Here is a 115343-nt window from a genome sequence, read left to right on the forward strand (position 1 = left end):
CGCTTCAATAAGAAATACGGTATCAAGTAATAAAAACATAAAACAGGCAAGTGTATGTATTCGCTTGTCTGTTTTTTTTGTGAAAATATTATACCTTTACCCTACTTTTAACTAAAAAGTAGATGAAAGGAGAGCTTCATGTACTTAATAAATCAAAATGGCTGGATTGAAGTGATTTGCGGTAGTATGTTTTCTGGTAAATCAGAAGAGTTAATCCGCCGTGTGCGCCGTACGCAATTTGCGAAACAACATGCAATTGTATTTAAACCATGTATTGATAATCGCTATAGTGAAGAAGACGTTGTATCACATAACGGATTAAAGGTAAAAGCAGTTCCTGTTTCAGCTTCAAAAGATATATTTGAACATATCACTGAAGATATGGATGTAATTGCAATCGATGAGGTACAATTCTTTGATGGGGACATTGTGGAAGTGGTGCAAGTATTGGCAAATCGTGGCTATCGTGTCATTGTAGCTGGTTTAGACCAAGATTTCCGTGGTCTACCATTTGGACAAGTTCCTCAGCTGATGGCGATTGCTGAACATGTAACAAAGCTACAAGCAGTATGTTCTGCATGTGGATCTCCGGCAAGTCGTACACAACGATTAATTGATGGAGAACCAGCGGCATTTGATGATCCGATTATTTTAGTTGGGGCTTCAGAATCGTATGAGCCACGCTGTCGTCATTGTCATGCAGTTCCTACAAACAAAGATAAGTAAAACTCGCTGCGCAAGGCGGGTTTTTTTCAGAATAGAGAGTGTGGTTGGTGTGAGCCGCTTACGCTTTTAAATATATCTAGTTCTGGTGGCTAGCTCTTCGCATCTAAGAACCTTCCGCCCAAAAGGTAAAAAGCACCTTTAGGTCGAAAGAACCTTAGCTGGTCAGAGCTGAAAGAGCCACCGCCACTTTTAAATATAATTTGCGTTTTTTTGAGTAAGTACCATATACTATTTGTATTAGATACTAGGATGTAGAGGTGAATGATGTGTTAGATCGTTTGCAAGCTGTAGAAAATCGTTATGAGAAGTTAAATGAATTGTTAAGTGACCCAGAGGTTATTAGCGATACAAATAAACTTCGTGAATATTCAAAGGAACAGTCTGATATACAGGAAACGGTAGAGGTGTATCGTGAGTATAAGGATGTTCGTGAGCAATTAAAAGATGCGAAAGCAATGTTAGAAGAGAAGTTAGACGCAGAAATGCGTGACATGGTAAAAGAAGAGGTTTCTGAGTTAGAATCACAAGAAAAAACGTTATCAGAACGTCTGAAAATTTTACTAGTTCCAAAGGACCCTAATGATGATAAGAACGTTATCGTTGAGGTTCGTGGGGCTGCTGGTGGCGACGAGGCGGCTTTATTTGCTGGTGACTTATACCGTATGTATAGCCGTTACGCTGAGGTACAGGGCTGGAAAACGGAGATTATCGAGGCTAGCTATACAGAGTTAGGTGGATATAAAGAGATTATCTTTATGATTAACGGTAAAGGTGCTTTCGCGAAGCTGAAATTCGAGAATGGTGCTCACCGTGTACAACGTGTTCCTGAAACGGAATCTGGTGGACGTATTCATACATCTACAGCAACTGTAGCTGTATTACCAGAGGCAGAGGAAGTAGAAATCGACATTCACGAGAAAGATGTTCGTGTTGATACATTCGCTTCTAGTGGTCCTGGTGGACAAAGTGTTAATACAACGATGTCAGCGGTACGTTTAACGCATTTACCGACTGGTGTAGTTGTATCTTGTCAGGATGAGAAATCACAAATTAAGAATAAAGAAAAAGCGATGAAAGTATTACGCGCACGTGTTTATGATAAGTTTAGACAAGAAGCACAAGCTGAATATGATCAAAACCGTAAACAAGCTGTTGGTACGGGTGATCGTTCAGAGCGTATTCGTACGTATAACTTCCCGCAAAACCGTGTTACAGACCATCGAATCGGTTTAACGATTCAAAAGCTAGATCAAATCTTACAAGGTAAGTTAGATGATTTCATCAATGCCTTAGTGATGGAAGATCAGGCTCAAAGGATGGAGGCAGCTGAGTAATGCGTGTCTATGAAGCCCTGAAATGGGCTTCTTCTTTTTTACAGGAAAATGGACGAGATGAAAATGCGGGAGAAATTGTCCTTTGTCATGTATTAAAGATGAACAGAACAGGATTACTTATGAATATGCGTGAAGAAATAAATGAGGAACAAGAGGCAAGCTTTACGGAGTTTATCCACAAGCATGTAGAAGGTATTCCTATTCAATATATGATTGGTTATGAAATGTTTTATGGCCGATCGTTCTTTGTGAATGAAGAAGTATTAATACCAAGACCGGAAACAGAAGAGCTTATAGTAGGAGTATTAGAAAGAATTGAGCGCCATTTTGGCGACAAGGAACTACATGTAGCAGATATAGGCACAGGTAGTGGAGCGATTTCTATTACGCTTGCTTTAGAAAATAAAAATCTCCACGTGTATACAGTAGATATTGCGCAAGAGTCGATTGAAGTTGCAAAAGAAAATGCAAAAGCTTTAGGTGCAGAAGTAACGTTCTATCACGGTGATTTATTGTCACCATTTGATAAAACGGGTCAAAAGCTAGATGTTGTTGTTTCAAATCCTCCATATATACCGGAAGAGGATTGGCGTGGTCTTTCTCCTGTTGTGAAAGAGCATGAGCCGAAGAGAGCGCTTGTTGGTGGAGAAGACGGATTAGATTTTTATCGCCGTTTTATGGAAGAATTGCCGAATGTGTTGCAGGGGAAAGCAATTGTAGCGTTTGAAATTGGAGTAGGACAAGGTGAGGATGTAAAAAGATTGTTACAACAAGCTTTTCCACATGCCCATGTTGAGGTTGTTTTTGATATTAACGGAAAAGACCGTATGGTATTTGCAGAGATGGAGTAAGGTTCACACCTTACTCCATTTTTTTGTGGGAAAATTCATATAGATTTTGAATTTAATAGTTTAGAAATATGAAAGTCTGTCCACACTGTTTGTAGAGGGGACGGTGGAGGAAATGAAAAAACAAGTTATTGCTTATCTTCTTATATTATTAATTGGTGCACAGTTACTTGTGCAGTTTGGATATATGAAAGCTGATGCAAAAGGGCCTTCAGTTATTCCGAAAGAGGCCGTTCGATTACGAATTTTAGCAAATAGTGATTCAGATAAAGACCAGGCATTAAAGCGTAAAGTGCGTGATGAAGTAAAAGCACAAATTGATGGATGGGTAGCGGATTTAACTTCATTTGAAGAGGCGCGCAAAGTAATTCAAAGTCATATTCCAGAAATCGAGAAAACGGTGGAAAATACGTTAAAAAGAGAAGGAAGTAAAGAATCATTTCAAGTGAAATTTAGTAAGAATGTAAAGTTTCCTACAAAGGTATATGGGAATTTTATTTATCCAGCAGGAGAATATGAAGCGGTATTGATTACAATTGGAGAAGGTGAAGGGGCGAACTGGTGGTGTGTATTATTTCCACCAATGTGTTTCTTAGATTTTTCGAGTGGGACAGCTGTAAGAAAAGAAGAGCACGTTGTGAAGGCGGAATCTCCTGAAGAGGGGCAGGTGAAACAACTAGATGAGGAAGTAGTAAATACAGAAGAGAAGAAAGTGGATAAGGTAAAAGAAACGAAAGTTGTAAAACAGGAAGTAGTAAAAAAAGTAACATCTTCTGAAAAGAAAGTAGTAAAAAATGAAACAAAAGTCGAAGAGCAGCCTGTAAGTAAAGAAGAAACAAAAACTGTGGAAAAAGTGGAGAAACCTGTGGAGAAAAAACAAGAAAAGCAAAATGAGTATGTAAAAGTAGAAGAGGAAGAAGAAAAGCCAGAAGTTAAATTGTTTATTGTAGAAGCTTTTACATCTTTATTCTCTAAATAGTACTATTAATAAATCCCTCCTCATATATAAAAATGAGGAGGGATTTATTATGAAGAAAGTGTATTTTGCTACGAAGGCAGATGTGGAAAGATTACATTCTTTTTTCGGACAAGCTAATAAAAAAGATGATAAAATAAATGAGTTGTACGCACAATTTATGATTTTGGAAGAGGCGGAAGAAATACGAGCTGTAATTGGTTATGAACAAAGTGGGGAAGATGTACTTATTCGTTCTTGTTTATTCACACCTCATGTGGATAAACAGACTTTCTTATATTTTTTTGAAATGTTTTTGCAGTATATGAAAGAAAAAAGTGTTCAACAATTGTACTTACTAACAAACCATCCACAATCTGTACCAATCTTTCAGTTCTTTGACTTTTTTACTATAGAAAAGGATGAGGTTCCAGAGGGAATTCAACAGTTAGAACATTTTTGTAAAAATATAAAAGAGCAGAATGCAATAATACTAAATTGTCAGCTATTCACAAAGTTATCCACGGATTAATTAGGTTTATCCACATTTTGTGGATAAACCTTGTTTGTCTTTTGGATAAATCTCATAGTAAACTAAAAATAGACAAGTATTTAAGGGTAGAAAAGGACGTGGAAAAAAATGCATACAAATATGTGGGTTGTGGATAATGTTGTGGAAAGAAAAAAATATTATCCACAGTTACAAGAAGCAGCAAAATTATTAAGAGAAAATGAGGCGGTTGCTTTCCCTACGGAAACAGTATATGGGTTAGGTGCAAACGCGATGGATGATGAAGCAATCGCAAAAATTTTCGAAGCGAAAGGAAGACCGAGTGATAATCCACTCATTGTCCACATAGGTACAAAATCTCAGTTAGATGGCATTGTGAAAGAAATTCCACCAGTTGCAGAGAAGTTAATGGCGCATTTTTGGCCAGGGCCATTAACAATTATTTTGCCGAGAAAAGAAGGGATTTCAGAGAAGGTGACCGCAGGACTTAATACGGTTGGAGTAAGAATGCCTGATCATCCAATTGCACTTGCTCTTATTGAAGAGGCGAATGTACCTGTTGCGGCACCAAGTGCGAATCGTTCAGGGCGTCCAAGTCCAACACTAGCTTCTCACGTATATGAAGATTTGAACGGGAAGATCGCAGGTATTGTTGATGGTGGTGCAACTGGAGTAGGCGTTGAATCAACTGTAATTGATTGTACAAGCACGGTTCCAACAATATTACGTCCAGGTGGGATTACGAAAGAACAATTAGAAGCAGTGATAGGTACCGTTTCTTTAGATCCAGCTTTAAAGGATGAGAAGGAAAAACCGAAATCACCTGGAATGAAATACACACATTATGCGCCGAAAGCACCACTTAGTATTGTTGAGGGCTCACGTGAGTTTATTCAGCATCTTGTAGATGAGAAAAAGGAAGAAGGATTTAAAGTAGGCGTATTAACGACGGAAGAGTATCAGCATGTATATAGCGCAGATGTTATATTATCTTGTGGTGTTCGAAGTGACTTAGCTAGCGTTGCGACTAAATTATATGATGTACTTAGAACATTTGATGCAAGTGAAGTGGATGTTATTTTTAGTGAGTCGTTCCCTAATGAAGGAATAGGAAATGCTATTATGAATCGTTTAACAAAAGCGGCAGGACATCATATTATTATTGAATGATAAGGTACGATTAGCAAACAGAATATTTCTCCTTGGATAAGCATATTGTGAAGTAGCACGTCCAAGGAGGGGCATGAATGACGTTTGAACAGCTAATACCTTTAATAATTATGGCATTCGCCTTAGGGATGGATGCGTTCTCGGTGAGTCTTGGTATGGGGATGATGCCCCTAAAGTTAAGACAAATCCTGTATATTGGTATGACGATAGGGATATTTCATATTATTATGCCGTTTATAGGAATGGTACTAGGTCGTTTTTTATCAGAGAAGTATGGAGAGATTGCACATTTTGCGGGTGCTATTTTATTAATCGGACTAGGTTTTTATATCGTATATTCGACCATTTTACAAAATGAAGAGACTAGAACTGCCCCTATTGGAATTAGCTTATTCGTATTTGCATTTGGCGTTAGTATAGATAGTTTCTCAGTAGGGCTTAGTCTTGGTATTTATGGGGCACAAACAATCATTACAATATTACTTTTTGGATTTGTTAGCATGTTATTAGCGTGGATTGGTTTATTAATTGGTAGACATGCGAAAGATATGCTCGGTACATATGGCGAGATAGTAGGTGGCATCATTTTGGTTGGATTTGGATTATATATCCTTTTTCCTATATAATTTTATGTAGGAGGGAATTATGAACAAGCTATTGGAATGGTAGGTTAAGTTTTTAACCTTCTTTCCTCGATGGCTAAGAATACTTATAATTTGGGGTATTATTTTGCAAATTTCGATGTTAGGTTGGATTAAGTTAATTAGTGAATGGTGAGACGGTTCCTTTCTGTGAATATTTTGTTGGTACTATATTTATTGCACTAAAAATTACAGATATAGAAAGGATGAGATGAATGACGAGATTGAAGCAAGTTTTCGGTATTATTATTAGTTTTTTTGTTTTTTGGTTTAGTATGCTCGGTGTACAAATGTTTGCTGAGTTTTTAGATATTGAGTCATTGAAATTTGTTGCAGGAAAGACTGAGGCGGCGCGTGCCTTTTACTCTCCGTACCCGTTTTTAATTGTTTTTCTTATTACACTGCTTTCCCTATACTTCTTCGTAATGAAGCTAGGGAAACCGAAAAAAGAAAAACTGCCTACTTTAGAGGAAAAGAAGGAAGAATTACAATGATAAAAATCCCCTGCTAAAAAGCAGGGGATTTTTATGTTTGAGTGATGGCAGGAATCGATTCTGAGCGAGCCGCTTTCGCTTTTAAACTGGCCTAACTAATTCAAATTGTTCTCCTAATTTTGCATAGTTGTGTCCTGCTAGGCGGCTTATTGGTTTGAGTCCTTCTGCGTGAATGCGCCCTTTTTCATATAGATGTTCGGCAACGTGGAAACGAACGACGCGTCCAATTAGTAGATCACAAGCTGGTGAGTCTTCTGTTCCACCAAGTGGAATTGCACGTTCTAATACGCATTCCATTCGAATATTTGCTTCTTTTACACCTGGAACGGAGATGACTTCACTTTCAATTGGTGTTAGTTTTGCTAGTTCAATTTCACTTTCATTTGGCGGGAGATTAGCTGCTGTTTCATTAATTGCTGCTACATATGATTCGTCAGAAATATGTACGACAAATTCACCTTTTTCAATTGCGTTTCGGGAAGTGTCCTTTCTTTCTCCGGCTTTTCGTTGTACAGATACTGAGATAAGTGGTGGATTAGCAGCGACAATATTAAAATAACTATATGGTGCGCCGTTTAATACACCGTCTTTTGTTAAAGAAGTAACGAATGCGACAGGGCGAGGGATGATACTTCCAGTAAGTAATTTGTAATTATCTTTTTCAGTTTGTTCATTTGGATTAATGGATAACATGCTTGTAATCCCCTTTCTAAATATGAATACTTATTGTTTGTTTACAAGATAACGATGAGAAAATCCTGCTGGAAATAATATTTTGTTTCATAAAAAGAACTTACTTCAATTGTAATGAAGTAAGTTCTTTTTCAAGAATCTCAAATCTGAGATAAAAATTAAAGTAAAACGTATGCGCCAGGTCCGATTAAAGCTACACCAACAGCAACAGCGATTAACATTAAGTTATATTCATATCCATTTTGTGTTACCCAGTAACCATTTTTTCCGTGAACAGTGAAGATAGCCATTAACATTGTTCCAACGATAAATAATGAACCAACTACAATGAAAATACCTGATGCGAATAAGAAACCACCTAGTAATTCAGTTGCGCCAGCCATAAATGCCATAAATACACCAGGGCGTAAACCGATTGACTCCATCCAGCCACCTGTTCCTTTTAAACCGTAACCGCCGAACCAACCAAATAATTTTTGAGCGCCATGACCCATGAATGTAATTCCTATAATAAGACGAATAATAAGTAGACCGAAATCCATCATTTTTAAAAACCTCCTAAAAGTTATTAACTTACCTTACATAAGTAATAATAAAATAGTTACTTACTTTAGTCAAGTGGATTTTGAAAAAAGTTTGAATTAAATTTTACAAATTAACAACAAAAAATAAAATGTAGTAAAGACCTCTAGACAAGTTGGGCAAAAAAAGAGAAAATATAAATAGAAGTTAACTTCTTATTGTTATTCAGACAATCAGAATTGACTGGAATTTTGTGAAGCGCTACAATAAGAGTCTATTAGTAATGACGTAATTTATTTCGAAAGCGTTTTTACAGTATAATATTCGAAGTATGAAGTCTTACATGTATCCCGAGCTTTACTAGGGATTGCCCTATAAACTTTTAGGTAAATTATAAGGAGGACTATCCTATGTTTAAAAAATTATTCGGTCTTGGTTCAAAAACAAATGAAGAAACAATCGTAGCTCCATTAACTGGAGCAGTGAAAAATATTGAAGAAGTACCAGATCCAGTATTCGCTGGTCGTATGATGGGTGACGGTGTTGCAATCGATCCTACTGAAGGTGTAGTTGTATCTCCAGTTGATGGTGAAATCGTACAATTATTCCACACAAAACATGCTATCGGAATTAAAGCGAAAAATGGCACAGAAATTTTAATCCACGTTGGATTAGAAACTGTAAAAATGGAAGGCGAAGGTTTCGAAGCTCACGTTTCTGAAGGCCAAGCTGTAAAAGCTGGAGATAAATTAATCTCATTCGACTTAGAATTAATCCGTGAAAAAGCGAAAAGCACAATTACTCCAATCGTTATTACAAACACAGATGCAGCTGAGTCTATTAAGACAACTGTAGGCGTAACAGCTACAAAAGGTTCAACAGAAGTAATGAAAGTTACAATGAAATAATTGCTGTATAAGAGGAATCCGTTTCGTATGAAATGGATTCCTTATTTTTGTTGCATATTCAGTAGGTATGTTAAAATACTCTGGGCACTTGGAAATAGGGTTTCACATATATGTGGATAAGGCGCATTTTTCTTAGAAAAAATATAAGAGAAATGCGCCTTTTGTATATTCACATTTCTTTTGTTCTATTCTAATGTAAGTTATGATGAGTGGTAAGAAATCGAATATAGGGGTGGGTTTGGATGAAACGAGTATTATTTGTTTGTACTGGCAATACATGTCGTAGTCCAATGGCTGAGGCGTTGCTTCGTCATCACGGAGGAGATAGGTTTGAAGTACAATCTGCCGGTGTTTTCGCCTATCCTGGGAGCGATGCATCGGTACATGCGAAGGAAGCTTTAGCTGAAAAAGGGATTTCAATTGACCATACCGCGCAGCAAGTAAACGAAACTTTGCTTGATTGGGCTGATATTGTCGTAACGATGACAGAAAATCATAAACAAATTGTACTTGGGCATTATCCGAGTGTTGAAAAGAAATTGAATACGTTATATGGATTAACTGAAGGTATAGGCAAGGACATTTCAGATCCATTTGGAGGCTCGCTTTCTATTTATAAAGAAACGTTAGATGAGATGGAAAAACTTGTACAAACTTTACTGAAAAAACATTCGGTAGGTTGATGTTTCGTGTATAATACGATATTGGAGATCACTTCGTCCTATTGAGGTAGCGAGTGTGAAATGAAGATAATTGATTGAAACTTTGGAGGGGTAAAAATGAAAGTAGTAATAGCATCTGATCACGGCGGTATGAATATCCGCAAAGAACTTGTAAATTTATTAGAAGAGTTAAATATTGAATATGTTGATTTAGGTTGTGAATGTGAAGCTGGTTCTGTTGATTACCCTGACTTTGCGTTTCCAGCAGCTGAAATGGTAGCGAATGGTGAAGTGGATCGTGGTATTTTAGTTTGTGGGACAGGCATTGGTATGTCAATCGCAGCAAACAAAGTAAATGGTATCCGTTGTGCGTTAGTTCATGATACTTTCAGCGCGAAAGCAACGAGAGAGCATAATGACACTAACATGCTAGCAATGGGCGAGCGTGTAATTGGTGCTGGTCTAGCGCGTGATATCGCGAAAATCTGGTTAACAACTGACTATGAAGGTGGTCGTCACGAAAACCGCGTAGGAAAAATTAAAACATACGAAACAAAGTAATACATTCTAACTATCAGTAGTGTGAAATATAATTTGGTGAACCAACCTGTGAAAGGAAGAGGCGTAATGACAGAAATCGTAAAGGTAAGAGAACAGCTACAAATGTCGCTTTCTGATTTCCAAGAACAAGCTTCATTACAAAGCGGTCAAATTTTTGTAGTGGGTTGTAGCACGAGTGAAGTGCTAGGCGAAAGAATTGGAACATCAGGAACGATGGAAGTAGCAGAGGCGATTTTTTCTGAGTTAAAACAATTTCAAGAGCAAACAGGTATTGAATTAGCGTTTCAATGTTGTGAGCATTTAAACCGTGCTTTAGTGGTTGAGAGAGAATTAGCGATAAAATATCAATTTGAAATTGTAACAGTTACGCCTGTTAGATCAGCAGGTGGTGCATTGGGGACATATGCGTATCACAATTTGAAAGATCCGGTAGTAGTTGAGTTTATTAAAGCAGATGCAGGAATGGATATTGGTGATACGTTTATTGGTATGCATTTAAAACATGTAGCTGTTCCGGTTCGTACAAGTGTGAAGGCAATTGGAAGTGCACATGTAACGATGGCCAAAACACGTGGAAAACTAATAGGTGGAGCACGTGCTGTTTACGCGGTGGCGGAAGAGACTACCACTTGCAGTTAAATATGAGAAATTAGGAAGTCATATAGTAGCTGTTTATCATAAGATAAAAGGTATGTTGTCTGACTTTATAGTAGAAGAAAGAAAAGACCGATTTTCGGTCTTTTTTTTCTTTTATGATATAGAAAGTCATGTTAGAATGTAGTTGAAAACATGAAGGTTCGAAAGGATTACAACCTGAATTTTCGTTTTTTCTGAATAAATAAGAAAAAACTGTTGGGAATTGATGTAATTCGTTCAGAAAAGGGGGATTTTGGTGGATCATTTAAAACGTCAAGATAAAAAGGTATTTGCTGCAATTGAGGCAGAACTAGGAAGACAGCGTTCGAAGATTGAGTTAATTGCTTCGGAAAACTTCGTAAGTGAAGCAGTAATGGAGGCGCAAGGTTCTGTTTTAACGAATAAGTATGCTGAAGGATATCCTGGAAAACGTTATTATGGTGGCTGTGAACACGTAGACGTAGTAGAAGATATCGCACGTGATCGCGTGAAAGAAATTTTCGGCGCAGAGCACGTAAATGTTCAACCACACTCTGGTGCACAAGCGAACATGGCAGTATACTTCACGATTTTAGAGCAAGGCGATACAGTACTTGGTATGAATTTATCTCATGGTGGTCACTTAACACACGGAAGCCCTGTTAACTTCAGTGGAGTACAATATAATTTCGTAGAATATGGCGTGGATGCTGACTCTCACCGTATTAATTACGATGATGTATTAGCAAAAGCGAAAGAACATAAACCAAAATTAATCGTTGCAGGTGCAAGTGCATACCCTCGTGTTATCGATTTCAAGCGATTCCGTGAGATTGCAGATGAAGTGGGCGCTTATTTAATGGTTGATATGGCACATATCGCTGGTTTAGTAGCTGCTGGTTTACATCCAAATCCAGTACCACATGCACATTTCGTTACAACGACAACACATAAAACGTTACGTGGCCCGCGTGGTGGTATGATTTTATGTGAAGAGCAATTTGCAAAACAAATTGATAAATCAATCTTCCCTGGTATTCAAGGTGGTCCACTTATGCACGTAATCGCTGCAAAAGCTGTTGCGTTTGGTGAAGCACTTCAAGATGATTTCAAAACATATGCACAAAATATCATTAACAATGCGAACCGCTTAGCTGAAGGTCTTCAAAAAGAAGGACTTACACTTGTTTCTGGCGGAACAGACAATCACTTAATCTTGATTGATGTTCGTAACTTAGAAATCACAGGTAAAGTAGCAGAGCACGTATTAGATGAAGTTGGTATTACAGTGAACAAAAATACAATTCCATTTGAAACAGCAAGCCCATTTGTAACAAGTGGTGTACGTATCGGTACAGCAGCTGTAACATCTCGTGGTTTCGGTTTAGAAGAAATGGATGAAATTGCGTCACTTATTGCTTATACATTAAAAAATCATGAAAATGAAGCTGCATTAGAAGAAGTACGTAAGCGTGTAGAAGCGTTAACTAGCAAATTCCCAATGTATCCAAATCTATAATAGATTGAAGAAGACTGCCGAGACTTAATTGTTTTGGCGGTCTTTTTTGTGGACATATATTATTTTTAAAGTATGTATACAAATGATGAATAAATTTTGGCGATATAATGAAGGATACAGCTCCCATAATTGGTAAAGATACTAGATAGATTCATCGTAAAATCATGATTTTGCCAAATTTGCCCTTGAATATTAGTAGCGTTTTCTTTACAATCGTAAATAGTGTAAAAAAGCGTGCAAACGCATGAATATCATCTAAAGGAGAGATTCACATGGGAAAACTGTATGTATTTGATCACCCGTTAATTCAACATAAGATTACATATATTCGCGATAAGAATACAGGTACGAAAGATTTTCGTGAATTAGTGGACGAAGTAGCAAGCTTAATGGCTTTCGAAATTACTCGCGACCTTCCGCTTAAGGACATCGAAATTGAAACGCCTGTAAGCAAAGCGACAACAAAAGTGATCGCTGGTAAAAAACTTGGTTTAATTCCGATTTTACGTGCAGGTTTAGGAATGGTTGATGGAATTCTGAAATTAATTCCAGCAGCAAAAGTGGGACACGTTGGTTTATACCGTGACCCTAAAACATTGCAACCGGTAGAATACTATGTGAAACTTCCAACGGATGTAGAAGAGCGCGACTTTATCGTACTAGATCCGATGCTAGCAACAGGTGGTTCTGCGGCTGAAGCAATTAACTCTCTGAAAAAGCGCGGTGCGAAACAAATTAAATTAATGTGTATCGTTGCAGCTCCAGAAGGGGTAAAAGTAGTACAAGAAGAACATCCTGATGTTGATATTTATGTAGCAGCATTAGATGAGAAATTAAATGACCACGGATATGTAGTGCCAGGTCTTGGTGATGCTGGTGACCGTTTATTCGGAACGAAGTAAGACAACTGACGAGCAGGGGAGATTCCCCAGCTCGTCTTTTTTGTTGTAAGCAAGTAGGGGAGGGGGAGAGGATAAATATACATCGTATATACAACATAAGTTGCATACACCTCACATATAATATAGAAGTCTTACGTCTGAGGAACACTATATTATGGAAGAAAAGCGTTATATCTCGAAAATATAATAGTGACAAACTTGTGAACATTTCCTTCTATTATAAAGAGAAAACTGTTAGAAATTGCATATATGTAACCAGTATTTAGAAGGGGAACGTTTTCATTTTTGGGAGGAAATGCCTAATACTCAAATTTTTAGATTTTTTACGATTTCTCGTTGACACTGTTAATACCCTATTGTATGCTAACAACGGGGATAGATGGTAGGGCTTTCAGTGACAAAATTACATCTATTCCGTGACGAAAATGTAAACTTTTTGTTTTGTATAGGATTTATGCAAAAAAATGAGTTATTATTAACACATCGTGAATGAGGGTTACATATTGGAGGGATGAATCCTTGCAAAAAAACGATCGCAGCCATATAAAAGCATATGCTTTAATGTCAGGAATTCTTGCTCAGTTAGTCGGTTCTATACTTGTTGGAATCTTTGGTGGGCAGTGGATTGATAATAAGGTTGGAACGTTTCCATTGTTTCTTATTATAGGGTTATTACTCGGGTTAGGAACAGGGGTATACGCAATGATTCGACTCATTCGACATTACTATTCGGGAGAGCAATGATGATAGACGTACATGGACTTGTCCAAAGACAAAAGAAATATATGTACTACTTGCTTGCGCTTCTAGTGCTAGGATGGGGATTTACCTCTTACAAGGATGTATTTCTTGGGCTGATTATCGGAACGATTTTCAGTTTTCTTAGTTTGCGCATCATTGCACGTAGAACAGACAAGCTGTTAGATCGCGTAACAAATGGAGAAAACGTGAAGTTTAAGGCGACAGCTGTAAGTACATATTCAAGATTCGCCACGATTGGGTTATTAATTTTATTTGCAGCCAAATATCAAGAGTTAATTGCGATGTGGGGCTTAGGTGTAGGATTGCTGACAGGATACCTTGTCATGATCATAGATTTTCTTTATTTAGAGTATAAGAGCAGGGAAGAGAGGTGAATTACTAGTGGAACACGGTAAATTAGTTGAATTTCTAGGTTTAACGTTCGATTTGTCATCAGTTATGATGGTTACTGTAGCAGCAGTTATTGTTTTCTTAATCGCTGTTATCGGAACTCGCAGCTTAGCCCTTCGCCCAACCGGGATGCAAAACTTCATGGAATGGGTGTTTGACTTCGTGAAAGGGATTATCAATAGTACGATGGACTGGAAAACAGGTGGACGTTTCTTAACGCTTGGCGTTACGCTTATCATGTTTATCATCGTATCGAACTTCCTTGGTTTACCATTCATGTATTCAGCAACTGAAGCTGGCGAACATATTGCATGGTGGAGGTCACCAACGTCTGATCCAGCAGTTACATTAACATTAGCCGTGATGGTAGTTACCCTCACCCATTATTATGGAATTAAGATGAAGGGTACGAAAGAGTATGTTAAAGGTTATTTCCAACCTATGAAATTCTTATTCCCATTAAAGGTTATTGAGGAGTTTGCTAACACATTAACGTTAGGTCTTCGTTTATTCGGTAACATTTATGCAGGTGAGATCTTATTAGGATTACTTGCTAAGTTAGGCGGGGCATCATTCCTTGGAGCATTAGGTGCGCTTGTACCAATGTTAGCATGGATGGGATTCAGTGTATTCGTTGGATCAATCCAAGCATTTATTTTCGTTATGTTAACGATGGTTTATATGGCTCATAAAGTAAGTCATGACCATTAATATAATTTAAGTAAGAAAAAATTTATTTTTTTATAATACAAAGGAGGACAAATTAAATGAGTTTAGGTGTAATCGCAGCTGCAATTGCAATTGGTTTATCAGCATTAGGTGCAGGTATTGGTAACGGTCTTATCGTATCACGTACAATCGAAGGTGTTGCTCGTCAACCAGAATTAAAAGGCGCACTTCAAACAATTATGTTCATCGGGGTTGCTTTAGTTGAGGCACTTCCAATCATCGGTGTAGTTATTGCATTCATCGTAATGAACAAATAAGGGAGACTCCCCCTTACATAGATGGCGAAGAGTGTTTTTCCGAACTTTCTTCGCCATTGCTTTATGAACGAAACGTATGTCTTTTTTTTTCATATGATCAATTTAGATATTTTGAAGGGAGTGAATCCTTGTGCCAACTTTATTATTAGGAGCTGCCATTCCATTTGGAACGATTGCTTATACATTGTTCATTTTCTTAATTCTATTAGTAATGCTACGCAAATTTGCGTGGGGTCCTTTAATGGGAATTATGAAAGAACGTGAAGAGCATGTTACTAATGAAATCGACGCTGCAGAAAGAAGTAACGCTGAAGCGAAGAAGTTAGTAGAAGAACAACGTGAAATGTTAAAACAATCACGTGTTGAAGCACAAGAGTTAATCGAAAGAGCGAAAAAACAAGCTGTAGATCAAAAGGATGTTATTGTTGCTGCTGCGAAAGAAGAAGCAGAATCAATTAAAGCATCTGCTGTACAAGAAATTCAACGCGAAAAAGAGCAAGCGATTGCTGCTTTACAAGAACAAGTCGCTTCTTTATCTGTTCAAATTGCTTCTAAAGTAATTGAAAAAGAATTAAAAGAAGAAGATCAAGTTAAGTTAATTCGCGATTATATTAAAGAAGTAGGAGAAGCGCGATGAGCAATGGGATTGTAGCAAAACGTTATGCTGTCGCTCTTTTTAAAATTGCAAAAGAAAAACACGTATTAGAAATGTTTGAAGAAGAATTACGCCTTGTACAAAACGTTTATGTAAAGAACGGAGAACTACATAGCTTTTTAACGCAACCGAACATTTCAAAAGAGCAGAAGAAAACGTTTCTTGCAAACGTATTCGGATCTGTTTCTGAATCAATTTTAAATACGTTATATATTTTAATTGATAACAAGCGTATTGATATCTTACCTGAAATTGCAGATGAATATGTTGTTCTTGCTAATGAAGAACGTAACGTAGCGGATGCAACTGTATATTCTATTCGTCTTCTATCTGAAGAAGAGAAGCTTAACATTGCAGAAGCATTTGCAAAGAGAACGGGAAAAGATGCAATTCGCGTGAAAAATGTTGTAGATGAAGATTTACTAGGCGGAATTAAAGTACGCATTGGAAATCGCATTTATGACGGAAGTTTACAAGGAAAATTAGCACGTATTCAGCGTGAATTAATGAAGAATAGATAGGGGTGAAGCACATGAGCATCAGAGCTGAAGAAATTAGCGCACTGATAAAGCAACAAATCGAGAACTATCAGTCTGAAATCGAAGTTAGTGATGTTGGTACAGTTATCCAAGTTGGTGACGGTATTGCGCGTGCTCATGGTCTTGATAACGTTATGGCTGGTGAGCTTGTAGAGTTCTCTAACGGCGTTATGGGACTAGCACAAAACTTAGAGGAAAACAACGTAGGTATTATCATTTTAGGACCTTACACAGAAATCCGTGAAGGTGACGAAGTTCGTCGTACTGGTCGCATCATGCAAGTACCAGTAGGAAAAGAACTAATTGGTCGTGTTGTAAACCCATTAGGTCAACCAGTTGATGGTTTAGGCCCAATCAATACAACAAACACTCGTCCAATCGAAAGTCCAGCACCAGGTGTAATGGATCGTAAATCTGTTCATGAGCCACTTCAAACAGGTATTAAAGCGATCGACGCTCTTGTACCAATTGGCCGTGGTCAACGTGAGTTAATCATCGGTGACCGTCAAACTGGTAAAACAGCAGTTGCACTTGATACAATCATTAACCAAAAAGATGAAGATATGATTTGTATCTATGTAGCTATCGGACAAAAAGAATCAACTGTACGTAACGTAGTAGAAACACTACGTAAGCACGGTGCATTAGAGTACACAATCGTTGTAACTGCATCTGCTTCTCAACCAGCTCCATTATTATACTTAGCTCCTTATGCTGGTGTAACAATGGGTGAAGAGTTCATGTACAATGGTAAACACGTATTAGTAGTATATGATGACTTATCAAAACAAGCAGCGGCTTACCGTGAGCTGTCATTACTATTACGTCGTCCTCCAGGTCGTGAAGCTTATCCAGGGGATGTATTCTACTTACATTCTCGCTTATTAGAGCGTGCAGCAAAATTAAGTGATGCAAGAGGCGGCGGTTCTTTAACTGCACTACCTTTCATCGAAACACAAGCAGGGGACGTATCAGCATACATCCCAACAAACGTAATTTCTATTACGGATGGACAAATCTTCTTACAATCTGACCTATTCTTCTCTGGCGTACGTCCAGCGATCGATGCGGGTACTTCTGTATCTCGTGTAGGTGGATCTGCTCAGATTAAAGCAATGAGTAAAGTATCAGGTACACTTCGTCTTGACCTTGCATCTTACCGTGAGTTAGAAGCGTTCGCTCAGTTCGGTTCTGACCTTGATAAAGCAACTCAAGCGAAATTAAACCGTGGTGCTCGTACTGTTGAGGTATTAAAACAAGGATTACACAAACCGTTACGTGTAGAGAAACAAGTTATCATTCTTTACGCTTTAACACGTGGATTCCTAGATGATATCCCGGTAGTAGATATCACTCGTTTCGAAGAAGAATTCCATGCTTGGTTAGATTCTAATGCGACTGACTTATTAGAAGAAATCCGCACAACTAAGAAACTTGCGGATGACGACAAATTTGCAGCAGCAATTAACGGATTTAAAAAAGTATTCGTAGCTTCTGAATAATAATAAAAGTGAAGCCGACTGTTCAGCCTCATCGGCTAAGAGGCGGAACTAGATTAATAAAAGCGGAAGCGGCTCGTACAAGCCGCCGACGCTAGATAATATATAAGGCATCTCAGACTCTGAGATTGCTGACGGTTATGTAAAGGAAAAGAGTAGGTGCACCTATTCTTTTCCTTCAATCATGAGCAAGAATATCTTGCAACGTAGATTAGGAAGAGGATTCTTACTAATCGTGCCAACTTCCGGAAAAAAGGTGGTGAAAACCTGTGGCATCTTTACGCGATATAAAAGCGAAGATTACCTCGACAAAGAAAACGAGTCAAATTACGAAGGCGATGGAGATGGTATCTGCATCTAAGTTAAACCGTGCAGAGCAAAATGCTAAATCTTTCGTTCCGTATATGGAAAAGATTCAAGAAGTAGTAGCGAGCATTGCGCAAGGAAGTAAAGGAATTAATCATCCAATGCTAAATGCGCGTCCTGTAAAGCGTACAGGATACATCGTTATTACATCTGATCGCGGACTAGCAGGTGGTTATAACAGTAACGTATTACGTACAGTAAGTAACGTAATTCGTGAACGTCATAATATGGATTCAAATCAATATTCAATTATTGTACTTGGACGACTAGGACGTGATTATTTAAAACGTCGCGGCTTTAACATCATTGATGAAGTAGTTGGATTATCTGACCACCCATCATTTACTGATATTAAAGATCTTGCTTCTCGAGCAATTGCGATGTTCGCAGATGGTGCTTATGATGAGCTGTATATTTACTACAACCATTACGTAAGTAAAATTTCACAAGAAGTAACGGAAAATAAAATTTTACCGCTTACTGATGTGGCGTCTGACAAACCGACGACAGCTTATGAATTTGAACCTTCTGAAGAAGAAATTTTAAAAGTATTATTGCCACAATACGCAGAAAGCTTAGTGTACGGTGCATTACTAGATGGTAAAGCAAGTGAGCACGCAGCGCGTATGACAGCAATGAAGAGTGCTACAGACAACGCAATGGAAGTTATCGATTCACTTACACTTTCATTCAACCGTGCGCGTCAGGCAGCGATTACGCAAGAAATTACGGAAATCGTTGGTGGAGCAGCAGCGTTAGAATAGTAATAAAAAGTGGAAGCGGCTCTTTCAAAAGAGTCGCGTAAGCTAAACTAATAAAAAATTAAAAGCCGACTTCGCTTAGAGAGCTGGCTAATTAAAAGAAAGCTAGGAGGGAACCCGATGAATAAAGGGCGCGTTACGCAAATCATGGGTCCGGTTGTAGACGTTAAGTTTGATGGCGGAAAGCTACCAGAAATCTACAACGCCCTTACGGTAAAACAAAGCAACGAAAACGGAAGCATGAACTTAACATTTGAAGTTGCACTTCATTTAGGTGATGATACAGTTCGTACAGTTGCGATGTCTTCCACAGATGGACTTGTTCGTGGCACAGAAGTAGAAGATACTGGTAAAGCAATCTCTGTACCAGTTGGTGATGCAACACTTGGTCGTGTATTCAACGTATTAGGTGATGCAATTGACTTAGATGGTGAACTTCCTGCGGATGTACACCGTGATCCAATTCACCGTCAAGCACCTGCATTCGAAGAATTATCTACTAAAGTAGAAATTCTTGAAACTGGTATTAAAGTAGTAGACTTACTTGCTCCTTACATTAAGGGTGGTAAGATCGGCCTATTCGGTGGTGCCGGCGTAGGTAAAACAGTATTAATTCAGGAATTAATTAACAACATCGCACAAGAGCACGGTGGTATCTCTGTATTCGCTGGTGTAGGTGAGCGTACTCGTGAGGGTAATGACTTATACCATGAAATGAGCGATTCTGGCGTAATCAAGAAAACTGCGATGGTATTCGGACAAATGAATGAGCCACCTGGAGCACGTCAACGTGTTGCATTAACAGGTTTAACAATGGCTGAGCATTTCCGTGATGAGCAAGGACAAGACGTACTTCTGTTCATCGATAACATATTCCGTTTCACGCAAGCGGGTTCTGAAGTATCTGCCCTTCTTGGTCGTATGCCATCTGCGGTAGGTTACCAACCAACACTTGCAACAGAAATGGGTCAATTACAAGAGCGTATTACATCTACAAATAAAGGGTCTATCACGTCTATCCAAGCGGTATATGTACCAGCCGATGACTATACTGACCCAGCACCAGCTACAACATTCGCTCACTTAGATGCAACAACAAACTTAGAGCGTCGTTTAACACAAATGGGTATTTACCCAGCCGTAGATCCATTAGCATCTACATCTCGTGCACTTTCTCCAGAAATCGTAGGAGAAGAGCATTATGAAGTAGCACGTCAAGTGCAGCAAACTTTACAACGTTACAAAGAACTTCAAGATATCATCGCTATCTTAGGTATGGATGAGTTATCTGAAGAAGATAAGTTAGTTGTACATCGTGCTCGTCGTATTCAATTCTTCTTATCTCAAAACTTCCACGTAGCTGAGCAGTTTACAGGTCAAAAAGGTTCTTACGTACCTGTAAAAAATACAGTTAGTGGCTTCAAAGAAATTCTAGAAGGAAAATATGATGACCTTCCAGAAGATGCATTCCGCCTTGTTGGTAGCATTGAAGAAGTTATTGAGAACGCGAAGAAAATGATGGCGTAAGGCCTTAGGAGGGACGAAGTATGAAGACATTTCCAGTCAGTATTGTAACTCCTGATGGACCGGTTTACGAAAAAGAAGTAGAAATGGTAAGTGTAAAAGCAGAGAGTGGGGAAATGGGGATCTTACCAGGTCACATTCCAACTGTTGCACCATTAAAAATTAGTGCAGTTCGTCTGAAAAATGGTGGACACACTGATTATGTAGCAGTAAGCGGTGGCTTTATCGAAGTTCGTCCAGATAAAGTAACTGTATTATCATCATCTGCTGAAGAAGCAAACCATATCGATATCCATCGTGCAAATGAAGCGAAGCGTCGCGCTGAGCAACGTATGCAAGACAAACAAGCACATGTTGACTTTAGACGTGCAGAAATGGCATTACAACGTGCTGTGAACCGTTTAAATGTTTCTGATATGAAGTAAAAAAATCCGTAAAGGCCCTGCCTTTACGGATTTTTTTTTTTGTGTATTTTATGGATAATTTTACAAAACTGGTATAATTATATTGATGCTTGTATAAGTAGAAGTGTACAACAATTTATATTTTATGAAGGGGATGAATCAATGATTGGTGAAATGAAACGAGAAGCATTGTACTCTTTAAAGGGAAAATGGGGACTAGGTGTTGGATCAACAATTTTATATTTTATTTTAAGTTATGTCGTTTCGATGGCTGCAATGCTTATACTTTTAATTCCAGGAATTATTATATTTTTCTTAGTTGTTAGCTTAGCTGGGTCAGTTGAGGCGGAAACGATGTCAATTGGAGCAGCTATTACATTTGGGATTTTCTATTGCATAATGATTATTTTGAGTAATGCATCTTATGGTATTACCTCATACGGTTACACGAATGTGTTTCTACAAATTAGTAAACGAGAAGATGCTAAAGTAGATTACTTGTTTGAAGGATTCCGTGGTTTTAAAAGAATGATGAAAACAATGTGGGCAATGCTTGCGATTTTGTTATATACAGGTACATGGATTCCGATGTTGTTAACAGGTTTATTCATATTCTTAGGTGAAGAAGGAAATTTGTCGTTTACAATAGCTTTCTTCGTACTATTAGCAATTTCAATTGTTGGTATGATTGTGATGTATTTTTCTTATGCACTGACGTACTATGTGATGATTGAAAATCCAGAATATAGTGTTTTGCAGGCGATGAAGGAAAGTAAGAATCTTATGAGGGGTCATAAGTTAGATTTGTTTCTTTTATGGCTGAGCTTCATAGGCTGGGTTGTTTTAGCGCTTCTTACTTTTGGAATAGGATTTCTTTGGCTTAGTCCGTATATGAGTACAACGACAGCACACTTTTATCGCTACATTTCAAAAGGTGAATTTCAATAGGAACATGCTATACTAATAGAATTATTGTGTATAGGAGGCGAGGCTACGCATGATTAGTGATCTAAAAGGAGAAGCACTAGATTCATTAGAAGGGAAATGGGGATTAGCTGTTGGAGCTACACTGCTCATTTCAATTCTTATCACGGCTTTTAGTTTTAGTGTTGATTGGGGATTTTCTTTAATTTTCGGTTGGCAAAAAACAAATGGTTCACTTTCAACGAATATTCTTACATTTTTTGTTACTGGACCGTTAACTTTAGGTGGATATTACCTTGGTTTAAATATCCTTCGTGAAAATCAAGCTAGTATCGGTAATGTATTCATTTGGTTTTCAGAGGGAAAGAGATTTCTAAAATCATTTTTATTATATTTATTAGTAAATCTTTATCTTTTCTTATGGACGTTATTGTTCATTATTCCAGGTATTATTAAATCATTTTCTTATGCGATGACATACTTTATTATAAATGATCATCCTGAGTATTCACTGAACCAAGCTATTACAGAAAGTCGTCGTATGATGGATGGACATAAGATGGAGTATTTCATTTTATGTTTAAGCTTTATCGGTTGGTTTATATTAAGTTGTATTACGTTAGGGATTGGATTCTTATGGTTAATTCCATATTTCTACACAACATCTGCGGCTTTTTACGAAGAGATCGCAGAAGAATATTATGAGAAAAATATTTAGCACTATAAAACCCCCAGTATGAATTATTTGTTCATACTGGGGGTTTTTTGTAGAAACTTTATAAATTGATTGCTAGTAAGTGGTTTACTGAAATAGTAACCTTGCATATATTTACATTTATGTTTTTGCAGAAACTTAAGCTGTTTTTCGGTTTCAATTCCTTCGGCAACGACTGAAAGATTTAAAGTATTTGCGAGGGAAAGGATTGTAGAAACGATGGCTCGTTCTTCAGGACGATGATCAGCTAATTGTGTAAATTCTCTCGGTACTTTTAATGTGTCGATTGGAAAAATTGATAAATAAGCAAGAGAAGAATACCCAGTACCGAAGTCATCAATGGAAGTTTGGATACCGTATTCTTTTAATTGCTTCAGTCTTAATAACGTTTCTTTCTCGTCAATCATTGCAATTCTTTCTGTTAACTCAAGGGTTACATATTTTGGGTCGACTTGCACGTCGTTTAATATTTGTGAAATGTTTTCGATTAATTGATCTTGCCGGAACTCTTTTGCAGATAAATTAACACTTATTTTTAAATTTTGGTAGCCAAAGGTATGCCATATTTTTAATTGGAGACAAGCTTCTTGTAATACCCAATGTCCAAGTGGGACTACTTGTGGCGTCTCTTCTACAATTGGAATAAACTCACATGGTGAAATGTCACCTAATAGCGGGTGTTTCCACCGTATTAAAGCTTCAGCACCGATAATTTTATTTGTTGTCGTATCAATTTGTGGTTGATAAACGAGATAAAATTCTTTGTTTACTAAAGCGATTGGCAAATCTTTTTCAATTCGAGCTTTTCGCTCCATTTTTTTATATAGTTCTTTCGTGTAAAGAGAGCTACCGTTTTTTCCTTTATTCTTTGCTTCGTACATGGCCATATCAGCATGCTGCAAAATGGATAGTGGATCTTCACCTGCTTCAGGATATATTGCAATTCCGATACTCGGTGAGATTTGTAAATGTTGATTTTCGATTTCAAATGGCTCATTCATGGCCACTACAATCATATCAGCTATTTTTTGGACATCTGGCTTTTTTTTGTAATTCTCGATAAGGATTGTGAATTCATCTCCAGCTAGTCGTGCGAGTTTCATATTTGATGTTGATATTCTTTCGAGCCTTTTTGCTACTGCGATAAGCAATAGGTCTCCTACTCGATGACCGAGGGTATCATTAATAACTTTAAAACGGTCTAGGTCGAGAAACATAACAGCAAAAGACTTTTTCGATACTTTTGCTCGTGCAATTGCCTGTTCTAAATGTTTATGAAATGCACGACGATTTGCAAGCTCTGTTAAAGTATCATGGTATGCTAGGAAATTAATTTGTTCTTGTTGTTGTTTGCTTTCCGTAATATCTTTAATCATTAAATAAACCCCAGAAATTTTCTCTTTTAAAAAGATCGGTACGGCGGTAACGTGCAAGTAGTAAATATCTCTGTTTTTATGGTACGCCCGTATTTCTAAAGAGATAGAATATCCCTTTTTTACACGATGAAAGGCGTTAATCATTTCTTCTAAATCTTCTTCGTATATGAGTGAATAGTAAGGCTGATTTAATAATTCATTCGTTTGATAACCAAGTAAAGTAGTACCAGCGTTATTTACTTTGAGAAAATTACCGTACAAATCTAATGTGAAGATTGGATCTGGATGATGCTCGTATAAAGATTTAAACATTTGTTGATTATGATAGAGTTCATTTTTCTGTTCTACTAAATCTTCTGTACGTAGTTCAATTTGTTTCTCGAGTTCTGAGTTGAATTGCATTTGAGCTAGCAATAATTTTTTATTTTGTTTTCGAACTAAACTATGACGTATGAGAACGAAAGAGAAAGTTATTATAAGTCCGATTACTATAATAGGCGCAAAAACGTATTCGACTAATATAAAAACAATAAGCATTACTACCGAAATATACGGTAATGATAATCGGATTGCTTCACCAATTTTAAGTGTTAGTAGTACTTGTTCTTGTTTTTCAGGTTCTTTTGTATGGAGAATACAGGCAATTGCTACTAGTACTAAGGTTACTTGATAGAAAGGAGTAACTGTAAACATAGAATACTCTGGTATGAAGTATTTTATATAAGCATAAATCGCATCGGTAGTAGCATATAAAATTAAAGCACTGCCAAGAAGCGCACCAACCTTTTTAGGTAATAAGGATAGTGGTTTGAATAAAAGATTGATTCCTATTAAGAGAAAGAGTAAATCAGCCATTGGATAGGTAAGTTGAACAAATATGTCGATATAGGATGTTGTAAAGATGTGAATGGTTCGTTCAATAAGTAAGTAGTAACTTAAAGTAAATTGGGCTGTAACGATAATACAAATATCACATAGCATAAAAAGTTTTTCTAATAAATCTCGGTTGTAAATGATTTCGTATAGAAAGGCAAATGCAAAACTAACTAAAAAAAGTAAGTAAAAAAAATCAGACGGATCAACGAACGTATAGAAGTCCTTTACAATTAAACGTTGATAGGCAACGACTATATCACCGATAAAATAAGAGAGAGCTCCAACAGATAATATGATCCAAAATAAACGAGGTAGCCCTTCTTTCATGTTTGAAAAGTAAAGAATATAACTACAAGCGATAATATCAATTAATAGGGTACTCGTTCCGATTAATAGCTGAAAAGGAAATGAGTATTCATATAGAAAAGGCATCGCTACGTAGTGAAGCGTTATGGACAGCAATACAATGCTTATAAGAATACTTACATGTGTTTGTTTTTTCATTTATATCACCTACGATTCCTTGAAAAGCATATATAAGTTTTATATTTATTTTGCACAATTATAGCAAGTTGTAAAGATAGATTTTAATAATTCTTGTTTCTGTCTCCCAACATATCGACATAGGAATTTGAAGTTTGCTATAATGATTAGAATAGTTGCATTATTTAGAAAAATTTAAAAATAATAATTACTGCAACTAGGACATATTGTTTACTATGTGAACTTGTTCTTAATTTAGGGGGGAGGGTTTCACAATGGCAAGTGTATATGAAAATAGTTATATGATCGTTTTGATTTTCTTGCTATTAGGTATATTGCTGCCGGTAGTGGCTCTTACATTAGGAAGGATGCTGCGCCCAAATAAACCAAGTGCAGCAAAGGCGACGACGTATGAGAGTGGAATTGAGCCTTTTCATGATGCAAATATTCGGTTTCATGCTCGTTATTATATTTTTGCTTTATTGTTTGTGATCTTTGATGTAGAAACTTTATTTTTATATCCTTGGGCTGTTGCGTATGACAAGCTAGGTTTATTTGCATTAATTGAAATGCTCATCTTTGTTGTAATGTTGCTAGTTGGATTAGCGTATGCTTGGAAAAAGAAGGTGTTACAATGGTTATAAATTTTGAGGAATTACATCCAAATGAGCGAGCAGAATTAGAACGAAATATCTTTTTTTCTACATTGGAACAGTTGAAAGGATGGGCGAGGAGCAATTCTTTATGGCCGATGACATTCGGACTGGCGTGCTGTGCAATTGAAATGATGGGAGTAGGCTCATCACATTATGATTTAGATCGATTTGGGTCATTTTTTCGAACTTCACCAAGGCAATCGGACGTCATGATTGTATCGGGAACAGTAACGAAGAAGATGGCTCCTATTGTTCGGCGTTTATATGATCAAATGCCTGAACCGAAATGGGTTATTGCGATGGGATCTTGTGCGACAGCAGGTGGTCCGTATGTAAATTCATATGCTGTTGTGAAAGGTGTAGACCAAATCGTACCAGTTGATGTGTATATTCCTGGTTGTCCCCCAAATCCGGCTGCTTTAATTTATGGAATTAATAAATTAAAAGAAAAAATTCGTTACGAAGCAAAGACCGGGAAGCAGGTGACGAATAAATGAGTAATCCAAACAAAGATTTAGAGGATCTGAAAAAAGAAGCAGCTAGGCGTGCAAAAGAAGAAGCGAGAAAACGCCTTGTAGCGAAACACGAGGCGGAAATAAGTGAGCTTGAGGCAGAAGATCAAGAAAAAGAGAAAGCGCTACCAAAAAATGATGATATTACTATAGAAGAAGCAAAACGACGTGCAGCAGCGGCAGCAAAAGCAAAAGCGGCAGCATTAGCGAAGCAGAAAAGAGAAGGAACAGAAGAAGTAACGGAAGAAGAAAAAGCGAAAGCCAAGGCGAAGGCAGCAGCGGCAGCAAAAGCAAAAGCGGCAGCGTTAGCGAAGCAGAAAAGAGAAGGAACAGAAGAAGTAACGGAAGAAGAAAAAGAGAAAGTGAAGGCAAAGGCAGCAGCGGCAGCAAAAGCAAAAGCGGCGGCGTTAGCGAAGCAAAAAAGAGAAGGAACAGAAGAAGTAACGGAAGAAGTAACGGAAGAAGAAAAAGCGAAAGCCAAGGCGAAGGCGGTGGCGGCGGCCAAGGCAAAAGCGGCAGCATTAGCGAAGCAGAAAGCCTCGCAAGGTGATGGGGATTCGGGAGATGAAAAGGCCAAGGCAATTGCAGCTGCAAAAGCGAAAGCAGCAGCGGCTGCAAGAGCGAAGACAAAGGGAGCTGAAGGTAAGAAAGAGGATGAGCCGAAGCAGGAAGAACCGTCCGTAAATCAACCGCATTTAAATCAGTATGTTGAGGCTATTAGGGAGAAGTTAGGAGAGGGTGCATTAGTAGATTCCTATATTAATAAATTGTCAAAGGATGTGCCAACTCTTGTGGTGGATCCCGAAAAATATTATGAAGTGATGGAGTCACTGCGATTCCATGAGGGACTTGCTTTTGATTATATGTCAGAGCTACATGCGACGGATTTTGTGACACATATGGAAGTGTATGTTCATTTGTTTTCATATGGCAAGAAACAATCGGTAGCGGTGAAGGTAAAACTAGACCGGGAAGCGCCGCAAGTCGAGTCTGTGACAGCGCTTTGGAAAGGGGCTGACTGGCCGGAGAGAGAAGCGTACGATTTGCTAGGCATTGTATTTAAAGGGCATCCGAATTTAACGCGTATTTTAATGCCAGATGATTGGGTAGGATATCCGCTTAGAAAAGACTATGAACCGTATGATGTGGAGGTGTAGCTATGATCCGTACGGAAGAGATGCTTTTGAATGTAGGACCTCAGCATCCGAGTACACATGGTGTGTTCAGGCTCGTAATTAAGATTGACGGGGAAATTATTAAAGAAGCTACACCGGTTATTGGGTATTTGCATCGCGGGACGGAAAAGATTGCTGAGAGCTTACAGTATACGCAAATTATTCCTTATACAGATCGAATGGACTATTTATCAGCCATGACGAATAATTACGTCATTTGCCATGCTGTAGAGACGATGATGGGGCTTGAAATTCCAGAGCGTGCCGAATACTTGCGAGTACTTGCGATGGAGCTAGGAAGAATTGCAAGCCATCTCGTTTGGTGGGGGACAAATCTTCTTGATATAGGAGCGGTCAGCCCGTTTTTGTACGCGTTTCGTGAACGAGAGATGATTATAAATTTATTAAATGAATTATGCGGTGCCCGGCTTACTTTTAACTATATGAGAGTTGGCGGTGTGAAGTGGGATGCGCCAGATGGTTGGATTGAAAAGGTGGAAGAGTTTGTTCCGTATATGAGAGAGCAATTGGCAGGTTATCATGATCTTGTTAGCGGTAATGAGATTTTCTTAAATCGTGTGAAAGGCGTTGGTATATATAGCGCGGAAGAAGCGATTTCGTATTCTTTAAGCGGAGCAAATTTGCGGTGCACTGGAGTAAACTGGGATCTTCGCAAAGATGAGCCGTATTCAATTTATGATCGTTTTGATTTTGATATTCCTGTTGGAAGCGTGGGAGATGCTTGGGATCGCTACGTTTGCCGAATGCAAGAAATCGAGGAGTCTTTAAAGATTGTTGAGCAAGCGGTTCAGCAGTTCCCGAAAGATGGAGCTGTGCTGGCAAAAGTACCGAAAATTATTAAGGCACCTAAGGGAGAAGCGTTTGTACGTATTGAATCGCCGCGCGGAGAGATTGGGTGTTATATCGCTAGTGATGGAAAGAAAGAGCCGTACCGTTTGAAGTTTCGCAGGCCATCTTTTTATAACTTGCAAATTTTACCGAAGTTATTAAAAGGTGAAAATATCGCTAATTTAATTACGATTTTAGGTGGAGTTGATATTGTACTTGGGGAGGTTGATGGCTAATGATTGAGACGCTCTTACAATCACCTTCAAGCTGGACGAATTTTTTTATTTTTTTCGGATTAGCGGTGCTTCTACTATTTGCAGTCCTTGGCTTCGTTACATATGGAATTTTGGCAGAACGGAAAGTGATGGGGTTTATGCAAGGGCGGATTGGACCAAACCAGGTTGGAGGCCGATTCGGTTTACTGCAAACGGTAGCTGATGTTTTAAAACTATTATTGAAAGAAGATAGTATTCCGAAAGCAGCAGATAAACCGCTGTTTATATTAGCGCCTGTCATTGCATTTGCACCAGCATTTATGGTGCTTGCAGTTATCCCGTTCACTGATAAATTTCAATTTGCAGATATTGGAGTCGGGCTACTTTATTATATTGCTGTTTCCGGTATTACGACGATAGGTGTTGTAACTGGGGGATGGGCATCGAATAATAAATATTCCCTTTTAGGAGGGATGCGTGCGGCGGCGCAAATGATTTCTTATGAGATTCCGCTCGTAATGAGTGTAATTGGTATCGTTTTGTTAGCTGGTAGCCTGAATTTAAATGAGATTGTAGCGGCGCAGGAGAAGGTTTGGTACATTTTCGTACAGCCAATTGGCTTCGTCGTTTTCTTAATCGCAGCAGTTGCAGAGTTAAATAGGACGCCATTCGATTTGCCAGAAGCGGAGTCAGAACTTGTTTCTGGATACCATACGGAATACTCAGGTTTTCGCTGGGCGTTTTTCATGCTTTCAGAGTACGTATATTTCTTCGGGATGGCATCTTTAATTACAGTGCTCTTTTTAGGAGGATGGAATCCAGTCATGTTTCTTGGATTTATCCCAGGTGCCGTATGGTTTGCTTTGAAATTTAGCAGTGTAGTCTTTCTATTAATTTGGTTCCGCGTCACGTTCCCACGTATAAGAGGTGACCAGTTAATGGAGTTTGGATGGAAAGTATTATTGCCGATTGCACTTGCAAATATTTTCTTAACGGCATTGATTAAGGAGTTATTCTTCTAATCTATGAGGGGGGTGCCAGTAAGAGATGAAAGGACTATTTAAAGGATTAAAATATACATTAAGTAATTTGAGCAAGAAGAAGGTAACGTATGATTATCCAAATCAGCCGTTGCCGTTGCCAGACCGTTTTCGGGGGATTCAAAAATTTTATCCGGAGAAATGTATTGTTTGTAATCAATGCTCTAACATTTGTCCGACAGACTGTATTCAGTTAACAGGAAAGAAACATCCAGATCCTACGAAAAAAGGAAAAATTATCGACACGTATGATATTAATTTTGAAATTTGTATTCTTTGTGATTTATGTACAGAAGTTTGCCCGACAGAGGCAATTGTCATGACAAATAACTTTGAACTCGCGGAATATTCACGTGATGACTTATTTAAAAATTTGCAGTGGCTTGACGAAAACGACGAAAACGTCAGGAAGGAGAATAAGGCATGAATGGCGAGTTTGTAGCATTCTTTATACTATCCTTGTCTGCAATTATCGGCGGTGTTCTTATGTTGAACTTAACGAAAGTTATGCACATGATGCTAGCTCTCGTTCTGACATTTCTCAGCATTGCAGGTTTGTATTTTCTTTTATCAGCTGAATTTATAGGCGTTGCACAAATTTTACTTTACTCTGGTGCAATCACAATTATTATGATTTTCGGCATTATGTTAACGAAACATAACGCGGAAAATGAATCGCGTCTTACTCTTCGAAAATGGATTATCTTCTTTGCAGTTGTAGCATTTGGAGCGGTTATGTATTTCGCTGTTAATAATGTTGATTTTGCAAATGAAAGCACACAAGGAAGTTTACCTCTCCATGAAAACAACACACTTCAAATCGGTACGCTTCTCTATTCAAAATATATTATTCCATTTGAACTAACTTCAGTTATTTTACTTGTAGCACTCGTTGGCGCGATTATACTTGCGAAAAAGGACGAGAAAGAGGAGGATTCCAATGAGTAGCGTTCCGGCTTCTGCATATTTAACACTTGCGATTATTTTGTTTTGCATCGGTCTATTTGGAGCTTTAACAAAGCGGAATACAGTAATCGTATTAGTTTGTATCGAATTAATGCTGAATGCTGCCAATTTAAACTTAGTGGCGTTTAGTAAATTAGGCCTATTTCCGAATTTAACAGGTCAAATTTTCTCACTGTTTACGATGGCTGTAGCGGCAGCAGAAGCGGCGGTAGGACTCGCTATTTTAATTGCTTTGTATCGTAATCGTACGACAGTTCAGGTAGATGAAATGGATACGCTCAAAGGATAGCATTGTGACCGAAAAAGGGGGAAGGAAACAATGATCGATTATGCATGGCTCATACCGCTTTTCCCACTCGTTTCGTTTTTGTTACTTATTATATTCGGGAAGAAAATTAGAGAAGGAAGCAGCGTACTTAGTATTTTTTTCGTCTTTCTCTCCTTTATACTTGCGGTACTTGTGTTAATAGAAAGGTTTTCAGAAGCAAGCGTGAAGCATAAGTGGGTGTGGCTTAGAGCTGGAGATGTGGATATATCATTCGGCTTTGAGGTGACTGCATTAGGAGCTTTAATGTTATTTATCGTGACGCTTGTGAGTCTGCTTGTACATGTGTATTCGAAAGGTTATATGAAAGGTGATGAACGATTACCAACCTTTTACGCATATTTAGGACTCTTTACATTTGCGATGTTAGGGCTTGTTATATCAACGAATTTATTACAGCTTTATATATTTTGGGAATTAGTTGGCCTTGGCTCATTTTTACTTATCGGTTTTTATTTCTTTAAAGAAGAAGCGAAGGCTGCTGCAAAAAAGGCTTTTATTATGACCCGTATTGGGGATGTTGGTTTATTTATCGGGATGATTTTAATTTTTTGGTACGCAGGTAGTTTTGAATATGACGCAATATTTAGGGCGATTTATACAGGGGATTTACCTCCTTACATGATTACGATAACAGCGATATTAATTTTTATCGGGGCGATGGGGAAATCAGGTCAGTTCCCGCTTCATACGTGGTTGCCAGATGCAATGGAGGGGCCAACGCCTGTTTCGGCACTTATTCACGCCGCGACGATGGTTGCAGCAGGCGTATATTTAGTGGCGACGATGTTCCCTCTATTTTCAGCAAGTACAGTGGCGATGCAGACCGTGGCAATCGTTGGAGCTTTCACTGCAATCTTTGCGGCCTCTATCGGTCTCGTGCAAACAGATATAAAGAGAGTACTTGCTTATTCTACAGTTAGCCAGCTTGGATATATGATGCTTGCGTTAGGTTCTGCAGGTTATGTAGCCGGTGTCTTCCATTTAACGACACATGCTTTTTTTAAAGCACTACTATTTTTGGCAGCAGGAAGTGTAATTCATGCAGTGCATACGCAAAACATTAATAAAATGGGCGGTTTACAGAAGAAGATGAAAGTAACTGGTACGCTATTTCTAATAGGTACCCTTGCCATTAGCGGTGTTCCGCTCCTTTCCGGTTTTTTCAGCAAAGATGAAATTTTAGCGGCGACTTGGATGAATGGCAATTACGTTTTATTTACTTTAGCAGTAATTGCGGCGTTTTTGACAGCGTTTTATATGTTCCGCCTATACTTTCTTGTCTTTACCGGAGAAACGAAGACGAAGGAAGATGTGCATGAGTCGCCCCGCGTTATGACGTATCCAATGATTGTTCTCGGCGTTCTCGCAGTAGTGGCAGGATATATAAATACACCATGGTTCGGTACGTTTCTCGGAGATTGGTTGACGAAAGATGTAGGGTTCAAGGTTGAAGAAGCGCATGGGCCAGTTTGGATTATGATTGTTGCGACGCTCGTTTCATTTGCGGGAATCGCTCTTGCATATTTCATATATGGCAAGAAATCAATTTCTAGAGATTGGGCTGGGGGTACGGAAACCTCGCTTTATAATCTTTTGAAAGAAAAATATTATGTGGATGAACTATACAACATGACGGTGATCCCTATTACAAAAGGAATCGCTCATGTGCTTCGCTTATTTGAAGTGTATGTAGTCGAGGGAATTGCAGTTTTAATTGGAAGCGTAGTTAAAGGTACAAGTAATCTTGGATCGAAACTTCAAAACGGGAATGTACAAGTGTACGGTACTGTAACGGCGGTTTCGCTCGCTGTACTCGTCATTATTTTGCTCTATACAGGAGGGGATTTACGATGAATGATTTGTTGTTAACGTTCTTCATTTTTTCCCCGCTTTTAGGAATTTTATTGCTTGTATTAACACCGAAAAAGGAATTGCGTACAGTGCGGGCGCTTGGCTTATTTGGGACGGCACTTCCATTTGGAATCGCTATCGTCCTCGCTTGTACATATGCTTCTGGAAAGAGTTTGTCACTATTTGATGAAAAGGTGAAATGGATTAAGTTCGGAGATTTTACAGCGGTGGATAAAAGGTGGTTTTCTATTTATTACGAGCTCGGTATTGATGGTTTGTCGCTTGTTATGATGGTGCTGACGGCTCTTCTAGCGATGCTTGCAGCAATTGCAGCCTTTTCTATTAAAAGAAATTTAAAAGCATTTTATATGCTGTTACTCATGCTAGAAATAGGGATGCTCGGCGTCTTTGCTGCTCAAAATCTAATATTGTTTTTTATCTTCTTTGAAATTACGTTGCCACCAATGTTCTTATTGATTGGGAAGTGGGGGAAATTATCGAGCGAAAAGGCTGCGTATAGTTATTTAATATATAACGGTATTGGCTCAGCAATTTTGCTCATTGTTTTCTCAATTTTGTTCGCGAAAACAGGTACAACAAATATTGTGGAGCTGAAAGAGATATTAAGAAGCGTAAGTGCAGAAGGAGAACTCATCATCCCAAGTAGCTTGCAGCTTGGTGTATTTATTTCCATAATGATTGCCTTTGCAATTAAACTACCTGTTTTTCCGTTGCACCGTTGGATGGTCAATGTGCACATAGAAGCGCATCCAGCTGTAGTTATGCTTCATGCTGGTGTTTTGCTAAAGATTGGAGCGTACGGTATTATTCGCTTCGGAAAAGGGCTATTCCCGGAATATTTTCACGATGTTGCAACGCTAATTGCGATATTAGGTGTAATTAATTTATTGTACGGTGCCTTTTTAGCACTCATCCAAACGGACTTTAGGAAAGTACTGGCTTACTCTAGTATTTCGCATATGGGAATTGTGTTAATGGGACTTGCGTCACTTAATGCACCGGGTACACAAGGGGCGTTATTCCAGGTTGTATCGCACGGTTTAATTGCAGCCTTGCTGTTTTTCTTACTCGGTGTTATAGAACAACGTTTCGGAACATCAGACATTACAGCACTTGGTGGACTCGCAAAAAGTGTCCCAGTACTTAGCGGCTTCTTCTTAGCAGGAGGAATGGCATCGCTTGGATTACCAGGGATGTCTGGGTTTGTTAGTGAATTTCTTGCCTTTCTCGGTTTATTTCAAGGAGAGCCCGTCATTGCTGCAGTCGGTGTGATTGGCATCATTTTAACTGCTGTATACGTATTAAGAGCGACACTTCAAGTGACATTTGGAAAGAAAGAGTGGGAAGCAAAGTCTGATATACACGGATGGGAGTACGTCCCTGTTTTACTACTTATCTTTTGTATTATTGTAATTGGAGTTATGCCAGAGATACTAGGGGATCCGCTTCAAAATACATTGAAAACATTGGGGGTGAAGTAGGATGGATATGAATACGTTACTTAGCTTATCGTGGCATCTAATGGTGCCAGAATTTATTATTCTCGGGGCCGCCATCCTTCTTTCCATATGTGATTTGTTTTTTAAGCTGAATCATAGATATGTAGCTCTTGGTGCGATCGCTGCCATCGTATTAGCACTTGTGTCATTAATTACGCTATATAGCGAACCAGCTGGAGATATTTTAAACGGATCGTTTGTGTTAGATGGATTTTCAAAAGGGTTTAAAACGTTGTTATTAGGCGCCTCAGCTCTCATTTTATGCATCGCAATGAGCGATGATAAGAAGAATCCGATTGAAGATAAGGGCGAATATTATTACTTATTTTTAATGGCACTTCTTGGTGCGATGTTCATGGCTTCTAGTATTGACTTTATCACCCTTTTCGTTGGTTTAGAGTTACTTTCACTTTCTTCTTATATTTTAGTAGGAATACGAAAAAAGAACCGTGCATCAAATGAAGCGGCAATGAAATATGTCATTAGCGGAGGAATTGGAACGGCAATCACGCTCTTCGGAATGAGTTATTTATACGGTATTACAGGTTCAACTAACATTGTAGATATGCAAAAGGTACTCACTGGGGAGCTCGCTAGTGGTATTCAGTTATTGCTAGCTCTGGCATTTCTTTTATTGCTAGTCGGTCTCTCATTTAAAATTGCCACAGTGCCGTTTCATATGTGGGCACCTGATGTGTATGAAGGCGCGACTACACCTGTTACTGCCTTTCTTGGAACGATTTCTAAAATTGCTGGGTTCCTACTCATTATTCGTTTGTTCCTTATGGTTTTTGCAAGTGTATTAATACAAGGAGATATGCAGTCTTTATATGGGCATATGAGTATATATATTGCGGTGCTAGCAAGTATTACTATGATTGTTGGGAATGTAGTCGCGTTAAAACAATACAACATAAAACGTTTATTTGCTTATTCAGGTATTGCGCATGCTGGGTATTTGCTCGTTCCACTTGTGGCATTATCACCATTTACGCTGGATAGCATGTGGTTTTATATGTTGGCATACATGCTTATGAATATAGGCGCGTTTGCCATTATCCACGGCTTAATCTTACAAAACAATCAGGAAAATATAACGATTTTCACCGGATTATATAAGAAATCACCATTTGCAGCGATCATGATGACAATCTTTATTTTATCGCTGGCCGGGATACCAGGGACGGCTGGCTTCATTGGAAAGATTAACATCTTTTTAGGCGCGCTTCATGTAGAGCCAGCACATTACGTACTAGCTTCGATTATGATGGGTACGACAGTTGTTTCATTCGTATATTATTTCCGTATTTTACAACAAATGTTTTTCCGCACCGGAGAGACAGAAGAGAGAATACGGTTACCATTAAATATAAAGGTTGTTATGAGCCTTTGTGCAATTTCGATTGTAATACTGGGGATTATGCCGATGATTGGGTACAATTTCTTTTATGAATATTTTCCATTAATGAAAGATTTCTTCTTCTTAGGGAACGTGGTACAATAGTGAAAATAAAAGGTGTGGAGTCAGTACTCTGCGCTTTTTATTTTGTGTTAACTTGTAATGTAGATATACGTTTTTTGAAAGAAAATCACGATGTAAAATGTAAGATGTCTATGTGCATTTGAAAAAGTGTGGCTCCTACTTATTATGGTATCGTTTTTATATTCTTTCATAAGTAGTAGCTGAGTAAAAAGGGGTCGATTTTTTGGCACAACTTTTAGGGCAACAAGCACTGATTGCCATTGTTTCGCATTTATTGTTTATTACCATTACGTGGTGGGCTTTGCAAGGCATTCACATTGAGCGTTTAATGAAGTCCGGAAAAGTGCTGCAGACGCGAGTATTACTCATCTTAATTACAATTGCAATTGGGACATCTGTAAGTAACTTTTTCCTTGATTATTTAGGCTATTCGAAGAGTTTAACGTATTTAGTAAAGTAAGTGTATAGAACCTCAAATCTCCGTTAACAATGGGGATAGGAGGGGATGAAATTGAAGCTTAAAGCCATTCTTATTGTTGCACTTAGTGTTGTTTTATTTTTGGTTGGATATAGAGAGATGAAACCGATAAGCGATGAACAGAAAATGGAGAGCATGATTAAGGCTTTAGAGAAAAATGATGCTAAAGTAGAAAAATGGTCATGGTTAGCTAGAGAAACAAAAACAATTTCTAATATACATACGTTTCAAAAGTTGTTAAACGATGTGAAGGACAAGGCAAATATTCAAAAGTGGGAAGTAGAGCAATCTCCAGATGGATATAAAGCTACATCCTATAAAAAGTTTGCTTCTCATGAAGAACGAGTAGTAGTAACTTGGAGTAAAGAAAATACTAAAGAAAACACTTTCATTATCTTTGAAGTAAGTGGGGCGAAATGGGACCCGAAGTATGTTCAAAAAGTGAATAAAATTTTTAATGAAAAACCTATAATTTACACTTGTGTTCAAGGTGTACTGAATGATAAGATTGAAGGTGTTTTGCAAAATAAAACCAATCAGGTTTTGAAAGATCTTTCAGCAAGAGCGATCGAACAAGTAGAAGAAAGAGCATTTGTGTCAGTCTCCGCATACAATAAAAAGTGGGATGACGCTCTTTCAACAAATAGAGAGAAAATAAATGTGCAAATAGCAATACGTTCTACAGACAACAAAGATACAATTGTGGTTGGCACACCGATCATAACTTCTGAGTATTGAGTGAATAGATACTGAAAAAAGGACACGGAGGGGAATAATTTGGAAAAGATCATCGTCCGTGGCGGAAAGCGGTTAAACGGCACAGTGCGTGTTGAGGGCGCAAAAAATGCTGTATTACCTATAATCGCTGCAGCCCTATTAGCGAGTGATGGAAAGAATGTACTATCTGAAGTACCAGTTTTGTCTGATGTATACACAATTAATGAGGTATTACGTCATTTAAATGCTGAAGTCGTATTTGAAAATAATCAAGTAACAATCGATTCTTCTAAAGAACTAAACATTGAAGCACCATTTGAATATGTACGTAAAATGCGTGCATCTGTTCAAGTAATGGGACCATTATTAGCACGTAACGGTCGTGCTCGTATTGCACTTCCTGGTGGATGTGCAATCGGTTCACGTCCAATTGACCAACATTTAAAAGGCTTCGAAGCAATGGGAGCAAAAGTACAGGTTGGTAACGGTTTTGTTGAGGCATATGTTGAGGGAGAACTAAAAGGAGCTAAAATCTACTTAGACTTCCCAAGCGTAGGCGCGACAGAAAACATTATGTCTGCAGCTACATTAGCAAAAGGGACAACAATTCTTGAAAACGCAGCGAAAGAACCAGAAATCGTTGACTTAGCTAACTTCTTAAATGCGATGGGAGCGAAAGTACGCGGAGCTGGAACTGGAACGATTCGTATCGAAGGCGTTGATAAATTATATGGTGCAAACCACTCTATTATTCCTGACCGTATTGAAGCGGGAACATTCATGGTTGCAGCAGCAATTACTGGTGGAGACATCTTAATTGAAAATGCTGTACCTGAACATTTACGCTCAATTACAGCGAAAATGGAAGAAATGGGTGTTAAAATTATTGAGGAAAACGAAGGTGTACGTGTTATCGGCCCAGATAAGTTAAAAGCGGTTGATATTAAAACTATGCCTCACCCAGGTTTCCCAACAGACATGCAATCACAAATGATGGCATTATTACTACAAGCTGATGGAACAAGCATGATTACAGAAACGGTATTCGAAAACCGCTTTATGCACGTTGAAGAATTCCGTCGTATGAATGCTGATATTAAAATTGAAGGTCGTTCTGTTATTATGAACGGTCCAAACAGCTTACAAGGTGCTGAAGTAGGCGCAACTGATTTACGTGCTGCAGCTGCATTAATCTTAGCTGGTTTAGTATCAGAAGGTTATACTCGTGTAACTGAGTTAAAACATCTTGACCGTGGTTATGTAGATTTCCATAAGAAATTAGCTGCATTAGGTGCAACTATTGAACGTGTAAACGAAAAAGTAGAAGAAGTGAAAGAACAAGAAGTTTCTGATCTTCACGCTTAATTGAAATAGTCTCTATGTCTCTTGGCATAGGGGCTATTTTTTTGGGTTATTACTGTTATAGTCAATAAATTCTATACTTATGCACGTACCAGTAAAAATATTTAGAAAATTTCCGTTTTATCTCTTCCCCCTTAAGTATGTTCTAAAAGAAAGAGTTGTTCCATAAGAATGAATGGAGTAAAGCTTTTATATTGGGGGAAAAATAGGATGAAATTTTCAAAGCCACTTTTTATTACAGTAGCGCTCTTAATAGCGCTCGTTATCATTGTACCTGCAGCGCTTGTTATCCCATTTGCGAAAGCGAAAGTAGGGGAAGAAACGGCCTCTAAAACTCCTCCAGCGATAGAAAGTATACCAGCTCCAGGGAAAGTAGATACAGCGGTTCAAGTTGCTGTATATCGTGAGAAACAAAAGAAGGTAGAATCATTACCTATGGAGGAGTATGTGACCGGTGTAGTAGCTTCTGAGATGAATGCCAGTTTTGAAATAGAGGCACTAAAGGCACAGGCATTAGCAGCAAGAACATTTGTAGTACAACGTATGCTAAGCGGAGGAAAGAAAAATAATGCAGACGTGACAGATACGGTGAAAGATCAAGTGTACAAAAGCAAAGATGAATTGAAGAAGCAATGGGGCAATAACTACGAAAATAATTTGAAGAAAATCGAAGAAGCCGTTTCGAAAACCGCAGGACAAGTTTTAACATATGATGGAAAACCAATTTCAGCATCCTTTTTTTCAACTAGTAATGGTCGAACAGAAAATGCAGCTGACTATTGGGGAAATGATTATCCGTACTTAAAGAGTGTAGATAGTCCGTGGGATCAAGCTTCTCCAAAGTTTACGAGCGAGCAAACATTTACAGTAGCTGACTTTCAAAAACGTCTCGGTGTGAAAGTGCTGGCAGACGGGAAGGTTGGAAACATTAAAGACCTTACGGAAGGAAAGCGCGTAAAGGATGTAGCTTTTCAAGGGAAAACATTAACAGGAAAAGAAGTTCGTGAAAAGTTAGATTTACGTTCTTCTGATTTCACGTGGAAACAACAAGGAGATAAAATCATCGTTACGACGAAAGGCTTCGGTCACGGCGTTGGTATGAGTCAATACGGGGCGAACGGCATGGCAGCGGAAGGAAAGAAATATACAGATATCGTCGCTCATTACTATAAAGGCGTTGAAATAAAGACGATGAATGATTATGAAGGAAAATTGATGGTGAAGAAATAGGTGTCAGAACTCTGGCATCTATTTTTTTGTTTGAAATAGGATAATTTTCCATTAATTGTTTGATATAATAGGATAAAAAGGCATTCGGGGGAGATGAAATGGCGTTACTAGAGTTGAAACAGTTAGGGAAGACGAACCAGTTACCAGAAATTGAGCTAAAGGTTGAGAAAGGACAATGTATTGTTTTGCAATGCAATAATCATACAGCTAAAGTGTTACACCGCATTATTATTGGTGAAGAAGAAGCTTCAACTGGCAACGTACTGTTTGAAGGGGAAGCAATTGGAAAGAAAAATTATTCCCGCATCGGCTTTTGTTTTTTGAAGGATGAAGCATATGATCGTTTGAAGGTGAAGGAATACTTTAAGTTTTTAATAGGGCTTTATGAATCAAAGATAAGTATAGAAGAAGTTGTGCAGTCTGTTGGTCTCCTAGATAAGCTAAACGTTAAAATAGAAAAACTATCATTTTCAGAGAAACGTCGTCTTCATATTGGACGAATGATGATTCATAACCCGGATTTAATCATTTTGGAAGAGCCAGAGCAAAATGTAGATACAGAGAGTACGATTATTATTCGAAAAGCGATTATGAAAATGAAAGAACAAGGAAAGGCAATTTTTATTACGTCATCATTTTTATCGGATGCCCTTTCGTTAACAGAGGATGTATACATATTAAACAACGATTGTGTGAAAAAGATAGAAATTGAGCAAGAGGAAGTGGAAGAAGTTGGTGAAGAAAAAGTCATTCAAATGATTCCGCAAATGAAGTTAGAAAGAATACCTGCGAAAGTGAACGATAAAATCATTTTACTTGATCCGATGGAAATCCATTTCATTGAAACGCAAAACGGAGTAACGCATATTCACGTTCGTGAAGGTGATTTCGTATGTGCATTAACATTAAGTGAACTAGAAGCAAGATTAACAGGTTTTGGTTTCTTTAGATGTCATCGCTCGTATCTTGTGAATTTACAAAGAGTACGAGAAGTGATTACTTGGACTCGTAACAGTTTTAGTTTAATTTTGGATGACGAAAGAAAAAGTTCAATTCCGCTTTCAAAAGGACGCATGGATGAATTAAAAGGCGTGATTGGGCTATAAAAAGTGCTCCAATAAGCTTAACATGCGATCCATTCACCGGTAAAAATACTCCTTTTACCGGTATTTTACTGCGTAAACCCTTTGTTTTTCATATGATTGAGTCAAGAAAAGTGAAACAAACGAACGAAAAGCGCTAAAGCGACTTTCATCTATAAAGAAGAAAAACAAAGGGGATGAAGAAATGACATTGGCAATTGAAATGAAAGATGTAATGAAAAGTTTCGACGGAAAAACGGCACTTCGAAATGTAAATATTGAGGTGAAGCGAGGAGAGATTTTTGGATTCCTCGGACCGAGTGGATCTGGTAAGACGACAACAGTAAAAATTTTAACTTCTCAATTGCTTCATAGTGTTGGAACGGTAAGAGTATTAGGGAAAGATATTACAGGACCAAGTAGCATCGATTATAAACGAATTGGTATTTTAACAGATAACAGCGGCTTATATGAAAGACTTAGCATTTATGATAACTTATTATTATTTTGTGACTTATACGATTGCAAAAAAGAACGAATCGATGAAGTACTAGCACAAGTGAATTTATTAGATGATAAAAAAACACCAGTAAAAAAATTATCAAAGGGAATGAAGCAACGCGTCACACTAGCGAGAGCAATCCTTCATAAACCAGATATCCTCTTCTTAGACGAACCAACATCTGCACTTGATCCAGTAAACGTACAAAATATTCATAAAATCTTAAAAGACTTAAATAAAGAAGGAACGACGATTTTCTTAACGACGCACAACATGGACGAAGCAGAAACGCTTTGTAACCGCATTGCCTTCCTTTGTGGCGGAGAAATTGTAGCACTCGATACGCCAGAGAACCTGCGCTTACAATACGCTAAGGATCAAATAGAGGTCGTATTAAAAGATAAACAAAAAGAAGTAGTGCAAAAAGATGAATTAGGCGCAAAACGTATTTCAGAATGGATGAAAAAGGGCGAACTGTTATCTATTCATTCACACGAACCAACTTTAGGCGATATCTTTATTGAAGTTACTGGGAGGGGATTATAATGACATTTTCAATGAGACGATTTTTAGCTATTTTTCGGAAAGAGTTACAAGATTTTAAAACGAATTCACAAACTTTAATTATGTTGTTAATGCCACTTGTCTTTTCGGTATTATTTAGTCGCTCAGATAATATGAGAGAAGTGGGAGCGAATTCATTAACTGCAATGGCGTTAGTTATGGTCGGAGGCTTTGTACAGGCGATGCTTATCGCTGAAGAAAAGGAAAAAAATACGCTTCGTGTTCTTATGCTATCACCAGCATCACCTATTGAAGTATTAATTGGTAAAAGTTCATTAACAGGTCTGATTACAGTTGCAATCTGTTTTATTAATCTACTTATTTTAGGTAAATTAGAAGGTAATTTTGCATTATTATTACTTATCTTTGTTCTCGGGATGCTAATATTTAACCTCATTGGTACTTGTATTGGATTATTAGCTCAAAATGTACCACAAACATCAACAATTGGATTACCAATATTAATGATATTTCTTTTCGGTGATTTAATTGGAATGTTTGTGAAGAATGAAGTCGTTACAAAAATAATCGATTATTTACCAACTCGTCATATCGGTGTGGCAGTTAGCAGTGTTATAAAAGGGGGAGGTTTTAGTGCAATTACTAGTAATTTATTGAACATAATAATTTGGTTAGTTGCAGTACTTGTTATTACTCTCTTCGTGTATAGAAAAAAACAAATGGACTAAAAACTGAGCCGAAACGCTCAGTTTTTTCTTTTTTCTATCATTTCCTCGGAAATTTTACAGTTCTTATACATATTTTTACAGATTTTGTCGAAAAGTAATTAGTTATACGTTGTATAGGATACGTGAATATTGTTCAAAATGATTGCTGAGGTGATGATGGAATGCGAGGAAGAAATAATAAAAAGTCGCAAAAGGTAGTACATTTATTTCAAAAAAGATGGGTGTTTCCGGCACTATACATTGCTTGTGCAGCGGTAATCTTAATGGTTGCGCTATGGTTCCAAGGAGCTAATCCGAAGAAGACTCCAAACCAGGATCAAGCAACACCGTATACACAATCGGAAGATCAAGCAGTACCAGTAACGAAATCTTCAGAAGTAGTGAAAATGCCAGCTGCCGCGAATGCGGAAGTAGTCGTACAGAAGAAATTCTATGAAGATGCAGCAACTGAGGCGGAACAAGAAAAAGCACTTGTCTTTTATAACAACACATATTCCCCAAACAAAGGAATTGACATTGCTGCGAAGAATGGAAAAGAATTCAATGTTGCTGCTGCTTTAAGTGGTACAGTAACAAAAGCTGAAAAAGATTCACTTCTTGGTTATGTTGTAACAGTTGATAGTGGAAATGGTGTAGCGGTATCTTATCAAAGCTTAGGCAGTGTGAAAGTAGAAAAAGGTGCAAGAGTTGCACAAGGTGAAGTATTAGGAACATCCGGTCTAAGTGCAATGAATAAAGAGGCAGGCTCTCACGTTCACTTTGAAGTACGTAAAGACAATGTGGCTGTGAACCCTGAACGTTACTTAAATAAATCAGTAACAGAAATTAAAGCTGATGCAGGTGCTGCAAAGGCTACGAATGCTTCTGGTAAAAAAGCTGATGACAAATCTCAAAAAGAAGAGAAGTCAACGAGCACGAAACCTGAAAGTAAAACAGAAGACAAGTCTCAAAAAGAAGAGAAATCAACAAGCGGTTCAACTAGTGACAAAAAAGAAGAACCGAAGAAAGAAGAAAAATCAACAAATGGTTCTACAGAATCATCTAACGATTCTTCTTCACAAGAATAAGAAAGTGAAAAAATCAGTTCCCACTAGGGGAGCTGATTTTTTTATTTTTATATAAAAATACTCAATTTCGAGAAAAAAGTTGCAATAACAAGGAAAAATGACGAGATTCTCGAATATATATTACAAAAGGGAGGGGATACTGTGTCATTTTTATTTGTTCTGTCGACTGCTATTATTTTATTGTTTGTTTTATTCACTTTATATTATTATATTGCCGGTAAGAAAGAGGTTCCCCACCATCAATTATTAGAAGAAGAGTTTGAAAGAGAAGAATGACGCCTTACATATAAGGTGTCATTTTTTTTCGTCAAAATAGTCACTGTTAACGTATTTCTCACAAAAAAACGTAATTTTTCTTAACTTAGTCCGCAAAAATAGTGAACATGTAGCATATATCAGTAGTGCGGGCAATACAATGGTATAAACCAAAGCAAAGAGAGTGTTTGAGGTGAGAAATCGTGAATCATTTCATTATAAATCCAAGAATGTTTAACGCTTACAAACAGCACTCACACTTACTTCTTAGTCGTATGCAGCGAGGCTCATTTCACCCTTCTCACATCCAAATTAGGGAGGCGAGTGGTGTGCACGATTACATCAAAGAGAGAACTATCAAGATTGGTAAGTATATCGTGGAGACAAGAAAGACAGTGCGTGTCATTGCAAAGGAATTTGGGGTATCAAAGAGTACAGTCCATAAAGATTTAACAGAACGTCTACCAGAAATTAATCCAGAGCTCGCAAATGAAGTGAAAGAAATTCTTGATTATCATAAGTCTATTCGTCATTTAAGAGGTGGAGAAGCAACAAAGCAAAAGTATAGAAAAGAAGATGTAGAGAAGCCTGTACGTCAATAATGTTACAGTAGCAAACATTCCGTTCACATTCGGTAATATTTTTCAGAAGAATTCTTTTTGCGAATATTACGTTTCTGTTAAATTTATGATAAAATCAGAAATTAGGTGAAAAGAATTCGGGTGTAACCTGATTTTGAATATCGAGGAGGAAAAAACGGGAATGTTTGCGCGAGATATCGGAATTGACCTAGGTACGGCTAACGTATTAATTCATGTTAAAGGTAAGGGTATTGTATTAAATGAGCCATCTGTTGTGGCAATTGATCGTAATAGTGGTAAAGTATTAGCAGTCGGTGAAGAAGCGAGAAGTATGGTGGGACGTACGCCTGGTAATATTGTAGCAATTCGTCCACTTAAAGATGGTGTAATCGCAGATTTCGAAATTACAGAAGCAATGTTAAAGTATTTCATTAACAAATTGGACGTAAAGAGCTTCTTTTCAAAACCTCGTATTTTAATTTGTTGTCCAACAAATATTACATCAGTAGAACAAAAAGCAATTCGTGAAGCTGCTGAACGTTCAGGTGGTAAAACAGTATTTTTAGAAGAAGAACCAAAAGTAGCCGCAGTTGGTGCTGGTATGGAAATCTTCCAACCAAGCGGTAACATGGTTGTTGATATTGGTGGAGGTACAACAGATATCGCTGTACTATCTATGGGTGATATTGTTACCTCTTCCTCTATCAAAATGGCTGGCGATAAGTTTGATATGGAGATCTTAAACTATATTAAACGTAAGTATAAGCTATTAATCGGAGAACGTACTTCAGAAGATATTAAAATTAAAGTTGGTACAGTATTCCCAGGTGCACGTAGCGAAGAACTTGAAATTCGCGGACGTGACATGGTAACAGGCTTACCACGTACAATTACAGTATGCTCTGAAGAAATTACAGAAGCATTAAAAGAAAATGCAGCTGTTATTGTACAAGCTGCAAAAGGCGTATTAGAGCGCACACCACCAGAACTATCTGCAGATATCATCGACCGCGGTGTTATTCTAACAGGCGGTGGAGCTTTACTACACGGTATCGACATGCTTCTAGCAGAAGAACTAAAAGTACCAGTATTAATTGCTGAAAACCCAATGCACTGCGTTGCGGTTGGTACAGGTATTATGTTAGAGAATATCGACAGATTACCAAAGCGTGCTTTGAGATAATTTGAAAGAACTAAGGCTAATGCCTTAGTTCTTTTTTTCGTTTTTATATTTTTTTATTTTGATTTTTTGCGAAAATGGAAGGAAAATAGAGAAATATGAAGGAAACAGGTAAAATATTCATATATATGGTTAAATTTAATATTTCCTTAATCGAAAACGTTTATAATATAATGAGTCGAATACGACATTAAGGCAAATAATGTTTCAATACATATTGCCTTTCCCTAATTTGGGCATACACTCCTTTCCACCTCCGTGTCAGTTGCAAAAATGTGCAACTATTTTAATGGAATAGAGTGTGTGCATTTTTTTTTAGGAAGTTGTGCTAAATATAAAATGTTACTTTGTAATGACAAACAATAAACAAAATGGGATAATAGCAATATGTCCAAGTGGTAAGACCAATATTACAAAAGGGGCGATTGTTACATGCTAAATATAGAACAAATTAAAGAAATCATTCCTCACCGCTATCCATTTTTACTTGTTGATAAAATATTAGAAGTAGATGAAGGCAAAAGAGCGGTTGGGATTAAAAATGTATCCGCAAACGAAGAATTCTTTAACGGACACTTCCCTGACTATGCAGTTATGCCTGGTGTACTTATTGTAGAAGCATTAGCACAAGTCGGAGCAGTTGCAGTATTAAAGAAAGAAGAAAACCGTGGAAGACTTGCTTTCTTTGCAGGTATCGACAATTGCCGTTTCAAAAAACAAGTACGCCCAGGTGATCAGCTTCGTCTAGAAGTAGAAATGACACGCGTACGCGGCCCAATTGGAAAAGGAAAAGCAATCGCAACAGTAGATGGTGAAGTTGCATGTGAGGCAGAAATTACATTTGCGATTGGTGATAAAAAAGAATAGATAGTACTAAAAAATCTCCTTGTAAAAAGACAAGGAGATTTTTTTAATTTCTGCTATATAACGATGAAACGATAATATACAAACTAATCAGAAAATTACTTGTAAATAGATGACAATTACCATATACTTACTTTATTGTTTATCTAGAAAACAGGATAAGTGATAAAGGTAATAAAGAAATAAGGGCATTGTCATATTGTTAAGGTACTTAAATAAGACAAAGTAGAATGTTATTGATTATGATGAAATGTGGGGAAATCAGCAAGAATATTAATTAGACGTATGAAATCGAGCATAAGAGAGAGAAAAGGGAAATGTCGCATTTCACAAAAGGAGATTATGAATATGTTCGGGAGAAAGAAAAGAAAACCATTACGACAATTAATTACACATAAAGAGCCTAAATCGCGTATTACAGAACAATACCGTAACATTCGTACAAACATTGAGTTTACATCTGTAGATAATCATGTTCGTTCTATTATTGTTACTTCAGCAGATCCAGGTGATGGGAAAACAACAACAATCGCAAACTTAGCAGTTGTTTTCGGACAACAAGGAAAGAAAGTTTTATTAATTGGAGCTGACTTGCGTAAGCCGACGATACAAAACTTATTTGCCGTTCATAGTTCAAATGGGTTAACGAACTTATTATCAGGACAAGCAAAACTTATGCAATGCATTCAAAAAACAGATATAGAGAACGTATACTTAATGGCAGCAGGTCCAATCCCGCCCAACCCAGCAGAACTATTAGGGAGCCGGGCAATGGACGAGGCGTTGCTAGAAGCATATAACATGTTTGATATTATATTAATCGACACACCACCTGTCCTTGCGGTTACGGATGCACAAATACTTGCGAATAAATGTGATGGAATCGTACTCGTTGTACGAAGTGAAAAGACGGAAAAAGATAAAATCGTAAAAGCGAAACAAATATTAGATAAAGCATCAGGCAAAATACTCGGTGTCGTTTTAAACGATAAAAGAGAAGAAAAAGAGCAGTATGGTTATTACTAAAATATGAAAAAGCCAACAAAAAATGTTGGCTTTTTTGTTTTCTGAAAATTATTTATCAAGTTATACAATGTAAAAAGCATGATATGATAAAATTTTTGGGAAATCATTGGAATGTGTTGTCATATTTAAGATTATTTTGTAAGATTAAACTTGTTTCTTGTGAACAAATACAGAACTGAATTATTAAAAATAAAAAATGTAAGATTTATATGTTATAATTTTTCCTATGTGTAAATTTTAGAAAGTTGGAGGAACTTATGGAAGAAACAATTAGTCTAAAAGAGTTATTTCATACCTTAAAAAAACGTTTAGCAATGATCCTCGTAATCGCATTTGGTGCAGCTATTGTAAGTGCTATCATTAGCTTTTTCTTCATGACACCAATCTATCAATCTTCGACGCAAATTCTTGTTAATCAGAAGAAACAAGAGGGTGCAATGTTCCAAGCTGGTGAAATTCAGACGAATATTCAATTAACGAATACATATAAGGTTATTATTAAAAGTCCAGTAATCTTAGAACAAGTGAATGAAAAGTTAAATTTAAATATGACAGCTCAAGCGCTAACAGGAAAGATTAATGTTGCGAATGAAAAGGATTCACAAGTAATCTCTGTAACAGCTGAGGATAAAGATCCAAAACTAGCTCGTGATATTGCGAATGCAACTGCAGATGTATTTAAAGGTGAAGTTGCAAAAATTATGAACGTCGATAACGTAACAGTGCTATCTAAAGCAGAAGTTGCAGAAAATCAATCTCCAATTAAACCACGTCCAATGTTAAATGTGGCAATTGCTTTCGTTGTTGGTTTAATGGCTTCAGTTGGTCTTGCATTCTTACTAGAATACTTAGATAACACAGTGAAAAAAGAAGAAGATGTAGAAAACTTACTTGGCTTACCAGTATTAGGGATTGTAGCTCGTATGGATGAAGAAACAATGAACGTGAAATCACACGCTCCATCATCAAGAAAAGTGAGGGGACAAACAATTGGCTCTTAATTTATTTAAAAAGAAAAAGAATCATCGTCAACGTCGTCAATTAATTGCTCATCAACAACCGAAATCACCAATTTCAGAACAATATCGTAATATTCGAACGAATATTGAATTTGCAGCTATTGATACGAATTTACATTCATTAATGGTAACATCTGCTAACCCGAGTGAGGGGAAAACGACTACGACAGCGAATATGGCAGTTGTTTTTGCTCAACAAGGAAAAAAAGTATTATTAATTGATGCAGATATGCGTAAACCAGCAATGCATCAAATGTTCCAAGTAGATAACATTTTTGGACTCACGAACGTACTAACACATAGTGAACGCTTAGAAAAATGTGTACAAACGACATCTGTAGACAATTTACACTTTTTAGCTTGTGGTCCAATCCCGCCAAACCCGGCCGAATTGTTAGGTTCAAAATCAATGAAAGAACTTCTTGGACAAGCATATAGTATGTACGATCTAGTTATTTTTGATATGCCGCCAATTTTAGCTGTAACAGATGCGCAAATTATGGCAAATGTATGTGATGCTTCTATTCTTGTTGTTCGTAGTGAATCAACAGAGAAAGAAACAGCGGTAAAAGCAAAAGGATTGTTAGAATCGGCTAAAGGTAAATTGTTGGGCGTTGTTCTGAATGATCGTGAACGTGAAGAAGGCTTATATTATTACTACGGTGCAAACTAATTTTAAAGTGAGATATGGTAAAAACATATCTCCTTTTTTCCCTTGAATATGAGCAATATCTCATATTCAAGGGAAAAAAGATCTTTATAGGAGAGAGGGAGGATGAAACAAATGATAGATTTACATTGTCACATTTTACCTGGTATTGATGATGGTGCACAGACAGTGACCGATAGTTTAGCGATGGCACAACAAGCCGTTTCAGAAGGAATACATACAATTGTCGCAACGCCGCACCATCAAAATGGCAAATATGTAAATGAACGTACCTCAATTATTCATCACGTAAAACAACTAAATGATGAACTACAACAACATAATATTCCTCTTACCATTTTACCTGGGCAAGAAGTCAGATTATATGGTGATTTATTAGAAGACTATGAAGCTGGTAAAATCGTTACTTTAAATGAAACAAATAAATACATATTCATTGAATTTCCATCGAATCACGTACCACGTTATACTGAACAATTATTATACGAATTACGTGTAAAGGGAATGATTCCAATTATCGTTCATCCAGAACGTAATGCCGAGTTAATCGAGCGGCCAGATAAGTTATATAACATTGTAAATAAAGGTGCATTAATACAAGTGACAGCAGGGAGTTTACTAGGGAACTTCGGTAAAAAAATTAAAAAATTCTCACTACAACTTGTGGAACATAACTTAACACATATGGTCGCTTCAGATGCGCATAACACAACGTCAAGAGGATTTCATTTAGCAGAAAGCTATGAACTAATTGAGAAAGAATTTGGAATGAATGTTATGAGTGATTTGAAAGAAAATCCATATTTATTAATTAGCGGCAAAGCAATTTATAAAGAAGATCCAGAGCAAATACGTCGTAAAAAACTATTTGGTATTTTTTAAATAAAGAATTGGTGATGTCTCCTAACCGTTATCAACGGGGGCACTCGGTCGTGCTGTGGGTAGAAATTTTTATTTCGAACCTACCTTAGACGCTTGTCGTCGGGAGTATGACGTGAGGATGGGTTAGATGCCCATAATTTATTTATGTTAGAAACTCTACTTATGGAGTTGTAAAGACGACCCTATAAGTAGGGTTTTTGTTATTGTTACATATGGATATAATAATATGTTTGGGGGACTAGATTTGAAAAAAGTAAGAAAAGCAATTATTCCAGCTGCGGGACTGGGGACAAGGTTTTTACCAGCAACAAAGGCAATGCCTAAAGAAATGCTACCAATTGTTGATAAACCAACAATTCAATACATAGTAGAAGAAGCGATAGAATCAGGAATTGAAGATATTATTATTGTTACTGGAAAAGGTAAACGTGCCATTGAAGACCATTTTGATCATTCCTTTGAATTAGAGCAAAGCTTACTAGAAAAAGGGAAGCATGAAATGCTAGAAAAAGTACAAGCTTCTTCAAAAATTAATATTCATTACATAAGACAAAAAGAACCAAAAGGGCTAGGAAACGCAGTATGGTGTGCGCGTAAGTTTATTGGAAATGAACCATTTGCAGTATTACTTGGTGATGATATTGTTCAAGCAGAAACGCCATGCTTGCGTCAATTAATGGATCAATATGAAGGTACAAAGTCGTCAGTTATTGGTGTACAAACGGTGCCTGAAAACGAAACACATCGTTACGGTATTATTGATTCGGTTGAACAAAATAATCGTCGTTATCAAGTACGTCAATTTGTGGAGAAGCCAGTTCAAGGAACGGCACCATCAAATTTAGCAATTATGGGACGTTACATATTAACGCCAGAAATCTTTATGTTCCTTGAAAATCAACAAACAGGTGCTGGTGGGGAAATTCAATTGACAGATGCAATTCAACGATTAAATGAAGTTCAACGTGTATTTGCTTATGACTTTGAAGGTACGCGTTACGATGTTGGAGAAAAGTTTGGATTTATTAAGACAACGATTGAAATGGCACTACAAAATGAAGAATTAAAAGTTGATTTAATGGAATATATGAAAGAGCTTGTAAAAAAGGAAGAGGTACATTCATAATAGAATGTCCTTTTTTATTATGAATAAGATAAGAATTATGTAAAGAAGGGAACATGTATATTGAGTTATCGAAAAAGGCTCTCATTATTAATTTTATTAGATTCATTTATCGTATTAACTGCCGTGTATTTAAGTTATTGGTTTATACATCCAAATGTACTAAACAAAATCCCAGCGACAGTGATTATTAGTTCTATTACATTATTGTGTAGTCATCATATTTTTGCTGCCATTTATAAGCTATACAATAAGGCATGGGAATATGCAAGTATTGGTGAATTAAAACAAATATTTAAAGCAATTACACTTTCCATTATTGTAACAGCAATTGTTCAACAAATTATAAATCATGATATTTATGTTCGGATTTTAGCAATCGCATGGATGCTACATTTATTATTAATCGGCGGTTCTCGCTTCGTATGGCGTATGTTCCGTGATACATATATTACAAAAGCTACTGATAAAAAACGAACATTAATTATCGGTGCTGGTTCAGCAGGAACGATGGTAGTGCGACAATTACAACATAATAAAGAAGCAGATTTGTATCCGATTGCGTTTGTGGATGATGATAGAAATAAGCAAAAATTGGAGATTTATAATGTGCCGGTTGTTGGTACAACAAATCATATTCAAGAAATTGTAGAAGATAATGATATAGAACATATTATTATCGCAATCCCTTCATTAAGTAGAGGTCAAATAAACGAGATTTTTGAGAAGTGTAGAAAAACGAAGGCCAAAACACAAATTGTGCCGATGCTAGAAGACCTTTTAGATGGTAAACTCTCTGTCAATGAATTCCGTGATGTACAAGTAGAGGATTTATTGGGGAGAGAACCAATAAAGCTAGATGATGCAGGAATTGGAGAGAAGATTACAGGTAAAACAATTTTAGTAACAGGTGCTGGTGGATCAATTGGATCAGAAATATGTCGCCAAGTGATGAAATATAAACCAGCTAAAATTGTTCTTTTAGGACATGGTGAGAACAGTATTTATAATATTGAGATGGAAATGAGAGTCACTTATAAAGATTCTGTGGAAATAACAACAGAAATTGCTGATATTCAAGATCGTCATAAAATCTTTGAAATAATGAAGAAGCATCAACCGTATATTGTGTATCATGCAGCTGCACATAAGCATGTTCCTTTAATGGAGCGTAATCCAGAAGAAGCTGTGAAAAACAATATTTTTGGTACAAAAAATGTAGCTGAAGCGGCAGATACGTTTAAAGTGAATACGTTTGTTATGGTTTCTACAGATAAAGCTGTAAATCCGACAAATGTAATGGGAGCTACAAAACGATTTGCAGAAATGATTGTGCAGCATATGGCATCGGTTAGTACTGGTACACGTTTTGTTGCGGTTAGATTTGGTAATGTTCTTGGAAGTAGGGGAAGTGTCATTCCTCTGTTTAAGAAACAAATTCAAAAAGGTGGACCTGTAACAGTTACTCACCCTGATATGATTCGTTACTTTATGACAATACCAGAAGCTTCAAGATTAGTTATTCAGGCAGGCACACTGGCTAGGGGTGGAGAATTGTTCGTGCTAGATATGGGGGCCCCAGTAAGGATTGTGGATTTAGCTAAAAATTTAATTACCCTTTCAGGTTTTTCTATTGAAGAAATTGGAATTGAATTTACTGGACTAAGACCAGGTGAAAAAATGTATGAAGAGTTATTAAATGAAGGTGAAATTCATCCAGAACAAATTTTCCCTAAAATTCATATAGGAAAGGCTGTTTTAATTGATCAAGGGATTTTAAGGCAGTTTATGAATGACTTTGAAGGAATTAGTAAAGAAGAAATAAGAGAACGACTATTAGATATCGCAAATAATAAAGTAAATCTTAAAAATTAATTCAAGGGAAGGAAGTTTTAAAAATGGGAGATAGAATATTTCTTTCATCACCACATATGAGTGATGAAGGTTATGAAATGCATTATGTGAAGGAAGCTTTCGATACAAATTGGATTGCACCACTTGGGGAAAATGTAAATGGATTTGAAAAAGAATTAGCTATGAAAGTAGGGTCTAATGCAGCGGCAGCACTATCTTCTGGAACAGCTGCAATTCATATGGCATTAAAAGCAGCTGGAGTAGCAGAAGGTGATGTGGTTTTTTGTCAAACACTTACATTCTCAGCCACAGCAAATCCAATCATTTATCAAAATGCTACTCCTGTTTTCATAGATAGTGATTATGAAACTTGGAATATGTGTCCTAAAGCATTGGAAGAGGCTTTTAAAAAATATCCGAATGTAAAGGCGATTATCGTGGTTCACCTTTATGGTCTGTCTGCGGATATGGATAAGATTGTTGAACTTTGTAAAAAATACGATGTTACTTTAATTGAAGATGCTGCTGAATCTTTGGGAACTTATTATAAAGGTAAACATACAGGTAGTTTTGGAGATTATGGTATTTTTTCTTTTAATGGTAATAAAATCATTACTACTTCTGGTGGCGGTATGCTTGTTTCTAATGATGAAGAAAGAGTTTCAAAGGTAAGGTTTTGGGCTACTCAAAGTAGAGACCAGGCAAGACATTATCAACATAGTGAATTAGGATTTAACTATCGTATGAGTAATGTAGTTGCTGGAATTGGTAGAGGACAACTTAAAGTATTAGATCAAAGGGTTCAAAAGAAAAGATACATATTTGATTTTTATAAGAGAGAATTAGGAAATCTTGAAGGAATTGAATTTATGCCTAGTAATGAGTGGAATGAACCAAACTATTGGCTAAGTTCTATGACACTAAACGGTAAGATCCGTCCAATTGATGTGATGGAAGCCCTTGAAAAAGAAAATATTGAATCTAGACCAGTTTGGAAGCCAATGCATATGCAACCGTTCTTTGAGAAATATGATTTTGTTGGTACAGATGTATCAGAAAAACTTTTTGAGAATGGTATATGTTTACCAAGCGATACGAAGATGACAGAAGTAGATCTAGAAAAAGTTGTGAAAATTATTAAAGGGTTGTGGATAGCATAATGAGGAGTTCTAAAGTTGGCATCTATGGTAGGTTTATAAAAAGGCCGATGGATTTTATACTGTCTTTAATTGCTATTATAATGCTTAGTCCAGTATTCCTTATAGTGGCTTTTCTTGTAAAAACAAGATTGGGTAGTCCGGTATTATTTAAGCAAGAGAGACCAGGATTAAATGGAACTATTTTTAAAATGTATAAATTTAGAACGATGACAGATGAAAAAAATGAAAATGGTGAGTTACTACCTGATAGCGTAAGGCTTACTAAGTTCGGTAAATTTTTACGTTCAACATCACTCGATGAATTACCAGGGCTTTTTAATATTTTTAAAGGTGATATGTCAATTATAGGACCTAGACCTTTATTAGTTCAGTATTTACCATTATATAATGAACATCAAAAACGACGTCATGAAGTTAGACCGGGATTATCGGGTTTAGCACAAGTTAATGGTCGCAATACTATTAGTTGGGAAGAAAAGTTTAATTATGATGTAGAGTATGTAGATAATGTAAGTTTCACTACAGATTGGAAGATTATCCTTTTAACAATTAAGAAGGTTTTTATAAGAGAAGGAATCAATTCAGAAACTGCTGTTACGATGGAACCATTTAAGGGAAATCAAAAAGGAAGTATGGAGCTATGAAAACAAAACTTCTTATAATAGGTGCTGGCGGACATGGAAAGGTTATAGCTGATATTGCATTAAAAATGAATAAGTGGGAGTATGTTGCCTTTCTTGATGATAGTGAGAATGTGAAAGTTTCAATGGGTATAGAGATTATTGGAAATTCAACGGACCTTCCGAGATATATAAAGGATTACGATATTTTTGTGGGTGTTGGCAATAATACTATACGCGAAAATATTCAAGAGCAACTTGAGTCTCAGGGAGCGAGTATACCAGTTTTAATTCATCCAAATGCAATTATTGGAGCACAAGTTTCTCTGGAACCGGGTACAGTAGTTATGGCGGGTACAGTAATTAATTGCTGTACTCAAATCGGAAAAGGTTGCATCATTAATACTGCTTCTACAATAGATCATGATAATATTATTGAAGATTATGTGCATATATCTCCAGGTACACATTTAGCGGGTACAATAAAGGTTGGAAAAGGTACTTGGCTAGGTATTGGCACTGTGGTAAGTAATAATATTAATATTGCCAGTGGTTGTAGGATTGGTGCAGGAACCGTTATTGTTAAGGATATAACTGAATTAGGGACTTATGTAGGGGTTCCATCTAGGAGATTATAAAATGAAAAAGGTTTTAATATTAGCGAATAACGATGTTGGATTATATAAATTTAGAAAAGAACTTATACAAGAATTAGTGAAAGAATATAAAGTTTATATCTCACTTCCGGATGGTGAATTTATACATCAATTGAAGGAAATAGGGTGTGAGTTCATTGATACACCAATTAGTAGAAGAGGTACTAATCCAATAACTGATTTAAAGTTATTTATTAATTATAAAAAAATTATTAAAGATGTAAAACCGGATGTAGTTTTAACGTATACGATAAAGCCTAACGTTTATGGTGGTTTAGCTTGTAAGTTAAGTGGCGTTCCATATATAACAAATATTACGGGATTGGGAACCGCTGTAGAAAAAGAGGGGTTCCTGCAAAAAATCACCTTAGCTTTATATAAATTAGCATTAACAGATGCGAAATGTATATTCTTTCAAAATAAAGAAAACAAAGACTTTTTTTTTAGAAAAAAAATTATTGATGGTAGAGGTAGATTGATACCGGGATCAGGGGTTAATCTTAATTACTATTCTATGTTAGAGTATCCATCAGATACAGTAGTAAATTTTTTGTTCATTGCTCGTGTAATGAAAGAAAAAGGTATTGATCAGTATTTAGATGCCGCTAAATATATTAAAGAAAAGTATCCAAATACAATCTTTCATATTTTAGGTTTTTGTGAGGATGCGTATGAAAAAAAAATAATAGAAATGCAAGATGGGGGTATTATCCAATATCATGGAATGCAAAGTGATATAAGAGCGTTCCATAAAATCTCTCATTGTACAATACACCCAACATATTATCCAGAGGGAATGTCAAATGTTTTACTGGAAAGTGCCGCTTGTGGTAGACCTGTTATTACCACTAATCGAAGTGGTTGTCGTGAAATAGTTGAAGCTGGATTTAATGGATATATTGTAAAACAACAAGACAGCCAAGATCTTATAGAGAAAATGGAAGGGTTTTTGGAATTAGACTATATTTCCAAAAAGAAAATGGGAATGAATGGTAGAGTTAAAGTAGAAAGGGAATTTAATAGGGAAATTGTTATTAATGCATATTTAGAAGAAATAAAAAAATGTATATAGAATAATAAATATATTTGGTAGCAATTTTTTGAGTTTAATATAAGGAGATTAGATATGAATAAGATCTTATTTATTACCACAAGAAATGTACTTAATACTTGTGGTGAATTACGATTGATAAAAAATCGGGCAAAGGCCTTATATGAGAAATGGAATATTACAACCGATTTCATTGTAATTTGTGATGAAAAGAAGATTAGGTCAAGAAATGAAGAAATAGGAAATAATAGCAGAGTTATTCCTATTTCATGTAACCAACATAATCCGATTAGTGTTTATAGTGCGTTTAAAAAAAGTAAGAGGTTACTCATGGAACTTATAAAAACAGAGAACTATAAGTGCGTTATTTTATCGGGTATCGGTACATTTTCATTTGCACCGATAATAAAGAAAAATCGAAAGGATCTACCAATAATAGCGGATATTCATGGAGCAAAAGAAGAATTATTAGAATTCAACAGTGGTAATATGATACAAAAAACATATAAATCCTTTTTGTACAATTATGTTAAAAATAGTGAACGTAAGTACTTACATCAATTAGATGGTTCTTTAGTAGTTTCAAATGCATTAGCAGACTACTTAGATAAAGAATATAACCTGAAAAATTTTAAACATTATGTAGTTCCATGTGCGATTGAAAATAAAAGGAATGATCCAGAGATTAAATTAATCAATAGGGAAAAATATCGAAAAAAATATAATGTGAAGGCAGATGAAGTATTATTTATATATTCAGGTGGCTTTTCTCCTTGGCAATGTATTAATGAATCTATCAAGACTTTTTCTAATATAAAATCCAAGTCTAATGCGAAGGTTAAGTTACTAATTTTATCTCATCAAATAGAAAAAATTTCACCTATGATTAAAGGATATTCAGAGATTATTACAGATAGTGTAAATGCCCAAGATGTAGAAAAGGTATTATGCGCGGGTGATTATGCCTTTTTAATCCGGAAAGATTTTATTACAAATAATGTTGCATATCCTAATAAGTTTCTTGAATACGTGCAAAGTGGCATGAAAATTATAACAACTCCTTTTGTATTCGATGTAGCAAATCAAGTAAAAGAATTTAATCTAGGGATTTCTATTGATATTAATAGCGAGTGTGATGAACAAATAATTGAGTATATAAATGATTCTAATAATAAAAAACAATTGAATCATAGAGCAGAAGAACTTTTAAGCAAAATAAGTTTTGATGAAACGTTAGTAGATTTTATTAAGCAGTATAAACTTGATAAATAGGAATCTGAAAAGGAAGAGCTATAAATATGGATAAATCAGAAGAGTATGAAGTAAAGGTATTTAATATAAATTATATACTTATAGCAAGTATAGTTAGTTTATTGAATAGTTTATATTATGCTAATTTCCCTATTATGTGTTTATTGGCTGCTGTACAAATATTTTTGTTAATTAGGTGTTTAATAAAAGGACAAGATGTTAAATATTTATGTCTTTATGTTATATTCCTGAGTACAAGTATGGAATCAGCTTTATTTGTTGGCGTAGATAAATTTTATGGATTTAAAGAATTTAAAATAGCGGGTATTAATTTGGGTGTAATATTCATTTTGCTACCATTTTTAAAATTCATAATAAATGGGTCTATACAAAATCCCTTTAAGACGAAAGGTTATACAGGTGTATTTATAAAAGGAGTATATATATTAACACCTGTAGCTTTCTTCATGGGATTATTTTGCTTACTAATAAATGATAATAATATTTTAAGCAAAATTACAAGTTTTAGTATGTTTATTGATGCTAGTTATATGTTTATACTTGTAGCGATAGAGGTACTAGTTATTTATACAATAGTCAAACATAATTTGAAAGAAATAAATGAAATAAAGCAATGTTTATTAGCGATTATTGTTAGTCTTGCAGTTACTCTTGTAAGCTCACTTTTGTTTGGGAATTATGGGAATAGGGGAGGATTACCTTCTCTACAAGTAAGTAACATTATAATGTTATTAATCTGTACAATCTTGTTACCTTTTTATAAGGATTATAACAAGAAAATGAAGGTTATTTTGGTGTTAATTACAGGTACTGTATTAATATTGGGACTAATCTATAATACAAATGGAAAAATGATTCTTACAGCTATGCTAGTACCTATGGCGATATTAATTATACAATTAAGAAGAAAACGGTATATTGCTACGTTTTTTACCTTAATAATAGGTTTCTTTACTATATATTTATCATTAAAATTTATTGTACCATCTATATCTGGGAATAGTTTTTTATTTTCGACAAAATTAGAACAAGCTTCTTCAATGTTTTTATTTGGAAGTGGTTGGTTAGATAATATGCCTAGTTCTCCTAAAATGAGAATCACACAAATTTTCAACATAACCAGTGAATATTTTGAAAAGCCTTGGTTTGTTTTGACAGGTAAAGGCTATTTAGGGACGATACAAGATAATTTATCTTTGTTTATTGGAGCAGATGAGTTTGCGTACTCAGCGTGGCAACTTAATAATGGCCTTTACTATATGATGCATGAAACATTTAATACTTTATATCTAACCAATGGAGTTATAGGTCTAGTATTTTTTGTATGGATGTTTAAGATTATTATTTCTAAATTTCATAAATCTCCATGGATGATGATTGGTGGTTTTTGGTTTTTACTTTTTTACTCATATTCGGTAACGATATCGATTTTTGGTGTCACAGCTTTAATAATAGGTTTGCTGGATTTAGATAAGGAAAAAATATCCTGTAAAGAGAAAAGTGAATGAAAAGTATAAAATTTAAGTTTTTATATAAAAACGAGAGGGGATTAAAGTGAATATTTTAATACTAGACTATCTTTTTCCGAAAAATCATGTTGCATTATACAATAACATGATCCAATATCTCACACAAGTAGGGCATGTTAAAGTTGTGGCAAAAGATAATTATTACTCAGATTATAAAAGGGATTGGATAGGTATTGAGCTTGAGGAAATACCTATTAAGGATGATGGAAATAATATGGTGACTAGGAAATTACAATCCCTTATTTCTATGATAAAAACTAGAAAAGCAATTACAAATAATAAAGACAGCATTAAAGTTGTTTTGACATTTGATACAATAGCATTTGCATTAGGCTGGTTATGGATAAAATCCAATAATACTTTTATTTTACATCATAAAAATATAGATGAACTAAATAGTAAAATAAAAAGGTTCTTGTTCAAAACTTATATGAACAAGGTGAACCATATAGTATTTGAGGAGTTTTTTAAAGAGTATTTAATAAATGAGATAGGGGTAGAGGAAAAAAGAATTCATGTAATCCCACATCCGATTTTTAGCCCTTCAGTTTCGGACGAGGATAATTTTATATATGACTGTATCGGATTAAGTAACAGTAATGATGAGGGGTTTATAAAACAGATAATTGATGAAGAAATAAAAACAAATTATTTAAAGAATTCGAATTTACATGTTGTATTAAGATCAAAAAAATATAAATTTGATAATGATAACCTAAAGGTGATATCTGGATATCTACCTAAGGAGGAATATGACTATTATACAAAAAAATGTAAAACAGTTTTTGTACCATTGCCTAATACTTTCAAATATAGAGTTAGTGGAGTCATTTACGATGCATTATCTAATTATAAGGTTGTTATAGCAAATAATGTACCTATTGTAAAACACTACGAAGAGAAATATCCAAATTTATGTATAGGGGTTAATGATGTAAGAGGATTTTTTGATAAGTTAGATTGTATTAAATTTAATACAACAGCTAATAAGGATTTTAATGAGTTTATTAAGCATCATGATGAAAAAATGATTATAAAAAAATTTAAGGATGCATTCAATTGTGCATTTAAGGATGCGAATACTAATGAAAGTAAGAAAGAATGATATTATTTGGAATTACATTGGGACCTTTATGACTTTGGGGACTAATTTTATAATACTCCCATTTATGACGTATTTTCTGAGTGGGGAGGAGTTAGGTTTATGGTATGTGTTTTTAAGTATTGGAGCAATAGTTACATTATTTGATTTTGGATTCAATCCGACACTGGCAAGAAATGTTGCATATTGTTGGAGTGGTGCCGAAAAATTAAATAGAACAGATGTTATTTTTGTTAATAACCAAGAACCCAACATAGGATTGTTAAAAAAAGTGATTATCACCTGTGAACAAATTTATTTAATTATTTCTTTACTTGCAGGGCTGATATTATTAACAGTAGGAACAATATATATATTAAATGTATCCCATAATCTCAATGGCTATAACCATATCATGGCATGGTTTATTTATATAGTAGCTGTATTTTTTAATATTTATTATGGATACTACACCGTTTTTTTACGTGGAGTAGGTGCAATTGGAGAAACTAATATTGCTAATATTATATCTAGAACAATACAAATTATAGTTTCTGTTGTACTTTTATTCCAAGGATTTGGTTTGATTGCAGTTTCGATAGCTTATTTAGGTTATGGATTCATATTTAGAATTTTATCTAAAAGAGCATTTTATAACTATGAAGATATAGGAAAACGCATTAAGGATACCTGTATTGAAATTAAATTTTCGGATATAAAAGAAACTTTTAGTATAGTATGGCATAATGCGTGGCGAGATGGTTTAGTCTCAGTATCTAGATATTTTACAAGCCAAGCATCTGTAATCATAGCTTCAATCTATTTTGATTTAACAACGACAGGGATATATTCAATATCAATACAATTAATTACAGCTGTTTCAGCCATATCCGGGGCATTATATACAGCATACCAGCCGGCTTTACAGTCCGCATATATAAATAATAAAATGTATGATTCGAAGAAACTAATGTCAACCGCTATGACGGTGTATTGTTTATTATTTTGGATAGGTATAATTGTTTTGGTGATAATTGGAATACCTTTATTTAAGTTAGTAAATTCAGATCTGTCATTCAATATACCGATATTACTTGGATTGGCAATGTACGATTTTTTACTTAAACATCATTCTTATTACGCATCATTTATATCTAACACAAATCGAGTAACATATATGAAACCCTTTTTAATTTCAAGTTTCTTGGGGGTTATTTTGGCGATACTACTTATTGAATTAACTCCCCTGGGTATATGGGGATTAATTATAGGACAAGGTATCGTTCAAATGTTTTACAATAATTGGATGTGGCCTTATGAAGTAATAACTTTGTTAAGTACGAATCCTTTAGAGATGTTTAAGATAGGAATAAAAGAGATTGGTAGAATGATAGATGTTAAAGGCAAAAAAACACTATGAAAAAATGAACAATTAGAGACTTAACATTGATATTTAAAGTGAACTATAAGTATGTGTTTTAGTTGAGCATTTTTGCTTTAGAATTCGCTATGTCTTATCTTTTTTGGTAAATATTATTACTAATAAATTAGAATAATTTATTAGGTTTGGTATGGATTTTGTATTTAATGTGGTTCGAATTACACATATTTTGATTTTTTTGGAGGGTAAATAATGGAATTAATTTTATTATCAGGTGGTTCTGGGAAGCGTTTATGGCCATTGTCTAATGATTCTAGATCAAAACAATTTTTAAGGGTTTTGGATAATGAAGGAAAGTTAGAATCTATGGTTCAGAGGGTTTGGAGACAATTAGAAAGAGTAAATTTAAATAAATCAACAATAATAGCGACTAGTAAATCACAAGTAGATATGATTAATAGTCAGTTAGGAAATCACGTCCCACTAATTATCGAACCAGAGCGTCGGGATACTTTTCCAGCCATTGCCTTGGCGGCTACCTATCTTTATTCGGTCAAAGGGACGGACCTAAATGAAGTAATAGGGGTTTTACCTGTAGATCCTTATGTTGATGATCAGTTTTTTGAAAGAATAAAAAATTTGGAAAGTACATTACATGATTCAGATGCAGACCTTGCATTGATTGGAGTGCAGCCCACCTACCCATCAGAAAAGTATGGGTACTTAGTGCCAGTAAATAATAATGAAGGTGAGTATATTGAGGTTAGTCATTTTAAAGAAAAACCAACGGCCGATGATGCGAGAAATTTAATTGAGCATAATGCCTTATGGAATTGTGGGGTATTTGCCTTTAGACTAGAATATATCATATCTTTGTTACGAAAAAAGGGTTTACCAGTTCAATATGAAGAATTAATAGGGAAGTATAAAAATATGGAAAAAATCAGCTTTGACTATGAAGTGGTAGAAAAGGCTAGGAAAATAGTTGCACTTTCATATAATGGGGATTGGAAAGATTTAGGTACATGGAATACGTTAACAGAAGAAATGGATACAGAGATTTTAGGTAAAGGAATTATTAGTGAAGACTCAATGAATACTCATTTAATAAATGAGTTAGATATTCCAGTAACCATATTAGGTATTAAAGATGCAGTTGTTGCAGCAAGCCCTGATGGTATATTAGTAACTGATAAAAGCTCTAGTCCAAGAATAAAGGATATATTAAAGGGGTTTAACCAACGCCCGATGTATGAGGAACGTCGTTGGGGTTGGTATAGGGTTCTTGACTATACGCAATTCCATGAAGGAAATGAAGTTTTAACAAAAAGAATTGGTGTTAAGGCAGGATGTAATTTAAGTTACCAAAAGCATTATGCTCGAAGTGAAGTATGGACGATTATAAAAGGAAAAGGGCAATTTGCATTAAATGATGAAATTCGTACTGTAAGTGCTGGGGACGTATTGGTAATTCCTGTTCAGGCTAAACACGGCATTAAGGCTGATACTGATATGGAATTTATTGAAGTACAAACAGGTTCTCAGTTAATTGAGGAGGATATTGTGCGTATATTTATGCAGTGGGAGGAAGTAGAAGAACACTGTGGATCGTTAATAAATAAAAATTAATGGATAATATTAAAATTAGATCGTTTTGTTTGTGTAATCCTTGGAAAATTATGATTTTTAGCTGTCTAAATTTATTTTGGAAAGATAAATTAGGTATGGCTAAAGAGTTACAGAAAGGACAATAGCTATGTATAAAATAGCAGTAGCAGGAACAGGTTATGTAGGCTTAGTAGCAGGTGTATGTTTTGCAGAAGTGGGGCATCAAGTAACTTGTGTTGATATTGATGAAAAAAAAGTAGAGTTAATGAAATCAGGTGTTTCACCAATTTATGAAGCTGATTTAGAGGAATTAATGCAGAAAAATTATGGTGCTGGAAGAATTAATTATACAACAGATTACAAGTCAGCATATAAAGATGCAGATGCTATTTTCATTGGAGTTGGAACTCCAGAGCAGGCTGATGGTTCTGCAAACCTTTCATATATTGCAACTGTGGCAAAACAAATTGCCGAAAGTGTAGAAAAAGATTGTCTTGTTATTGTAAAATCTACTGTTCCAATTGGAACAAATGATAAAGTAGAGCAGTTTATTCAAGACTTTTTAGTTAATAATGTGAAAGTTGAAGTGGCATCAAACCCAGAATTTTTAGCTCAAGGTTCCGCTGTTCATGATACATTATATGCAGAAAGAATTGTTATCGGTACAGAAAGTAAATGGGCAGAAGAGGTATTAACGAATCTTTATAAGCCATTTCATTTACCTGTCGTTTCAGTAAACAGACGTTCAGCTGAAATGATTAAATATGCCTCTAATGATTTCTTAGCCCTTAAAATTTCTTATATGAATGATATTGCAAATCTTTGTGAGCTAGTTGGAGCAGATATCCAAGACGTTGCAAAAGGTATGAGTTTTGATGAGCGTATTGGAAGTAAATTTTTAAATGCTGGTATTGGATTTGGAGGGTCATGCTTCCCTAAAGATACAAAGGCATTAGAATATTTAGCGAGACAAAATGGTTATGAATTAAGAACAGTACAAGCTGCAATAGATGTGAATAAAGATCAAAAGACTTTATTATACAAAAAAGCGAGTCAAAGGCTAATTACTTTTAATGGTCTTAAAGTGGCAGTATTAGGGTTGACATTTAAGCCTGGTACAGACGACTTAAGAGAAGCTGCTTCTCTCGAAAATATCCCTCTACTATTAGAGCAAGGTGCAGATATTTACGCGTTTGATCCAGTGGGTGCAAACAACTTTGCTAAGGTGTATCCAGAGGGTAAAAATAAGAATGGTAATATTACATATGTTGCTAATGTCGAAAAAGCTTTAGAGGGTGCAAACGTTTGCTTTATTTTTACAGAATGGGGAGAGGTAAAAGAATTAACTCCAAAAAGTTATAAGAAATTAATGAGAACCCCCCTAGTATACGATGGAAGAAATATTTATGATGTTCCAGTGATGCAAGAAGCTGGGATAGAGTATCATTCTATAGGGAGAAAGTCTACAAATAGAGAACGTATGAAGGAGTCGGATAATATTGAATTACAAGCCTCTAGATAATAGTAAAGTATACCTTGTTACTGGGGCGGCAGGCTTTGTTGGATATTTCTTATGTAAGGAATTATTAGAAGAAGGTTGCCAAGTAATAGGAGTCGATAATATAAATGACTATTATGATGTAAATCTTAAATATGCTCGTTTAGAACAACTAAAGCCGTATGCAAAATTTACTTTTATTAAAGGTGATATTTCTGATAAAGATATAATTACTCAGATTTTTGAAGAGAACAAACCTAATATTGTTGTAAATTTAGCTGCACAAGCGGGTGTAAGATATTCGATTGAAAATCCAGATGTATATATTCAAAGTAATATTATTGGCTTTTATAATATCCTTGAAGCTTGTAGACATTATCCAGTAGATCACCTTGTATATGCATCATCTAGTTCTGTTTATGGTGCTAATAAAAAAGTTCCGTTTGAGGAAACAGATTTTGTGGACAATCCAGTATCACTTTATGCATCTACTAAGAAATCAAATGAACTAATGGCACATACATATAGTCATTTGTACAAAATCCCTGCAACTGGACTTCGGTTCTTTACAGTATATGGTCCAATGGGGCGCCCAGATATGGCTTACTTTGGTTTTACTGATAAATATTTTGCTGGCGATTCAATTAAAATATTTAATAATGGTGATTTTAAAAACGATCTATATCGTGATTTTACTTATATAGATGATATTGTTGAAGGAATCCAACGTCTTTTGAGTAATCCACCTGAAGGTGATGTTGAACATAAAGTATTCAATATTGGAAATAATAATCCTGAAAAACTAATGGTGTTTATCGAAACGTTAGAGAAAGCATTAGGTCAAGCTTTGGGAAGAGAAGTGGAGTTTGATAAGGTGTTTGAGCCCATAAAACCAGGAGATGTACCAGCTACTTATGCATCAACGGATTTATTGCAAAAAGCTGTTGATTTTAAACCTGAGACATCTATCCAAAAAGGATTACAAGAGTTTGCTAATTGGTATGTAGATTATTATAAAGTAACATGATTAAAGGCTTGGTTACTGAGCAGAGAATATACTAGTTATAGAATTCCATTCTTAGTATAATAGGCTAAATTAGTTTTAGTATTATCTGAGCATTTATTCAGAATAAATGAAAGAAGAGGTCTATAGCAATGAAAAAGAAAATCCTATTATGGATACTAGGGATTATAGGAGTAATGATTATAGGTGGTGGAGTATATGCCTATAATGTGTACTCAAAAGTCTCAAAAACATTAGATGAAGTTCATAAACCATTAAAGCGTGATGAAGGTAATAAACAAGAAGAAAAAATCAGTAAATCAGCACCAGTTTCAATCCTATTATTAGGGGCCGATGAACGTGGTGAAGACAAAGGACGTTCAGATTCTTTAATGGTCATCACATTAAACCCTAAGAATAATTCAATGAAAACAGTAAGTATCCCTCGTGATACATATACAGAGATTATTGGAAAAGGCAAAAGTGATAAAATCAACCATGCTTACGCATTTGGTGGTGTAGATATGTCTGTAGCCACAGTAGAAAAATTCTTAAATATTCCTATCAATTACTATATTGAAGTGAATATGGAAGGGTTTAAAGATATTGTCGATGCAGTAGGTGGAGTAGATGTAAATAATGATTTAGAGTTTACACAAAATGGTCATCACTTTGCTAAAGGTAATGTGCATTTAACAGGTGATCAAGCTCTAGCATTTACACGCATGCGTAAAGAAGACCCGCGTGGTGACTTCGGACGTCAAATGCGTCAACGCCAAGTAATGCAAGCTGTTATTAAGAAGGGCGCAAATTTCTCCTCTTTAGCAAGCTATGGAGATGTACTTACAGCAATTCAAAAGAACGTGAAGACAAACTTAACGCAAGATCAAATGTTTGATATGCAAAAGAACTATAAAGAGTGCTTGAAAAACAGTGAGGATATCCAAATCCCGGGTGACGGACACAAAGCTGCCGATGGTATTTGGTACTATTATGTTCCGGATGCAGCGAAACAAGATTTAACGAATAAGTTAAGAGCGCATCTTGAAGTGACTAAGTAATATGTAATAACCCAACTCCTTTGGAAGGAGTTGGGTTTATTTTTGCATGGATTTATATTAGTATTATATATTGTGAGATTAATAGATGAGGTGAATCGATGAATAAGAAAGCAGTACTTGTCCTTGTTATTTTTGTATTGTTTGTAGCTTCGATTGTGAGCGGTAAACTATACTGGAATAAGAAGATTGCGAATGCAACAGGACAAACTAGTGAAGTAACGAAAACAAAGGCTGAAGTGAAAGATAGCGGAGCAAAGAAAGAAGAGAAAAAAGAAGAGAAAAAGGAAGAGAAAAAACAAGATGCGAAGTCATCTTTTAACGAAGCATACGCGAAGAACTTGCCAGATGCAGTGAAAGAGAAGTTAAAGAAAGCTGCTGAGGATAAAAAGGCAGTAAATCTTGTTATCGTTGGTGATGAAGCTTCTTCATCTGAAAAAAATGCTTGGGCAGCTAAGTTAACAGCTAATTTAGAAACTGCTTACGGTAAAGGTTTATGGAATGTGACTGTAAAGGAATACAAGGGTGAAAGCACAGAAGAGTTAATTAAGAATAAACGTGATAAAGAGATTGCAAAAGAGAATCCAGATGTGATCTTATTTGAGCCACCATTTATTACTGATAACGGTAAAACTGGTAATGGAAACTCTGTCGCGAATACACAGAAGTTCGTTCAAGCACTTTCTACTAGTGCAAAGGGTGCTACGATTATGATTCAACCATCAAATCCAGTGTATGGTGCGAAAAATTATCCGAAATCCATTGAAGCATTAAAACAATTTGCAACACAAAATAATTATACATATATTGATCATTGGGGAGCATGGCCAGATGCTTCAACGAAAGCAATTTTACCATACCTACAAGAAGAATTCGGTTTCCCGAGTGAAAAAGGACATGATATTTGGGCGAAATATGTAACTGATTATTTTGTAGCTAAGTAATGAAGGAGAGATAAAAGGTGTACGAGTTATCGTATACCTTTTCCTTTTATAATTAAGAGGTCTGAAAATAGTAGAAGGAAAACAATAAACTCAATCTTAATCCGCCCATTCTGCCGTGATAAAGATGCAGTACAATCTGTCCTATTTGCATGTGAAGTAGCTGCATACTACAAATCACAAGGGAAAACGTTATATGACGGTCTATTAGAAGTATTTGAGAAGTACGGCTTCTTCTGTGAAGACCTTGTATTGTTAACGTTAAAAGGAAAAGATGGAGCGGAAAAAATCCAAGAGATGATGGCAACGTTCCGTGGGAATCCGCCGAAAGAAGTAGCAGGCTTAACAGTCGTAGCAGTTGAAGACTATAAAGCCAGCATCGTTACATCTTTACAAGATGGACATAAAGAAGAGATTCACTTACCGAAATCAAATGTGTTAAAATATCAATTAGAGGATGGTTCATGGTTCTGCCTACGTCCATCTGGAACTGAGCCGAAGATTAAGTTTTACTTTGGTGTAAAAGATAGTTCTTTACAAAATAGTGAACAAAAGTTACTTACTATTAAAGAAGACATTATGAATCGTTTATAATAAATTTTAGAAGAGTTCGGTTGAATATCGAACCCTTTTTTTATGAACAAATTCCAAACTATAAAACCCACTGATTCACTAATCTACCAATATGCTATGATAAATACACTAAGTTAGTAATATATCGTTTGTAAAGGATAAAAGAAACAGGTGAAATAGATGAATAAAAGACAACAGGAAATTTTACAAGTTTTATTATCTGAGTCTAATGAGTATTTGTTAGTGCAGGAGCTTGCTGATAGGATAGGTTGTTCGGAGAAGACGATTCGTAATGATTTTAAGGTGATTGAGGAATATTTAGAGAAGTATTCAGATGCACTTCTTATTCGGAAACCAGGTTTAGGTGTCTGTTTAGAAATTAAGGATTATGATAGAGCGAGTTTGTTTAATAAATTGTATGCTGTAAAACAGAATGTAAGCTATGCATCAGACGAGGAGAGAGTGTTGCAAATAGCGTATAGTTTGTTGATGAATGTTAAGCCAGTTACGGTGCAGGAGCTTGCTGAGCATTATTTTGTTAATAGAGCTGCAGTTAAGAAAGATTTAGATAGAATTGAAAAGTGGCTTGAGGAACTGGGATTAGAGTTAATTTTAAAGCAGAGGGTAGGCTTAACGGTAGAAGGCGATGAGAGAAATAAGAGAAAAGCATTAGCTAAACTATCAGATTTAATTCATAATCAGGAGTTAATGAATCAATTTATTAAAAAGCAGTTTTTGTATCATGAAATTGAATTTGTAATGACTGAATTGAAAGCGTTACAAAAAAGATACGCTATATTTTTTACAGATGATACGTTAGAAAATCTTTTATTACATACGTTAATTATGGTGCGGAGGATGAAGCTAAAGCAACCAATTTCAATGTCTACAGATGATTTGAACATTGTGCGAGAGACGAAAGAGTATGGGTGGACATTAGATTTTTTAACAAGGTTAGAGTTTGTATTTACTGTTCATTTTACTGAAGAAGAGATAGCGTATTTAGCCATTCATATTTTAGGTGGAAAAATCCGCTATCAAGATGAATGGGAAAGAAATAAGTTAAATATGAGTAGTCCTGTGCTTTCACAAGTTGTATCGCATTTAATAGATCGTATGTCTAAGTTGAATGAAATCGATTTCGATAAGGATACATTTTTAGTAGAGGGACTACAGATGCACTTGTATACGACATTAAATCGTTTGCAATATAATCTTTCTGTCTCGAATCCGATGCTTCATGAAATTAAGCGCATGTATCCGTATATGTTTGATATGTTAATTCATGAGCTGGATGATATGAATCAATCATTAAGTTTACAAATCCCTGAGGAAGAGGCAGCCTATCTTACTTTGCATTTTCAGGCGGCAATGGAGCGCTTGAACGATAAAAAGGTATCAAAAAATGTAATTATTGTTTGTCATATGGGGATAGGGATGTCGCAATTATTACGGACAAAAATTGAAAGGAAATTCCGGCATGTCCATGTGATGGATTGTATCGCAAAGTCCGATTTGGAAGAATACTTAATGAAAAATAAAAAGGTAGAGCTTATTATTTCTACGATAGATCTTCCACAGTTAAAGATTCCTCATTGTGTTGTATCTCCTTTATTAGAGCGGAGGGAAGAAAGTAAGTTAGAGAATTTTATGAAGAAATTAGATGAACTACCATCTAACGAAAATAAGGACTTTGTTTTATTGAATTATACAACTCCTTTTTTAGTTTTTTTACAACAGGAAGTAGAGCATCGTTACGAATTAATTGAAAGATTAGCGAGATCTCTTTATGAAAAGGGATATGTAGAGAAAGAGTATGTTGAAAGTGCGATTGCTAGAGATAGAATGTCAGCAACGACAATTGGTGCAGGAGTCGCCATTCCGCACGGAAGTCCTAAGTTAATTAAACAATCCGCAATTGCAGTGGCTACGCTGAAGGAGCCGCTAGACTGGGGAATAGAGAAAGTATCGCTTGTATTTATGTTAGCAGTTAAGAGTGATGGGAAGGAAGTTACGAAGCAGTTATTTCATGAGTTGTCTTTTATAAGTGAACAACCTGTTTTTGTACAGAAACTTATAAAGGAAACCAATATAATGAAGTTTTTATCTTATTTAAGATATGAATAGGTAAGGCGAGAAGCCTTACTTTTTTGTTTGCTCCGGTAAAATAATGTTTTTTCCGGAGGTTACGGTAAAAAAGAAAACTTTTATGAATCGAATATTGATATATAGTATTTGTAGGCGCTTACATAAGGGTTGAGGAGGATTAAAATGAAAGTACTAGCGATTACATCGTGTCCAAATGGGATTGCCCATACGTATATGGCTGCAGAAAACTTGCAAAAAGCAGCGGATAAATTAGGAATTCAAATGAAAGTTGAAACACAAGGTGGTATAGGTGTTGAAAATGAACTTACTGAGCAAGAGATTCGTGAAGCAGATGGCATCATTATAGCTGCGGATCGAGTAGTAAATAAAGATAGATTTATAGGTAAAAAGTTATTAGTTGTAGGAGTTAAAGATGGTATTCGTAAACCAGAGGAACTCATTCAAAAAGTAGTAGATGGCAATGTTCCTGTGTATCATTCGGATGTGCAAAAAACAGGAAATGATTCGCAAGGAAAAAAACAAAACCCTATATACCGTCATTTAATGAATGGTGTATCATTTATGGTTCCTTTCATTGTTGTTGGTGGATTATTAATCGCAATTGCATTGACACTTGGCGGCGAAAAAACTCCTGGCGGTTTAGTAATACCAGAAGGATCTTTTTGGAAAACAATTGAGCAAATAGGTGGAGCTTCATTTGCATTCATGGTGCCAATTTTAGCTGGTTATATTGCGTATAGTATAGCTGATAAACCTGGACTAGTTCCTGGTATGATTGGCGGATATATCGCAGCAACGGGAAGCTTTTATGGTAGTGAGAGTGGGGCTGGCTTCCTAGGTGGAATTATCGCAGGTTTCTTAGCTGGTTATGTAGCTCTGGGAATTAAAAAGTTAAAAGTGCCAAAAGCAATTCAACCAATTATGCCAATTATTATTATTCCGGTATTTACATCACTTATTGTAGGTTTAGCGTTTGTGTTTATTATTGGTGCTCCTGTAGCGCAAGTGTTTGAAACGTTAACAGCTTGGTTATCTGGTATGCAAGGTTCAAGTTCGATTCTTTTAGCCTTAATTTTAGGTGCAATGATTTCATTTGATATGGGTGGTCCAGTAAATAAGGTGGCATTCTTATTTGGTTCCGCAATGATTGGAGAAGGAAATTATGAAATTATGGGACCGATTGCGGCAGCAATTTGTATTCCGCCAATTGGGATGGGACTTGCTACATTTATAGGAAAGAGAAAGTTCCAAGAGTCGGAAAAGGAAATGGGGAAAGCCTCATTTATGATGGGTTTATTCGGTATTACAGAAGGAGCTATTCCTTTTGCAGCGCAGGATCCATTACGTGTTATTCCAAGTATTATGGCTGGTTCGATGACAGGTGCTGTTATTGCAATGATTGGTAACGTAGGGGATAGAGTAGCACATGGTGGACCAATTGTTGCGGTACTAGGAGCTGTAGATAACGTGTTTATGTTCTTTATTGCTATTATTGCAGGTTCTCTTGTTACAGCGGTTATTGTGAATGTATTAAAGAAAGATATTTCAAAAGCTGAAGAAACACAGGAATTAAAAGAAATGAAGGAAGTGTCAGCAACAAAGGAAGTAGCAGAAGTTCAAGAGCAAGTAATAGAAAAACAAGCTGAAAAGGTTGAAATTCAGAAATTAACAGATATAACGAGTCTGGAGCTAATTGATATTAATTTGGCAGGAGAGACACGTGACGATATTATTGATGAAATGATTGAGAAATTAAATGCTGTAGGTGTTTTACATTCTGATTCAGAGTTTAAGCAAGCTATTATGAGTCGAGAAGCAGAGAGTAGTACAGGGATTGGAATGAATATTGCAATTCCTCATGGAAAGTCGGATGCAGTAAAAAAACCGAGTGTTGCATTTGGAATTAAACAATCGGGGGTAGATTGGAAAAGTTTAGACGGAACGGATGCAAAATTAGTATTTATGATTGCAGTTCCGAAAGAGAGTGAAGGAAATGAGCACTTGAAGATTCTTCAAATGCTTTCACGAAAGCTTATGGATGATAGTTATAGAGAGCGGTTAATATCTGTCCAAACGAAAGAGGAAGCATATAAATTATTAGACGACATCGTATAAAATGGAGGATTTTAATCATGACAGAACCATTATTTTTTGCACCCATTTTTAAAGAAAGAATTTGGGGTGGTACGAAATTAACTTCTTTCGGATATGAAATACCATCAGAACAAACGGGAGAATGTTGGGCGTTTGCTGCGCATCAAAATGGACAAAGCGTAGTTAAAAGTGGAAAGTATAAAGGGCTGTCTTTAGGACAATTGTGGAATAATCATCGAGAGTTATTTGGGGATATTGAGGGAAATCGATTCCCTCTTCTTACAAAAATTTTAGATGCAAATCGTGACTTATCTGTTCAAGTGCATCCAAATGATGAGTATGCACGTATAAATGAAAATGGTGAGCTAGGAAAGACTGAATGCTGGTATATCATTGATTGTAAAGAAGGAGCTGAGATTATTTATGGGCATCACGCAAAGACAAAAGATGAACTAGTAAATATGGTTGAACAAGAAGAATGGGACAAGCTATTAAAACGTGTGAGAGTAAAGCCAGGTGATTTCTTCTTTGTTCCAAGTGGAACGGTTCATGCAATTGGTGAAGGTATTTTAATATTAGAAACACAACAAAACTCTGATACTACTTATCGATTATATGATTATAATAGAACAGATTCAGAGGGGAATTTACGTGAACTTCATCTTGATAAAAGTATGGAAGTAATAGAAACACCATTTATTTCAAGTCAACAAGTTGTTCAATATGAAGAAATAGAAGATTTATGTGTAACCAAGTTTATTGAGTGCTCTTATTTTTCCGTGAATAAATGGAATTTAGATGGAGTGGTTAATTTAACGCAAAAAAGTCCATTTCTTCTCTTAAGTGTAATAGATGGAGAAGGAGAGTTAATACATGGTAATGAAACGTATCGATTTGAAGAAGGGGATCATTTCATATTACCAAGTAACTTTGGGGAATATAAGATTGTAGGGCGTGCTGAAGTTATTGTTGCGAGTGTGTAAGAGAAAATATAACAAGAGAGGGTATCGTCGACAAAATATGTTCGACAATACCCTCTCTTTTTTTGTACGATTTTTGCTATACTAAACTGTACTATAATACATAATGGAAGGAGGAGAATGATGAAAATACTTGTGGTTGATGATGAATCGAGTATTCGTAATTTGATTCGGATGCAGTTGGAGATGGAAGGTTATGAAGTATTGGCAGCGGCTGATGGGAGAGAAGCTTTAGAGCGATGGAATGAAGGGCCGGATGTATTAATTTTGGATGTTATGCTTCCGGATACGGATGGGTATGAGTTGCTTCGTTTGTTCCGTGAGAGGGATAGGGATATTCCGGTGCTTATGTTAACGGCAAAGAGTCAGATGAATGATAAGTTGCTTGGCTTGCAGCTTGGTGCTGATGATTATGTGACGAAGCCGTTTAATTATGCGGAGCTTATTCTTCGGGTTAAGAATATGGCGCGGCGTGTAAAGAAGACGGAGGCGGCTGTAAGTCATGAAGTAATTGAGGCTGGAGAGATCGTGATTTGTCCTAAGGAAAGAAAGGTACATGTGAGTGGACAAGAGATTCAGTTAACGTACCGAGAGTTTAATTTATGTCAGTTATTTGTTTCAAATCCGCAGCGTGTGTTTATGAGGGATGAGTTACTTGAGAAAGTATGGGGATTTGAGTATATCGGAAATACGAGAGCAGTTGATATTATGGTGCAGAGACTTCGCAAGAAGCTTGGGACGAGCGGAGAATATATTAAGACAATTTATGGCGTTGGCTATAAACTGGATTGTTAAGTGGTGATGGTATGTCTTTAAAACGAAATATGGTGTTTGGAATAGTTGGGCTGTTAATTCCGATTTTTGTTCTTTTATATGCAGTTGTTTATATTACGTTAGAAAAGAATATGTATCATAACGCAGCAGATTCTTTAGAAAAGTTAAGTGTAGAAGCACAAATTTATACGATGAATTACTTAGAGAAGGAAGCAGAAGTGGATACGCTTGGTCCGAATTCACTTTTAATTGCGTCGTATTTAGCGAAGCGTATGGATGTCCGTGTGCAGATGATTGGGAAGAATGGCGATGTTGTTGCAGATACACAAAAAGGAGCATTGCTTCACCGTAACATCGACATTGAGAGTTCCTTGAAGGGAAAGAAGTCTTATGTTTTTGAGGAGGCGGATCCAGCTCCCATTCTTTTGTTTTCAAGCCCAGTTTATTATGGAAACGATGTCATTGGAAGTATTCGTTTTATAAATGAGTTAACGGGTGAGAAGGAAGTTTTAACAAATGTGAGCTGGACATTCTTAATGGCGTCCCTTTGCCTAGTAGCTACCGGTATTTTCTTTGCGATTCGTTTGGCGAAGTCTCTTCATAAACCAATTGATCAGTTGAGACAAATGGCACAGCGGCTCGCGAATGGTGATTATAAGAGTAAGATTGAGTTAAATGAGTACGTGGAAATCGCTCAGCTTTCAGCATCTTTTAACGCGATGGCCGATGGAATTGAGCTGCATATTAAGCAATTGCAGGAGGAGAAAGAGAAGCAGAAAGATTTCCTAGACCGCATTACGCATGAGCTAAAAACACCGCTAACGGCGATTATTGGTTATGTTGATTTAATTCCGAAGTTACAATCGAAAGAAGATGTACAGGAAAGTCTTCGTTATGTGGCGGTGGAAAGTGAGCGTTTATTATCACTTGTAGAGGAACTGCTTAAGTCTTCGAAATATGGGACGAGTACGTTTGAGGTGTCTCCTACAGTTGTGAATATAAAGGAATTGGCAGAAGAAGCAGTTTCAATTGTGAAACCTCGTCTAAATCAGTTTGAAATTGAAGTGATAAATGAGTTAACGGATGTACATGTTGTTGCAGATTTTGATAAGACGAAGCAAATTTTCTTAAATGTGCTTGATAATGCAATTAAGTATAGTGATGCTTCGCACATTCGTATGAATGTAATTGTAAATGAGCAGGAGGCGAAGGTTTTTGTTCATGATGATGGGATCGGTATAGATGAAGTGGTGCTTGCAGAGTGGAATGAGTCTCCGAAAGGAAAGGCACTTCCGTCTAGTTACGGGAATGGTTATGGTTTGTATATTTGTCAGGAGATTATGAATAAGCAGGGCGGAAGCATGCGGATTGAGAGTAGTGACGAAATAGGTACTACAATATTCATTACATTTTTGCTTCCGAGAAGGATGGAAGACATAAAAAACTTGAAAGCGGTTAAATGATACATTTATGAAACAATTATGCGGTATTTTCGAAACAACGTTTTTTTATCTTGGAGGTAGGCAGAAATGAAAAGGCTATCATTTCAAATTCTTATGTTTGTCATTTGTATGATTGTTTCTCTTGTTTTGTTTTATGTTATGGAGAAGCAAATCTATAATCGAATTAACATTGTAAATGATAAACAAGCCGTTTTACAAAGGGTGAATGAATCTCTTCCAATTGAAGTGAAAGTAAGACATGAAAAGTGGGGAGAAATTGTTGTAACGGATGAAGTTCGTTTGCATACGATTGTTTCATTCTTTGACCGAATTCGAATAGAGCCTGAGGGCGTTAAGAGCCAAGAACAAGTATTTACTGGAGAAGTAACGTACTTGAATGGACATAAGCGTACTTTTGCAGTAGGTGACTTGTTCCAGTATGGGGAAAATGTATACGGAAAGAATGGCATGGATCCGATGATTTCAGCACTTCAAACGTATTTATTAAGCCTGTATTACACGCCAGAGCGTATTAGTGATTTCTTTGCTTCAGCAAAGGACGTCGTAGTACGTCAAGGCGATGTGGTACGTACTATCAATCTTACGCACATACTTGATTCTATTCGATACGCAAAGCAAATTACAGATTACGGAGAAATTCAGAAGTTATTACAATCACAGAATGAACCGATTGCTTATATTACAGCTTATAAAACAGGTAAGCGTGTAAAGAATGATCGTGAAGATATTCTTACGATTTCTGTGTATCCATCGTACTTTGTTGTGCAATATCTCGGTGATAATAACGGAAATGTCATGTATATGAAAGGCTCTCTAGCAGAGTTATTCGTAAAGGAGAATGCGTCATGAGAAAGATAGCCTTTTTCTTCTTTTTGCTAGTAATTGGAGGAGCGATGTCTAGTTGCTCTCGAGATACAACCTCTATTAAATATAGTAAAAATGGTCTCCCTATTTTGGATGATCGTCATATTGTTGCGTATGTAGCGGCTCGTGAGGAAGTTGGTGAAGCGTTACTTTCATCATTTTGTAAGCCGCGCGGATGTACGTATGAATTTATTCGTCTTTCAACAGAAGAACTTCTTCGTAGAGTGGAAGAAGAAGCTGGAAATCCGAAGGCGGATATTATTATTGGCGGTACAGTAGATGCGCATCAAATGATGAAGCAAAAAAATCTTTCTATTCCTGTGATAAGCCAACATGCAAATCGTATTTCGAAAACCGTTAAAGATAAAGATGGTTATTGGTACGGTTATGAAGTGGAGAAGCTGGCAATTGCGATTAATAAAGAGCGGTGGAACGAGGAAATAGCGCCGCTCGGTCTCTCGTATCCATTAAGATGGAAAGATTTATTGAATCCAGTATATAAGGGAAAGATTGTCATGCCCGATCCAAATGTTTCAGGTACAGCATATACGTTTTTTCAATCACTTATTGATACGTTAGGTGAAGAGGAAGCGAAGGAATATGTGAAGAATCTGGCAGAACAAGTTGGAGAAGTAACAGTGAATGGTTACATCCCAGCAGAACTTGTTGCGAGTGGTGAATATATGATAGGCATCAACTTTATGGGAGATCAGAGAATGCTTCAAAAACAAGGCTTTCCGATTTTAAGTAACGAACCTGAGCAAACAGGGTTATCCGTTAATGCGATTTCTAAACTAAAACGTGCACCGAGTGGTATTATTGCGGATTTATTTATTGATTATTGTTTATCAGAAGAAGCGGGTCACATTTTAGAAAAAGTGTCGTTTGGCGTACCAACGATGTTTGCGAAGAATGAGAAAGAAATAGAAGGACAGCCGGTTAGAAGGACGAATCAAAATATATCAAATAGCGGAATAATCGAGATATGGAATAGACAGCGTCTCTCTCTGAAGTGAGAAAAGGAGACGGAAATATATGTTTAAATGGCTCAAGCCAGCACCTGCAATTGAAAGATTGCCAGCGGATATGATCGACCGTGTATATCGATTACTACGTATTCGTGTGTTAATCGGGATTTCAGTTGGATATGCTGCTTATTATTTAGTTCGTAGTAACTTTAATTTATCTACTACGTATTTAGTAGATGAGTTCGGATTTAGCACTACACAAATTGGATTATTAGGTGCAGTAATGGCTGTTGTTTACGGACTTAGTAAATTCTTTATGGGTAATTTATCGGATAAGGCATTTGCTCAACGATTTATTGCAGTAGGTTTATTTTTATCTGGGCTTGTTAATATTTGTTTCGGTTATGCATCTTCCTTTGGGATGATTTTAACATTACTTGTTCTAAACGGTATTGTACAAGGTATGGGAGCACCACCTTGTAGTATTGTTATGACGAAATGGTTCTCGAAGAAAGAACGTGGGACGAAAACAGGTCTTTGGAATATTTCACATAACGTTGGTGGATTACTTGTTCCACCATTCATTGGAATTGGTGTAGGTATCTTCGGTGAAAGTCATTGGCAAGGTGGCGTATTTATTTTCCCAGCGATTATCGCAATGGTAATTGCAGTTCTTGTTTGGATTAATGCGAAAGATACGCCAGAATCTGAAGGTCTTCCTCCAATTGATGAGTATCGTAATGACTATGAAAATCTTGAAAAAGCAGATAATGCTAACAAGATGTCTCCAAAAGAAATTTTAATGAAATATGTAGTAAAAAATAAATTTGTTTGGTTCTTATGTATTGCAAATGCATTTGTTTATTTAATTCGTTTCGGTGTTATTAACTGGGTACCGATTTACTTAACTACAGTTAAAGGTTTTACGAAAACAGAAGCACATGCAGCATATTCAATATTTGAAGCAGCAGCGATTCCAAGTTCTTTAATTGTCGGTTTTTTAAGTGATAAATTGTTCAAAGGAAAACGTATGCCATTATGTGTTATTAGTATGGCTGGAGTTGTTGTTGGTACAATTGTATATTGGCAAGCAACTAGTATACTTGTTGTAAGTATTGCAGTTTCTGTAATTGGTTGTTTAATTTATGTACCACAGTTCTTAATCGGTTTAAGTGCAATGGAATTAGTACCGAAATTTGCAGTAGGTACAACAGTTGGTATGTGTGGTCTGTTCGGTTATGTTGGAGGTAGTTTCGTAGCAAACGCAGCAATTGGTATTATTGTTGATCGTTCTGGCTGGGATGGTTGCTTCATGTTACTGTTAGCAGGCGGCATATTAGCAACGATATTCTTACTGATTGTTCAAATGGGACATGAGAGAAAAGCTTCTAAGGTAGCATAATATTTTATTTGAAAAGGCTATCCAATTGTGCCTGATTGGATAGCTTTTATATTAGAAAAAACAAACAGTATGTAAAATTGCAATTTAATATATAAATGATTTTTGTTAATTAATATAATTTTTTTAGATTTAATAAACCAATTACGTACATAGTTAGACCGAAAAATCCGCCAGCGCAACCCCAAAGCACAACATCAAATAAAGAAATAGAGATTTCTTCTGAACCTACATAGGGAAGGATATAATTCATAAAAACAAACATTTGAAAGCCCCAAAGCACACCTGCTTTTAAGCCAGCTTTTCTTAATTTTTTCTTGTGTTGTAAATATTCTTCTTTTGTTGCACATTCAGTATCACTTAAACCTTTTTTCTTGAATTTAAAGGCTAAGTAATTAGCATAAATCATATTAGATAGAAAAATGAATATTGTCCCTATAGATATTGTGTGATTCATAGTATCAACAAGTAACATAATAAGCATTACCAACATATTTAACCACCACAAACCAATTCCAGCTACAGATAACTCTTTATTGATTTCTTGTTTTTGGTATTCATCTCTCTCACTTAGTGTTCCAACAAAACTATTATAAACTTTTTCTTTCCATTCAATTTTCATCATTTAATCTCCCTCCCAAAATAGACTATTTAAATCTGTTTTTAGTGCTTTTGCTAATTCGATACATAAGGCTAAAGAGGGATTATATTTATTGTTTTCAATTAAATTTATTGTCTGTCTCGCCACGTTAACTTTTTTAGCTAACTCTAGTTGCGATAGCCCTTCAGATTTTCGATATTGTTTAACGTTATTCAAATATAACCCTCCCATTGATGGTTGTAGACCTCGTGTACCGAAATGTCATTTATATGTGACATTTTATAATTGAATAGATAAAATGTCAAATATATATGACAAAATAGCGATGGTGCAATTAGGAAAATGATTTTAATGATTCATTTTGGTAAGGAATATGTTAATAAAGAATGGCTTCCATTCAATTAAAATTGCTCTTTTTTCCTTTCCTTAAATCTATCTTAAAAGATATAATGTCATATTTCTAATCATTGGAATTTTTGTTACAATATAAATGGATGTGTAAAACTTTGTAAAAAGATTGTAATAATATACAATTTATTTTCAGAAAGTTTTATACAATTATGGTATTTATTAAACTATTAATTTATAAAGGGAGAGAGAATATGTTACCAAATACGGTTCGTACTCCAAACAAGAAGAAGAAATGGATCATTATTGGGGTTATTGCACTAATTGTTATTGTAGCGGCAATTAATATTTTTGTTATGCAAGGTAAGAAGAAGGGTGCATCAACAAATGCTGATGCTGTAAGTTTTGAGAAAGTGACAGAGCGTAAGCTGAATAATACAAAGTTAATTTCTGGTCAGGTGAAGCCTGGTAATATTGAAAGCTTCTATGCAGATCCGACCAAAGGAAAAGTGAAAGATATTGAGGTAAAAGAAGGGCAAGAGGTAGAAAAAGGTACGAAGTTATTCTCTTATGACAATGAAGAGATTAACCTTCAAATGAAGCAAGCTGAGCTTGATCAGAAGATGGCGGATATGCGTTATGATCAAGGGAAAAAGAAGATTGATTCGTTAAAGAAAGAAATTAAGAAGGCGAAAGATAGCGGAGCTGGGAAAGAAGTAACAGATCCGATGGACGAGCAAGTAAACGAGTTAGAGATAGCTCAAAAGACAACTGATCTTGAGAAAGAAAAAGGAAAGTTGCAGAAAGAAGAGTTAAGTAAGAAGCAGAAAGAGCTTACGATCTATAGTAATTTCGCTGGTGTTGTTCAAAAGTTAGATAAAGATGCGGCACAAAGTTCATCTCAAGCGTTAGGTGGTCAAGGAAAATCGTTTTTACAAGTAGCTTCTAAAGACCCATTCCAAGTTCAAGGTACGTTAACTGAGCTTCAGAAGTCACAAATTCAAAAGGATCAAACATTCACTGTAACGGCGAAAGCAAATAATAAGAAGAAGTGGACAGGTAAGATTACAGAGGTAAGTGAGTTCCCTACGAGTGCAGAGATGGCGCAAGCTGGCGGCATGGGTGAAGCAACTCAAAATATGTCCCAATATACATATAAAGCTAGCCTTGATAGTCAAGATGGTTTATCTCCAGGTTATCACGTTTCTCTGCAAGTAAACTTAGAGAATAAGACGATGATTGCTGTTCCAAGTAAGAGCATTGTAGAAAAAGGCGATGATGCATTTGTTTATGTTGAGGATAAAGGGAAGCTTCGTAAACAAAATGTGAAAAAAGGTTCTACTGATGGAGACTGGACAGAGGTTGTAGAAGGCGTAACAGTGGGGCAAAAGGTGGTTAAAAATCCTTCCGACGATGTGTATGACGGAATGGAAGTGAAAGAGAAATGATTACGTTAAATAATATTGCTAAAACGTATTATCAAGGAAAATTGGCGGTGCCGATTTTGCATGGTATTAGTTTAACGATTCAGAGTGGTGAGTTCGTTTCGATTATGGGACCGTCTGGTTCTGGTAAGTCGACGCTTATGAATATTATTGGTTGCTTAGATCGTCCAACAGAAGGCGAATATATGCTGAATGACGTGAATATCTTAACAGCAGACGAATCAAAGCTTGCTTTAATTCGTAATGAATATATTGGCTTTGTATTCCAGCATTTTAATTTACTGCCTCGTCTTTCCGCAGTGGAAAATGTTGAGCTTCCGCTCGTATACGGTGGCGTGAAGAAAGCGGAGCGTCGCAAGCGTGCTTTGGAGGCGTTAGGTAAAGTTGGATTGGCAGACCGCGTGCATCATTTACCAAATGAGTTATCCGGTGGACAGAAGCAGCGTGTAGCGATTGCAAGAGCGATTGCGAATAACCCAACGTTCATTATGGCCGATGAACCGACTGGTGCACTTGATACGAAGTCTGGTGAGCAAGTTATGGATATTTTCACGAAGCTTAATGCAGAAGGTACGACGATTGTTATGGTTACGCATGAAGAGGAAGTAGCAGCGTATTCTTCCCGCCGCATTGTACTACGAGACGGGAAAGTTACAGAAGATAGAAGGTGTGCGGTATGAGTTTACTAGATAGTATAAAAATTGCCCTATCTTCTATTTTAGCTCATAAATTACGTTCAGCTCTTACGATGCTCGGTATTATTATCGGGGTAGGTTCGATTATTACAGTCGTTGCAATTGGGCAAGGCGGGGAAGCGATGCTGAAGTCGAAATTCGCAGGTTCTGGTGGTAATAACCTTATGCCAATTCAATTTAAACCAGATATTAATGATGAGTTTGCTATAGGTGGATTTGAAATGCCGAAGTTAACGGAAGAGGATATTTTGGAAGTAAAACAAGTGAAAGATGTTTCACATGTTATTACGACAAACCAGAATTCAGAGGTGCTTGATGTAAATGATAAAAAAGCAAATTTGAATGTTATTGGTCTTGATAATGAATATTTTGCGGTTAATAAAGTAAAGGTCGTAAAGGGACGTACTTTAAATGAATCAGATATTTCTCATGCAAATAACGTCGTGATGATTAGTACAAAAACAGAAGAGACGTTATTTAAGGGCGTAAATCCAGTAGGACAAATTATTGAGATGAAAGGACAACCGATGCAAATTGTCGGTGTGTATACATCTGATAATGAATTTATGGGATTTGAAATGGAAGAAGCGTTAATCCCTCTTACGTTATGGCCTGTTTTATACGGAACAGATGAAATTCAAAGTATCGCAATTCAAGCTAAAAATGTAGACGATTTAGAAGCAGCAGGGAAACAGGCTGTTGATGTATTAAATAGTCGTAAGCCAAGTGAAATTCCGGGTAAATATGAACTGGTTAATTTAAAAGAATTCCAAGAAAATGTTTCTAAAGTTACTAACATTATGACAATGATCATCGGTGGTATCGCTGGTATTTCATTAGTCGTTGGTGGTATTGGTGTTATGAACATCATGCTCGTATCTGTAACAGAGCGTACGCGCGAAATTGGGATACGTAAAGCACTTGGAGCAACGCGTAGTAAAATTTTATTACAGTTTTTAATTGAAGCCGTTATGTTAACACTTCTAGGTGGTTTAATTGGAATTGGTCTTGGGTATGGCGGAGCATATATCGTTTCTACATTCGCAAAATGGCCACCACTTGTTTCATGGGAAGTTGTCGTTGGAGGCGTACTATTCTCGATGACACTCGGTATTATTTTCGGATTAATTCCAGCAAATAAAGCTGCGAAATTAGATCCAATTGAAGCATTGCGTTATGAGTAATTAATAGTGTAGTAGAACTACACATTACCGTTCTAGTGGGCGGTTCGTAGCCTCTTGCGAGGAAGTGAACCGCCCGTTAGAACGGGTTATATAAATAGAAGGAGGCGTTATAATGGAAGCAAATATTAATACGCAAGATGTAGGTGCGAAGAAGCCATCATTATTAGGAATGATTACTTCTCCAGGTGAGCAATTTGAGAGAATGAAGACGAAAAGTCCGGTATGGGGGGCATTTTTCCTTTTCATTATATTAACAGCTGTAATTGCAGGGATTGGCATGTATCAAGTAGTAAATCATCCTGATGTAATGGGTGAGGTGCCTGATGCCGAAGCGGCTAAAGTTGTTGGTTACTTCGGAATAGGAGCAGGTATTGTTGGTGGGCTATTTGGTACTGCGATTTGGTTCTTCATTGCGGCAGCTATTTATAAAGTGATTATGATGTTTATGAGTAATGATACTTCATACATGAAATTATTATCTATTTATGTCTACACATATACGATTTCAATTTTAGGTGCAATTGTGAACTTTATTATTAGAATGATTATTGGTGGAGATATTGAAACTTCTTATACAAGTTTAGCAACTTTATTTGAGCCAGGTACAGTTGCTCATGGTGCGGCTTCATCATTCGAAGTTTTCAATATTTGGGCATTAGTTGTAATGGGATTAGGATTACATATTACGGCTGGATTAAGTAAAAAACAAGCAACGATTTTAATTGTTATTTTCTTTATTCTTTCAGTTGGATTTAGTAGTTTAAGTGGTCTAGCTCCAAAATTTGGTGCATAATTTATTCTTTTAGAAAAAGGTGACTCTTCAAGAGAGTCACCTTTTTTATTTTTATCCTTACTTCAAATACCACCAACAAAATTTCAAATACTATCTAGTGTAATTTCAAATTCCATCGGTAGTATTTGAAATTACTCACAGTGAAATCTTTCCCTTATTTTTATATTGTGAAGGTACCGCGGAATACTAGAAAGGTATACCTTTTAGAAACGGGTACTGTGTGAAGCCAGCGACTTTTAAAGAGGCAGTTGTTTTGTATGAAGGGATGATTGTAAATCAAATAAAGAAATTAGGTATTCGTAAAGATTATGAAGAGTATTATCAATGTGGTTTAATTGGTCTTTGGCATGCGTATGAAAGATTTGATGCAAAGAAGGGGTATTTCCCTGCATATGCACTTGTAACGGTGCGTGGTTATATATTAGAAAGATTGAAGAAAGAATCTACTGTACAAGAAAGATGTGTATGTGTAGGAGAGTATGAGGACATCTTTCATTTTGAAGATGTTGAAATGAGAGTGAAGGATTTTATGAGTGTGTTAGACGAGAAGGAGAAGTATATTATTTTTGAACGTTTTTTTGTAGGGAAGACGATGGGAGAAATCGCTTTAGAGACGGAAATGACATATTATCAAGTAAGATGGATGTATCGGCAAGCACTCGAGAAAATGCGAGATAGTGTAAGAGGATAAAAATAACAAATAGAATGGAAGGTAAGGAAATACTACCTTCCATTCTATTTGTTATTAAGGTGATGAATCTTGCATGTTCATTTGGGATAATACATATCCAGCTTTCCATAATTGCTGACTTAGCTTATGGGAACTAATTTGTATCGTTACGGTAGCTCCGTTTGAAAAATGAATTTTAGCTCGTTTAGCTTTTTTGAAAAACTCTATTGTATGAACATGTTTGAAGAAAAGCCAAATACAATTTGGAGAAGCAGGAGATTCTGTTGGGAAAGCACAAATATATTCTCTATGATTGATCGGAATTGGAACGTTTTGTTTAAATTTAAATTTTGTTTTTACGGCATTACGTCTCCCTTGATAGGTAGAATGAATATTTGTTAGACAAGATTTCTGTATAAGTTGGAGAGCAGTTTGACAGGAGTAAAGATGGTTTCCGCTACTGTCGATAATTTTTGTACGGTAATAAGGGTGTTTACATGGTTCAAGCATCATTGTAGAACTAGAAATAAAAATGTTGTTTTCATTATCCATAATTCTATATCCTCCCTTATAATTTTCATTCTGAATATAATTATATATAAATTAAGTAAATTGATTGTTAATATTCTATTTCATATTGTAAATTTTGGCTATTCGTTTACAATCAATAGGTGATAGTCTTTCTAATTTGCATCGCTTGTACATATATATGAAAATAGAAAAGAGTAGGCGGTGATATAGTATGAAGAAAAAGTATATTATTATGGCTTTAGTTGTCATTCTCCTAGTATATTTAGCAAACAGCAATCCGAGTAAAGGAGAATATACAGAATGGGCAGCGAAGCAGTTTATGAAGCGTAATGATGTGAGTAAGAAGCTAGATGAAGTTCAAAAAGAGAATGAAGAGGGTCTCCTTGGCGACTTGGCATCGGCCGGTAAAAAGTTAGCGAAAAAGTATGTTGAGCCACAAGTTGGATTATTAATTGATCATTATACGAAGCGAAATGATTATATATTCTTCTCAACATATACGACTGAGTTTGATATAGGTGAAGAGCATTATAAGTACGTATGCGTCGGTTTTTCAAAGATTTTTATTCCGATTGAAATGCCGAAGAAAAAAGACGAATCTGCAAAATGATGCAGATTCGTCTTTTTCATTTTATAGAGTAATTGGAACTTCAGATACATTTTTTTCTACAAGGCGAGCTCCCTTTTTTCTTGTATTTTCATCAATGGATGAAAATACAGATGAGGCAAGGATTGTATCCATTACTTGATTTACGACTTGTGCATCGATTGGTGTGATGGGCGTATCGATAGAAAAAACGACTGTTTTTCCATCTTCTTTCGCGAAAATTAACTCTAGTACTTGCATGTGTTATTCCCTCCTTTGTATTTATCCCGCTATTTACGGGAATCGGGTCTGCTGGTTAAATTGCGGCTAATAATCAGAGGGGATGAATAAAATCCCCACTGATCCGAGTTTTACTTTATAGTTTCGAAAGATCTGATGTGCTTACAAGTTGTACAGCGTGAAGTGGTGATGCTTGTAAGGAAGCGAGAGCATGAGCTACGTTGTGTACTTGATCTAAGCTCGCATTTGTTTTAACACGTTTAAATTGTTTGCTCTTGAAAACTGTTTTGCCGTTCTTATCTAATCCGTTGTTTAAGACAAGACGTAAAGTTAAATCCATTACGATTGTTTCAATTGCCATGTGTATCACCTCCTTTCACTTTATAAATAGGGTACAAATGTCATGTTTTGGCGTGAAATTTTTTCTTTTTTTTGGTACCCTTAAAAGATTAAGAGAGGAGAATTCTGGATAATGAATCGTAAATGGTTATTTTGGATTCCTGTATTACTATGGATGGGGCTGATTTTCTATTCTTCGGCACAACCATATAAAAAGCAGGATATGCGTTCAGATATTGAACAATATGTGAATGTTGAATTTGTGAAAGAGCATTTTTCATGGGTATCTATCGATTATGGTGGAGGAACCCCTGTTAGTATTGCGAATAAAGGTGTAGGCGGATTTATTGAGTTTTTCCTTCGTAAAGGTGCTCATTTTATGGTGTTCTTTATGCTAGGTTCATTGATTTATTACGCTTTTCATCGATCAGGTCATTCGAGGAAAAGATGTTTTATATATGCCCTTCTTTTCGTTGCGGGTTATGCAACATTTGATGAAATTCACCAATGGTATACGGGAGACCGTACACCAATGTGGCAAGATTCATTGCTTGATACGTGTGGCGGATTAACGGGAATTATAATAAGTAATTGGTTTTGGAATAGAAAAAAGCGCTAATCTCATTTCGAGATTAGCGCTTTTTTTGCGGGTAGTAAAATTTCCCGTAACTGGCCTGATTAAAGTTTCACTTTATACACCAAGTAATTCTTTTAGTTCGTCTGTTGATAGTTCAGTCATCCAACTATCGCTTGTGATGACCGCATTGTTTAGAGATTGTTTTCTCTCTAGCATTTCATCAATTTTTTCTTCTAATGTTCCTGTTGTAATGAGTTTGTGAACATGAACAAATCGTTTTTGACCAATGCGATATGCGCGGTCTGTTGCTTGATTTTCCACAGCTGGATTCCACCAACGATCGTAGTGAATGACATGGTTGGCAGCGGTTAAGTTTAGTCCTGTTCCGCCAGCTTTTAAAGATAAGATGAAAATGTCATACGTTCCATTTTGGAATTCCTCAATCATCTTGTCACGATCTTTTTTCGGTACACTACCGTTTAAGAAGAGGACACGCTGGCCGAATTTTTCTTCTAGCACACGTTTTAGCATGTTCCCCATGCCGATGTATTGAGTGAAGATGAGGCAACTTTCATTTTGATCTTTTATATTTTCGATGAGCTCCATTAATATTTTTGTTTTCATGGAGCGTTCAACGACATTTTGTGGCTCTTCTTCTTTTAAATAAAGAGCAGGATGATTACAAATTTGTTTTAGCTTGTTCAACATAAGTAATATAAAGCCGCGTCTTTCAATTCCGCTTAATCCTTCGACATTTTGCAGTGTATCTTGAACAAGTTGTTCATATAAGGAAGCTTGTTCACCAGTAAGAGGACAGTAAGCTTTTTGTTCTTGTTTATCTGGTAAATTTAATGCGACTGTTTGATCTTTCTTCGTTCGGCGCAGTAAAAATGGTGAGATAAACCGTTGAACTTGCTGGATTTTTCCTTCATCACGATCTTTTTCAATCGGTGTGACGAAGCGGCGCTGGAATTGCCCTAAGCTTCCGAGATATCCATGATTAATAAAGTCGAAAATGGACCAAAGTTCAGCGAGGCGATTTTCCATCGGCGTACCAGTTAAAGCGATTTTGTGATTTGCTTGCAAGTTTCGTACTGCTTTCGACTGTTTCGTATGTGGGTTCTTAATATTTTGTGCTTCATCCAAAATAACAGCATCCCAGCATAATGAAGTTAGTTCTTCCTCATCGAGTTGAGCCAATGCATAAGATGTTAATACAACATCTGCTGATTGAAGGAAATCTTCAAATGAATTGCCCTTATCTCTATTACTTCCGTAATGTAATTGAACACGTAAATTCGGTGCGAAACGCTCAAATTCTTTTTGCCAATTTCCAAGAACAGATGTCGGTGCTACGATTAATGCAGGGCCTGTTTTGAGATTGTTTTCTTTTATATATAGTAAGTAAGAGATTGTTTGAATACTTTTCCCGAGTCCCATATCGTCAGCTAGCAATGCTCCAAATCCAAGCTTTCGTAAATATAATAACCATTCAATACCGTGTTGTTGATACGGACGAAGTGTTGCGTTTAGTGAAGTAGGGACATCTACTTTTGGAATATCTCCAATATGAAGCAGCTTCTGGAAGAGTTCTTCATAATATCCATCTAGTTCGATTTCAATATCAGTAAACGGACTATTATCTTCTACAATTTCCGTTTCAGCCGTATTTGATAAATGTTGCTGCAGGACATCTTTCATCTCTAGTCCGTATTTATCGGCACGGTTCATGAGTTTCCTTACCTCTTCGATAAAGGCTGGATCTAGTCGCATCCATTGACCGTTTATATTAAATAGACGTTTGTTTTGTTCAACGAGTTCGAAAAATTCGCTTTCCGATAAATCAATGCCATTCGTCGAAATGCGCCAGTCAAAATTAACGAGCGTATTCATACCGAAGAACGATTGTGTTTGTGCTGTATTTTGCTTCAACTGGACACGTAATTTCGGTTTTGTTGCTTTTAAATTTTGCCACCATGATGGTAGTAAAATTGTAATGCCGGCTGCAAGTAATTCATTGCTTGCTTCTGTTAAGAAGTTCCATGCTTCGGTTTCAAAGAGCTCATTTCGGAACGTATCTCCTTCTTTTAACCACGGTATGAGCTTACTAAAACCTTCTTGTGTCTCTGTAATCCGTTCTTCGTAATCGTGCCATCTTTTCGGTAAGGAATCGATGTTTTCATATACATATATGCGATGCGCCCCGCGCTTTGGTGTCACAATTGTTTCAAGCTTCCACATTTCAAATTCTTCTTGTGGTTCTTGCAGTCTTAGTCCGATTGTAAACGGAAGATCATCTTCAATATAACCAATTTTTCGAAGCCAATCTTCTTCATGTAGTGCTGTTTCCAATTGTCTTTTCGTAAAGTCGTAATGTTCATATAGTCTTTTGGCATCTTCCCAGCCGTCATTTGAGCGATTATCTTGTAATATGCTTTCATTAACTGCTGCTGAGAAAAGAGATGCTAATGTGTCATCTTCAATTGCTGTATTTTGGACTTTCCAAGATGGTTGTTTGGACCAATGATTCATATCTGGTACGAAGTTACCACTCGTAAAGGCATCCCATAATTCATTTGCATCTTTCGTAAGGGCTGTAATAGGTCCGTTTATTTGCATATGTGCAAATGAATTCATCGGTTTGTTTGCAATGTATTCAAATGCTTGTGCGTTTGTTAGCAGCACACCTTGTTTTCCTTCGAAGGTTGCTTCTTTTAGAAACGTACCGTAGAAAGAAGTGGAGTGCCATGTGAATGCATTTCGTTTCCAACTTGTTACGGATAATGGAGTACCGCTGTCATCTTCTCCCCAAAGGAACCAACCTTGACTAACATGCTGGAGCCTAATTGTTACTTCAGTTTGATTGATCATCGATTAATTTTCCTTTCCGTAATTCCTCTTGTAGTGCACGCAGACGTGAATGGAGATTGGCGATGTGAATAATGAAAGCATCCCATTCATCGGTGCGTTTTAATCGTTTATATAATGTGCGTAATTTCTTTAAGTAACGAACTGCGCGTTTATATGATTTACGATTTCGTTCTTCAATCGCCTCTACAGCAGCAAGATGGTAAAGAGGAAGTGCCGCTTCTGGCGCTTCTTTTTCAATATCTTTCAGTGGCTCTTTTAACAGTTCAATTGCTTCAAATCCATATAGGAGATGAAGCTCTGCCCATGTGCGATACTGTTTTTTCGCGAGTACGTACTGTTCATAGTTTGTGAAACTATACGGTAATAGTTCTTGTAAGATCATTTCGAAACCCGCTTGTTCATTTGTATGTGTTGCATATGTTTCATACATGATTACAAATAGGCGAACGACATCTTTTATAAAAATCGTATTTTCGTGATCCTGGATTGTTTTCTTTACTTGTTTATACGTAAAGGAAAGCCAATTTTTCGCACGATCCCACTGCATGGCACTTAATAGTTCTTCTAACCAATAGAAGTATAGACTCACAACAGAAGCAGGCTGTTTTTTTAGTAAGTCCATCGCTAGTAGATCTTCGTCATTCAAAAAGAGAAGATGGGAAGACGCTAACGCTTTGGATAGTGGATTGATTTTCGTATCGATTCGTTTTTCTTCCTCTTGTATTTTCTCTTTATTGTTTAAAAGTTCACTCCATATGTGACGATAAATGAAAAATCGCTCTTGCGTATAAGTGTCGGTAGAGAAGAATACTTCATGAACGAGACGAGCTGTTTCTTGTAAAATTATTTCAGACTCTGAAGGAATCGCTTCTGATTGTAAGTCCCGAACGATGGATTCCACTTTGTCTACAAATAGGCGAATGACATTAACAGGTTGGTGATAAGAGTACGTTTTGTTTGCGTCGAATGCCTGAATTTCTTCTAATAACTTTTGAAAGCAGTAAAGTGCTGCGTGTAACCTGAATAATTCATGTATCGCAATGACACGCGGAGCTTTCCGCTCAAGTTTCGTATAGAAATCTGTAAAGATACTCATAAGAAAATACATTTGTTTATAAGTAAGCCGAGCTTGTTCTTTTTTAAATGAATCATATTCTTTTTCAAAATATGATTCCCAACTTTTATAGTCAGTTTCTTCAAAAGCTGATGATTGCAATACTTGTCTTGCAGTTCGAATAGGAGGAAGGGAAGGTTTCGTATTATTTTTAAATAAAGTTAATACATCTCCTACTTGCCCGAAACTAGACGCTGCAGATAGTAATACAGCAAGCATATGCTCACATTGTGTTGGTGCGAAGCAATCACAATAACTTTCAGCGACGTTACGAATCGGAATATGAACGCTATATACGTTGCCTTCCGCATCTACAGTTCCTGATAGTGTATAACCATCAAAGTCAACATTGTAGACAACACCACTACGATATAGGTGCCGAGCTGTAGCGACATGTTCCTGATCAGCTGTTTGCTGTGGATCTAGTCCTTGAACGAACTCATTCGCAATCATCATAATTTCATCTTTCGTAATTGAGTGTTGCAGCATAATATTCCTCCGTACACATATTTCTTTCCTTTACCATTATAAACAAAAAATGCTCAAAACAGAAAAAATGAAATTTGGATTACATAACTTGAAAATCATGGTAATATACAAAATGTTAATTTCGTATATTACTATATATTTATAGGAGGGGAAGTTGTGTCAGATTTACAAGCGAAGTTTGGTAATGGTATGAACAAGTTGCAAGAGGGAATTGAGCAAGGAAAGATGAAGTTGCAAGTTGCACAAGAGGTTGCACAACTAAAGAAAATTACGCAGGAGAAGTTACAAGCGAAAACTGAAATTTTGTTGGAGCTTGGTCAAACTACATATATGCAACTGCGTAATGATGAAGTTCGAATAGAGGTATTGAAAGGAATTGTAGAACCGGTGCAAGAGCTTGATATTGCTATTTATAACATGCGTAAGCAAATTGCTAATTTGCAGAATCAAGGTCAGAAGGGGCAGTGTAGCTGTGGTGGTTCATTATCATTAAATGATAAATTTTGTGGACAGTGCGGGAAAGAAAATGAGTTACTCCTTCAAACAAACAATGTTGAAAATGAATCATGTTCTTCGTGTGGTGAACAAATCGTAACAGAAGCTATATTCTGTCCAGTTTGTGGTATGAAGCAAAGTAAGGAGTGAGGAATATGTATTGTAAAACTTGTGGTTTAGAACAGTCTGATGTATCAAATTATTGTACGCATGATGGGTCTAGTACAGGTAGTGTAGCGAGTCATATTATATTAGCGCCCAAAGACTCAAAATATTGCCGAACTTGTGGAGTGGAAAGTAAAGAAACTGCTACATATTGTGAAAAATGTGGCGATTCCTTACTAGTAAGTATTACGAAAAAAGAAATGAAAACGAAATTACCAGACCAGGGTGTACAACTAAATGTGGGTTCATCTGGAATTGCTTTGAAAAAAGGCTTACTTGGTAGTGGTCTGGCAATTATATGCATGTTTTTGGCTGGCTGGATTAGTAGTTTAATTATCGATGCAGCGATGAATGACTTAATGAGAACGATGGTTACAAATATGAACGGTATGCTGGATATGACTACTATTAATCAATCTTTCATTGGCATAGCACCATTAATTTTAACGTATCATTTAATGGGTCTTGAAGTCAGTGGAAGTGGTACATACATAATGTCATTTATTCTTCATGTCCCATTGTTCATTTTGTTAACTATTCCAGCACTTATATTAGGTGGAATTGGCTTTTTTGTAGAGAAAAAAAAACCGTCTATTGTTTGGCGTGAGAAGCTAGTAACAGCATGTATTATCGGTATTGTATATGGAATTTTCTTATGTGTTGTAAGTTTTGTAGCAAGTTCTTCTACGACGATTTCTCAATTCTATGAAACAATGACGATTAATGTTAGTTATTCTCATATTATTAGTTTGTTGTACGGTATTATATTTGGTCTATTATTTAGCTTTATTGGCATGAGTATTGCAGCGGGACCACATCGTATGCTTTCCGCGATTAGTCAAAGTGTTCCATATGCAGCATCTATTTATTACAGTGTAGTGACTGTTTTAAAAGGATTAATCATTACATTTGGTATTATACTTATTACGATTTTATTTAGTAGTTCAAAATCAATGGGACCAATTGATTTTCCTGAGAAAACATATAAAGCATTAATTTCATTAGAAGCAACACCGTATATGTGGAACATGGCTCACTTTGCTCCAACTGCAATTAAATGGGCGAACATGGAGAAAGAAATACAGAACTATCCAGGAGGAAAAGGGCCGTTACATTTATCATATACATCAGGCATATCATTAAATGGTACGTCTTTAAAAGATGTGGCAATTGCTAATGGTGCTTCTGTTAAAGAAATTAAATATATGGATGATTTCAATTCCTACATGCATTGGTGGGGGTTATTAATTTTAATACCATGTATCTTACTATTTAGAGCTGGAATGAAATTAGCTCAATATCCAATGAAAAACATATATGTAACGATTGCGATGTTTAGTGCGGTTTATACTGTGATGATGCTTTGTGTAAATGGATTAGCAAAAATCCAAATCGAAGCTTCAGGTAGTAAGGAAATTATGAAGGAATTTACGGGGATTTCTGGTCCGCTATTATCGATTCAAAGTAGCACAATCTATTTAATAGTAGGTAGCTTTATTCTTTCTTACGTATTAGTGTTTGCTGGGATGAAATTGGTAAAAAAATAAGGGGGAGAGTCGCTTGAAGTTGTGTGGAATATGTAATGAAAAAGTTGCAGACCATTTAAATTTTTGTCCAGAGTGTGGAAGTAAGCTAGAAGAAATCACTGATCAAACAGCTTCTTCTCGTTCAGAAATACAAAGGGAAACAAAGCCGGTGAAAAGTAAGAAGAACATATTTTTACTGCTAGGTTTTCTCGTTATTTTTGCTATATTGTTCGGGGCATATAAATTTGGTGCAAGCAAGTTTTCAAAGGAAAAACAAGTAAACGTTATGATTGAGGCATTTCAAAAGAAAGATGCGAATGCAATTGATGAGTTTGTAAAGGTAGATGATCCGAGCTTAAAGATTAAGGCAGAGGATATTAAGGCGTATATCCGTTATTTAAAAGACAACCCTTCATATAATAAAGAGTTGCTGTCTTATTTACAAAGAGAGACAGTGGATCAAAAACTAGCAAGTGATAAAGCATCATTTAAAGATGGACAAATTATAGAAGATGGAAAAGAATGATTTTTATATCCAAAGTATAAATTTAGCATGAAATCTTATTATATGAATGTAAGTACAACTGCAAAGAATGCAGAAATATATGTGAATGACAAAAAAGAAACAGAGCTTTCTAGTGATAAAAATTCGAAAGAGTTGGGGCCATACTTCCCAGGTACATATGTTGTAAAGGCAACGGCGAAGACAGAACTTACTGAATTAGAAACAGAGAAAGAAGTAGATTTAGCGGATGAGCAGAGCGAGAAAGTGAAAATTGATTTATCGCTTGAAGGCAAGTATGTAAGCATTTCTTCTGATGAAAGTGATGCAACTGTATTTGTGAATGGGAAAAAACGTGGAAAATTAAATTATGGAAGTTATAAGCTTGGCCCTGTATCCACAGATGAAACAGTAGAAGTACATTTAGAGAAAACTACTGATTTTGGTGTGATGAAATCTGAAAGTGTTAAAATTGGAGACCAAAGCACGTATTACTTAAAATTCCCGAAAGAAACATCAACTTCAGCAGTGGGCGACTTTGTAAAAAATCATATTTATGATAACGTACGTGCAATTTCATTAAATGATTTTAGTTTAATTGAAAATAATTATGATAAGAGCGGGAAATCGTATAAGGAAGACCGTGATTATATACAGTATTTACACAAAAAAGGAATTACAGAAGACTTGTTAACGATGGAAGTTCGTAATGTAGAGCGTCAAAGTGATACGAAATATAAAGTAACGACATATGAAGAGTATCATATTCGTTATGGTGATGGATCTGTGAAGTTCAAAAGTTTTAATAACGAACATATTGTAACTGTGAATGGAAATGGAAAGATGTTGTATCATTCTCTTGGTGCAAATAATACGTTGAAATCAGAAGATGTATCTGGTCCAACTCGTTAATATGAAAGAGGCTGTTCAATATTTGAACAGCCTCTTTTTGTAGCTAAATCGATATTTCGTGTCAAACCGTTGATATATCGTAAGTTATGATAGATATAATTGAAAAATCGTTGATATATTTTTCTTAAATTGTGTTCACGAAGGGAAAATAAAAAAGATATCACTTAGCCGAAAAATCCGGCGAGGTGATATCTTTTTTTTCAATTATGAGTGCGTTTCTTTTAATATCGCTTGTACATACGGATCATGTAATATTTGCTCTATAATTGGCAACATATTTTGTTCAAATGGAATGTCGATAGGAAATGGTTTTTGAGAGCCTGTTTTTATTCCATATTGCACAATTTTGTAATGTGTATTGTTTTCAGACTTGAGCACAATTAACTTATAGCGATTATCATCGCCAGCGAGTGAGAAATCAATAGAAGTAGCGTTATATGTTACTTCATCTTTATATATGTACGGCTTTGGCGTACCAATCCAGTCTACTTTTGCTTGTACATTCATGGGCATAGCCTCCTTATATGTATTATAAATAAATAAAAGCCAGCTCTCAATAAAGAGAACCGGCTTGTAATTTAGCAGTCATTGGTTATTTTAAAATTTTCACTTTAACAGTTTTGCGTCCCCATTTTTGAGCAGCGCTATCTGATCCAAGTAAGATGTCGATACGGTTACCTTTAATTGCGCCACCAGTATCTCCAGCGATAGCTTCTCCGTAACCTTCTACCCATACTTTAGATCCTAATGGGATTACTTTCGGGTCAACAGCGATCATTTTCATGTTTGGATTCGCAGTTAAATCATGACCCATTGCAGTTAATACACGGCCGCCATATGTGCCCCCGTTTTCGCTCGGGTGAGCTGTATATGCTGTAGCTACAACTGTTAACTCACGACCACCAGATGGTGTGCTAGTTTCAGCAGCTTTCACAGCAGGCTTAGCAGCTGGTTTTGCTTGTGCTGCAGGTGCTTGAGCCTTAGCTGGTGCTTCAGCTTTAGCAGGAACAGTCGTTTCTTGTTTCTCAATTACAGGTGCTGTACCTGTTAAGAAAGGAACATGAACATAAGCTGTTTTCCCGTTATATTCAAATTGTAACCACTCATTTTGTACTTGGTTCGTTGTTTCGATTACATCGTCTTTCTTCAACTTTCCAAGAATTTCTGAGTTTGTGTTCGCTTCAGCACGTACGTTTAATACGTTAGCTGTTACGTAGTAGATGCTTTTTGTGAACTCTGCACTTACGAATGCGTCTTTACCGTCTAAAGTAACTTTTGACCATCCGTTCTCTGTATTTTGAACATCTATCTTATTACCGTTTAGTAATTTACCGACAACTTTTGATTCCGTAGTAGGGTTTTCGCGTACGTTTAGTACGTCTGTTGTTACAACAGTTTCTGCATTAGCAGATGATGTGAAAATCCCAAGACCAAAAACTGCTGCTGTTGCTATACCAATTAATTTTTTCATGATAGCCTCCATTGCGTTTGTTTTCGTGTCCTCATTATAGCAACAGATTTTTTCGGATTTGGGGAAAACACACAATTACAAACCATTCGTAATAAGTCGTTAACATCCTGTAATATAACAAAAAATATAGGAAAGCGTTTTTCATTCTATATGACTCATAGGTTTCTAGTTATATTCAAAATATTTAATACAACATGTTTTTTTCGACGTAAATAAGAATATTACAGGGATGTTACATGATGTTTACTAAACGATTACATTCCTTGAGTATTTTACCGTTTTATGGGTAATATAGTTATATAAACATAAACATTTTGTTTGTGAAGCTATAAACACGTGCTATATACTAGCAAAAAAACCGCATAATTGTTACAAAACGAAAGGGTTGCAAGGAAGAACTTTGCCCTTTTTTACATATGTAACACATCCTTTTTTAGGAAAATACATTCCTATCCGCGTTTTTCTCACACAATTTGACAGCAGTATTTCTAACTTGTAGCTCTTGCAGAGTGAAAAGGTTATACGAAAGGTAAGGCTGTCCATAAGAATTCGAATTGGTGAAGGTGAAAGTAAGAAAATCACCGCAAAATTATAGTTTTCTATCCGATTTTACATATCGGAATTTATGTTATTTACAAAAACGAAACCTACGAAGGGGGATTTGATGAGGAAACTGACAAAAACATTCATCGTTTCATTAACATTATGTATTGCATTTACAATTTGGGGGATTATTCCCGAATCTATTATTGGAAAAGGTAGCTTAGGAAATGTAACAACCGCAATTCAAACTGCATTAGTTAGTAAGTTTGGATGGTTTTATATTATTTCCGTTTCTATTATTTTAGGTGTATCTATCTTTTTAATTGTTTCGAAATACGGTTCTATTCGTTTAGGTAAAGATGATGACGAACCTGATTATAGTTATATGACATGGTTTGCTATGTTATTTAGTGCTGGTATGGGTATTGGCTTAGTTTTCTGGGGCGTTGCCGAACCATTAAACCATTTATACGCACCTCCGTTTGGGGATAGTGCAACTGAGGAAAGTGCGCGCCTTGCACTGCGTTTTTCATTTTTCCATTGGGGATTACATCCTTGGGGACTATATGCGTTTGTAGCGTTATGTATTGCTTACTTTACCTTTAGAAAAGGAAAAGCAAGTACGATTAGTGCGACAGTAGGTCCGTTATTTAAGGGCGGGGAACACGGGCGTATTGCTCATTCATTTGATGTGTTAGCTGTTTTCGCAACTGTGTTTGGTGTTGCAACATCATTAGGTCTCGGTGCAAAACAAATTGCAGGTGGTGTTAGCTATTTAACATCTATTCCGAATTCATTAACGACACAGTTAGTTATTATTGCAATCGTAACAGTTCTTTTCATGTTATCTGCACAAACAGGTCTTGATAAAGGAATTAAATATTTAAGTAATACGAACATTATTTTTGCATTTGCACTTATGATCATTGTATTATTTGCAGGTCCAACAAACTTTATTATGAATTACTTCACTTCAACAATAGGTTCTTATATTCAGGAATTGCCAAGTATGAGTTTCCGTTTAAGTCCATTGGATGAAGGCGGAAATCAATGGATTCAGTCATGGACAATTTTCTATTGGGCATGGTGGATTGCGTGGTCACCATTCGTAGGTACGTTTATTGCTCGTGTTTCACGAGGCCGTACAATTCGTGAGTTTGTTATCGGTGTGTTACTCGTACCGACCGTAATTGGTGCACTTTGGTTCTCCGTTTTCGGCGGAACAGGTATTCATATGGAGCTGTTTGGTGATGCACATATCTTCGACAAAGTGAAAGAGATGGGAACAGAAGTAGGATTATTCGCTATGTTCGATCAGATGGGCAGCTTTGGATCAGCTTTATCAGTTTTAGGTATTTTACTTATTGCAACATTCTTTATTACATCTGCAGACTCTGCAACATTCGTTTTAGGGATGTTAACGACACATGGTAGTTTAAACCCACCAAATCGTATTAAAATGATTTGGGGTATCGTTCTAGCCGCGATAGCTTCTACGCTATTATATATTGGCGGATTAGAAGCCTTACAAACGGCAGCTATCATTGCAGCATTCCCGTTCGTCTTTGTTATTTTCTTTATGATGGCAGCATTATTTAAAGAGTTACAAAAAGAAGGACGTATGAAGCGTCATTAATAATAGAAGGAAAAGAGCTGATTTCATATCAGCTCTTTTTTTATCCCTCTATTTGCTGAGCAGTAAGAACCCCACCTCAAAATTCAGCAAAAGCAAATAAATCGAGCTGCTTGTAAAAGTCCGATTGGTGATGGCTGATTAAAGTTTCACTTTATATAGAAGGAATTTGGAATGCGGGTAAGGGAAATAAAATACTTTACTATATAAGTAGTATGCCTTTTATACGAAGAAAAAACGATAGGTTTCGACAATATTCGATACCTTATGAATTCTATTCGTATTTTTGTCAAAAATATGTCGGAAATGTGTTGTCACGTTTATATATATGTGCTATATTATTTCCTGTAAGCGATTTCAAATAGTTTTAAAGCGCATTCAAGGGGGACATCTAGAATAATGAAACGTTACGAAAGAAAGTGGAAGCATATTTGTTTGAAACGTGTGGCACATCGTAGTGTCCAAGAAAGCACGGAACCTAAGACTGAAACGCGCAAAGAACAGCAAGAGAAGCAATTGGTTCTACAAAAATAGCAATCACTTTTTCGTATATAAATGAAGGTCGATCGTTCGTTGGGGGATGGACGTGAAATTACTTTCAGCTAAGGGGTATTGTCTGATATATAATTTATACGGCAATAAATAAGCACAGAGCATACGGCGCTCTGTGCTTATTTTTATTTATCTTTTTTGAATCGAACTGTCTTATCCCAGCCAATGACTTGTTTCTTGCTCTTCGCACGTAAGTATAAGATTAAGCTGCGAATAAATAAGTACGTAAAGAGCTGTGCGTACGTAAAGTACATAATAACGCTAATAAAAATATTAGTCGGTGTAAAGGTTCGTTCCACACTCTGGGCACTAAATAATTGAGAAACATATGTAATATATGCGACATACCACATAAATAGTAGTGGAATGCTATATTGAATTTGGAATATCCCGAGTAGCCCAATTACAAACCAAACGTTCGAAATGATTAGGAATAGCCAAAATACAACATACACTAGAACTTGTTGTAAGGAATGAACGAGCAGTTTTCCTTTAAAGAAGCTTAATGATGAGAACATTTTTTCTAAAATGTATAAATTCCCTTGGAGCCAACGTGTACGTTGTTTAATAAGAATTTTTAAATGCTCTGGTTCTTGTTCCCAAGTAACTGATTCTGGGACGATTGGTAAGAGATAACCTTTTTGTGTAATTCGTAATGTTAATTCGGCATCTTCTGCAATTGCATAAGGGTCATAGCCACCAAGCTCTTCTAGTGCAGAGCGACGAAGAAGCATGTTTGTTCCTGTCAGTGAGCCTGTTTGGAATAGTAACCAGCGTCCAGATTGCATAAGGAGCTGGAAGATTTGAAATTCTAGCGAAATCATTCGCGTCAGCCAGTTTCTTTTTTCATTTACTGTACGAACATGTCCAACAGCCCCAACAGCATCTTCAGTTGTTTCAGCGTGCTCTACAAGCATTCGCAGTGCGTGTGGCTCAGGCTGGTTATCTGCATCATAAACACAGAAGTATTCACCATCTGAAATACTAAGGCCGTAGTTTAGTACACGTGATTTACCCTTCGGTTCACCGGGTGGAACACGAATGTGACGAATGTGGGCATAAGCTTTGTCGAAATCATCGCCGATTTCAGGTGTTTCATCTTGAGAGTTATCATTTAATAGATAAATGGTTAGCTTTCCTGGATATTCAATCTTCGCCATTGCCTCTAAAGTATCTTTAATAACGACCCCTTCATTATGAGCAGGGATGAAAATATCGACGCTCGGATAATGTTCTAATGTACGATCTTTTCGTTTACTATTTCGGTGAATTAAGCCCGCAATTGTTAAGAAAGAGTAGTAAACGAGTAAGCCAGAGAATAGAAAGGCCGTAAAAATAAGAACATATTTAATTGAAAATGTGATACTGATCCAAAAAACGAGTACGCAAAACAGAAGAAATAAAAGAAGTATAACGAGAGTCATCATAACAATGTCTGTCCTTTGTTTCCAATTTGCTCACGTGAAATTTTTATATCTCGGATTGCTTCAGCTGCAAGCCATTGCTCCATTTTTGGCTTTAGGCGGTTCATTACAATATCAGCACCAGCTTCATTTGTGTTTTGTAATAAAATAACTAGCGTATTATTATCATATTCAGCAGCAAGGTCAAAATCATTCCTTACGGTTTCAACTAATAAGGAAGCTACACGGTCCATAACACTTTCCTTCGTATATTTACTAAAGGAAGTGAAATCAAAGTAAACAATAAAGCCTGTTTCATTACGACGATTCATTGCAGTCGTTAATAACGCTTGGCGTCTCTCGAATTCTTGTCTCGTTAGTAATTTTGATTCTCCAATATATTGTTCCAACGTTCTCACACGCTCAGTTAAAGTTTTATTTTCATGAATCACTTTTTTCAATAGGTGAGTTGTTATGTATACAATGAAGAAGTTAGCTGCCATCAGGAAGTGGGTAATCATATATTGCCATTGAACTGATGTACTCCATAAATGAAGCCATGCTTCATAAAATAAATAAAATACGGAAATGATGGTTCCTAGTATGAAGAAAATAAATGCTGTTTTGTCAGCTAAAAATAAGAATAGTACATTTACGATTACGTATATTATTGTAAAAATGAGCGCATGCTCATAATTCGTCACATGTACAGTAGTAAAATAAAATACAATTTGTAGAATCCACATAGAGAGGATTTTATAGAACTTATCTTTCACAAAACTTTCCTCCTTAAAGCTATTTCATCCATAGATACTTGTAGTATGCGCAATTATTAAGAAATTGACTATGTCGTTAAATTCTTTTGAAGGGCAACAACAAGTAGTATTTCTATTTTCATCAGAAAAATAAAAAGATCTAAACATTATTGTATCATAATGTTCTTATATTTGGGATAAGGTGGTTGATAGATATATATAATACGTTTGGATTGCATGAAAAAAGTCTTCTCTTGGAGAAAGAGAAGACTCTATATAAGTTTATAGGAACATCATACCTGCAACTGCTGCGTTTAAGAAGTTCGCTAATGTACCAGCGATAACTGCTTTAATCCCTAATTGTGCAATTTGTTTACGGCGAGTAGGAGCTAAAGTTCCTGTTACACCTAATTGAATTGCGATAGAAGAGAAGTTTGCGAATCCACAGATTGCAAATGTTAAAATTAGATTTGTTTTGTCAGAGAACTCTGCCATGTGTGGCCCTAAGTTTGCGTATGCAACGAATTCGTTGATTGCAAGTTTTTGACCGATAAAGCTTGCTGCTTGTACAGCTTCACCTGGAGAAACACCGATTAAGATTGCAAATGGTGATAATAAGTAACCGAAGATTAAATCAAGGCTAAGTTTAATATCGAACCAAGAACCAACCCATCCTAATAATCCATTTAATAAAGCGATTAATGCGATGAAAGCCATTAACATTGCTGCTACGTTAATAACAAGTTGCATACCTTCAGATGCACCGCGTGCAGCTGCATCGATAACGTTTGCATCTTCACGTTCTGTAGAAAGTTCAACGTTATTATCTACTTTTTCTGTCTCTGGCATGATTAGTTTTGCAATTAATAAGCTTGATGGAGCTGCCATAATTGCAGCTGCTAATAAGTGCTCTAACGGAATACCCATTGCTGCATAGCCGACAAGAACGGATCCAGCAACAGCTGTCATACCGCTTACCATAATAGTGAAGAATTCACTATTTGTTAAGCGTGCTAAGTAAGGTTTAATTAAAATTGGAGCTTCAGTTTGTCCTAAAAATACAGTCGTTACTGAGTTTAAGCTTTCTGCTTTAGAAGTGCCAAGAAGTTTACTTAATGCACCACCAACGACGCTAACAAATTTCTGCATAATACCGAAATGATATAAGATTGCTACTAATGAACTAATAAATACGATTGGAAGTAGTGCTTGAATAAAGAATACAAATCCCCAAGGTCCTTTTGCGTTGACTAAATCCCCAGCAACGAACTTAATTCCCTCGTAAGAAAAATTAATTAATCCTTGAACACCGTCAGCAGCGTGTTTTAAACCTGCTTTACCAGCATCCCATCGTAATACGATAAATGAAAATGACATTTGTAATGCTAGCGCGATTAAAATTGTGCGCCAATTAATAGCTTTGCGGTTGGAAGATAGTAAGAAAGCAATTGCTAATACCCCAATCACGCCGCCAATTCCCCATAAAAGATTCATGCAGTGTATGCTCCTTCCTCATAGTAAAAACAGTGTATAAACCAGTTGTCTATACGTTTACGAATATAACATCTTAAGTAACTTATCATAATGGACATCGGAGGTCAAACGTCTGATGAAAAGTTTAAATAAAAAGAAAATTCTTCAAAAAAACACATATAAAATAAATAGACATGAAATAGGTTATGTTTTTTATGAAAATATATACATTATGATAACGTTATGCATTGTTTTTGCAGAATAAAGTGTATGAAATGGAAGAATAGATACATTATTTTTGTAGAGGGAAAGCTAGGGGAAAGGGAGTAATGTGTTGAAATCGTACAAAAAAGCCTTCTAGTAAACTAGAAGGCTTTGAAACTATTAATTAAGGTGCTTTCGTGTATCCTAAGAAGTGGCTCTTCCAATAAGAGTTACTTAATGAAGCGATTGCTACACCTTTATCTCCAGCTTGGATAAATGATCCGCCCCCAAGGTAAATACCCATATGAGAAGGACCAGATTTATAAGTGTTTTGGAAATAAATTAAGTCACCTGGTTGTGGACTTGAAGTTTGTGGTAGGCTACTCCAATATCCCGCAACACTTTGACGGCTAATGTTATGACCAAATTTCTTAAATACGTGGTAGATGTAGCCACTGCAGTCTACGCCGTTAGCAGAAGTTCCGCCCCAAACGTATGGTACACCTTGCATTGATTTTGCATATGCAAGTACGGAAGAACTGTCGCCACTATTATTGCCTGTATTATTATTGTTGTTATTGTTTTGATTGTTATTTTGGTTATTGTTAGGCTTATTATCTACTGCGCCTCCAACTGGTGTTTTAGATAGGTAACGTGTTCCGATATAACCATTTTGACCGTTGTAGTTAATTTTGCTCCATCCAGAGTTTTCAGAGATTACTTGAACCTTCTGACCTTGTGGAAGTGCGCCTATGATTCTATAATTTGTACCTTCGCCGCTACGTACATTTAGTGCAGAAGCATTAATGTAATAGTCGCCAATTGCACCTTGGTTAGGTTTTTCAGGTTGTTTTGGTTGCTCAGGAGTAGTAGTGCCACCTTTAACGAATTTTACAAATTCGCTACTAACAAAGCCTGTTTTTCCTTGGTAATTTACTTTAAACCAACCGTTTTCAGATCCAACTACGTTTAATGTTGTACCGTTTAAAACGCCACCAATTACACTATGGTAAGCGGCAGGGCCTGTACGAACACGTAAAGATGTAGCGTTAACTACGTAAGAACCACCAGTTTGAATAGTTCCATTATTATTGTTTTGCTCTTGTTTGTTACCTTCTGTAACGTTTTCGTTAGAACCGCCTTTTGTTACGTAGTCTTTGCTTATATAAGCAGTTTGTCCTGCGTAATTGATTTTGAACCAATCTTGAACTTCGCCGACAACTTGTACTACTTGTCCTTTTTTGACAGAACCTACAGTTGTGTGAGAAGTGCTAGGACCTGTACGAACGCGAAGGGAAGATACATTTACTGTATAGTTTCCGCTTGCTGGTTTTACTTCTTGGTTGTTATTATTCGTATTGTTGTTTGAAGAACCCCCATTAGAAGAAGCGCCAGATACGAATTCGCCACTTACATAACCTACTTGTCCATTATGGTTAATTTTCACCCAACCATTTTCTTGTCCAATTACGTTTAATGTTTGTCCTGCATATACACGTCCAGAAACAGAACTAGAAGTGTTAGGAGCTGTACGTACACGTAATACATCAGCAGTAACTTTATTGTTTCCACCTGTGCTTACATTGTTGTTTGCTGCTCCACTTTTTGATACAAATTCGCCACTAACAAAGCCTGTTTTTCCGTTAATGTTAATTTTGAACCAACCATTTTCTTCGCCAATCACGTTTAGTGATTGACCGCTATAAACGCGTGAGATGATGTCGTGAGAAGTGCTTGATCCTGCACGAACATGTAATACGCTCGCGTTTACCTTATAAGATGAGTCGTTTGATGCAGAAGCTTGGACAGTTGTAGCAGCTTTTTGTGTATTTTGTTCAGGTGCAGCTTGAACACTATCAAGTGTAGGTGCTGCTCCCCCTGCTACAGACACTGCCGCAAGACCGGCAAGGTACTTTTTCATAATTTGTCGATTCCTTTCTGTCTGTAATGTAGTGAAGAAATATTTACCAACTGTTAAAAATTCTAAAGAGCATGTCGATTACTGTCAAGACTTATATAGGAATCTGAATATGACAAAAAGATTACAAGAAAAAAATCAAGGCATAAAATTACACCTTGATTTCCATTTAAATGCATATATTGAATATGAAAGGACAGAAATTATTCGTGTTTAAGAAGATGCCATATTGGATTGTAACAAGATTTGATTAAAAGATTTTTGCAGTTTTTTGGTGATAGGTCCAACTTGCCCATCTTGAATCGCGGTTCCATCAAGGTGGGTCATTGGTAAAATTTCAATCGTTGTGCCTGTAAAAAAGCATTCATCTGCTTGATAAACGTCACGAACGCTGAAAAGTTCTTCCTGTACAGGAATGTGAAGAGTATTGGCTAAAGAAAGGACATATTGACGAATAATACCATTTAAAATAAGGTGATTGGCTGGATGTGTGTAAAGAGTTCCGTTTTTAATTAAGAAGAAGTTGGAATGGCTTCCTTCCGTTACAATACCATTCCTTACGAGAAGTGCCTCTTTACAGCCTTTCCGTTCAGCTTTCGTAGCAGCTAGTACGTTTGGTAATAAATTTAATGATTTAATGTCACAGCGTAGCCATCGTGTATCGGGTTCTGATATAGCGCGTATACCATATTCGATCCATAACGCTGGCCTTTCTTTTTTTGTAATATAGGCATAAATTGTCGGAGGGTTGTCATATGAAAATATATGTGTGCGAGCTTGTACACCGCGAGATACTTGCAAATAAATTGTGCCATCTTCGTGGAAATGGTTTCTTTCAATTAATTTGTAAAGTAAAGTGATGAGTTCAGCTTTTGAGAAAGGGAGCGATAATTCTATTTCTTCCATGGATCGATATAATCTCGTTATGTGCGGATCTAATAAGTGAAAGTTCCCTTTATATAGGCGAATAACCTCGTAGACACCATCTCCGAACTGCAAACCTCTTTCTTCAAGTTCTATGTACGTTTGTTGTTTTGTTGTATCAATAACTTCATCATTCCAAAGTACAAATTTTTCGTATGCCAATTTCCGTCCCATCCTTTCGTAAGTACGTAAGTAACGTGAAACTTTCATTCATGCGAGATAAGAATCACTATAGTAATTTTTATGTAAGTAATTCTCTACATATGCCCGTAAATGCCCGATTGGTGAGGGCTGATTAAAGTTTCACTTTACAGCATTTTGTATATACAAATTCGAAAATAAGAATGAGAATCCTGCTTTTAGATAAAAAAAAGCAACATTCTTATGGAATGCTGCACAAGGAGGGTAGCTATCTTTCATAGGGACATTGTCTCGTTGAATGCTTTGTGTATGGAAACAAAACATGTTGAAAGACAATTATAAGAAAGTAGAAACAAAAGATTTACACATTTCTTTAAGGGATCTTACGAAAGATGAGAGATAAGAAATATGTAGAACCTTGTTTGCATATTTTATTATAGAGATTCTTCATTAACACTATGTGAATATTTGGTAAAGGTTATGTAATTTTAAAGTTAATGAATATAAGTAGTTGTATGGAAGAAAATAAAAAAAGAGGCTGAGATTACTCAGCGCTCTTCTTTTCTTCTTTAATAGCTGTTTTTACTTCACCAGTTTTGATCTTATTACTTTCAGAGAAGCGAAGTAAGTCACCTTCAATGATTTTATCAGACATGTTCAATTCATTTTGGGCACGATCAATTAGTGGTTGAGATTCTTCTTTCGGTAATTGTACAACTTCGCCAGTAGCACGGTCGTAGAATGTACTGTTTGTGTACATGTATTTATCTGTAACGAAGCTACCGTCACGAAGAACAACAAATCCTTTATTATCAGGTGAGAATACATCATGACCGAATCGAACGTCATTTGTAGAATCTACACCAAGTAAGTTTAGAATAGTTGGTTTAATGTCAATTTCACCAGTTGGTTTCGAAATTGTTTTACCTTCTTTTTGACCTGGAACGTGAATAAACATCGGTGTTTTTTGTAAGTTCATATGGTCAAATGCAGTGATTTCTTCTTTTCCTAAGAACTGTGCCATTGCACGGTTATGGTTTTCAGAAATACCGTAGTGGTCACCGTAGAATACGATTACTGAGTTGTCGTAAATACCTTCTGCTTTTAGACGCTCAATAAAGTGTTTCATTGCTTCGTCTAAGTAACGAGCAGTTACCATGTAACGGTCAAATACTCCATCACCAGAATTATATTCGTCGATTAATTTTGTACTGTCATCGTAAGTGAATGGGTAATGATTTGTTAAAGTAAGGAAGCGAGTATAGAATGGTTGCTTCACTTCTTTCAACATATCAATAGATTGATCGAAGTATTCGATATCCTTTAATCCCCAGTTTAATTTTGTTTCCGGCGTAATCTTGTAATCAAGCTCGTTGTAGTAACGATCATAACCAAGTGCTGGATACATAATGTTACGGTTCCAGAATGTTGCGTTGTTTGCGTGGAATACCGACGTGTGATACCCTTGCTGACGTAAAATTTCTGGAGTTGCTGTATATTCATTGTTACCGTGTGTGAAGAATACAGCACCGCGGTCTAGTGGATATAACGAAGTATCTACTAGGAATTCAGCATCAGATGTTTTACCTTGACCAGTTTGATGGAAGAAGTTATCAAAGTAATAACTTTCTTTCGTAAATTGGTTTAAGAATGGTGTAACTTCTTGTCCGTTAACTGTTGCACCAATTAAGAATGTTTGTAATGACTCAAGAGAGACAACAATTACGTTTTTCCCTTTTGCAGTACCGAACATATTTGGATCTGGTTTACTTTGTGTTGTTTTTACGTAGTTTTCTGTTTCTTGTAATTTACTACCGTCAGCGAATGCTTTTTGTGAACTTGATTTTGCTTGTAAGCCAAGATCGTATACTTGGTGTACATATAATCCTAAGTTTTTAACAAGCATAACGCGGTCGAATGAACGTGTTAATAGTTCTGGGCGTTCAGCTTCTGCAAGTCCTAAGTTTGCGAAGAAAATAGCAACTGTTGATACGAAGTATAGAGAACGCATCGGGCGTGCTACACGCTCTGTAGGTGCAAAGTTCTTCATTTTCTTCAACAGAACGAAGAATATGATAATGTCTGCAAATGCAAGAATAATTTTGTAGTTAAATAATTCTTTCACACTAGAACCTAAACTTCCGAAGTTAGATGTTTGTCCGAGTACTGGTAAAGTAACGAAGTCATTGTAGAATCCGTAGAACATTACGTTACCAACAAGAACGATTGTTAAGATAAAATTAATTCCAAGTGCTATATAGTTACGTTTTTTCCCTTTTGCAAATAATGCAAGACCAACAAGCAGTAATGATGCTGCTAATGGGCTAAGGAATAAAATGAATTCTTGCATGAAAGATTCAAGTTTTAAATCAAAGCTTGTGCGTGTAATAATGTAAGTTTTCAGCCATAAGGCTAATGCTACGAATACAGTGAAACGCACATTTTGAAATTGTGATTTCAAGGTTTCTTTCATTCATTTCCACCCTTTCTCTATCAGGCTTGGTCGATTTTGGAGCGAAAAATGCTAAAATAAAAAATACATAGTTTTCTTGGCCATAATTAAAGGTTCTATATTCACCCATATACGACTATAACTATGCATACCCTTTTGGTTTCTTTTGTTGCTCATAAGCATAACGTCATTTCTGTATTATACAACAAAATTCATTTCTGAGAAACACTATAACATTTTACATTTTTTGTATAAGATTTGTCACTACCAGAGAAAACTTTAACATTCGTTTATATGTCCGTCAACTAGAAAATATAACAAAGATAGAGCAGAATGTTAAGTAGAAGTGAAAATTTTCTTTGTTGAGAAATAAGAAACGAAGATGGGTAAGGGTTATCTAGAAATCTATTATATGAAGGAAATTGTGTAAAAATTAACGAACACTTGTTCTTTTTTGGTTTGTTTGTTACAATGAAAGTTCATTGATAGGTTTTGTGTAATTTCTATGAACTTTTACTGATAACATATTGTAGCTTATTTCTTTTTAAAAATAGGGAGGCTTTTACATGAAACAAAAATTTTCAGTTGAAGCGTTTTGGAAGAAAGTAAAACATGTTGCAAAGCAAGCAGGGCAGTCGGTCATTTATACAAGTTTATTACTGTTTTACGTTTTGCAAAGACCCGATGTTCCAAAACGAGTGAAAATTATTGTAATTGGAGCACTTGCTTATTTTATTGCACCGATTGATGCGATTCCAGATTTCATTGCTGGAATTGGCTATACGGATGATTTAGGGGCGTTAACGGCCGCACTAATACAGGTGTCGTTATACGTCAATGAAGATGTGAAAGATAAGGCACGAGTGAAGTTGGCAGAATGGTTTGGTTCGGATATAGACACAACATTTATCGATCAGAAATTAGGTCAATAGGTGAAACCTGTCATAAGGTGACAGGACGAACGTAAGCGAGGAAGTGCATTATGCCATCAGGAAGAACGCATACGAAAATAAACTTAATATCCCTTCCGGTTGTTTTGTTTTTGCTTTTTTCGTATGGATTAACAAATTTTGATTTTTTATTAACTTTTGCAATTGGTTTTTTAGTAGGTACTTCATTTTTAACACCGGATTTAGATACGTACAGTAATGCTTATAACAAATGGGGTTTCTTACGTATATTTTGGTATCCTTATAAAAAAGTAATGCCGCATCGATCTTTCTTTACGCATACGATTATACTTGGTGATGTGATTCGTATTGCGTACATGTTAATCGTCTTTTCTCCATTTTTATTCCTATTAAATGTAATCGCACTGGATGGTAATTTAATAGAAATTGCGAAGAAACATGAGGTTGAAATTGTAACGTTTTTAATGGGAATTGTTGTGGCAAGTACGCTCCACATTATAGCGGATAAAGTGAATACGCGCCGAAAGAAAATGATGAGAAAAAAGAAGAAACGCAGAAGATAAAGTGAACGGAAAAGGACCCTTGCAATTTGCAAGGGTCCTTTTTTAAACAAACGTTTGTTTCAAATTAAGCTTTCAGTACTTTAATTCCTTTTACAATGTTCCAGATGAAGTAGTATAAGCTGATGATTCCGCAAATAGCTAAGACAATCATTGATCCAATTCCAAGTGTTACATCTGGTTGATCAGATCCAAGACCCATAATTCCTAAAATAGTTAAGCCAATGAATGTAGCGATACTTGGAATGATGTGTGTCCATAGAGCACGTTTTGCATGTGGTTTTGTTTCAGCGTCTCCTACAATCCAAACGATAATAGGGAATAAGATAGGGGCAAATAGTACACTAAAGTATGATAACGCAGCTAATATTTTATTTCCGTTCATATATATCACCTCATGAATAATTTCTGTTGTTATACTATTATTATGCAATAATTTTGGCAAACTTCCTATCGATGAACATTACAAGAACGTGACGATTTTGTAAGATTTCCTGTTAAATAATAAAATTTTCAAAAAAATCTTTTTTAATAGAAATTGTTATGGTACAGTATAAATGAAAGTTTTTGAAAACGTTTTCTTAAACGTTTTTTTATTTTTAGACTTAAAGGTATGATGACCTGATAGTCTATTGATAAGGTTGTATTTATTTAAAAGGGGATTCTTTAGGGGGAGAGGACAATGAACACATGGACACAAGTTTATGATCCGTTCGGTAATATTTGGATTTCAGCAGCAGTAGCACTTATTCCGATTATCTTTTTTTTCTTAGCTTTAGCGATTTTTCGCATGAAGGGGTATGTGGCAGGATTTATTACAGTTGTACTTACAGTTTTAGTAGCGTTATTCGCTTATAAAATGCCGTTCATGATGGCAATGGCAGCAACCGGGTACGGTTTTTTGTACGGGTTATGGCCAATTGCTTGGATTATTATTATGTCGGTATTTTTATATAAAATTTCTGTAAAAACAGGCCAATTCGATGTGATTCGTGCATCGGTATTATCGATTACGAATGATCATCGTCTACTCGTTATTTTAATTGGATTTTCATTTGGAGCATTTTTAGAAGGAGCGGCAGGATTTGGAGCGCCAGTAGCGATTACAGCAGCGCTTCTTGCGGGTCTTGGGTTAAATCCTTTATACGCAGCAGGTCTTTGTTTGATTGCAAATACTGCACCAGTGGCGTTCGGAGCGATGGGAATTCCGATTACAGTTGCTGGACAAGTAACAGGTATTGATCCACATAAAATTGGACAAATGGCTGGACATCAATTACCATTCCTATCATTATTTGTTCCATTCTTTATCGTATTTTTAATGGATGGATTTAAAGGGATAAGACAAACGTGGCCTGCGTTACTTGTAGCGGGTAGTTCATTTGCGATTACGCAGTTCATTACAGCGACATTTTTAGGGCCGGAACTTCCGGATATTACATCGGCACTTGTAAGTTTAATTAGTTTAGCGCTGTTCTTAAAAGTTTGGCAGCCGAAAGAAATCTATCAATCCGGGCAAGCAAATAGTGAAGTAGCAGCAACAACGACAGCAGCATCGATGCCGAAATTAACGTTTGGAAAAGTAGTAAAAGCATGGTCTCCATTTATCGTATTAACGGTTATGGTAGTCATTTGGAGCCAAAGTTTCTTTAAGGCATTATTCGCTCCAGGAGGGGCTTTAGCAAGTCTTGTATTTAAGTTTGAAATTCCAGGTCTGCATAATCTAGTAATGAAAGCAGAACCAATTGTAAATAAACCAACGCCTTACGAGGCAATTCTGAAGTTTGATGTATTATCAGCAACCGGAACGGCGATTTTAATTGCTTGTATCATTTCCATGTTTATTTTGAAAATGAATGTAAAAGATGCAGTAGTGACATTTAAAGAAACGTTAAGTGAATTAAAAATGCCAATTCTATCTATCGGATTCGTACTAGGGTTTGCATTTATCGCAAACTATTCTGGTCTATCTTCTACGTTAGCGTTAGCATTAGCCGGAACTGGCGGACTATTCCCGTTCTTCTCACCTTTCTTAGGCTGGATTGGCGTATTCTTAACAGGGTCTGATACGTCTGCGAATGCACTGTTCTCGAATTTACAAGCCATTACAGCGCAGCAAGTCGGCGTATCTGAAGTGCTTCTTGTTGCAGCAAATACAACAGGCGGTGTAACAGGTAAAATGATTTCCCCGCAGTCGATTGCGATTGCTTGTGCAGCAGTTGGTCTTGCTGGAAAAGAATCGGATTTGTTCCGTTTTACAGTGAAGCATAGTTTGTTCTTCGTAATAATTGTAGGGATTATGACTTATGTTCAGGCTTATTATTTAACGTGGATGATTCCATAAACAACAAAAGAAATAAATTTTGAATTTTCCAGATTATAGTGTATGATGGGAAAGTATTGAAAATTAAATCAGTGATAAACTAGGGGTGCCTAACGTATGCGTAGGCTGAGAGAGAAGCGCGTGAACTTCTTAACCCTTTGGACCTAATCTGGCTCGTACCAGCGTAGGGAAGTTAACGGCTTTACATAATGATGTCTTTATGAGCCAGGTCCTTATTTTTTTATGGACCTGGCTCTTTTTATGGAAGATGCGCAAATTGGGAATACCGACAGTAGTGGATAGGGTTGTTCAACAAGCAATCAGTCAAGTGCTTGGTTCAATATTTGAAAAACAATTTAGCGAATCTAGTTACGGCTTTAGACAAGGGCTCTTTTATGTTTGTATTTCGGAACTTCATCATATTTCTCTAAATAATAAGCACGGTAAGTAGCTTCACGAAGTTGTACAGAGTTGGCAGCTTCAACCATGTAATAACGAAGATACTGGTTTCCCGTTCGTGTCATGGGTGTTCGTTCCGATTCAAAGTTTCCAGATTGCGATTTTTTCCAGTAAAGACCGGTGTATTTGGCCAATTGTGCTTCGTTCTCAAAGCGTTCAATTTGTCCAACTTCCGCAATGATTCCCGCGGCGTATACGACTCCAATGCCTGGAACACTTGTTAAATATCTCGCTTCTGGAATGGCTTCGAAAAAAGCAGTAATGCTTTTTTCTATTTCTTTGATTTGTTTTTTCAATGTTTGAATCAATCGTGCATAAGTGGCTAATACAACGTCCACAGAGTCTTGAACGACCTTACCTAGTCGGTAGGATTCACGTATGGCTTTCTTGATGGTTTTCGCTAAATCTTCCGGGTCGCTAAAGCGTCCTTTCCCCTTTTTCTGAAGAAGAGTAGCGAGTGCTTCTAGATCCATTTCTGCGATTTCATCCAACGAAAGGGAATCTGAGAGTATTTCCATCATCGTCGCACCAAAAACAGAGGTATTTAACTCTTTCGATAACGTATTACATTTGTAGTAAAGGTTCTCCAGAAAGTGTTGCTTACATTCTGTTTGCTGGTGAACGAGTTGATATCTAGATCGTGTTAAACGTTGGAGGGCAACGTATTTTTCCTCCTTGATAAGAAATTTATTATACCGTCCGATTCGTAAAAAATCGGCAATACGGAAAGCATCTATTTTATCGGTCTTATCTTCTTCAAAGAGTTTTTTATACCGATGGATGGCTTTTGGATTTTATACGACCACTTCCACGTCTAAAGCCCTCAAATCCTTATCTTCCGTTAGGAACATGGAAGGATGGAAACTATAGACGGAAGTAGATTCCATGCCAATGACAATTTTTTTATAGTTGTACAACTGGTGAAAATGGAGAACATCCTCCTTAATGGCGTTGGCACCATTCACATCGTTTGAAAGACAAATTTCTTTCAAAACAGTGTCATGACTGTCAAGAAAACATACATCAGGTTTTTCAGAGCTTACATCAATAGCTACGAATAATCTCAAAGAAAGGATCTCCTTTCTTTGAATAGTATTTGGAATGAGCTTGGATACTGTGGGATCTCCCTAGAGTCAAAAACATAGCCACAACCTCGCGTATGAGTATTCAATGATTGCCTTCATCTAAGCTGCCCCTCCCACCACTATGAGAGGTAAGTGAAGGAAACCGATACAGCTTGTGCGTATGCAGTGCATTTTGGTCTGGGTCACAGTCTTTTAACGTGGTCGAACTACAGGAGGAGTAAGCATATTCCCGATGGATCCATTTCTATACTTCCATTATCTGGGGAAATCCCCCAGTATCCAAGACTAAATTTTACCCATACATCATTTTTTTGATGTAGCTCTTGAAGATAAAAACTATTTAATTTTCAAGGAACAGTTATTAACTTAAAACTTATTATACGAGGAGGGTGTATCATGAAAAAAATATGCTTTGTATTAATTGTCGACGCTGGTATAAATTATGGTTCAATATTTTCTCTACCATTTTTAAGGAATCAGGATGATTTGAAGGAATATTTTTCTAAGTATTATGATGTTTCGATTAATTATATTAGGGATAAAAATTCAGTTGACTATTTGGTAGTTCCCAAACCGTGTCCAGCTTTTGATAATGAAAATAATCTTCCAATAATTGAAGTACCAGCAATCTTATTTATGGAAAAGAATTTTGAAAAAATAAAGACTTATATAGACAATTATTTTTCTAATAACTCATAAAGAAAATAAAAGTACAGTAAAAAGAAGTCCGATAAAAAACGAGTGGCGTAGAATATTTCTATTAATCATTCGTTTTTTATTATATTTACATATATTTTTTAAAAGAGGATTATAGACGTTCTGAAAAAAATTAATTATAACAAGAACAGTGTTCGTGCTACTATCTACGGTTATTTTTTGTACTAAGTACCCCTTTAACTAACAAGACAACAAAAAAATTAACATATTAAGTAAAAATGTCACAATAAATGTAAGAGATTTTTCTTTGAGTTTTAGCTCTGAATAATAAAGGTAGTTAAATCACTAAATGGAGGAGCAGGTCAATTTTGTTCCTTGTATAGTAAATTGTTACCTATCTCTATTGCAGGTTGTATGGCAGGTAACAGTAGCAGTTGTAGCGAAATGCAGCAGAGACAAAGGCTCTTTTTCAAACGGGACTGATGAATGTATTTGGCAAGTAAAAAATGGTTCTTCCCGGAGTTAGTTGAAAAGTCTCATTCTCTCCAAAAGTAGAATCTTTGTCCGCAATGTGGAGAATTGGCATCGACCATACATGATTCTTTTAATAAGCTTTAACTTGTTTATGCTCCCTTCGGCAAGACCATTATTAT

At 36.2% G+C, this 115343-nt stretch carries 112 protein-coding genes, 3 pseudogenes and 1 riboswitch (1 of these 116 running past the window's edge); of the genes and pseudogenes, 94 read left to right on the forward strand and 21 right to left on the reverse strand.

Annotation, left to right across the window (positions count from 1 at the left end):
• Positions 1-138: 138 nt before the first annotated feature.
• The 8 genes from OXT04_RS20230 to OXT04_RS20265 all read left to right on the forward strand — a co-directional run bounded on the left by OXT04_RS20230 (position 139) and on the right by OXT04_RS20265 (position 6679).
• Positions 139-726: a thymidine kinase gene (locus tag OXT04_RS20230; protein WP_000280851.1), complete on the forward strand. Its 588-nt coding sequence runs from the start codon at positions 139-141 to the stop codon at positions 724-726.
• A gap of 266 nt (positions 727-992) precedes the next feature.
• Entirely contained in the window at positions 993-2060 is a 1068-nt protein-coding gene (gene prfA / locus OXT04_RS20235) for a peptide chain release factor 1 (RefSeq protein ID WP_000887066.1), read from the forward strand.
• Complete coding sequence (gene prmC / locus OXT04_RS20240; RefSeq protein WP_097913097.1) at positions 2060-2911, forward strand: peptide chain release factor N(5)-glutamine methyltransferase; 852 nt, start codon at positions 2060-2062, stop codon at positions 2909-2911. Before prfA ends, prmC begins: the two co-directional genes overlap by 1 nt.
• A gap of 112 nt (positions 2912-3023) precedes the next feature.
• The gene (gene spoIIR, locus OXT04_RS20245; RefSeq protein WP_267417098.1) at positions 3024-3887 is read left to right on the forward strand and encodes a stage II sporulation protein R; all 864 of its coding nucleotides are present in this window, start codon (positions 3024-3026) and stop codon (positions 3885-3887) included.
• Positions 3888-3936: 49 nt separating this feature from the next.
• Positions 3937-4395 (forward strand): GNAT family N-acetyltransferase, encoded by a 459-nt coding sequence (locus OXT04_RS20250; RefSeq protein WP_000758437.1) that lies wholly within the window; start codon positions 3937-3939, stop codon positions 4393-4395.
• Positions 4396-4503: 108 nt separating this feature from the next.
• Positions 4504-5544 (forward strand): L-threonylcarbamoyladenylate synthase, encoded by a 1041-nt coding sequence (locus OXT04_RS20255; protein WP_000557352.1) that lies wholly within the window; start codon positions 4504-4506, stop codon positions 5542-5544.
• Between the two features lie 77 nt (positions 5545-5621).
• Positions 5622-6170, forward strand: a complete 549-nt coding sequence (locus tag OXT04_RS20260) for a manganese efflux pump MntP (protein ID WP_000142477.1) — start codon at positions 5622-5624, stop codon at positions 6168-6170.
• 230 nt (positions 6171-6400) lie between these two features.
• Positions 6401-6679, forward strand: coding sequence for a DUF3935 domain-containing protein (locus OXT04_RS20265; protein ID WP_000197475.1), 279 nt, complete (start codon positions 6401-6403; stop codon positions 6677-6679).
• Positions 6680-6760: 81 nt separating this feature from the next.
• Here OXT04_RS20265 and OXT04_RS20270 read toward each other — a convergent pair whose 3' ends face one another.
• Positions 6761-7372, reverse strand: a complete 612-nt coding sequence (locus OXT04_RS20270) for a flavin reductase family protein (protein ID WP_000949046.1) — start codon at positions 7370-7372, stop codon at positions 6761-6763.
• A gap of 158 nt (positions 7373-7530) precedes the next feature.
• Positions 7531-7917 carry a DoxX family protein gene (locus OXT04_RS20275; RefSeq protein WP_000968616.1) on the reverse strand — a complete coding sequence of 129 codons (387 nt, stop codon included), beginning with the start codon at positions 7915-7917 and terminating at the stop codon, positions 7531-7533.
• A 387-nt stretch (positions 7918-8304) separates the two neighbouring features.
• Between OXT04_RS20275 and OXT04_RS20280 the strand changes: the two genes are divergently transcribed.
• From OXT04_RS20280 to OXT04_RS20370, 19 genes are all read left to right on the forward strand, one after another.
• Entirely contained in the window at positions 8305-8802 is a 498-nt protein-coding gene (locus OXT04_RS20280; protein ID WP_000473666.1) for a PTS sugar transporter subunit IIA, read from the forward strand.
• A gap of 242 nt (positions 8803-9044) precedes the next feature.
• Complete coding sequence (locus tag OXT04_RS20285; protein WP_000832375.1) at positions 9045-9485, forward strand: low molecular weight protein arginine phosphatase; 441 nt, start codon at positions 9045-9047, stop codon at positions 9483-9485.
• 96 nt (positions 9486-9581) lie between these two features.
• On the forward strand, positions 9582-10025 hold the full coding sequence (gene rpiB, locus OXT04_RS20290; protein ID WP_000869539.1) for a ribose 5-phosphate isomerase B: 444 nt from the start codon (positions 9582-9584) through the stop codon (positions 10023-10025).
• Between the two features lie 66 nt (positions 10026-10091).
• Positions 10092-10664, forward strand: a complete 573-nt coding sequence (locus OXT04_RS20295; protein ID WP_098255774.1) for a TIGR01440 family protein — start codon at positions 10092-10094, stop codon at positions 10662-10664.
• Positions 10665-10917: 253 nt separating this feature from the next.
• A complete protein-coding gene (gene glyA, locus OXT04_RS20300) occupies positions 10918-12159 on the forward strand; it encodes a serine hydroxymethyltransferase (RefSeq protein ID WP_267417116.1) in 1242 nt (413 codons plus the stop codon).
• 272 nt (positions 12160-12431) lie between these two features.
• Positions 12432-13061 (forward strand): uracil phosphoribosyltransferase, encoded by a 630-nt coding sequence (gene upp / locus OXT04_RS20305; RefSeq protein ID WP_000517539.1) that lies wholly within the window; start codon positions 12432-12434, stop codon positions 13059-13061.
• Positions 13062-13440: 379 nt separating this feature from the next.
• On the forward strand, positions 13441-13554 hold the full coding sequence (locus OXT04_RS20310) for a DUF4024 domain-containing protein (RefSeq protein ID WP_000232962.1): 114 nt from the start codon (positions 13441-13443) through the stop codon (positions 13552-13554).
• A 26-nt stretch (positions 13555-13580) separates the two neighbouring features.
• Entirely contained in the window at positions 13581-13805 is a 225-nt protein-coding gene (locus tag OXT04_RS20315) for an AtpZ/AtpI family protein (RefSeq protein WP_001171223.1), read from the forward strand.
• Positions 13805-14197: an ATP synthase subunit I gene (locus OXT04_RS20320; protein WP_000567600.1), complete on the forward strand. Its 393-nt coding sequence runs from the start codon at positions 13805-13807 to the stop codon at positions 14195-14197. Before OXT04_RS20315 ends, OXT04_RS20320 begins: the two co-directional genes overlap by 1 nt.
• 7 nt (positions 14198-14204) lie before the next feature.
• Complete coding sequence (atpB, locus tag OXT04_RS20325) at positions 14205-14924, forward strand: F0F1 ATP synthase subunit A (protein WP_000399870.1); 720 nt, start codon at positions 14205-14207, stop codon at positions 14922-14924.
• Positions 14925-14980: 56 nt separating this feature from the next.
• Positions 14981-15199, forward strand: coding sequence for a F0F1 ATP synthase subunit C (gene atpE, locus OXT04_RS20330; RefSeq protein ID WP_000052064.1), 219 nt, complete (start codon positions 14981-14983; stop codon positions 15197-15199).
• A gap of 130 nt (positions 15200-15329) precedes the next feature.
• The gene (gene atpF / locus OXT04_RS20335) at positions 15330-15836 is read left to right on the forward strand and encodes a F0F1 ATP synthase subunit B (protein ID WP_001142615.1); all 507 of its coding nucleotides are present in this window, start codon (positions 15330-15332) and stop codon (positions 15834-15836) included.
• Positions 15833-16375, forward strand: a complete 543-nt coding sequence (atpH, locus tag OXT04_RS20340) for a F0F1 ATP synthase subunit delta (protein ID WP_000064682.1) — start codon at positions 15833-15835, stop codon at positions 16373-16375. Before atpF ends, atpH begins: the two co-directional genes overlap by 4 nt.
• An 11-nt stretch (positions 16376-16386) precedes the next feature.
• Entirely contained in the window at positions 16387-17895 is a 1509-nt protein-coding gene (gene atpA / locus OXT04_RS20345) for a F0F1 ATP synthase subunit alpha (RefSeq protein WP_000027521.1), read from the forward strand.
• 266 nt (positions 17896-18161) lie between these two features.
• Positions 18162-19022, forward strand: a complete 861-nt coding sequence (atpG, locus tag OXT04_RS20350; protein ID WP_000157703.1) for a F0F1 ATP synthase subunit gamma — start codon at positions 18162-18164, stop codon at positions 19020-19022.
• Between the two features lie 117 nt (positions 19023-19139).
• On the forward strand, positions 19140-20546 hold the full coding sequence (gene atpD, locus OXT04_RS20355) for a F0F1 ATP synthase subunit beta (protein WP_001032596.1): 1407 nt from the start codon (positions 19140-19142) through the stop codon (positions 20544-20546).
• Between the two features lie 20 nt (positions 20547-20566).
• Positions 20567-20968 (forward strand): F0F1 ATP synthase subunit epsilon, encoded by a 402-nt coding sequence (atpC, locus tag OXT04_RS20360; RefSeq protein ID WP_000847215.1) that lies wholly within the window; start codon positions 20567-20569, stop codon positions 20966-20968.
• A 141-nt stretch (positions 20969-21109) separates the two neighbouring features.
• Positions 21110-21895: a DUF975 family protein gene (locus tag OXT04_RS20365; protein ID WP_267417128.1), complete on the forward strand. Its 786-nt coding sequence runs from the start codon at positions 21110-21112 to the stop codon at positions 21893-21895.
• 49 nt (positions 21896-21944) lie between these two features.
• Positions 21945-22589 (forward strand): DUF975 family protein, encoded by a 645-nt coding sequence (locus tag OXT04_RS20370; protein ID WP_023523558.1) that lies wholly within the window; start codon positions 21945-21947, stop codon positions 22587-22589.
• Positions 22590-22612: 23 nt separating this feature from the next.
• Here OXT04_RS20370 and OXT04_RS20375 read toward each other — a convergent pair whose 3' ends face one another.
• Positions 22613-25342, reverse strand: coding sequence for a putative bifunctional diguanylate cyclase/phosphodiesterase (locus tag OXT04_RS20375; RefSeq protein WP_098570035.1), 2730 nt, complete (start codon positions 25340-25342; stop codon positions 22613-22615).
• A gap of 254 nt (positions 25343-25596) precedes the next feature.
• Between OXT04_RS20375 and nuoA the strand changes: the two genes are divergently transcribed.
• The 51 genes and pseudogenes from nuoA (at position 25597) to pgtP (ending at position 79146) form a co-directional block, all read left to right on the forward strand.
• Positions 25597-25965: an NADH-quinone oxidoreductase subunit NuoA gene (gene nuoA / locus OXT04_RS20380; protein ID WP_000179273.1), complete on the forward strand. Its 369-nt coding sequence runs from the start codon at positions 25597-25599 to the stop codon at positions 25963-25965.
• The gene (nuoB, locus tag OXT04_RS20385; protein WP_000236331.1) at positions 25956-26474 is read left to right on the forward strand and encodes an NADH-quinone oxidoreductase subunit NuoB; all 519 of its coding nucleotides are present in this window, start codon (positions 25956-25958) and stop codon (positions 26472-26474) included. Before nuoA ends, nuoB begins: the two co-directional genes overlap by 10 nt.
• Positions 26471-27646 carry an NADH-quinone oxidoreductase subunit C gene (locus tag OXT04_RS20390; protein WP_098451586.1) on the forward strand — a complete coding sequence of 392 codons (1176 nt, stop codon included), beginning with the start codon at positions 26471-26473 and terminating at the stop codon, positions 27644-27646. Before nuoB ends, OXT04_RS20390 begins: the two co-directional genes overlap by 4 nt.
• A 2-nt stretch (positions 27647-27648) precedes the next feature.
• Entirely contained in the window at positions 27649-28749 is a 1101-nt protein-coding gene (nuoD, locus tag OXT04_RS20395) for an NADH-quinone oxidoreductase subunit NuoD (protein WP_000621434.1), read from the forward strand.
• Positions 28749-29750: an NADH-quinone oxidoreductase subunit NuoH gene (gene nuoH, locus OXT04_RS20400; protein ID WP_000573426.1), complete on the forward strand. Its 1002-nt coding sequence runs from the start codon at positions 28749-28751 to the stop codon at positions 29748-29750. The genes nuoD and nuoH overlap by 1 nt, the downstream gene beginning before the upstream one ends.
• A gap of 25 nt (positions 29751-29775) precedes the next feature.
• On the forward strand, positions 29776-30195 hold the full coding sequence (nuoI, locus tag OXT04_RS20405) for an NADH-quinone oxidoreductase subunit NuoI (protein WP_000677191.1): 420 nt from the start codon (positions 29776-29778) through the stop codon (positions 30193-30195).
• On the forward strand, positions 30192-30716 hold the full coding sequence (locus OXT04_RS20410) for an NADH-quinone oxidoreductase subunit J (protein WP_001012812.1): 525 nt from the start codon (positions 30192-30194) through the stop codon (positions 30714-30716). The genes nuoI and OXT04_RS20410 overlap by 4 nt, the downstream gene beginning before the upstream one ends.
• The gene (gene nuoK, locus OXT04_RS20415; RefSeq protein WP_000100079.1) at positions 30709-31023 is read left to right on the forward strand and encodes an NADH-quinone oxidoreductase subunit NuoK; all 315 of its coding nucleotides are present in this window, start codon (positions 30709-30711) and stop codon (positions 31021-31023) included. The genes OXT04_RS20410 and nuoK overlap by 8 nt, the downstream gene beginning before the upstream one ends.
• Before the next feature lie 30 nt (positions 31024-31053).
• Positions 31054-32916 carry an NADH-quinone oxidoreductase subunit L gene (nuoL, locus tag OXT04_RS20420; RefSeq protein WP_000568236.1) on the forward strand — a complete coding sequence of 621 codons (1863 nt, stop codon included), beginning with the start codon at positions 31054-31056 and terminating at the stop codon, positions 32914-32916.
• On the forward strand, positions 32913-34415 hold the full coding sequence (locus tag OXT04_RS20425) for an NADH-quinone oxidoreductase subunit M (protein WP_098451585.1): 1503 nt from the start codon (positions 32913-32915) through the stop codon (positions 34413-34415). The genes nuoL and OXT04_RS20425 overlap by 4 nt, the downstream gene beginning before the upstream one ends.
• Before the next feature lie 7 nt (positions 34416-34422).
• Positions 34423-35937, forward strand: coding sequence for an NADH-quinone oxidoreductase subunit NuoN (nuoN, locus tag OXT04_RS20430; protein ID WP_374693284.1), 1515 nt, complete (start codon positions 34423-34425; stop codon positions 35935-35937).
• Between the two features lie 202 nt (positions 35938-36139).
• Positions 36140-36376 (forward strand): DUF1146 family protein, encoded by a 237-nt coding sequence (locus tag OXT04_RS20435; protein WP_000057889.1) that lies wholly within the window; start codon positions 36140-36142, stop codon positions 36374-36376.
• A gap of 51 nt (positions 36377-36427) precedes the next feature.
• The gene (locus tag OXT04_RS20440; protein WP_374693283.1) at positions 36428-37132 is read left to right on the forward strand and encodes a YwmB family TATA-box binding protein; all 705 of its coding nucleotides are present in this window, start codon (positions 36428-36430) and stop codon (positions 37130-37132) included.
• Positions 37133-37171: 39 nt separating this feature from the next.
• The gene (gene murA / locus OXT04_RS20445; protein ID WP_000411275.1) at positions 37172-38476 is read left to right on the forward strand and encodes a UDP-N-acetylglucosamine 1-carboxyvinyltransferase; all 1305 of its coding nucleotides are present in this window, start codon (positions 37172-37174) and stop codon (positions 38474-38476) included.
• 207 nt (positions 38477-38683) lie between these two features.
• Positions 38684-39703, forward strand: coding sequence for a stage II sporulation protein D (gene spoIID / locus OXT04_RS20450; protein WP_000672651.1), 1020 nt, complete (start codon positions 38684-38686; stop codon positions 39701-39703).
• A gap of 98 nt (positions 39704-39801) precedes the next feature.
• Entirely contained in the window at positions 39802-40809 is a 1008-nt protein-coding gene (locus tag OXT04_RS20455; protein WP_098570042.1) for a LytTR family transcriptional regulator DNA-binding domain-containing protein, read from the forward strand.
• Positions 40810-40990: 181 nt separating this feature from the next.
• On the forward strand, positions 40991-41833 hold the full coding sequence (locus tag OXT04_RS20460) for an ABC transporter ATP-binding protein (RefSeq protein WP_098570044.1): 843 nt from the start codon (positions 40991-40993) through the stop codon (positions 41831-41833).
• Complete coding sequence (locus OXT04_RS20465) at positions 41833-42540, forward strand: ABC transporter permease (protein WP_267417150.1); 708 nt, start codon at positions 41833-41835, stop codon at positions 42538-42540. The genes OXT04_RS20460 and OXT04_RS20465 overlap by 1 nt, the downstream gene beginning before the upstream one ends.
• A 161-nt stretch (positions 42541-42701) precedes the next feature.
• The gene (gene spoIIQ / locus OXT04_RS20470) at positions 42702-43607 is read left to right on the forward strand and encodes a stage II sporulation protein SpoIIQ (protein ID WP_098570047.1); all 906 of its coding nucleotides are present in this window, start codon (positions 42702-42704) and stop codon (positions 43605-43607) included.
• Between the two features lie 141 nt (positions 43608-43748).
• Positions 43749-43883 (forward strand): hypothetical protein, encoded by a 135-nt coding sequence (locus OXT04_RS20475; protein WP_000008901.1) that lies wholly within the window; start codon positions 43749-43751, stop codon positions 43881-43883.
• Between the two features lie 308 nt (positions 43884-44191).
• Positions 44192-44464: a sporulation transcriptional regulator SpoIIID gene (gene spoIIID, locus OXT04_RS20480; RefSeq protein WP_000544012.1), complete on the forward strand. Its 273-nt coding sequence runs from the start codon at positions 44192-44194 to the stop codon at positions 44462-44464.
• 160 nt (positions 44465-44624) lie between these two features.
• Complete coding sequence (gene mreB, locus OXT04_RS20485; RefSeq protein ID WP_000457978.1) at positions 44625-45626, forward strand: rod shape-determining protein; 1002 nt, start codon at positions 44625-44627, stop codon at positions 45624-45626.
• Between the two features lie 429 nt (positions 45627-46055).
• The gene (gene fabZ, locus OXT04_RS20490) at positions 46056-46490 is read left to right on the forward strand and encodes a 3-hydroxyacyl-ACP dehydratase FabZ (protein ID WP_000931959.1); all 435 of its coding nucleotides are present in this window, start codon (positions 46056-46058) and stop codon (positions 46488-46490) included.
• Positions 46491-46835: 345 nt separating this feature from the next.
• The gene (locus tag OXT04_RS20495; protein WP_050844744.1) at positions 46836-47513 is read left to right on the forward strand and encodes a CpsD/CapB family tyrosine-protein kinase; all 678 of its coding nucleotides are present in this window, start codon (positions 46836-46838) and stop codon (positions 47511-47513) included.
• A 257-nt stretch (positions 47514-47770) separates the two neighbouring features.
• Positions 47771-48514: a YveK family protein gene (locus tag OXT04_RS20500; protein WP_098570049.1), complete on the forward strand. Its 744-nt coding sequence runs from the start codon at positions 47771-47773 to the stop codon at positions 48512-48514.
• A complete protein-coding gene (locus OXT04_RS20505) occupies positions 48504-49205 on the forward strand; it encodes a CpsD/CapB family tyrosine-protein kinase (protein ID WP_001207149.1) in 702 nt (233 codons plus the stop codon). The genes OXT04_RS20500 and OXT04_RS20505 overlap by 11 nt, the downstream gene beginning before the upstream one ends.
• 111 nt (positions 49206-49316) lie before the next feature.
• A complete protein-coding gene (locus OXT04_RS20510; protein WP_098570085.1) occupies positions 49317-50084 on the forward strand; it encodes a tyrosine-protein phosphatase in 768 nt (255 codons plus the stop codon).
• 244 nt (positions 50085-50328) lie between these two features.
• Positions 50329-51210, forward strand: coding sequence for a UTP--glucose-1-phosphate uridylyltransferase GalU (gene galU / locus OXT04_RS20515; protein ID WP_267417153.1), 882 nt, complete (start codon positions 50329-50331; stop codon positions 51208-51210).
• A 60-nt stretch (positions 51211-51270) separates the two neighbouring features.
• Positions 51271-53082 carry a polysaccharide biosynthesis protein gene (locus OXT04_RS20520; RefSeq protein WP_098570052.1) on the forward strand — a complete coding sequence of 604 codons (1812 nt, stop codon included), beginning with the start codon at positions 51271-51273 and terminating at the stop codon, positions 53080-53082.
• A 23-nt stretch (positions 53083-53105) separates the two neighbouring features.
• Positions 53106-54221 carry a DegT/DnrJ/EryC1/StrS family aminotransferase gene (locus OXT04_RS20525; protein ID WP_098570053.1) on the forward strand — a complete coding sequence of 372 codons (1116 nt, stop codon included), beginning with the start codon at positions 53106-53108 and terminating at the stop codon, positions 54219-54221.
• Positions 54221-54865 (forward strand): sugar transferase, encoded by a 645-nt coding sequence (locus tag OXT04_RS20530; RefSeq protein WP_098570055.1) that lies wholly within the window; start codon positions 54221-54223, stop codon positions 54863-54865. Before OXT04_RS20525 ends, OXT04_RS20530 begins: the two co-directional genes overlap by 1 nt.
• The gene (locus OXT04_RS20535) at positions 54862-55479 is read left to right on the forward strand and encodes an acetyltransferase (RefSeq protein WP_097988143.1); all 618 of its coding nucleotides are present in this window, start codon (positions 54862-54864) and stop codon (positions 55477-55479) included. The genes OXT04_RS20530 and OXT04_RS20535 overlap by 4 nt, the downstream gene beginning before the upstream one ends.
• A 1-nt stretch (position 55480) precedes the next feature.
• On the forward strand, positions 55481-56569 hold the full coding sequence (locus OXT04_RS20540) for a glycosyltransferase family 4 protein (protein ID WP_098570056.1): 1089 nt from the start codon (positions 55481-55483) through the stop codon (positions 56567-56569).
• A 54-nt stretch (positions 56570-56623) separates the two neighbouring features.
• Positions 56624-57820, forward strand: coding sequence for a glycosyltransferase (locus OXT04_RS20545; protein WP_098570058.1), 1197 nt, complete (start codon positions 56624-56626; stop codon positions 57818-57820).
• Positions 57821-57846: 26 nt separating this feature from the next.
• Positions 57847-59328, forward strand: coding sequence for a hypothetical protein (locus OXT04_RS20550; protein WP_098570059.1), 1482 nt, complete (start codon positions 57847-57849; stop codon positions 59326-59328).
• A gap of 46 nt (positions 59329-59374) precedes the next feature.
• On the forward strand, positions 59375-60454 hold the full coding sequence (locus OXT04_RS20555; RefSeq protein WP_098570061.1) for a glycosyltransferase family 4 protein: 1080 nt from the start codon (positions 59375-59377) through the stop codon (positions 60452-60454).
• Positions 60435-61850, forward strand: a complete 1416-nt coding sequence (gene wzx, locus OXT04_RS20560) for an O-unit flippase-like protein (RefSeq protein WP_098570062.1) — start codon at positions 60435-60437, stop codon at positions 61848-61850. The genes OXT04_RS20555 and wzx overlap by 20 nt, the downstream gene beginning before the upstream one ends.
• A gap of 213 nt (positions 61851-62063) precedes the next feature.
• A complete protein-coding gene (locus OXT04_RS20565) occupies positions 62064-63440 on the forward strand; it encodes a sugar phosphate nucleotidyltransferase (protein WP_098605574.1) in 1377 nt (458 codons plus the stop codon).
• 127 nt (positions 63441-63567) lie between these two features.
• The gene (locus OXT04_RS20570) at positions 63568-64941 is read left to right on the forward strand and encodes a UDP-glucose dehydrogenase family protein (RefSeq protein WP_267417177.1); all 1374 of its coding nucleotides are present in this window, start codon (positions 63568-63570) and stop codon (positions 64939-64941) included.
• A complete protein-coding gene (locus OXT04_RS20575) occupies positions 64919-65944 on the forward strand; it encodes an NAD-dependent epimerase/dehydratase family protein (RefSeq protein WP_098570067.1) in 1026 nt (341 codons plus the stop codon). The genes OXT04_RS20570 and OXT04_RS20575 overlap by 23 nt, the downstream gene beginning before the upstream one ends.
• A gap of 128 nt (positions 65945-66072) precedes the next feature.
• The gene (tagU, locus tag OXT04_RS20580; RefSeq protein ID WP_098605573.1) at positions 66073-66981 is read left to right on the forward strand and encodes a polyisoprenyl-teichoic acid--peptidoglycan teichoic acid transferase TagU; all 909 of its coding nucleotides are present in this window, start codon (positions 66073-66075) and stop codon (positions 66979-66981) included.
• A 98-nt stretch (positions 66982-67079) separates the two neighbouring features.
• Positions 67080-67922: an SGNH/GDSL hydrolase family protein gene (locus OXT04_RS20585; protein ID WP_098570070.1), complete on the forward strand. Its 843-nt coding sequence runs from the start codon at positions 67080-67082 to the stop codon at positions 67920-67922.
• Positions 67923-68018: 96 nt separating this feature from the next.
• Positions 68019-68513, forward strand: a pseudogene (locus OXT04_RS20590) (phospho-sugar mutase); the annotation flags it as partial.
• Between the two features lie 159 nt (positions 68514-68672).
• On the forward strand, positions 68673-70619 hold the full coding sequence (locus OXT04_RS20595; protein WP_098570072.1) for a BglG family transcription antiterminator: 1947 nt from the start codon (positions 68673-68675) through the stop codon (positions 70617-70619).
• Positions 70620-70763: 144 nt separating this feature from the next.
• Complete coding sequence (locus tag OXT04_RS20600) at positions 70764-72716, forward strand: PTS fructose transporter subunit IIABC (RefSeq protein ID WP_098570074.1); 1953 nt, start codon at positions 70764-70766, stop codon at positions 72714-72716.
• 17 nt (positions 72717-72733) lie between these two features.
• On the forward strand, positions 72734-73678 hold the full coding sequence (gene manA / locus OXT04_RS20605) for a mannose-6-phosphate isomerase, class I (protein WP_098451373.1): 945 nt from the start codon (positions 72734-72736) through the stop codon (positions 73676-73678).
• 120 nt (positions 73679-73798) lie between these two features.
• Positions 73799-74470, forward strand: a complete 672-nt coding sequence (locus OXT04_RS20610) for a response regulator transcription factor (RefSeq protein ID WP_000699553.1) — start codon at positions 73799-73801, stop codon at positions 74468-74470.
• Positions 74471-74481: 11 nt separating this feature from the next.
• Complete coding sequence (locus OXT04_RS20615; protein WP_097821427.1) at positions 74482-75912, forward strand: HAMP domain-containing sensor histidine kinase; 1431 nt, start codon at positions 74482-74484, stop codon at positions 75910-75912.
• Between the two features lie 66 nt (positions 75913-75978).
• Positions 75979-76761, forward strand: coding sequence for a DUF3919 family protein (locus tag OXT04_RS20620; protein ID WP_000826618.1), 783 nt, complete (start codon positions 75979-75981; stop codon positions 76759-76761).
• Positions 76758-77792, forward strand: coding sequence for an ABC transporter substrate-binding protein (locus OXT04_RS20625; protein WP_001225641.1), 1035 nt, complete (start codon positions 76758-76760; stop codon positions 77790-77792). The genes OXT04_RS20620 and OXT04_RS20625 overlap by 4 nt, the downstream gene beginning before the upstream one ends.
• 19 nt (positions 77793-77811) lie before the next feature.
• Positions 77812-79146 (forward strand): MFS transporter, encoded by a 1335-nt coding sequence (gene pgtP / locus OXT04_RS20630; RefSeq protein ID WP_000477584.1) that lies wholly within the window; start codon positions 77812-77814, stop codon positions 79144-79146.
• A gap of 109 nt (positions 79147-79255) precedes the next feature.
• Here pgtP and OXT04_RS20635 read toward each other — a convergent pair whose 3' ends face one another.
• Both OXT04_RS20635 and OXT04_RS20640 read right to left on the reverse strand, forming a co-directional pair.
• The gene (locus OXT04_RS20635; RefSeq protein ID WP_098570075.1) at positions 79256-79768 is read right to left on the reverse strand and encodes a DUF3278 domain-containing protein; all 513 of its coding nucleotides are present in this window, start codon (positions 79766-79768) and stop codon (positions 79256-79258) included.
• Positions 79769-79960, reverse strand: coding sequence for a helix-turn-helix transcriptional regulator (locus OXT04_RS20640; protein WP_001067016.1), 192 nt, complete (start codon positions 79958-79960; stop codon positions 79769-79771).
• Between the two features lie 386 nt (positions 79961-80346).
• On the opposite strand from OXT04_RS20640, the gene OXT04_RS20645 reads away from it, so the two are divergent.
• The 5 genes from OXT04_RS20645 (at position 80347) to OXT04_RS20665 (ending at position 84900) form a co-directional block, all read left to right on the forward strand.
• A complete protein-coding gene (locus OXT04_RS20645; protein WP_098451375.1) occupies positions 80347-81540 on the forward strand; it encodes an efflux RND transporter periplasmic adaptor subunit in 1194 nt (397 codons plus the stop codon).
• A complete protein-coding gene (locus tag OXT04_RS20650) occupies positions 81537-82217 on the forward strand; it encodes an ABC transporter ATP-binding protein (RefSeq protein WP_000631624.1) in 681 nt (226 codons plus the stop codon). Before OXT04_RS20645 ends, OXT04_RS20650 begins: the two co-directional genes overlap by 4 nt.
• On the forward strand, positions 82214-83416 hold the full coding sequence (locus tag OXT04_RS20655) for an ABC transporter permease (protein ID WP_000054362.1): 1203 nt from the start codon (positions 82214-82216) through the stop codon (positions 83414-83416). The genes OXT04_RS20650 and OXT04_RS20655 overlap by 4 nt, the downstream gene beginning before the upstream one ends.
• A 112-nt stretch (positions 83417-83528) precedes the next feature.
• Complete coding sequence (yknW, locus tag OXT04_RS20660) at positions 83529-84209, forward strand: YknW family membrane protein (RefSeq protein ID WP_000387917.1); 681 nt, start codon at positions 83529-83531, stop codon at positions 84207-84209.
• Positions 84210-84429: 220 nt separating this feature from the next.
• Entirely contained in the window at positions 84430-84900 is a 471-nt protein-coding gene (locus OXT04_RS20665) for a sigma-70 family RNA polymerase sigma factor (protein WP_098570077.1), read from the forward strand.
• A gap of 54 nt (positions 84901-84954) precedes the next feature.
• On the opposite strand, the gene OXT04_RS20670 is transcribed toward OXT04_RS20665, so the two are convergent.
• Positions 84955-85431, reverse strand: coding sequence for a competence protein ComK (locus OXT04_RS20670; RefSeq protein ID WP_000368313.1), 477 nt, complete (start codon positions 85429-85431; stop codon positions 84955-84957).
• Positions 85432-85621: 190 nt separating this feature from the next.
• Here OXT04_RS20670 and OXT04_RS20675 point away from each other — a divergent pair, with 190 nt between their 5' ends.
• Entirely contained in the window at positions 85622-86020 is a 399-nt protein-coding gene (locus OXT04_RS20675; protein ID WP_000731400.1) for a DUF4359 domain-containing protein, read from the forward strand.
• Positions 86021-86041: 21 nt separating this feature from the next.
• Here OXT04_RS20675 and OXT04_RS20680 read toward each other — a convergent pair whose 3' ends face one another.
• Positions 86042-86257, reverse strand: coding sequence for a DUF2922 domain-containing protein (locus OXT04_RS20680; protein WP_001197593.1), 216 nt, complete (start codon positions 86255-86257; stop codon positions 86042-86044).
• A 115-nt stretch (positions 86258-86372) separates the two neighbouring features.
• Positions 86373-86597, reverse strand: coding sequence for a DUF1659 domain-containing protein (locus OXT04_RS20685; RefSeq protein ID WP_000963861.1), 225 nt, complete (start codon positions 86595-86597; stop codon positions 86373-86375).
• A 111-nt stretch (positions 86598-86708) separates the two neighbouring features.
• Here OXT04_RS20685 and OXT04_RS20690 point away from each other — a divergent pair, with 111 nt between their 5' ends.
• Positions 86709-87194 carry a VanZ family protein gene (locus tag OXT04_RS20690; RefSeq protein ID WP_001080707.1) on the forward strand — a complete coding sequence of 162 codons (486 nt, stop codon included), beginning with the start codon at positions 86709-86711 and terminating at the stop codon, positions 87192-87194.
• A 72-nt stretch (positions 87195-87266) separates the two neighbouring features.
• On the opposite strand, the gene OXT04_RS20695 is transcribed toward OXT04_RS20690, so the two are convergent.
• Positions 87267-90023 (reverse strand): DEAD/DEAH box helicase, encoded by a 2757-nt coding sequence (locus OXT04_RS20695; RefSeq protein WP_098570080.1) that lies wholly within the window; start codon positions 90021-90023, stop codon positions 87267-87269.
• Positions 90007-91626, reverse strand: coding sequence for an SWIM zinc finger family protein (locus OXT04_RS20700; RefSeq protein WP_098256636.1), 1620 nt, complete (start codon positions 91624-91626; stop codon positions 90007-90009). The genes OXT04_RS20695 and OXT04_RS20700 overlap by 17 nt, the downstream gene beginning before the upstream one ends.
• A gap of 156 nt (positions 91627-91782) precedes the next feature.
• Between OXT04_RS20700 and OXT04_RS20705 the strand changes: the two genes are divergently transcribed.
• The 3 genes and pseudogenes from OXT04_RS20705 (at position 91783) to OXT04_RS20715 (ending at position 95226) form a co-directional block, all read left to right on the forward strand.
• Complete coding sequence (locus OXT04_RS20705) at positions 91783-92271, forward strand: zinc ribbon domain-containing protein (protein WP_097821421.1); 489 nt, start codon at positions 91783-91785, stop codon at positions 92269-92271.
• 5 nt (positions 92272-92276) lie between these two features.
• Complete coding sequence (locus OXT04_RS20710) at positions 92277-93833, forward strand: hypothetical protein (protein WP_267417220.1); 1557 nt, start codon at positions 92277-92279, stop codon at positions 93831-93833.
• A gap of 13 nt (positions 93834-93846) precedes the next feature.
• Positions 93847-95226, forward strand: a pseudogene (locus OXT04_RS20715) (zinc ribbon domain-containing protein).
• A gap of 204 nt (positions 95227-95430) precedes the next feature.
• Here OXT04_RS20715 and OXT04_RS20720 read toward each other — a convergent pair.
• Complete coding sequence (locus OXT04_RS20720; protein WP_097821419.1) at positions 95431-95733, reverse strand: DUF3910 family protein; 303 nt, start codon at positions 95731-95733, stop codon at positions 95431-95433.
• Between the two features lie 85 nt (positions 95734-95818).
• Positions 95819-96697, reverse strand: coding sequence for a cell wall-binding protein EntA (locus OXT04_RS20725; protein WP_000733343.1), 879 nt, complete (start codon positions 96695-96697; stop codon positions 95819-95821).
• A 664-nt stretch (positions 96698-97361) separates the two neighbouring features.
• On the opposite strand from OXT04_RS20725, the gene opuD reads away from it, so the two are divergent.
• Together opuD and OXT04_RS20735 are read left to right on the forward strand one after the other, a co-directional pair.
• Complete coding sequence (gene opuD / locus OXT04_RS20730; protein ID WP_001229103.1) at positions 97362-98876, forward strand: glycine betaine transporter OpuD; 1515 nt, start codon at positions 97362-97364, stop codon at positions 98874-98876.
• A 396-nt stretch (positions 98877-99272) separates the two neighbouring features.
• Entirely contained in the window at positions 99273-99407 is a 135-nt protein-coding gene (locus OXT04_RS20735) for a hypothetical protein (protein WP_000833067.1), read from the forward strand.
• A gap of 143 nt (positions 99408-99550) precedes the next feature.
• On the opposite strand, the gene OXT04_RS20740 is transcribed toward OXT04_RS20735, so the two are convergent.
• The 6 genes from OXT04_RS20740 to OXT04_RS20765 all read right to left on the reverse strand — a co-directional run bounded on the left by OXT04_RS20740 (position 99551) and on the right by OXT04_RS20765 (position 108716).
• Positions 99551-100852 (reverse strand): glycosyltransferase family 2 protein, encoded by a 1302-nt coding sequence (locus tag OXT04_RS20740; protein WP_000988751.1) that lies wholly within the window; start codon positions 100850-100852, stop codon positions 99551-99553.
• Positions 100849-101604: a nucleotidyl cyclase domain-containing protein gene (locus tag OXT04_RS20745; protein WP_000653228.1), complete on the reverse strand. Its 756-nt coding sequence runs from the start codon at positions 101602-101604 to the stop codon at positions 100849-100851. Before OXT04_RS20745 ends, OXT04_RS20740 begins: the two co-directional genes overlap by 4 nt.
• 261 nt (positions 101605-101865) lie before the next feature.
• A complete protein-coding gene (locus OXT04_RS20750) occupies positions 101866-103077 on the reverse strand; it encodes a NupC/NupG family nucleoside CNT transporter (protein ID WP_001051020.1) in 1212 nt (403 codons plus the stop codon).
• Between the two features lie 367 nt (positions 103078-103444).
• Entirely contained in the window at positions 103445-105181 is a 1737-nt protein-coding gene (locus OXT04_RS20755) for a C40 family peptidase (RefSeq protein ID WP_071714005.1), read from the reverse strand.
• A 210-nt stretch (positions 105182-105391) separates the two neighbouring features.
• Positions 105392-106276, reverse strand: a complete 885-nt coding sequence (locus tag OXT04_RS20760; protein ID WP_074593743.1) for a D-amino-acid transaminase — start codon at positions 106274-106276, stop codon at positions 105392-105394.
• 511 nt (positions 106277-106787) lie between these two features.
• Positions 106788-108716: an LTA synthase family protein gene (locus tag OXT04_RS20765; RefSeq protein ID WP_000665343.1), complete on the reverse strand. Its 1929-nt coding sequence runs from the start codon at positions 108714-108716 to the stop codon at positions 106788-106790.
• Positions 108717-109261: 545 nt separating this feature from the next.
• Between OXT04_RS20765 and OXT04_RS20770 the strand changes: the two genes are divergently transcribed.
• Together OXT04_RS20770 and OXT04_RS20775 are read left to right on the forward strand one after the other, a co-directional pair.
• Complete coding sequence (locus OXT04_RS20770; protein WP_000810378.1) at positions 109262-109627, forward strand: YkvA family protein; 366 nt, start codon at positions 109262-109264, stop codon at positions 109625-109627.
• Positions 109628-109677: 50 nt separating this feature from the next.
• Positions 109678-110169, forward strand: coding sequence for a metal-binding protein (locus OXT04_RS20775; RefSeq protein WP_001139059.1), 492 nt, complete (start codon positions 109678-109680; stop codon positions 110167-110169).
• Between the two features lie 64 nt (positions 110170-110233).
• On the opposite strand, the gene OXT04_RS20780 is transcribed toward OXT04_RS20775, so the two are convergent.
• Entirely contained in the window at positions 110234-110551 is a 318-nt protein-coding gene (locus tag OXT04_RS20780; protein ID WP_001014092.1) for a magnetosome magnetite crystal formation protein family, read from the reverse strand.
• 297 nt (positions 110552-110848) lie between these two features.
• On the opposite strand from OXT04_RS20780, the gene lldP reads away from it, so the two are divergent.
• Positions 110849-112510 carry an L-lactate permease gene (gene lldP / locus OXT04_RS20785; RefSeq protein WP_001099307.1) on the forward strand — a complete coding sequence of 554 codons (1662 nt, stop codon included), beginning with the start codon at positions 110849-110851 and terminating at the stop codon, positions 112508-112510.
• 71 nt (positions 112511-112581) lie between these two features.
• Positions 112582-112697: riboswitch (TPP riboswitch) on the forward strand.
• A gap of 169 nt (positions 112698-112866) precedes the next feature.
• On the opposite strand, the pseudogene OXT04_RS20795 reads toward lldP, so the two are convergent.
• Positions 112867-114015 (reverse strand): annotated as a pseudogene (locus OXT04_RS20795) (IS110 family RNA-guided transposase).
• A gap of 414 nt (positions 114016-114429) precedes the next feature.
• Between OXT04_RS20795 and OXT04_RS20800 the strand changes: the two are divergent.
• A complete protein-coding gene (locus OXT04_RS20800; RefSeq protein WP_000717611.1) occupies positions 114430-114732 on the forward strand; it encodes a hypothetical protein in 303 nt (100 codons plus the stop codon).
• 480 nt (positions 114733-115212) lie between these two features.
• Here the strand turns inward: OXT04_RS20800 and OXT04_RS20805 are convergent, their stop codons facing one another.
• A protein-coding gene (locus OXT04_RS20805) for a transposase (protein WP_374693285.1) crosses the window boundary here: on the reverse strand, positions 115213-115343 show its end. 181 nt of this gene lie beyond the right edge of the window; only the last 131 of its 312 coding nucleotides appear in the window; its start codon lies beyond the right edge, outside the window — the gene reads right to left on this strand; its stop codon occupies positions 115213-115215.

The organism is Bacillus sp. GC_Bacil_1 (assembly GCF_026540675.1).
In the GTDB taxonomy this organism is placed as follows: Bacteria; Bacillota; Bacilli; order Bacillales; family Bacillaceae_G; genus Bacillus_A; species Bacillus_A cereus.

Bases quoted from the DNA above. Each gene is read 5' to 3' on its own strand.
- OXT04_RS20230 (WP_000280851.1), top strand. From the start codon at position 139: ATGTACTTAATAAATCAAAATGGCTGGATTGAAGTGATTTGCGGTAGT.
- prmC (WP_097913097.1), top strand. From the start codon at position 2,060: ATGCGTGTCTATGAAGCCCTGAAATGGGCTTCTTCTTTTTTACAGGAA.
- spoIIR (WP_267417098.1), top strand. From the start codon at position 3,024: ATGAAAAAACAAGTTATTGCTTATCTTCTTATATTATTAATTGGTGCA.
- OXT04_RS20250 (WP_000758437.1), top strand. From the start codon at position 3,937: ATGAAGAAAGTGTATTTTGCTACGAAGGCAGATGTGGAAAGATTACAT.
- OXT04_RS20255 (WP_000557352.1), top strand. From the start codon at position 4,504: ATGCATACAAATATGTGGGTTGTGGATAATGTTGTGGAAAGAAAAAAA.
- OXT04_RS20260 (WP_000142477.1), top strand. From the start codon at position 5,622: ATGACGTTTGAACAGCTAATACCTTTAATAATTATGGCATTCGCCTTA.
- OXT04_RS20265 (WP_000197475.1), top strand. From the start codon at position 6,401: ATGACGAGATTGAAGCAAGTTTTCGGTATTATTATTAGTTTTTTTGTT.
- OXT04_RS20270 (WP_000949046.1), bottom strand. From the start codon at position 7,372: ATGTTATCCATTAATCCAAATGAACAAACTGAAAAAGATAATTACAAA.
- OXT04_RS20275 (WP_000968616.1), bottom strand. From the start codon at position 7,917: ATGATGGATTTCGGTCTACTTATTATTCGTCTTATTATAGGAATTACA.
- OXT04_RS20280 (WP_000473666.1), top strand. From the start codon at position 8,305: ATGTTTAAAAAATTATTCGGTCTTGGTTCAAAAACAAATGAAGAAACA.
- OXT04_RS20285 (WP_000832375.1), top strand. From the start codon at position 9,045: ATGAAACGAGTATTATTTGTTTGTACTGGCAATACATGTCGTAGTCCA.
- rpiB (WP_000869539.1), top strand. From the start codon at position 9,582: ATGAAAGTAGTAATAGCATCTGATCACGGCGGTATGAATATCCGCAAA.
- OXT04_RS20295 (WP_098255774.1), top strand. From the start codon at position 10,092: ATGACAGAAATCGTAAAGGTAAGAGAACAGCTACAAATGTCGCTTTCT.
- upp (WP_000517539.1), top strand. From the start codon at position 12,432: ATGGGAAAACTGTATGTATTTGATCACCCGTTAATTCAACATAAGATT.
- OXT04_RS20310 (WP_000232962.1), top strand. From the start codon at position 13,441: ATGGTAGGGCTTTCAGTGACAAAATTACATCTATTCCGTGACGAAAAT.
- OXT04_RS20320 (WP_000567600.1), top strand. From the start codon at position 13,805: ATGATAGACGTACATGGACTTGTCCAAAGACAAAAGAAATATATGTAC.
- atpE (WP_000052064.1), top strand. From the start codon at position 14,981: ATGAGTTTAGGTGTAATCGCAGCTGCAATTGCAATTGGTTTATCAGCA.
- atpH (WP_000064682.1), top strand. From the start codon at position 15,833: ATGAGCAATGGGATTGTAGCAAAACGTTATGCTGTCGCTCTTTTTAAA.
- atpA (WP_000027521.1), top strand. From the start codon at position 16,387: ATGAGCATCAGAGCTGAAGAAATTAGCGCACTGATAAAGCAACAAATC.
- atpD (WP_001032596.1), top strand. From the start codon at position 19,140: ATGAATAAAGGGCGCGTTACGCAAATCATGGGTCCGGTTGTAGACGTT.
- atpC (WP_000847215.1), top strand. From the start codon at position 20,567: ATGAAGACATTTCCAGTCAGTATTGTAACTCCTGATGGACCGGTTTAC.
- OXT04_RS20365 (WP_267417128.1), top strand. From the start codon at position 21,110: ATGATTGGTGAAATGAAACGAGAAGCATTGTACTCTTTAAAGGGAAAA.
- OXT04_RS20370 (WP_023523558.1), top strand. From the start codon at position 21,945: ATGATTAGTGATCTAAAAGGAGAAGCACTAGATTCATTAGAAGGGAAA.
- OXT04_RS20375 (WP_098570035.1), bottom strand. From the start codon at position 25,342: ATGAAAAAACAAACACATGTAAGTATTCTTATAAGCATTGTATTGCTG.
- nuoA (WP_000179273.1), top strand. From the start codon at position 25,597: ATGGCAAGTGTATATGAAAATAGTTATATGATCGTTTTGATTTTCTTG.
- nuoB (WP_000236331.1), top strand. From the start codon at position 25,956: ATGGTTATAAATTTTGAGGAATTACATCCAAATGAGCGAGCAGAATTA.
- OXT04_RS20390 (WP_098451586.1), top strand. From the start codon at position 26,471: ATGAGTAATCCAAACAAAGATTTAGAGGATCTGAAAAAAGAAGCAGCT.
- nuoD (WP_000621434.1), top strand. From the start codon at position 27,649: ATGATCCGTACGGAAGAGATGCTTTTGAATGTAGGACCTCAGCATCCG.
- nuoH (WP_000573426.1), top strand. From the start codon at position 28,749: ATGATTGAGACGCTCTTACAATCACCTTCAAGCTGGACGAATTTTTTT.
- nuoI (WP_000677191.1), top strand. From the start codon at position 29,776: ATGAAAGGACTATTTAAAGGATTAAAATATACATTAAGTAATTTGAGC.
- OXT04_RS20410 (WP_001012812.1), top strand. From the start codon at position 30,192: ATGAATGGCGAGTTTGTAGCATTCTTTATACTATCCTTGTCTGCAATT.
- nuoK (WP_000100079.1), top strand. From the start codon at position 30,709: ATGAGTAGCGTTCCGGCTTCTGCATATTTAACACTTGCGATTATTTTG.
- nuoL (WP_000568236.1), top strand. From the start codon at position 31,054: ATGATCGATTATGCATGGCTCATACCGCTTTTCCCACTCGTTTCGTTT.
- OXT04_RS20425 (WP_098451585.1), top strand. From the start codon at position 32,913: ATGAATGATTTGTTGTTAACGTTCTTCATTTTTTCCCCGCTTTTAGGA.
- nuoN (WP_374693284.1), top strand. From the start codon at position 34,423: ATGAATACGTTACTTAGCTTATCGTGGCATCTAATGGTGCCAGAATTT.
- spoIID (WP_000672651.1), top strand. From the start codon at position 38,684: ATGAAATTTTCAAAGCCACTTTTTATTACAGTAGCGCTCTTAATAGCG.
- OXT04_RS20455 (WP_098570042.1), top strand. From the start codon at position 39,802: ATGGCGTTACTAGAGTTGAAACAGTTAGGGAAGACGAACCAGTTACCA.
- OXT04_RS20460 (WP_098570044.1), top strand. From the start codon at position 40,991: ATGACATTGGCAATTGAAATGAAAGATGTAATGAAAAGTTTCGACGGA.
- OXT04_RS20465 (WP_267417150.1), top strand. From the start codon at position 41,833: ATGACATTTTCAATGAGACGATTTTTAGCTATTTTTCGGAAAGAGTTA.
- spoIIQ (WP_098570047.1), top strand. From the start codon at position 42,702: ATGCGAGGAAGAAATAATAAAAAGTCGCAAAAGGTAGTACATTTATTT.
- mreB (WP_000457978.1), top strand. From the start codon at position 44,625: ATGTTTGCGCGAGATATCGGAATTGACCTAGGTACGGCTAACGTATTA.
- fabZ (WP_000931959.1), top strand. From the start codon at position 46,056: ATGCTAAATATAGAACAAATTAAAGAAATCATTCCTCACCGCTATCCA.
- OXT04_RS20495 (WP_050844744.1), top strand. From the start codon at position 46,836: ATGTTCGGGAGAAAGAAAAGAAAACCATTACGACAATTAATTACACAT.
- OXT04_RS20500 (WP_098570049.1), top strand. From the start codon at position 47,771: ATGGAAGAAACAATTAGTCTAAAAGAGTTATTTCATACCTTAAAAAAA.
- OXT04_RS20510 (WP_098570085.1), top strand. From the start codon at position 49,317: ATGATAGATTTACATTGTCACATTTTACCTGGTATTGATGATGGTGCA.
- OXT04_RS20525 (WP_098570053.1), top strand. From the start codon at position 53,106: ATGGGAGATAGAATATTTCTTTCATCACCACATATGAGTGATGAAGGT.
- OXT04_RS20530 (WP_098570055.1), top strand. From the start codon at position 54,221: ATGAGGAGTTCTAAAGTTGGCATCTATGGTAGGTTTATAAAAAGGCCG.
- OXT04_RS20535 (WP_097988143.1), top strand. From the start codon at position 54,862: ATGAAAACAAAACTTCTTATAATAGGTGCTGGCGGACATGGAAAGGTT.
- OXT04_RS20540 (WP_098570056.1), top strand. From the start codon at position 55,481: ATGAAAAAGGTTTTAATATTAGCGAATAACGATGTTGGATTATATAAA.
- OXT04_RS20545 (WP_098570058.1), top strand. From the start codon at position 56,624: ATGAATAAGATCTTATTTATTACCACAAGAAATGTACTTAATACTTGT.
- OXT04_RS20550 (WP_098570059.1), top strand. From the start codon at position 57,847: ATGGATAAATCAGAAGAGTATGAAGTAAAGGTATTTAATATAAATTAT.
- wzx (WP_098570062.1), top strand. From the start codon at position 60,435: ATGAAAGTAAGAAAGAATGATATTATTTGGAATTACATTGGGACCTTT.
- OXT04_RS20565 (WP_098605574.1), top strand. From the start codon at position 62,064: ATGGAATTAATTTTATTATCAGGTGGTTCTGGGAAGCGTTTATGGCCA.
- OXT04_RS20570 (WP_267417177.1), top strand. From the start codon at position 63,568: ATGTATAAAATAGCAGTAGCAGGAACAGGTTATGTAGGCTTAGTAGCA.
- tagU (WP_098605573.1), top strand. From the start codon at position 66,073: ATGAAAAAGAAAATCCTATTATGGATACTAGGGATTATAGGAGTAATG.
- OXT04_RS20585 (WP_098570070.1), top strand. From the start codon at position 67,080: ATGAATAAGAAAGCAGTACTTGTCCTTGTTATTTTTGTATTGTTTGTA.
- OXT04_RS20595 (WP_098570072.1), top strand. From the start codon at position 68,673: ATGAATAAAAGACAACAGGAAATTTTACAAGTTTTATTATCTGAGTCT.
- OXT04_RS20600 (WP_098570074.1), top strand. From the start codon at position 70,764: ATGAAAGTACTAGCGATTACATCGTGTCCAAATGGGATTGCCCATACG.
- manA (WP_098451373.1), top strand. From the start codon at position 72,734: ATGACAGAACCATTATTTTTTGCACCCATTTTTAAAGAAAGAATTTGG.
- OXT04_RS20610 (WP_000699553.1), top strand. From the start codon at position 73,799: ATGAAAATACTTGTGGTTGATGATGAATCGAGTATTCGTAATTTGATT.
- OXT04_RS20615 (WP_097821427.1), top strand. From the start codon at position 74,482: ATGTCTTTAAAACGAAATATGGTGTTTGGAATAGTTGGGCTGTTAATT.
- OXT04_RS20620 (WP_000826618.1), top strand. From the start codon at position 75,979: ATGAAAAGGCTATCATTTCAAATTCTTATGTTTGTCATTTGTATGATT.
- OXT04_RS20625 (WP_001225641.1), top strand. From the start codon at position 76,758: ATGAGAAAGATAGCCTTTTTCTTCTTTTTGCTAGTAATTGGAGGAGCG.
- pgtP (WP_000477584.1), top strand. From the start codon at position 77,812: ATGTTTAAATGGCTCAAGCCAGCACCTGCAATTGAAAGATTGCCAGCG.
- OXT04_RS20635 (WP_098570075.1), bottom strand. From the start codon at position 79,768: ATGATGAAAATTGAATGGAAAGAAAAAGTTTATAATAGTTTTGTTGGA.
- OXT04_RS20645 (WP_098451375.1), top strand. From the start codon at position 80,347: ATGTTACCAAATACGGTTCGTACTCCAAACAAGAAGAAGAAATGGATC.
- OXT04_RS20650 (WP_000631624.1), top strand. From the start codon at position 81,537: ATGATTACGTTAAATAATATTGCTAAAACGTATTATCAAGGAAAATTG.
- OXT04_RS20655 (WP_000054362.1), top strand. From the start codon at position 82,214: ATGAGTTTACTAGATAGTATAAAAATTGCCCTATCTTCTATTTTAGCT.
- yknW (WP_000387917.1), top strand. From the start codon at position 83,529: ATGGAAGCAAATATTAATACGCAAGATGTAGGTGCGAAGAAGCCATCA.
- OXT04_RS20670 (WP_000368313.1), bottom strand. From the start codon at position 85,431: ATGGATAATGAAAACAACATTTTTATTTCTAGTTCTACAATGATGCTT.
- OXT04_RS20675 (WP_000731400.1), top strand. From the start codon at position 85,622: ATGAAGAAAAAGTATATTATTATGGCTTTAGTTGTCATTCTCCTAGTA.
- OXT04_RS20680 (WP_001197593.1), bottom strand. From the start codon at position 86,257: ATGCAAGTACTAGAGTTAATTTTCGCGAAAGAAGATGGAAAAACAGTC.
- OXT04_RS20685 (WP_000963861.1), bottom strand. From the start codon at position 86,597: ATGGCAATTGAAACAATCGTAATGGATTTAACTTTACGTCTTGTCTTA.
- OXT04_RS20690 (WP_001080707.1), top strand. From the start codon at position 86,709: ATGAATCGTAAATGGTTATTTTGGATTCCTGTATTACTATGGATGGGG.
- OXT04_RS20695 (WP_098570080.1), bottom strand. From the start codon at position 90,023: ATGATCAATCAAACTGAAGTAACAATTAGGCTCCAGCATGTTAGTCAA.
- OXT04_RS20700 (WP_098256636.1), bottom strand. From the start codon at position 91,626: ATGCTGCAACACTCAATTACGAAAGATGAAATTATGATGATTGCGAAT.
- OXT04_RS20710 (WP_267417220.1), top strand. From the start codon at position 92,277: ATGTATTGTAAAACTTGTGGTTTAGAACAGTCTGATGTATCAAATTAT.
- OXT04_RS20720 (WP_097821419.1), bottom strand. From the start codon at position 95,733: ATGAATGTACAAGCAAAAGTAGACTGGATTGGTACGCCAAAGCCGTAC.
- OXT04_RS20725 (WP_000733343.1), bottom strand. From the start codon at position 96,697: ATGAAAAAATTAATTGGTATAGCAACAGCAGCAGTTTTTGGTCTTGGG.
- opuD (WP_001229103.1), top strand. From the start codon at position 97,362: ATGAGGAAACTGACAAAAACATTCATCGTTTCATTAACATTATGTATT.
- OXT04_RS20735 (WP_000833067.1), top strand. From the start codon at position 99,273: ATGAAACGTTACGAAAGAAAGTGGAAGCATATTTGTTTGAAACGTGTG.
- OXT04_RS20740 (WP_000988751.1), bottom strand. From the start codon at position 100,852: ATGATGACTCTCGTTATACTTCTTTTATTTCTTCTGTTTTGCGTACTC.
- OXT04_RS20750 (WP_001051020.1), bottom strand. From the start codon at position 103,077: ATGAATCTTTTATGGGGAATTGGCGGCGTGATTGGGGTATTAGCAATT.
- OXT04_RS20755 (WP_071714005.1), bottom strand. From the start codon at position 105,181: ATGAAAAAGTACCTTGCCGGTCTTGCGGCAGTGTCTGTAGCAGGGGGA.
- OXT04_RS20760 (WP_074593743.1), bottom strand. From the start codon at position 106,276: ATGGGACGGAAATTGGCATACGAAAAATTTGTACTTTGGAATGATGAA.
- OXT04_RS20765 (WP_000665343.1), bottom strand. From the start codon at position 108,716: ATGAAAGAAACCTTGAAATCACAATTTCAAAATGTGCGTTTCACTGTA.
- OXT04_RS20770 (WP_000810378.1), top strand. From the start codon at position 109,262: ATGAAACAAAAATTTTCAGTTGAAGCGTTTTGGAAGAAAGTAAAACAT.
- OXT04_RS20775 (WP_001139059.1), top strand. From the start codon at position 109,678: ATGCCATCAGGAAGAACGCATACGAAAATAAACTTAATATCCCTTCCG.
- OXT04_RS20780 (WP_001014092.1), bottom strand. From the start codon at position 110,551: ATGAACGGAAATAAAATATTAGCTGCGTTATCATACTTTAGTGTACTA.
- lldP (WP_001099307.1), top strand. From the start codon at position 110,849: ATGAACACATGGACACAAGTTTATGATCCGTTCGGTAATATTTGGATT.
- OXT04_RS20800 (WP_000717611.1), top strand. From the start codon at position 114,430: ATGAAAAAAATATGCTTTGTATTAATTGTCGACGCTGGTATAAATTAT.